Genomic DNA, 115343 nt, shown 5'->3' on the forward strand with positions numbered 1-115343 from the left:
GGATCGACTGCACGGGGGCCGCGCTCAGGGCCTGGACGGCCAAGTGGGACTTCGGGGCGGGACAGCGCATCACCCAGGCATGGAACGCCTCCTGCACCCAGTCGGGGACGTCCGTCACCTGTTCCAACGCCTCCTACAACGGCACGGTTCCCGACGGCGGTTCGGTGACGTTCGGGTTCAACGCCTCGTGGAGCGGGAGCAATCCGGTGCCCGTGGTGACACTGAGCTGACGCGGGACAGAGAAATCTGAGATTTTCCCAAGAAAACACGGTGTGACGTTCCCGCCCGTAATGCTTCGGACGTACGTTCCTGCCCGTGAGGGGACGCGAGGGGACCACGGGCGGGGACGGGAACGAGGACGAGGACGAGGGCGCCGGAGCGGGCCGGCGGTCGGCGGCCCTGAGGACCGCCGGCCTCGTGCTGGCCGTCGCGCTGCTGCTGGCCGGCGGTGCCGCGGGCTGGGCGTACTGGCGGCTCGACCACAACATCACCGGCGTGGACATCGACCAGGCCCTCGGTGACGACCGGCCGCCGCGGGGCATGACGACCCCCTCCGCCTCCGCCTCACCGGTGCCCAGCGGCGCGCTGAACATCCTGGTGCTGGGCTCGGACACCCGCAGCGGCGCCGAGAACCAGCGGCTCGGCGGCGGCGAGGACGGGGGAGACGGCGGCCGCGCCGACACGGCGATGATCGTCCACCTCGACGCGGGCCGTACGGCGGCCACGGTGGTCAGCATCCCGCGCGACACCCTCGTCCGCCGGCCCGCCTGCCCGCTGCCGTCCGGCGGCGAGACGGCACCGCGTCGGGCGGCCATGTTCAACTCCGCCTACGCGGTCGGCGGCCCCGTCTGCGCGGTGAAGACCGTCGAGGAGCTCACCGACGTCCGCATGGACCACTACGTCGAGCTGGACTTCGCCGGGTTCGCGCGGCTCGTGGACGCCGTGGGCGGGGTCACCGTCACCGTCGAGCAGGACATCGACGACGAGGACAGCCATCTGCGCCTGGACGCCGGCACCCATCTGCTCGACGGCGAGCAGGCCCTCGGCCTCGCCCGCACCCGCAAGGGCGTCGGCGACGGCAGCGACCTCGGCCGCATAGAGCTCCAGCAGACGCTGGTGACGGCCCTGCTGGAGCGGATCTCCTCGACCAGCCTGCTGACCAGCCCCACCCGCCTGTACGAGGTCGCCGACGCGCTCACCGGCAGCCTCACCACCGACACCGGCCTGGACTCCCTCGCCGAGCTCACCGGCCTCGGCCGCAGCCTGACGGATCTGTCGCCGGGGAGTGTGCGGACGGTGACGATGCCGGTGGTGCCGGCGCCGTGGGACCGCAACCGCGTGATCGCGGACGAGCCGGAGGCGGGGCGGCTGTGGGCGTCGCTGCGGTGAGCGCGCCGGGGCGGGGGCGGGCGCCGGAAAATTCTTCCGCCGGGGCTGTCGATCCGGCCGGCCGCCGTTCGACGCACAGGTGAGAGGCGGGGAGAGACCCCGCCCGCTGCCGAGTCGAGGAGCCACCATGCCCCGCTATCTGTCCCTGATCCGCATCCAGGAGAACACCATCGACATGGAGTCCGCCGACCCGGGCTTCGAGGAGCGCATGGGCGCGCTGTTCGAGGAGATCACCAAGGCGGGCGTCATGCTGGACACCGCCGGGCTGAAGCCGACCGCCGAGTCCACCCGGATCACCTGGTCGGACGGCAAGCTGTCGTACACCGACGGCCCGTTCACCGAGACCAAGGAGGTCGTCGGCGGCTATGCGCTGATGCAGTGCAAGGACATGGCCGAGGCGATCGAGTGGGGGAAGCGGTTCCTGGAGGTGCACCCGCCGCAGTGGACGGTGGGTCTGGAGGTCCGCGAGGTCGAGGAGCCGGGGGCCTGAGCGCACGGCCGTTGTCGGTGCCGTGTGCTGTCATGTGAGATGTGACGGCACACGGCAAGCAGACGGTCGCCGAAACCCTTGAGACCGTCTTCCGGATGGAGTCCGCCCGGATCATCGCGGGCGTGGCGCGGATCGTCCGGGACGTCGGCCTGGCCGAGGAGATCGCCCAGGACGCCCTCGTCGCCGCACTGGAGCAGTGGCCGCGGGAGGGCGTCCCGGACCGCCCGGGCGCCTGGCTGACGGCCACCGCCAGGCACCGCGCCATCGACCTGGTGCGGCGCCGCGAGACCTACGCCCGCAAGCTCGCGGAGGCCGGCCGCGAACTGCCCGCCGCCGCGCACGACCCGGAACCGTCCGGTCCCGGGGACATCGACGACGACGTACTGCGGCTGATCTTCACCGCCTGCCACCCGGTGCTGTCCGCCGAGTCCCGCACCGCGCTCACCCTGCGGCTGGTCGGCGGCCTGCGCACGGACGAGATCGCCCGCGCCTTCCTGGTGCCGGAGGCCACCCTCGCCCAGCGCATCGTGCGGGCGAAACGGACGCTCGCGAAGGCGGGGGTCCCCTTCGAGGTGCCCTACGGCGAGGACCGGGCGGCCCGGCTCGGCTCGGTCCTGGAGGTCATCTACCTGATCTTCAACGAGGGGTACGCCGCCACCGCCGGCGACGACCTGCTGCGCCCCGCGCTGTGCGAGGACGCCCTGCGGCTCGCGCGCGTGCTGGCCGCGCTGATGCCCAAGGAGCCCGAGGCGCACGGGCTGGCGGCCCTGCTGGAATTCCAGGCATCCCGCACGGCGGCGCGCACCGGCCCCGACGGCGAGCCGGTCCTGCTCGCCGACCAGAACCGGAGGCTGTGGAACCGGCTGCTGATCCGGCGCGGCTTCACCGCCCTGGAACGGGCCCTCGAACAGGGCGGTGCCCCCGGCCCCTTCACCCTCCAGGCCGCGATCGCCGCGTGCCATGCGCGGGCCGCGGCCTACGAGGAGACCGACTGGCCCCGGATCGCCGCGCTCTACGGCCTGCTCGCCGCCCGCGCCCCCTCCCCGGTCGTCGAACTCAACCGCGCGGTGGCCGTCTCCATGGCGGACGGGCCCGCCGAGGCACTGGAGATCGTCGACGCCCTCGCCGCCGGCGGCGCCCTGGACGACTACCACCTGCTGCCCAGCGTCCGCGGCGACCTCCTGAGCCGCCTCGGCCGTACGGGGCAGGCGCGGGCGGAGTTCGAACGCGCGGCGGCGCTCACGCGCAACGACAGGGAGCGGGAGCTGTTGCTGCGCCGGGCGCGGGAGGTGTCGTAGCGGCCGGTGTCGTCGAGGCCCTCACAGGGGCCGTCCGATCAGCATCGTCGGGGCGCCCGCCACGCGCGTGAGGAAGACGGTCGCCGCGTTCGGCCCCTGCGGCTTGACCTTCCGGCGCAGTTCCTCCGGCTCGACGGCCGAGCCGCGCTTCTTCACGGTGAGGATCCCGACCCCGCGCTCGCGCAGCAGGGCCTTCAGCTTCTTGACGTTGAAGGGCAGCTGGTCGGTGATCTCGTAGCCGGTGGCGTACGGGGTCTCCTGCCGCTCGTCGGAGGTGACGTAGGCGATGGTCTCGTCGATCAGGCCGCCGCCGAGCCGCTGGGCCACCTCGGCGACCAGGTGGGCGCGGATGACGGCGCCGTCGGGTTCGTAGAGGTAGCGGCCGAGGGGGCGCACGGGCGGGTTGGGCAGGCCGGTGCCGTGCAGGGTGTGCGGGCCGGGGAGGAGGGTCGCGCGGACGGCTCCCGGTGCGGTGCCGAACCAGAACACGGCCTCCTTCACGTCACCGCCGTCCGAGATCCACTCGGCCTCGGCCGCGTCGGGGATCGCCTCGTGCGGCACGCCGGGTGCGATCTTCAGGGCGGCGTGCGGGGCCTTCAGGGCGGCCGCCACGGCCCAGGACAGCGGCGGCGAGTATGCCTCCGGATCGAAGATGCGGCCGCGCCCGCCGCGTCGGGCGGGGTCGACGAACACCGCGTCGTGAGCGGTCGTGTCGACCTCCGTGACATCCGCCTCGCGCACCTCGATCAGGTCCGCGAGCCCGAGCGCCTCGGCGTTGGCGCGGGCCACGCGCGCGGTGAGCGGGTCGCGGTCGACCGCGAGGACGCGGATGCCGGCCCGGGCGAGGGCGATCGCGTCGCCGCCGATCCCGCAGCACAGGTCGGCGACGGAGGTGACGCCGAGATCCTTCAGCCGCCGCGCCCGGTACGCCGCCACGCTCGCCCGCGTCGACTGCTCGACCCCGTTCGGCGTGAAGAACATCCGTGCCGCGTCCTCGGCCGCGAACTTGGCCGCCGCCCGCTGCCGCAGCCGCGCCTGGCCGAGCGCAGCCGACACCAGCTCGGCCGGGTGCTCGCGGCGCAGCCGGGTGGCGACGGCCAGCTCCTGCGCGGGGTCGGTGCCGCGCACCTCGTCGAGGAGAGCGCGGCCTTCGGGGGTGAGGAGGGCGTCGAGGTCGTTCACCGGGTCATTGTGGGCCAGTCGGTGGATGGTGCGCCCGCGGTGGCGGTGTCGGCGGGGGTCGGGGGCGGGGGGCTGCGAGGATCCGGCGCCATGGGAGTAGTAGGACAAAACGATAAAAATGCGGCGAAGGGGTGCTCGGTCGGGGGTGACCGGGGCGCTCCTGACGGTGGGTCCGGTGGGGAGGGGCGGTCCGGTGGGGAGGGGCGCTTCGGTGGCGACCGGCGGTCTGGTGGGGACGGGCGGTCCGGTGTGGAAGGGCGGTCCGGCGCGGACCGGCGGTCCGGTGGGGGAGGGCGGTCCGGTGGGGACCGGCGGTCCGGCGCGGACGGGCGGTCCGCTCCGGGCGGTCGGGATGAGGGGCTCGGCGGGGCGGACGGGACGGCCGGGGACGGGCCTCGCGGCCGGGACGCGTCGGCCCGGCGGACGGGGCGGCCCCGGCGGGTCCGTGTGGTCGCGCGGCTTCGGCAGGTGCGTGGGCTGCGGGCCCGCGCCGCGCTCGCCGTGCTGGCCGCCGCCGCGGTCGCCTCGGGGTGTGCCGAGGGAGCCCCCCGTCCGAGCGGTCAGGCGCGTCCGGCCCCCGGCCAGCAGCCGCCCCTGAAGGCGCCCCCGGCCCGCGCCCTGGACTCCTACGCCACCCGGCTGCAGGCGGAGTACACCGCCCGCAGGGCCGCCGCGAGACGCTGGGGCCTGACGAAGGTGCCGCTCATGGCCCCCGCCCCACCCGCCCGCAAGCCCGTGATCCGCACCCGTGAGGGCTTCGAGGTGGACGGCCACGAGGCCCTGGGCCTGCCCCCGGTCTTCACGACGGTCCCCACCACCCGCAAGATCGTCTTCCTCACCATCGACGACGGCGCCGAGAAGGACCCGGCGTTCCTGCGCATGATGAGCGACCTGAAGATCCCCTACACCGCGTTCCTCAGCGACTACCTCGTCAAGGAGGACTACGGCTACTTCAAGCGGATGCAGGACCGCGGCACGGGCCTGCACAACCACACCCTGCACCACCCGTTCATGCCCGGACTGTCCTACGACCGCCAGAAGCGCGAGATCTGCGGCATGCAGGACGTCATCGAGAAGCGCTACGGCACCCGCCCCGTCCTCTTCCGCCCGCCCTTCGGCAGCTACAACAAGGACACCCTGCGTGCCGCGAGGGCCTGCGGCGTGAAGTACGCCCCACTCTGGAACGAGGAGGTCTTCGCCGACCGCTGGGAGTACCGCGAGTGGGACCGCAGCCTCCACCCCGGCGACATCGTCCTCAGCCACTTCCGGGGGCGGGACGACTGGAAGGGCACGATGCCCGACATGATCCGCCGGTTCCTGAAGAAGGTGACGGACGAGGGATACGCGGTGGCGCGGCTGGAGGACTACCTGTGAAGGTGCGCGGGCTGATCGCGGGCGCACTCGCCGCGGCCGCGCTGCTGACCGGCTGCGCCCGTCCCGCCGAACCGGCGGGACGGGCGCAGGGCGCGGTGGGCGGGGGCACGGAGGGGGAGGGATCGCCGGCGGGCCGGCGCACCGCCGCGGCCGTCGCCGGGGACTCCCGCGCCCCGGAGCCGGCGTACCGCCGCTGGGGGCTCGCCGCCCCGCTGCCCGCCGCGCCGCAGCCGGTCCGCCGGCCCCGCCCGGCGGCACCCGGCGTCCTCCCGCCGGTCGTCGAACGGGTGCCGACCCGCGACAAGGTGGTGTTCCTGACCTATGACGACGGCGCCGAACGCGACCCCCGGTTCGTCGACCTGGTCCGCGAACTGCGGCTGCCGGTGAGCCTGTTCCTCACCGACAGCGTCGTCGGCCCCGGCTACGCCCACTTCGCGCGGCTGCGCGCGGTCGGCGCGAGCGTGCAGAACCACACCCTCGACCACACCGTCCTGCGCGCCCTGCCCTACGCCGGACAGCGCGCCGAGATCTGCGGCCAGCAGGAGAAGCTGCGCGCCCGCTTCGGCATCAGGCCCCGTCTCTTCCGGCCGCCCTACGGGGCGTACGACACCACCACCCTGCGCGCCGCCGCCGACTGCGGGATCGCCGCGGTCGTCCGCTGGAGCGCCACCGCCGTCGGCACCCGGGCCCCGTCGGGGCTGGGCCCGGGGGTCATCGTCGCGCTGCCCTCCGACGACCCCACCGCCCCGCCGCTGCGGGACCGCACGATCGCGGTGCTGCGGGAGATCCAGCGGCTGGGGCTGACGGTGGGGAGGCTGGAGGACTACCTCTGACGCCACGGCGTCCGCGTCACGGGGAGCACCGGCTCCCGAAGCACGCTCACGACCCGCGGTCGCTCACGACCCGCGCTCGCTCACGACCCGCGGGTCGCTCACGCCCCGCGCTCGCTCAAGATCCGCCCCGGAAACGCTCGCGTCCGCCCGCCGCGCCGCACGGCCATTGGCACTCCGCTTGACCGAGTGCTAATCGCGGTCATAGTCTCGGCTCTGGCACTCCCCACTGGAGAGTGCCAACAACGCGACGGGCAGGTCCGGCACCCGCGACGACGGATCGACCTGGTCGCCACCTCAGACAGTTAACCCCGTGAGATCTCCGAAGGGGGAGGTCGGATCGTGACGACCGCCAGCTCCAAGGTTGCCATCAAGCCGCTCGAGGACCGCATCGTGGTCCAGCCGCTGGACGCCGAGCAGACCACGGCCTCTGGCCTGGTCATTCCGGACACCGCCAAGGAGAAGCCCCAGGAGGGCGTCGTCCTGGCCGTGGGCCCGGGCCGCATCGAGGACGGCAAGCGCGTCGAGCTCGACGTCAAGGTCGGCGACATCGTCCTCTACAGCAAGTACGGCGGCACCGAGGTGAAGTACAACAACGAGGAGTACCTCGTCCTCTCGGCTCGCGACGTCCTCGCGATCATCGAGAAGTAGTTCACCCCGCTTCTTCCGAAGCACCTTTGCTTTCCACTGCGCCCCTGGCCCCAGCGACCGATAAGTAGCCGGGCGCCCGGGGCGCAGTGTCTTTACCCCAGACTTTCCGAGAGGGCTCCCGCTGCCATGGCGAAGATCCTGAAGTTCGACGAGGACGCCCGTCGCGCCCTCGAGCGCGGCGTCAACAAGCTCGCCGACACCGTCAAGGTGACGATCGGTCCCAAGGGCCGCAACGTCGTCATCGACAAGAAGTTCGGTGCTCCCACCATCACCAACGACGGTGTGACCATCGCCCGCGAGGTCGAGGTCGAGGACCCGTACGAGAACCTCGGCGCCCAGCTGGTGAAGGAGGTGGCGACCAAGACCAACGACATCGCGGGTGACGGCACCACCACCGCCACCGTGCTCGCCCAGGCGCTGGTGCGCGAGGGCCTGAAGAACGTCGCCGCCGGCGCCTCCCCGGCCGCCCTGAAGAAGGGCATCGACGCCGCGGTCAAGGCCGTCTCCGAGGACCTCCTCGCGACCGCCCGCCCGATCGACGAGAAGTCCGACATCGCCGCCGTCGCCGCGCTGTCCGCCCAGGACCAGCAGGTCGGCGAGCTCATCGCCGAGGCGATGGACAAGGTCGGCAAGGACGGTGTCATCACCGTCGAGGAGTCCAACACCTTCGGCCTGGAGCTGGACTTCACCGAGGGCATGGCCTTCGACAAGGGCTACCTGTCGCCGTACTTCGTGACGGACCAGGAGCGCATGGAGGCCGTCCTGGAGGACCCCTACATCCTCATCAACCAGGGCAAGATCTCCTCCATCCAGGACCTGCTGCCGCTGCTGGAGAAGGTCATCCAGGCCGGTGGCTCCAAGCCGCTGCTGATCATCGCCGAGGACGTCGAGGGCGAGGCCCTGTCCACCCTCGTCGTGAACAAGATCCGCGGCACCTTCAACGCGGTCGCGGTCAAGGCCCCCGGCTTCGGTGACCGCCGCAAGGCGATGCTGCAGGACATGGCGATCCTCACCGGCGCCACCGTCATCTCCGAGGAGGTCGGCCTCAAGCTCGACCAGGCCGGTCTGGACGTGCTGGGCTCCGCCCGCCGCGTGACCGTCACCAAGGACGACACCACCATCGTGGACGGCGCCGGCAAGTCCGAGGACGTCCAGGGCCGCGTCGCCCAGATCAAGGCCGAGATCGAGAACACCGACTCCGACTGGGACCGCGAGAAGCTCCAGGAGCGCCTCGCGAAGCTGGCCGGCGGCGTGTGCGTGATCAAGGTCGGCGCCGCCACCGAGGTGGAGCTGAAGGAGAAGAAGCACCGTCTGGAGGACGCCATCTCCGCGACCCGCGCCGCGGTCGAGGAGGGCATCGTCTCCGGTGGTGGCTCCGCGCTGGTCCACGCCGTGAAGGTCCTGGAGGGCAACCTCGGCAAGACCGGCGACGAGGCCACGGGTGTTTCCGTCGTCCGCCGCGCCGCCGTCGAGCCGCTGCGCTGGATCGCCGAGAACGCCGGCCTGGAGGGCTACGTCATCACCTCCAAGGTCGCCGAGCTCGACAAGGGCCAGGGCTTCAACGCCGCCACCGGCGAGTACGGCGACCTGGTCAAGCAGGGCGTCATCGACCCGGTCAAGGTCACCCGCTCCGCCCTGGAGAACGCCGCCTCCATCGCCTCCCTCCTGCTCACGACCGAGACCCTGGTCGTCGAGAAGAAGGAAGAGGAGCCGGCCGAGGCGGGCCACGGCCACAGCCACGGCCACGCCCACTGACGCACCTCGTCACCCGAAGGCCCGGCACCCCGTCAAGGGGCGCCGGGCCTTCCGGCTTCCCCGCAGCGGCGCCGGGCCCTGCGGTGTCCGGCCTGGCGGTGCGGGCCGTGCGGCGTCCGGCCGGCGGTGGCGGCCCGTGCGGCTCCCTGGCGCCCTACCTCTCCAGCGGGTCCAGCATCCCGAGCTGCGCCATCAGCCCCAGCCGGTCGTACTCCCACCAGCCCTCGACGACCTTCCCGTCACCGCCGCACCGGAAGACGGTCGTGCCGCTCATGGTGCATTCCCTGCCGGTGGGCGCGATCCCCAGGAAGTCGCCCTTGTGGGTGCCCTTCCAGAACCACCGCACACACACCTTGTCGCCCTCGGCGATCAGGTCCTCCACGGTGAACGCGAAGTCGAACCCCTCGCGCCACGTCGCCAGCTCGCGCCGCACGCCGTCCCGCCCGACGGTGTCCTGCTCCTTGGCCGGATCGTGGTCGTGGTAGTGCTCCGCGACCAGGTCGTCGAGCGGCGGGAGCTCGCCCGGCGTGCCCATCGTCTCCAGCAGCCGCCGCACCGTGGCCGCGTACAGCTGCTCGTCCCGTACGACGTCCAGGTCCGTGAACGTCGGCATCTCGTCGCAGATCGCCACCATCTCCCGGAAGACCCGGTCCGTCTCCGGAAGGTTCGAGTTCCGCATCGCCTCCTCGTACGACGGGAACTCCACGATCTCGATGAAGTGCGACGCGTCCGACCGGTCCTTGCCGATCAGGCTGTGCGTCGCCGTCCGCTTCCCCTTGGTCTGCTCGACCCACGTGTCCATCAGCCGGTTCATCTCGTCGAACCGGCTCGTCTTGCAGTCGATGATCTGTACGAACGTCATGGCGCCGCCTCCGACCCCCCTGGGGTCCGTCCGAACAGCACCATTCTTCCACCGACCGGCCCCCGCACGGCCCCTACTGCGGGCCGTACGTCCGCCCCGCTCGGGAGGACACCCCGCCCAGCAGCCCGCGGGGCACCACCTTCACCACACCCATCAGCGCCTTGTACCGCGGGTCCGGGATCGACACCGTCTTGCCGCGGGCCAGATCGGCCAGCGCCGTCGCGACCAGCTTGTCGGCGTCCAGCCACATCCAGCCGGGGATGTTGTCCGTGCCCATCCCGGCCCGCTGGTGGAACTCCGTGCGCACGAACCCCGGGCACAGCGCCATCAGCCGCACCCCGCTGCCCGCCAGGTCCCGCGCCACGCCCTGCGTGAACTGCACGACCCACGCCTTGGAGGCACCGTAGGTGCCGCGCGGCACGAACGCCGCCACCGAGGCCACGTTCACCACCCCGCCGCGCCCCCGCTCCCGCATCGCCTCCGCCGCCGCCGACGTCAGCCGCAGCACCGCCTCGCAGTGCACCTTCAGCATCCGCAGCTCGTCCTCCAGGGACACCTCCAGATAGCGGCCCTTGTTGCCGAACCCGGCGTTGTTGACCAGCAGGTCCACCGGCCGCTTCCGGTCCGACAGACGGTCCGCGACGGACTCGATCCCCTTGTCCGTCGCGAGATCCGCCACCAGCACCTCCGCCTCGATGCCGTGCCGGTCGTGCAGTTCGGTCGCCTGCTCGGCGAGCCGCTTGCCGTCCCGTGCCACCAGGACGAGGTCGTGTCCGTCCGCCGCCAGTCGCCGTGCGAAGGCGGCACCGATGCCCGCGGTCGATCCCGTAATCAGAGCCGTAGTCATGGCGCAAGGTTATGGCCCGCACCGAATGGATCCACCCCCGCACCGAATGGATCCACCCCCGCACCAACCGGATCCACCCGCGCACCGACCGGATTCCCCCGGCCCTCCACCGGCCGGGGACCTGGCCACCGGTGCCTTCGGGGGACCGGTCACCGGCACCTTCGGGGACCGGTCACCGGCCACCCTCAGTGGTCGTGGGCGTGCCCCGAGCCGGTCGCCGCGCGGCCGTTCCCCGCGGTCCGCCCCTTCTCCACCACCACGAACTGGCCCATCATTCCCTCGTCCTCGTGGTACAGCAGATGGCAGTGGTACATGTACGGCGTGTCCGGGTCGGCCGGCCCGGTGAAGCGCAGGGCCAGCTTCATGACCGTGCCGTGCGGCAGGAACACCGTGTCCTTGGGACCGCGCAGCGCCGGCGGCGGTGTCCGGCCGTTCACCTCCAGCACCCTGAACTGCACGTCATGCACATGGAAGTTGTGCGGCATGCCGTTGCCGTTGCGGACCGTCCACACCTCCGTCGTCCCGCGCGTGACCGTCTCGTCGACGCGTCCCATGTCCATCGGCCGCCCGTTGATCCCGGACCGTTTCAGATCGAAGTGCCGTCCGCGGACCGCGTCCGACCCGTCCGGCGTCTCCAACACGCCCAGCACCTGGGGCACTTCGGCCGAGGGCCGCAACCGGAGCGCGGCCCGCAGCTCCAGCACGTCGAAGGAGTCGTCGCCACCGGAGAACCGGCGCTGCCAGGCACTTCCGTAGTTGTCCTGCGGGAAGCTGCGCAGCATCACACGCTCACCGGCCCGCATCGGCACCACGATCTCGGCCCGCTCACCCGGCGACAACTGCACCCGTTCCAGGGCCGCCGGTCTCTCCAGCAGCCCGCCGTCGGTCGCGATCAGCGAGAAGGCGCGGTCGTCGGGGAAGCCGAAGGAGTAGGTGCGGGACGTCGAGGCGTTGAGCAGCCGCAGTCGTATCAGCTCGTCACCCACCTCGGCGTACGGCCGCAGGGTGCCGTTGACCATCGTCCGGTCGCCGAGGAAGCCCACGTTCTGCATGAGCCCGCGGTCGCCGTCGAGCCGGGCCCCGTCGAAGCGCACGTCCTGCACGATGACGGGCAGGTCGTCGACGCCGTAGCGCTGGGGCAGGTCGAGGCGTGCCGACCGCTCGTCGTCGAGGAGGAACAGGCCCGCCAGCCCCCTGCGTACATGCCGCTCGGTCGCCCCGTGCGGATGCGGGTGGTACCAGAGCGTGGCGGCCGGCTGGTCCACCGTCCAGTGCGGGGTCCAGGTGGCTCCGGGCGCGATCGGCTGGTGCGGGCCGCCGTCCATCCGCGCGGGCAGGTGCATGCCGTGCCAGTGCACGCTCGACGCCTCGTCGAGCCCGTTGTGTATGCGCACCCGCACCTTCTCGCCGCGCTGCGCGCGCAGCGTGGGGCCGAGATAGGAGCCGTTGAACCCCCAGGTCGGGGTCCGGCGTCCGGGCTCGAACTCCGTGTGCCCCGACCGCATGCGCAGGTCGAAGACGCGGGTGCCGTCACCGTCGAGCCGGGACGGCGCCAGCGGGGGTATCGCCAGCTCGTTGTCGAAGGGCGCGTCGCCGACCGTGCTGACGTCGGCGTCGGTCCACAGCCAGGTGAACAGGGTGCCTACGGCCAGCGCGATCACGGTGACGGCTGTGCCGAGGACGACGAGGATGCGCTTGAAACGGGACATGCCTGAAGCGTCCTCGACCGCCGCCCGCACCACATCGGGGAACGCCCCCACCCCATCCCCGACCCGGCCCCGGCCGCGCCCCCGGGGTTGTCCCCTAGGAGGTGTGCGGCGCGGGGGAGGAAACGTGACTGCGGGTCAGGCCGACTGCTGCGCCGTGTACTTCCGCGCGCTCGCGAGCAGCAGCGGGTGCAGTGCCTCGCCCGCCGCCAGCACCTGCGGCAGCAGATCCCGCCGGGTGGTCTCGGCCCGGAAGGCCAGCGCGACCGTCACCTCGTGGTCGGGCCGGTGCACGATCTCGACCGGGTCGCCGGCCCGGATCTCGCCCGGTTCGATCACCCGCAGATAGGCCCCGGGCGCCCCGCGCTCGGTGAACCGCTTCACCCACCGCTTCTCGCCCAGATGCGCCTGGAAGGTCCGGCACGGGATCCGGCCGCAGGTCACCTCCAGCACCACGTCGGGGCCTATGCGCCAGCGCTCGCCGATCAGCGCGCCGGAGACGTCGAGCCCGAGCGTGGTGAGGTTCTCGCCGAACGCGCCGTCGGCCAGCTTCCGCCCCAGCTCCCGCTCCCAGGCGTCCAGGTCCTCCCGCGCCACCGCGTACACGGCCTGGTCGTCACCGCCGTGGTGGCGCAGGTCGCACACGTCGTCGCCGGCCAGCCCGCTCGCGCCCACCCCCTGGGGGCCCGGCGCCGCCACCCGTACCGGTCCCTGGACCGGGCGCTTGTCGATGCCGGTCAGCCCCTCCGGCTGGTCGGTGTAGGGGACGGCCGTCGCACGGCCCAGGTTCACGGACAGAAGTCTCATGGCCGCACGGTAGCCGCGCAGGGTCAAAGCGTCGACGCATTATTCGCGTGCTCACCCAAGGACGCCTTATGCTCAAAGGGTGATCGAGGCCAGACATCTCCGTGTGCTGCGTGCCGTGGCCGCCACCGGCTCCTTCTCGGCGGCGGGACGCGAGCTGGGCTGCACCCAGCCCGCCGTCAGCCAGCAGATGAAGGCCCTGGAGGCGTCCGTCGGCACCCCGTTGCTGGTGCGCGGCGGGCGCGAGATGCGCCTGACGCAGGCCGGTGAGGCGCTGGTCCGGCACGCCGCCGGGATCCTCGCCGGACTCACCGCCGCCGAGGAGGAGGTCGCGGCCATCGCCGGGCTGCGCGCCGGCCGGGTCCGGCTGGTCTCCTTCCCCAGCGGCAGCTCCACCCTCGTCCCCACCGCCCTGGCCGCCCTGCGCGCCGCCCACCCCGGCACCCGCGTCTCCCTCGTGGAGGCCGAGCCGCCGCGGTCGGTGGAGATGCTGCGCGAGGGCGACTGCGACATCGCCCTCGCCTTCCGCTACGAGGGTGCCTCGGGCGTGCCGGAAGGAGAGTGGGAGGACCTTGTCGTACGGCCGCTGCTGACGGACCGTCTGGTCGGGCTCGTCCCGGAACGGCACCGCCTCGCGCGCGCGGGGACCGTCGCCATCGGGGAACTCGCCGACGAGCCCTGGATCGCGGGCTGCCCGCGCTGCCGCGGCCAGCTCGTCGAGGTCTGCGAGAGCGCGGGCTTCACGCCCCGCATCGACTTCGCCACCGACGACTACCCGGCCGTGGTCGGCCTGGTCGGCGCCGGTCTCGGCGTCGCCGTCCTGCCCCAGCTCGCCATCGAGTCCGTGCGCGCCCGGGGTGCCCGCGTGCTCACCCTGGAACCGGCGGTGCGCCGCGAGATCGTCGCTCTCACCCTGCCCGACCTCGCCCAGGTCCCCGCGGTCACGGCGACCCTGGACCAACTCGCGCGCGCGGCACGCCGCTAGACCTGGACGCCGGACGCGGAACGCTCCGGCACCCGGAGCCCCGGCACCCCCGCAAAGAAGCAAGGGCACGCGTGTGCGTGCCCTTCGCTCGGGTGCTTCTGCTGTTCTCCGGGCCCCTGCCGGGCCCTCCTGAAGAAACGTTCCTTCAGGTGTTCGACGCGGCATCGCCGCCGGAGGCCGAAGCCGTCACCAGACGATGACGTGCCCGGCCCATCAGTTCCTCGCGCTCGTCCTCGGTCAATCCGCCCCACACGCCGTACGGTTCGCGCACCGCCAGCGCGTGTGCCGCGCACTGCGCGCGGACCGGGCACCTCATGCAGACCTCCTTGGCCGAGTTCTCGCGAGCGCTCCGGGCCGCTCCGCGCTCGCCCTCGGGATGAAAGAAGAGCGAGCTGTCCACGCCGCGACAGGCAGCCAGCAGCTGCCAGTCCCACAGGTCCGCGTTCGGTCCGGGAAGGCGGGAGAAATCTGCCATTGCGTGACCCCTTGTAGCCGTTCTGAGCGGATACGGTGCCCACGACCGTACAACTACGATCTAAGGAGATGAAAATATGACTCATTGCGAATCTAGCCTCGGACACCAGCAAAAGGGAAGAAAATGGGCCGAATGGGGCATGGTTGTGATGAAACGTTGAGGGTCCGACGTCTATGTCTGCACCGTGTCCGCCCCCTCACGTAGAGTGCCGAAGATGGCAGACGGCCCCGTAACTCTTTCGAGTGACCGTCGTTGAGAGTGCGAGGCGGTTGAAAACACAAGCGCTCGGGCAGGCGTCCGAGACGGTCGACCGCACAGGTGACGATTCGTACCAGCCTGGAGGCTCAAGGTGACGCGCATCAGCTGCGGAGGGCGGCCATGACTTCCGTCCTCGTCTGCGACGACTCCCCGCTTGCCCGAGAGGCGCTCCGCCGCGCGGTCGCGACCGTGCCCGGTGTCGAGCGCGTGACGACGGCGGCCAACGGCGAGGAAGTCCTCCGCCGCTGGGGTGCCGACCGTTCGGACCTGATTCTGATGGACGTACGCATGCCCGGTCTGGGCGGCGTCGAGACCGTGCGGCGGCTGCTGTCCGCGGACCCCGGTGCGCGCATCATCATGCTCACCGTCGCGGAGGACCTGGACGGTGTCGCCCTCGCGGTCGCCGCGGGGGCGCGCGGCTATCTGCACAAGGACGCGTCCCGCGCGGAGCTGCGGGCGACCGTGACGCAGGCGCTGGCCGACCCGACCTGGCGGCTCGCCCCGCGCCGGCTGCGGTCGGCCGAGATGGGCGCGGCGCCGACGCTCACCGCGCGGGAGATCCAGGTGCTCGAAGGGATGAGCCACGGACGGTCCAACGCGGAGATCGGGCGGGAGCTGTTCCTCTCCGAGGACACGGTGAAGACTCACGCTCGGCGGCTGTTCAAGAAGCTGGGTGCGTCCGACCGGGCGCACGCGGTGGCGCTCGGCTTCCGATGGGGGCTCGTTCGCTGAGTGGTCCGGTGCGGCGAGTGGTCCGGCGCCACTCGTCTGCCCTCGTCCGTGGGTGGTCGCGTACGGGCCCGGTCCGGTCGATCGCGCAGTTCCCCGCGCCCCCGAGGGGCGCGGTGTGAACCGTCCCTCACAGGCGTGCTGCTCGTTTCGGCGCGGATGCCGCATCCTTGAGGTGTGGAGTTCCTCGGGGACGAGTCGGTCGAGCGGAAGGGGAGGGCGCAGGGGATGAGTTCCGGCGCACCTGCTCATAACGCTTCGGTGCACAACGACGGAGGCGGTGCCGCGGCCACTCCGGCCACAGGGCACCATGGACCGATGCGCGACGACGAGGCGACCCGTGCCCAAGGGGCGATCGGCGCACTCGTCCATCGTGCGGTCGACGGGGACGAGCAGGCCACGCACGACCTGCTCGCCCATGTCCACCCCCTGGCGCTGCGCTACTGCCGCACCCGGCTGTCCCGGCTGCCGGGCGACGCACGCCACTTCGTCGAGGATCTCGCCCAGGAGGTCTGCGTCGCCGTCCTGCTCGCGCTGCCGCGCTACCGGGACACCGGCCGCCCCTTCGAGGCATTCGTCTTCGCCATCGCCTCCCACAAGGTCGCCGACCTCCAGCGGGCCGCGATGCGCCACCCCGGCTCCACCGCCGTCCCCTCGGACGAGATGCCGGAGCGCCCCGACGACTCCCTCGGCCCCGAGGAGCGCGCGCTGCTCAGCAGCGACGCCGAATGGGCCAAGAAGCTGCTGGCCAACCTGCCCGAGAACCAGCGCGAGCTGCTTCTGCTGCGCATCGCCGTCGGCCTCACGGCCGAGGAGACGGGTCAGATGTTGGGAATGTCACCCGGCGCCGTCCGAGTGGCCCAGCACCGGGCGCTGAGCCGGCTGCGGGCCCTCGCCGAGCAGTAGCAGCGCAGCGGGGCGCCTTCGTTGAACAGGTGGCCGACGATGTCCGTAGAAACATACGAAGACCAGTACGGCCTCTGACCGTGGAATGAGACGGGTTCACTTCCCGTTAGCATGGACATCCGCACCGATCAAGGCCATTGGGGAAGGTGTCATGACTGCCAACGTCGACGGAGTGCCCGACAAATTCGCGACACTCGGGCTGACCTACGACGACGTGCTGCTGCTGCCGGGTGCATCCGAGGTGCTCCCCAACGCGGTCGACACCTCGTCCCGTATCAGCCGTAACGTCCGGGTCAACATCCCGCTCCTGTCCGCCGCCATGGACAAGGTCACCGAGTCGCGCATGGCGATCGCGATGGCCCGTCTGGGCGGCGTCGGCGTACTGCACCGCAATCTGTCCATCGAGGACCAGGTCAACCAGGTGGACCTGGTGAAGCGGTCCGAGTCGGGCATGGTCACCGACCCGATCACGGTGCACCCGGAGGCCACGCTCGGCGAGGCGGACGCGCTGTGCGCCAAGTTCCGCATCAGCGGTGTCCCCGTCACCGACCCGGCCGGCAAGCTGCTCGGCATCGTCACCAACCGTGACATGGCCTTCGAGACCGACCGCAGCCGCCAGGTGCGCGAGGTCATGACGCCGATGCCGCTGGTCACCGGCAAGGTCGGCATCTCCGGCCAGGAGGCCATGGAGCTGCTGCGGCGCCACAAGATCGAGAAGCTTCCGCTGGTCGACGACCAGGGTGTGCTCAAGGGCCTGATCACGGTCAAGGACTTCGTCAAGGCCGAGAAGTACCCCAACGCCGCGAAGGACGCCGAGGGCCGCCTCCTCGTCGGTGCCGCCGTCGGCGCCAGCCCCGAGGCGCTGGAGCGTGCCCAGGCGCTGGCCGGGGCCGGTGTGGACTTCCTGGTCGTGGACACCTCGCACGGCCACAACAGCAACGCCCTCAGCTGGATGGCGAAGATCAAGTCGGCCGTGAACGTCGACGTGATCGGCGGCAACATCGCCACCCGCGACGGCGCCCAGGCCCTGATCGACGCCGGTGTGGACGGCATCAAGGTCGGCGTCGGCCCCGGCTCCATCTGCACCACCCGTGTGGTGGCCGGCATCGGTGTCCCGCAGGTCACCGCGATCTACGAGGCCGCCCTCGCCGCCCGCCCCGCCGGCATCCCGGTGATCGGCGACGGCGGCCTGCAGTACTCCGGCGACATCGGCAAGGCGCTCGCCGCCGGCGCCGACACGGTCATGCTGGGCAGCCTCCTCGCGGGCTGCGAGGAGTCGCCGGGCGAGCTGCTGTTCATCAACGGCAAGCAGTTCAAGTCGTACCGCGGCATGGGTTCGCTGGGCGCCATGCAGTCGCGCGGCCAGGGCAGGTCGTACTCCAAGGACCGCTACTTCCAGGCCGAGGTCGCCTCGGACGACAAGCTGGTCCCCGAGGGCGTCGAGGGTCAGGTGCCCTACCGCGGTCCGCTGGCCAACGTGCTGCACCAGCTCGTCGGCGGTCTGCGCCAGACCATGGGCTACGTGGGCGCGGCCACCGTCGCGGAGATGGAGTCCAAGGGCCGCTTCGTCCGGATCACCGCGGCGGGCCTGAAGGAGAGCCACCCGCACGACATCCAGATGACGGTCGAGGCGCCGAACTACAGCAAGAAGTGACGCGAGAAGTGACGCACGCGCGCGCGTGAAGCGTGACAGGGCGGCTCCGGGGTGCTCCGGGGCCGCCCTTGTCGTACCCGTCGGCGATACTGGAAGACGCTGAAACGCATCAGGGAAAGGCCACACATCGTGACTGAGATCGAGATCGGGCGCGGCAAGCGCGGCCGCCGGGCGTACGCCTTCGACGACATCGCGGTCGTCCCCAGCCGCCGTACGCGGGACCCGAAGGAGGTCTCGATCGCCTGGCAGATCGACGCCTACCGCTTCGAGCTGCCGTTCCTGGCCGCCCCCATGGACTCGGTCGTCTCGCCGGCCACCGCGATCCGCATCGGCGAGCTCGGCGGCCTCGGCGTGCTCAACCTCGAGGGTCTGTGGACCCGCTACGAGGACCCGCAGCCGCTGCTGGACGAGATCGCCGAGCTGCCCGTGGAGACGGCCACCCGCCGCCTCCAGGAGATCTACGCCGCTCCGATCAAGGAGGAGCTGATCGGGCAGCGCCTGAAGGAGGTGCGGGACGCCGGTGTCGTCACCGCCGCCGCGCTCTCCCCGCAGCGCACCGCCCAGTTCTCCAAGGCCGTCGTGGACGCGGGCGTGGACATCTTCGTCATCCGCGGTACGACGGTGTCGGCGGAGCACGTCTCCGGTGCCGCCGAGCCGCTGAACCTGAAGCAGTTCATCTACGAGCTCGACGTCCCGGTCATCGTCGGTGGCTGCGCCACCTACACCGCGGCCCTGCACCTGATGCGCACGGGCGCGGCCGGCGTGCTGGTCGGCTTCGGCGGCGGCGCCGCGCACACCACGCGCAACGTGCTGGGCATCCAGGTCCCGATGGCCACGGCCGTGGCGGACGTGGCGGCGGCCCGCCGCGACTACATGGACGAGTCCGGCGGCCGGTACGTGCACGTGATCGCGGACGGCGGCGTGGGCTGGTCCGGCGACCTCCCCAAGGCCATCGCCTGCGGCGCGGACGCCGTGATGATGGGCTCCCCGCTCGCCCGTGCCACGGACGCGCCCGGCAAGGGCCACCACTGGGGCATGGAGGCGGTCAACGAGGAGCTGCCGCGTGGCAAGAAGGTCGACCTCGGCACGGTCGGCACCCTCGAGGAGGTCCTCACCGGCCCGTCGCACACCCCCGACGGCTCGATGAACTTCTTCGGCGCCCTGCGCCGCGCCATGGCCACCACCGGCTACAGCGAGCTCAAGGAGTTCCAGCGCGTCGAGGTGACGGTCGCGGACTCGCAGCACCGGCGCTGACCCACGCAACGCGAAAGGGCTCGTCCACAGGGTGTGGGCGAGCCCTTCGGCGTACGCGCGTGCTTACGCGGCGGCCTTCTTCGCGCCGGAGAAGGCGGCGACACCGCCGATGGCGAGGAAGAGGTAGTCCATCGCCTCGGCGGCCTCCTGCCACGCCTTGGTCAGGTCGGAGAAGTGGTCGAAGAAGACCGAGCTCGCCGAGGTGCCCGTCAGATCGGAGAGGATCATGGCGGCGCCGATGAGCTGGCCAAGGTAGACGGCGCCCACGGACAGCAGGGCGCTGACGAGGGGCAGGGCCGGGTTGGCACCGCCGACCTTGCCGGCCGCGAAGCCGACGAGGAAGCCGACACCGATGGCCGCGTACCCGATCTGCTTCTCGGTGCCGCCGATGATCGCGCCGTAGATGCCCGCAGTGACCAGCGCGGCGACGACCGCGACCACGATGCCGAGCGCCACGTTGCCGCTGCGCACGGGCGCGGGCGGGGGCGGCGGGAAGCCGCCCGCCTGCTGCGGGGCGCCGAAGGGGTTGCCGCCGCCGGGCTGCTGCCCGTACGGGGCCGCACCGACCGGCGGCTGCTGCCCGTAGGGGTGGGCGCCGGCCGGCGGCTGCTGGGCGTACGGGTTGCCGTCGGTGGGCGGCTGCGGCGGCATTGGCTGGGTCATGACAGGGATCCCCCCATGGGAACTGACGAGCGGCGTCCGCGCGGGCGTGCGGACGGGGACGCCGCACATTAACAGGTGCGACGGTTCGTGTCGCCAGTCGATTTCGGGGTACGGGGCACGCGCGGCGGTGGGGGCGCACGGTTGCGTTAGGGCCGAAGGCCGCGTCGAGCAGGGGTGTTGAGGCGCTGGTGTCCGCGTCCGGCGACCCGGTTCTCTGGGCCGCCCCCTTCGTGAGCGGCCGCCCCCACGAGACCTAGGGGCGGACACTCCGATCACTTCTCGGGAGCCTGCCGCAGAAGCCCCTGCCGTGGGCTCCACCTGCTTCGTACGGTACCGGCGCCCCGCCCTCGCGCCACCAGCCCCCGAGGCTCGCGGCGCTTGACGCGCCCCCGTCACAACCGATGCGCCGCCCCCGTGGGCGTCGCCCCCCGCGTGTCCAGCAGGAGCTGTGCCTTCACCGACAGGCCCTGGAGGTCGTAGGTGCGGTGGTGCTGGAGGAGGATCGTGAGGTCGGCGTCGGCGGCGGCCTCGTAGAGGGAGTCGGCGCGGGGGATCGGGCGGTCCAGGACCGTCCAGGAGGGGATGTGCGGGTCGTGGTAGCTGACGGCCGCGCCCAGGGACATCAGGCGGACGGCGATCTCGTGGGCCGGGGTGGCCTGCTGGTCGGCGAGGTCGGGTTTGTAGGTGACGCCCAGCAGGAGCACGCGGGCGCCGCGGGCCGACTTGCCGTGCTCGTTCAGGAGGGTCGCCGCGCGCTGGACGACGTAGCGCGGCATCTGTTCGTTGACCTGCTTGGCCAGTTCCACCATGCGCAGGCCGCGGCCGGAGCGGTCGGTGAGGTCCTGGGGGACGGTGTGGCCGCCGACGCCGGGGCCCGGGCGGAAGGACTGGAAGCCGAAAGGTTTGGTCTCCGCGCAGCGGATGACGTCCCACAGGTCGACGCCCAAGTCGTGGCAGAGGACGGCCATCTCGTTCACCAGGGCGATGTTGACGTGGCGGTAGGTGGTCTCCAGGAGGTGCACCGCCTCGGCCTCGCGCAGCCCGCGGGCGCGGACGACCTTGTCGGTGATGCGGCCGTAGAAGGCGGCGGCGGACTCGGTGCAGGCGGGGGTGAGGCCACCGATGACCTTGGGAGTGTTCGCGGGGGTGAACGCGCGGTTGCCGGGGTCCACCCGAGTGGGGGAGTAGGCGAGGTGGAAGTCGCGGCCGGCGCGCAGGCCGGAGCCCGTTTCGAGGAGGGGGAGAAGGAAGTCCTCGGTGGTGCCGGGCAGGACCGGGGACTCCAGGATGACGGTGGTGTGCGGGCGCAGGCGGGCCGCGAGGGTGCGGGCGGCCGTCTCCACCTGGGTCAGGTCGAGGCCGCCGTCGGCCGCGCGGGGGGTGGGGGCGCAGATGACCGCCGTGCGCACCCGGCCGAGTTCCGCGGGGTTGCCGGCCGGCCGGAAGCCCTCCGAGTGCATCCGGCGCAGTTCGGCGGGGCTGAGGGAACCGGCCTCGTCGGGCCCTGTGCGGTAGCCGACCGTGTGGATGCCGGCGGCGACGGCGGCCTGGGCCAGGGGCAGGCCGAGCGGGCCGAGTCCGATGACGGCGAGATCTGCGGGCATGGCGTGGGCCGTCCTTCCCAGTAACCGAAGCGGGACAGGTGCGCAAGCCCTGTGGACAGAACGAGCGAGCGCAATGTCAGACTAGGCGTAAATATGACCGATATGCCGCATTGTTTTCCTGTGTCGCCTTGCGAGGCGGTGGGGTTCGGGTCCAGGTCCGCCGGAGTTATCCACAGGTCGACCGTGCGTGGTGGCTGAAGTCGGGCAACCCGGTCAGAATTTGGGCAGGGGGGGTACGGACGGGGCTTCGCCCGACGGGTGCGGCCGGTGCGACCGATGAGCGGGAGGCAGCGGTGAGGACAGCGACACTGGGACCGGCGCAGCGCGCCGAGGCACTCGCGAGCATGGCCGAGCGCGAACTGGACCTGCTCGTCGTGGGCGGTGGCGTGGTCGGCGCGGGCACCGCGCTGGACGCCGTCACGCGCGGGCTGTCCACCGGACTGGTCGAGGCGCGGGACTGGGCGTCGGGCACGTCGAGCCGGTCCAGCAAGCTGATCCACGGCGGGCTGCGCTATCTGGAGATGCTCGACTTCGCGCTCGTCCGGGAGGCGCTGAAGGAGCGCGGGCTGCTGCTCGAGCGGCTCGCACCGCATCTGGTGAAGCCGGTGCCCTTCCTCTATCCGCTCCAGCACCAGGGCTGGGAGCGTCTGTACGCCGGGTCGGGCGTCGCCCTCTACGACGCCATGTCGATGGCCCGCGGGCACGGCCGGGGACTGCCGCTGCACCGGCACCTGACCCGGCGTCACGCCCTGCGGGTCGCGCCCTGCCTGAAGAAGGAGTCGCTGGTCGGGGCGTTGCAGTACTACGACGCCCAGATGGACGACGCCCGCTATGTGGCCACCTTGGTGCGCACCGCCGCGGCCTACGGCGCCCAGACCGCCAACCGCGCGCGGGTCACCGGCTTCCTGCGCGAGGGCGAGCGGGTGGTCGGCGCCCGTGTGCAGGACGTCGAGGCGGGCGGGGAGTACGAGATCCACGCCAAGCAGATCGTCAACGCCACCGGGGTGTGGACCGACGACACCCAGGCCATGGTGGGCGAACGCGGACAGTTCCACGTCCGAGCGTCCAAGGGCATCCACCTCGTCGTGCCCAAGGACCGCATCCACTCCACGACCGGGCTGATCCTGCGCACCGAGAAGTCCGTGCTGTTCGTCATCCCCTGGGGACGGCACTGGATCATCGGCACCACCGACACCGACTGGGACCTCGACAAGGCCCACCCGGCCGCCTCCAGCGCCGACATCGACTATCTGCTGGAGCATGTGAACTCCGTACTGGCCGTGCCGCTCACCCGCGACGACGTCGAGGGCGTCTACGCCGGTCTGCGCCCGCTGCTCGCGGGCGAGTCGGACGCCACCAGCAAGCTCTCGCGCGAGCACACCGTGGCCCACCCGGTGCCGGGCCTGGTCGTGGTGGCCGGCGGCAAGTACACGACGTACCGGGTGATGGCCAAGGACGCCGTGGACGAGGCGGTGCACGGCCTCGACCGGCGGGTCGCCGAATGCGTCACCGAGGACGTCCCGCTGGTCGGTGCGGAGGGCTACCGCGCGCTGTGGAACGCGCGAGCGCGTATCGCGGCCCGCTCCGGACTGCATGTGGCCCGCGTGGAGCACCTGCTCAACCGCTACGGCACCCTGACGGAGGAGCTGCTCGAACTCGTCGCCGCCGACCCCTCGTTGGGCGAGCCGTTGCAGGGCGCCGAGGACTACCTGCGCGCCGAGATCGTCTACGCCGCCTCGCACGAGGGGGCCCGCCATCTGGACGACGTCCTGACCCGGCGCACCCGGATCTCCATCGAGACCTTCGACCGCGGCACCCGCTGCGCCCGCGAGGCCGCCGAACTGATGGCACCGGTGCTCGGCTGGGACGAGGGCCAGATCGAACGGGAGGTGCAGCACTACGAGAAGCGGGTGGAGGCCGAGCGGGAGTCCCAGCGCCAGCCCGACGACCTGACCGCCGACGCGGCCCGGCTGGGGGCGCCGGACATCGTGCCGCTGTGACGGGACGTCCGTGGCCACCCGGCTGAGCGGACCCCCTGCGGGACCTGGTCGCCGGGGATCCACACGCCGTCGCCGGGGATCCACACGCCGTCACGCGCCCGTGTCGGAGGGGAGATCCGGCCCGTGCCGGAACGGGAGATTCAGCACGCTCCGGGACACCGCGGCACCGACGGGCCACCAGGTGCCCCCGAGGCACTGGGCACTTGTCGGGTGAGGGACAATGGAGCCTCTGTCAGGGCGGGTTGCACGAGGGGACGCATGTCGGAGGCGGAGCGGGCGGGGACATCCCGTCAGGACAAGAGCGCACGTCTCCTCGCCGGGCGGTACCGGCTGGGAGATGTGCTCGGCCGCGGCGGCATGGGCACGGTGTGGCGCGCGGAGGACGAGACCCTCGGCCGCACGGTCGCCGTCAAGGAGCTGCGGTTCCCGTCGAACATCGACGAGGAGGAGAAGCGCCGGCTGATCACGCGGACGCTGCGCGAGGCGAAGGCCATCGCCCGGATCCGCAACAACAGCGCGGTGACGGTCTACGACGTGGTCGACGAGGACGACCGGCCGTGGATCGTGATGGAGCTCGTCGAGGGCAAGTCGCTCGCCGAGGTCATCCGCGAGGACGGCCTGCTGGAACCGAAGCGCGCCGCCGAGGTCGGCCTCGCCATCCTCGACGTGCTGCGCTCCGCGCACCGCGAGGGCATCCTGCACCGCGATGTGAAGCCGTCCAACGTACTGATCGCCGATGACGGCCGCGTGGTGCTCACCGACTTCGGCATCGCGCAGGTGGAGGGCGATCCGTCCATCACCTCCACCGGCATGCTCGTCGGCGCGCCCTCCTACATCTCGCCCGAGCGCGCCCGCGGCCACAAGCCGGGCCCCGCGGCCGACCTGTGGTCGCTCGGCGGACTGCTGTACGCCGCGGTGGAGGGGGTGCCGCCGTACGACAAGGGCTCGGCGATCGCCACGCTCACCGCGGTGATGACCGAACCGCTGGACGAGCCGAAGAACGCGGGGCCGCTCGCGGACGTCATCCGCGGGCTGCTCACCAAGGACCCGGCCGAGCGGCTCGACGACGCCGGCGCGCGGGCCATGCTCAACGCCGTGATCCACGCGCCGGACCCCGCCGAGGAGCCGGAGCCGCTGGAGGCGACGCGGGTCGTGCCGCTGCCGGCCCAGCCGGCCGGGCGCGCGGCCGGTGGCGGCCGGGGCGAGGAGGCCGCCGAGCGGCTGCGCGGGGCGCTGCGCTCGGTGCGCAAGGCCGCGGCGTCGGCGGGGGCGGCCACCACGGCGGCCGCGACGCGCGCCAGGTCCGGGACCGAGGGGACCACCGCGGCCCCGAGCGGGGCGCCGGCGACGTCCGCCGCGGCCACGGCCGGGGCTCCGCGTACGGGGGCGGCCGGTACCGCGGGCGGCCGTGACACCGCCGCCGGGGCCGGTTCCGGCTGGCCCGTCGTGCCGCCGCCGGACCTGCCGCCGCGTCCGGTGCGCCGGGCGCCGCTGACGGACGTGGTGCCCAGGCGCACGCTGGTGATCATCGCGGTGGCCGTCCTCGTCGCCGTGCTCGGCATCGTGCTGGCGCTGACGCTCGGCGGCGACGAGAAGGACTCGGCGAAGCCCGGCGGCGGGACCGGCACCGCGGCCGGGGCCACCCCGAGCGCCGACACCAAGCAGGACGACGAGGACGGCACGCGTCCGGACGGCTCGTCGTCGGCCGACCAGGGCACGACGCCCACCGCGAGCGGCGGGAGCACGCCGGGCGGCGGGGCGGCCGGGAAGGACGCGACGAACGGGACCGGGAGCGGGGCCGGTTCCGGTGCGGAGGCCGGAACCGGGGCCGGCAAGGACGGTGCCGCCCCCGTGGTCCGTACGCACCGGGGCGGACAGGGCTACTCCATCGGGCTGCCCAAGGGCTGGAGGTTCCAGACCAGCGGTGACGCCGGGGACCGTTTCGTCGGGCCCGACGGGCAGAAGCTGCTCATCGGCTGGACCAGCACGCCCAAGGACGACCCGGTCGCCGACTGGCGCAACCAGGAGCGGTTCATGGTGCGTTCGCAGTACCAGCGCATCCGCATAGAAGCGGTGGGCTACCGCGGCTGGAACACGGCCGACTGGGAGTTCACCTACACCGAGGGCGGCACGAAGTACCGCACGATCGACCGCGGGTTCGTCGTCGACGACGACCAGGGCTACGCGCTGATGTACACGGCGAAGGCCGCCAAGTGGCACGGTGAGCTGCGCAAGGACACCTGGCGGACGCTGACGAAGACGTTCCGGCCGAAGGACTGACCCGGATGGGACGAGGGGAGTAGGGGCCAGATCTCCCATCCCCTCGGTGCGGGTTGCCTCCGGCACGTATCGTGAGTGCTTGCGAACCGTACGCATCCGGAACGGGACGCCAGACGAACGGAATTGACCAGCCGGGCCGCCGGGGGAGGCAACGTGGACGACTATGCGGGACGGGTGCTGGCCGACCGCTACCGCCTGCCGCTGCCACCCGCCGACGAGTACGAACTCACCGAGACCCGCGCCTTCGACACTTACAGCGGGCAGGAAGTCCTGGTCCGGCAGGTGCCCTTGCCCGAGGTCGTCGAGGCGGAGGTGCTCGACGCGGAGGGGCTGCCCGAGGGGTTCACCGCACGGGACCGCGACCGCGGCGCCCGGCGGCCGAACACGCCCGGCAGCGTGCGCAGGCCCGCGGATCCGGCGGTGCGACGGGCCGTGGAGGCCGCGCAGGCCGCGGCGGCGATCCCCGACCATCCCCGGCTGGACCAGGTCTTCGACGTGTTCGCCGAGGGCGGTTCGCTGTGGGTGGTCAGCGAGTTGGTGGCCGCGCGGCCGCTGGCGGCGCTGCTCGCCGAGCGGCCGCTGACGCCGTACCGGGCCGCCGAGGTCGCCTCCGATGTGCTCATGGCCCTGCGGGTGCTGCACGCCCACGGCTGGGTGCACCGCAACATCACCGCCCGCACCGTGCTGGTCTGCGACGACGGCCGCGTCATGCTCACCGGCCTCGCGGTCGGGGCGGCGGAGGAGGCGCTGTGCGGATACGACCCGGTACCGGCACCGGAGGACACCGAGGAGCCGCACGGCGGTGACGGGGGCTACGGGGCTTCCGGGGCCGGGGGTGCGACGGTGCCCTCCGGCCGGGCCGCGGTGCCTCCCGGCAGGACCGCCGCAGTGCCCCCCGGCGCCGCGGTGCCTCCCGGCGGGACCATAGGACTCCGCGGGGACGCCGCCGGGGACGCCGAGGCCGCGCGGCGGGCCGCCATCGAGGCGCGCGGTGCCGGCAGGCTGCCCGCAGCCCAGGGCGGGACCGGGGGCCCGATGGCGCCGGAGGGATCCGGGCGCCGGGCGCTGGAGAGCGGCGGCGCCGACGACGTACGCGCCGCCCGCGCCGGGGCCATCGCCGCCTACCGGGAGGGGGCACGCGCCGCGGCCCGCGGCCAGGAGCTCCAGGACCGCCCGCACAGCTCACCACCGGGCCGGATAGCCGACCCCTACGGGGTGCACGGTCTCGCGCCCCGACCGGGCACGTCGGCGACCGGCGTGGGCCGGCAGGCCGCCCTCCCGCCCATGGGACACGGGCAGGCGGAGCCGCAGGCCGCGGAAGGCCCCGGCGGTCCGGTCCCGTCCGTCGGACCGGGCCGGTGGGACGATCTTCCCGGCGCCGCCCGCCGCGGGCCCGCCACCGCGCTCGCCGCCGAGCGGGCACGGCAGGCGCGGATGGCCGTGGTGGGCCCGGTGACGGAGCGCTGGGCCCCGGAGCAGGCCGGGCCGGTGCACGAGAACTGGCAGCTCGCCGCGCCCATCGGCCCGGCGACCGACCTCTGGGCGCTGGGCGCGCTGCTCTTCCGGGCCGTACAGGGGCATGCGCCCTACCCGGAGGACTCGACGGCCGAGCTGGTGCAGATGGTGTGCGCGGAGCCGCCGGCGTTCGCCGAGGAGTGCGGGCCGCTGCGGCCGGTCGTGGAGTCGCTGCTGCGTCAGGACCCCACCGAGCGCATCGACTTCGAGGAGCTGCGCGGCTGGCTGCGCTCGCTCGTGCGGTCCGCGCCCGAGCCGGAGGCCGGCCTGCACGTGGTCGCCACGCCGCCGGTGGACCCGGGGCGGTTGCCGATCGTGCGCCGGCGCGGGGAACTGGTGCGCAGGCGGCGCGCCGGGCTGCCGACACCGCACGGACGGCACAAGCGGGCCCGGCAGCAGGAGCAGCGGCACAGACCGGCACGGCAGCGGGAACGGCAGCGGGAACGGCAGCGGCCGGAACGGCTCACGCACGAGCGGCCCGAGCCGGAGCGGTACAACCCCGCCCGCTCGGCGGAGCGTTCGCCGCGCAGCCTGGGCCGCACGCTGCTGGTGGCGGTGCTGCTGGCGATGGCCGCGGCGATCGCGTACGCCATGCTCTTCATGCCCAAGGCCGACGAGGCCGGCTCGGGCGGCGCACCCGGCGCGGACCGTACCGGTGCCGCCGGCCAGGCCGGGCAGGTACCCGAGCGCACCCCGTCCGCCAGCAGCGAGCCGCGCCCCGAACAGACCACACCTGGCGGCAACGACCCCTCCGAGTCCTCGGGTTCGACCGAGACGCAGACCACCGGCCCCGAGGTCGCCGACGGTTTCACCCTGCGCTCCGACGAGGCCGGTTTCCGGGTGGCCGTCGCCGACGGCTGGGACCGCGCCCCGCGCAACGGCCGCGGACAGGTGCGCTACACGCACGGCGCCTTCGAGCTGATCGTCGTGCCCGGACGGGACTCGACGGCGGAGTTCGGCTCGGACCCGATGGTCTACCAGCGGGAGCGCGAACCGGAGTTGCAGCCCTACCGCGACTCCAGCTGGGCCACCGCCACCGGCCTGAAGACCATCTCGGTCGGCGCGCGGACCATGGCCGAGGGCCAGTTCACCTGGACCGCCGGCGACGGCCGCGAGCTGTTCGTGCGCAATGCGGCGATCCTCCACGACGGCCGCTACCACGTGGTGCAGGTGCGGGGCCCCGAGGCCGAACGGGACGAGGTGACACGGCTGTACGAGCAGGCGGCCGCTACTTACCAGGCGACGGGCGGCTGAATCGGGGAGGGCCGTTTCGGTTCCCTTCCGTCACGCAAAGCGACAACCGTCACAGTGCGGTATCCGAGCGGCCCCGCGTGTTCCCCGTCAGGTCACCGGTCCTTACCCTGACCCTGTCAATATCAAAGCGGGGCAACGTGAATCAGATGCAGGGCCAGCTCATTGCGGACCGTTACCGCCTGGCCGAATCGATCGGCCGGGGTGGCATGGGCCGGGTCTGGCGGGCACAGGACGAGGTGCTGAACCGGACCGTCGCCGTCAAGGAACTGACGGCCGCTCTCTACGTCTCGGAGAGCGACCTGGCCGTCCTGCTGGCGCGGACCCGGGCCGAGGCGCGGGCGGCCGCGCGGATCAACCACTCGGCCGTCGTCACCGTGCACGACGTGCTGGAGCACGACGGCCGCCCGTGGATCGTGATGGAGCTGGTCGAAGGGCGTTCGCTCGCCGACGCGGTCAAGGAGGAGGGCCGCATCGAGCCCGCGGAGGCGGCCCGCATCGGTCTGTGGGTGCTGCGCGCGCTGCGTGCCGCGCACGGCGCCGGCGTCCTGCACCGGGACGTCAAGCCCGGCAACGTCCTGCTCGGCAGCGAAGGCCGGGTGCTGCTCACCGACTTCGGCATCGCCCAGATCGAGGGCGACTCCACCATCACCCGCACCGGAGAGGTCGTCGGCTCCGTCGACTACCTCGCCCCGGAGCGGGTGCGCGGCCACGACCCCGGCCCCGCCTCGGACCTGTGGGCGCTCGGCGCGACGCTGTACACCGCGGTGGAGGGCCGCTCGCCGTTCCGCCGCACCTCGCCCATCTCCACCATGCAGGCCGTCGTCGAGGAGGAGGCCGACCGGCCGGTCAACGCCGGTGCGCTCGCACCCGTGATCGACGCCCTGCTGCGCAAGGATCCGGCCAGTCGTCCGGCCGTCGCGGAGGCCGAGCGGATGCTGATGGAGGCGGCCGAGGGCAGAGTCCCGACCGCGACCCAGGCGTACGTCCCGGCGCAGGCGGGTCCGCCGCAGGAGGGGGCCGTCGCCTCGCCCACGTCGTCGACGACGCCGTATCCGCAGATGCACGGCGGTCCTACGCCGCCCAGGCGTCCGCGCCGGCGACGCACCCTCGCCCTCGTGGTCGTCCTGGCCGCGCTGATCGGCGGCGGCACCGCGGTGGGCATCCAGCAGTGGCGGGAGCGGGATGCCGCCGTCCGGAGCGAGTCCACGCCCCCTCGGCGGCAGAACCCCGCCACCCTGCCCGACGGCTGGGTGCGCCGCGACGACCCGTACGGCTTCAGCATCGCGCTGCCCGGACCGGAGTGGCGGCGCACGGAGTTCGACAAGGCCACCGGTCAGGTCGACTACTCGCCCGACGGCGGCGAGCACTTCTTCCGGATCGCCGTCGACCCCGACCCCCACTTCGACGACCCGTACGAGCACCAGCGCGACCTGGAGGAGCAGGTGGACGGGCTCCAGGACTACCGGCGCATCGGCATGCGCAGGATCACCTTCCGCGACCGTCCCGGCGCGCTGTGGGAGTACACCTGGACCGCGCGGAACAGCGACGACGTCACGACCGCGCCGGGTCCGCGGCGCGCGATCGACCAGATGTACATCTCCCGCGACGGCGTCGAGTACGCCCTCTACGCCTCTGCCCCGGCCGCGGACTGGCCGACGATGCGCAAGCAGTTCGACATCCTGCTGCGCAGCTGGCGCCCCGGCTCCTCCTGACGCGCCCCGGCTCCTCCCGACGCGCCCCGGCTCCTCCTGACAAACGCCCCGGCTCCTCCCGACGAACGCCCGCCTCCACCGTCGGTTGTCGGCCAACCGCGCGCCCGCGCCCCGGAGGGCGCTGCTCCGGCTGGGGCATCATGGGGCGCATGGGGACCGAGGGGGCTGGCGGGCGGGTGATCGCGGGCCGGTACCGGCTGGAGACGGTGCTCGGTCGCGGCGGCATGGGCGTGGTGTGGCGCGCCACCGACCAACTGCTGGGCCGGCCGGTCGCGGTGAAGGAACTCGCCCTCGACGACTCGCTCTCCGCGGACGAGCGCCGCCGCCGGCGCGAGCGCACGCTGCGGGAGGCGCGCGCGGTCGCCCAGTTGCGGCATCCGCACGTCATCGTCGTCCACGACGTCGTCGAGCACGACGAACGGCCCTATCTGGTGATGGAGTTCATCGACGGGGCCTCGCTCGCCGACCGGATCGCCGGGCGCGGGCCCGTCGACGCGCACGAGGCCGCCCGGATCGGCGTCGCCCTGCTGGGCGCCCTGCGCACCGCGCACGCGGCCGGGGTGCTGCACCGCGACCTCAAACCCGCCAATGTGCTGGTGGAGAACGGCTCCGGCCGGGTCGTCCTGACCGACTTCGGGGTCGCCCAGGTCACCGGCACCACCACCCTCACCGAGTCCGGCTCCTTCGTCGGCTCGCCCGAGTACACCGCGCCCGAGCGCATGTCCGGCTCCGGCACCGGGGCCGCGTCCGACCTGTGGTCGCTGGGCGCGCTGCTGTGCGCGGCGGTGAGCGGCGAGTCGCCGTTCCGGCGCGAGTCGCTCGGCGCGGTGGTCCACGCGGTGCTCTCCGACGATCTGCGGCTGCCGGTCCAGGCGGGGCCGCTGCTGCCCGTCGTACGGGGGCTGCTGGAGCGCGATCCGCAGCGGCGGCTGGACGCGGCGGACGCCGAGCGGATGCTGCGCGGCTTCCTGGACACCGGCCGCACCCCGCAGCCGCAGCCGGAGCAGCGGCCGGGGCGGGGCGGCCGGCTGGCGGTCGCGCTGCTGGTGGCGGCGATGGCGGCGGCCGGTCTGTCGGCGGCGGCGCTGCTGGTCAACGGCGGCGGGGACGGCGAACGGCCACCGGCACCCACGCCGTCGACCTCGGTGAGCACCCCTCAGATCACGCCCAGCGCGCCCGCGTCGAGCCGACCTACCCGTATAAACGGGAGATAGGCGACCCCTCGGGTCACGGGTCTGTGACCGCGCCTGCGGTCAAGTGGCTGCGGAGCCGCCCGGCGCGATATGCATGACCTCATGAGCAACAACGGGGGAGCCCGCTACGGGGCCGACGAGCCGACGAGTTTCGGTCTGCAACCGCCGCAACCGCCGCAGGCGCGGCAACCCTCCGCGGGTGTGCCGCAGCCCGGCAACCCGTACGCGGCGCCCACCCAGGTCGTCCCGCAGCAGCAGGCCGCCCCCGATCCGGGCGCCGGGCGGCTGATCGCAGGCCGTTACCGGCTGCTCTCCAAGCTGGGGCACGGCGGCATGGGCACGGTGTGGCGGGCCAAGGACGAGACGGTGGACCGTGAGGTCGCGGTCAAGGAACCCCGCGTCCCCGACCACCTTCCCGAGCGGGAACGGGCCAACGCCTTCGAGCGGATGCGCCGCGAGGCCCGCGCCGCGGCCCGCCTCGACCATCCGGCGGTCGTCAACGTCCATGACGTCGCCGTCGTCGAGGGCCAGCCCTGGATCGTCATGGAGCTGGTGCAGGGACGTTCTCTCGGCGCCGCCCTCCAGGAGGGCACGCTCAGCGCCCGCGAGGCCGCCAAGGTCGGCCTGGAGGTGCTCGGCGCGCTGGAGGCGGCGCACGCGGCCGGCATCCTGCACCGGGACGTCAAGCCGGACAACGTCCTGCTGGGCCGGCACGGCCGGGTCGTCCTCACCGACTTCGGCATCGCCCAGATCGAGGGCGAGACCAACCTGACCGACACCGGCGGCTTCGTCGGCTCCCCGGAGTACATCGCGCCCGAGCGGGTGCTGGGCCAGCGCCCCGGCCCCGCCTCCGACCTCTGGTCGCTCGGCGTGGTGCTGTACGCGGCGACCGAGGGCGTCTCGCCGTTCCGCCGCAGCAACACCCCGGCCACGCTCCAGTCCGTCCTCAACGCCACGCCCGCGCCGCCCGCCGCGGCGCAGGGGCCGCTGGCCGACGTCATCAACGGCCTCCTCCGCAAGGACCCGGCCCACCGGCCCGACGCCGCGCAGGTGCGTGCGCTGCTGGAGCAGGCCGCCAACCCGCCCGCCCCGGCGCCCACGCAGGTCGTGCGGGCCGAGGGCGGCGGCGGCCGGGGCGGCGTCCGGCTCGGCCGCAAGGCGCTGCTCGGGATCGGCGCGACCGTGGTCGCGGGTGCGGTGGCGGCGTACCTGGTCGTCGCGGACCCCTTCGCGGGCCCGCTGCCCGAGGGCTGGACGACGCGCGACCTCGGGACGACGGTCGGTGCGAGCGTCGCGGTGCCCGAGAGCTTCGAGAAGGTGCCGGCCGAGGACGACTCCGACGGGACCTTCGCCTCGTACACCGACCCGAGCGGTGCCGTGTGGGTCAGCGTGAACCGCGACATCAAGAAGGACGACGTCAACGGCGAGATCCCCGACTCCGCCTCGGGCCGGGCCCACGACGAGTGGGAGACGATCAGGGACGGCGAGTACACCTGGGACGTCTCGGACAAGCCCGCTCCCCGGGGCGGCCCGAAGGACACCACGTTCCAGGGCAAGGACGCCGCCGAGAACACCGTCCGCTACACCACGTCCGACAGCACCGCGCCGCTCCAGCGCGAGGCACGGCTGCTGTACTACAAGGCCGAGAACGGCGACATGTACCGGCTGTGGATCGACTACCCGGCGAAGGGCCACTTCGCCGAGGACGGCCGGGAGATCGCCGAGATCGCCGTCGACTCCCTGGACATCAAGAACCCCTGACCGTCCCTTCGACAACTCGCGTCCCGCGCGGTAGGCATGGGGCATGAGCGAACGCGTGCGCGACGGACACCTGGTCGACGGCCGGTACCGGCTGGCGGGGCGCCTCGGGTCCGGGGGCTCGGGGACCGTATGGCGGGCGTTCGACGAGCTGGCGGGGCGTCAGGTGGCGTTACGGCGGCCCCGGTTGCCGTACGGCAAAGACGGCGAGCCGGGGCGGCGGGCCGCGAACCGGGTGTACCGGGAGGCGCGGGTGGCCGCGCGGGTGGAGCATCCGTCGGCCGTCGCCATCCATGACGTGGTGGTCGAGGACGGACGGCCCTGGGTCGTCATGGAGTGGGTGCGCGGCGAGTGCCTGCGCGACCTCCTCGCCCGAGGACCCCTGCCCGTCGCCGAGTGCGCCCGGGTCGGCCTCGCCGTCCTCGGCGCGCTGCGCGCCGCGCACTCCGTCGGGATCGTCCATCGTGACGTACGGCCCGCGAACGTCCTTGTCGAGCAGGGCACGGGCCGGGTCGTCCTCACCGGCTTCGGTGTCGCGCCCGCGACCGTCGGGGAGTACGCGGCGCCCGAGCGCCGGGCGGGGCGGGAGGCCGGGCCGGCTTCCGACCTGTGGTCGCTGGGAGCGCTCCTGCACGCGGCGGCGCAGGGCGGACCACCGGCCGGGCACGCCCGGCCCGCCGGCCCCCTCGGCCCGCTGATCTCGGCCCTGCTGTCCCCGCACCCGGACCGGCGCCCGACCGCGGCCCGCGCCGCGACGGAGCTGGCGGTGCTGGCCGGGGAGAGGCCGGCGGCCGCCGGGCGGTCCACGTGAGCGGGCAGCGGTCGGGCAGGCCCGTCGGAAACTGGTGTACGAGTGAAGGGAGGGGAACAAGCCCCTGATCAGGGCGTTTGTTGCCAGTGATCACTGGCGTCTTGTGTGCAGTCGGTGAATCCCTATTACCGACGGGTACACAAAGCCCTCGCCTGCGCATACCCTGCGCGTCATGACCGAAGCGCAGGCACCCGAGAAGGCCGCCCCCGGCACCAATCCCGTCGCCCCCGCCCCCGCGGGCGTACGCACCGCCGCCGATGTGGTCACCCCCGAGCTGGTGGCCCAACTGACCAAGGGCGTCACGGGTTCCGGCCGCACCGCCAACCACACGCCGTTCACCGGCGAGAAGCTGGCCGACCTCCCCGAGTCCACCCCCGAGGACGTGGCCCGTGCCTTCGACGCGGCCCGCGCCGCCCAGGCGGTCTGGGCCCGCGTGCCGGTACGGCAGCGCGCCGCCGTGCTGCTCCGCTTCCACGACCTCGTCCTGGAACGCCAGGCCGAGGTGCTCGACCTCATCCAGCTGGAGACCGGCAAGGCCCGTCTGCACGCCCACGAGGAGGTCCAGGCCGTCGCCGTCGCCGCCCGCCATTACGGCCGCAGGGCGTCCGCGTATCTCAAGCCCAAGCGGCACACCGGCGCCGTCCCGGCCCTCACCAAGGTCACCGAGCTGCGCCACCCGCGCGGCGTCATAGGCCAGATCGCCCCCTGGAACTACCCCCTCGAACTCTCCGTCGGCGACGCGCTCCCCGCCTTCGTCGCGGGCAACGCCGTGGTGATGAAGCCCGACACGGAGACGTGTCTGACGGCCCTGTGGGCCCGCGACCTGCTGATCGAGGCCGGGCTGCCCGACGACGTCTTCCAGGTGGTCCTCGGCGACGGCCCGGTCGTCGGCCCCGAGGTCGTCCGCCACGCCGACTACGTCTCCTTCACCGGCTCCACCCGCACCGGCCGCGAGGTCGCCCAGGGCGCCGCCGCGCGCCTGGTCGGCGTCTCCCTCGAACTCGGCGGCAAGAACGCCATGCTGGTCCTCGAGGACGCCGACCTCGACAAGGCCGCCGCGGGCGCGGTCCGCTCCTGCTTCTCCTCCGCCGGCCAGCTGTGCATCTCCATCGAGCGGCTCTTCGTCCACGAGTCCGTCGCCGACGCCTTCCTGGAGCGCTTCGCCGCCCGCACCAGGGCCATGCGGCTCGGCACGTCCCTCGCCTACGGCGCCGACATGGGCTCCCTCGTCGGGGAACGCCAGCTGCAGACCGTCAAGCGGCATGTGGAGGAGGCCGTCGCCAAGGGCGCCAAGGTGGTCGCCGGTGGCGTCGCCCGCCCGGACATCGGCCCGTACTTCTTCGAGCCGACCATCCTCGACGGCGTCACCGAACCCATGTCCGTCTGCACCGAGGAGACCTTCGGCCCGGTCGTCTCGATCTACCGCTTCCGGACGGAGGAGGAGGCGGTCGAGCGCGCCAACGCCACACCGTACGGCCTCAACTCCTCGGTCTGGACGAAGGACGGCCGCCGGGGCCGCGCCATCGCCGCCCGCCTGCGCACCGGAACCGTCAACGTCAACGAGGGCTACGCCTCCGCCTACGGCTCCGTCCAGTCCCCCATGGGCGGCATGAAGGACTCCGGCCTCGGCCGCCGCCACGGCTCCGAGGGCATCCTCAAGTACACCGAGGCGCAGACGGTCGCCCACCAACGGCTGCTGCCGATGGCGCCGTCCCTGGGGATGGACGACGAGTCGTACGCCCGCTTCATGAGCACGAGTCTGCGCCTGATGAAGGCGTTCCGGTTCAGGTAGCCGATCCGGGGGCGCGGGGCCGCAGCGATATGCGGCTGTGCCGCGTGAGCGCGAGAAACCACAGACGGCCGCACTTCTGACTCAACGAGGAGCACACGTGCCCCAGGACACCTACGACTACGACGTCATAGTCGTCGGCTCAGGCTTCGGCGGCTCGGTCACCGCCCTGCGCCTCACAGAAAAGGGCTATTCCGTAGGCGTCCTGGAAGCCGGCCGCCGCTGGACCCGCGACAGCCTCCCCAAGAACTCCTGGGACCTGAAGAACTACCTCTGGGCCCCCAGGCTCGGCCTGTTCGGCATCCAGCGCATCCACCTCCTCGGCAACGTCATGGTCCTGGCCGGCGCGGGCGTCGGCGGCGGCTCCCTCAACTACGCCAACACGCTCTACGTCCCGCCGAAACCGTTCTTCGAGGACCCCCAGTGGCGGGACATCACCGACTGGCAGGAGGAGCTGAAGCCGTACTACGACCAGGCCCGGCGCATGCTCGGCGTGCGGCTGAACCCGACGATGACCCCGTCGGACGTGCACCTGAAGGCGGCCGCGCAGCGGATGGGCGTCGGCGACACCTTCCACATGGCCCCGGTCGGCGTGTTCTTCGGCGACGGCAAGGACGCCGACGGCAAGGCGAGGGCGGCGGCCGGACAGCAGGTCGCCGACCCGTACTTCGGCGGCGCGGGACCCTCCCGCAAGGCATGCATCGAGTGCGGCGAGTGCATGACCGGCTGCCGGCACGGCGCGAAGAACACCCTCAACGAGAACTACCTCTACCTCGCCGAGAAGGCGGGCGCGGTCGTGCACCCGATGACGACCGTCGTCGCGGTCACCGAGGACTCCCAGGGCGGGTTCGCCGTCACCACCGTGCCGACGGACAACCGCCGCAAGGGCAAGGGCCGTACGTTCAAGGCCCGCCGAGTCGTCCTCGCCGCCGGCACCTACGGCACCCAGACCCTGCTGCACCGCATGAAGGCGAGCGGCCGTCTGCCCTACCTCTCCGACCGGCTCGGCGAGCTGACCCGCACCAACTCCGAGGCACTGGTGGGCGCACAGACCACCGACCGCCGCTACCGCAAGGTCACCGGCGAGCGCCGCCCCGACTTCACCCGCGGCGTCGCCATCACCTCCTCCATCCACCCGGACGAGAACACCCACATCGAGCCGGTCCGCTACGGCAAGGGCTCCAACTCGATGGGCAGCCTGTCGATCCTCCAGGTCCCCTACGCCGAGAACTCCTCCCGCGTGCTCGGCTGGCTCGCCAACGCCGCCCGGCACCCGGTGCTGGTGCTGCGCTCGCTGTCCAACCGGCGCTGGTCGGAGCGGACCATCATCGGCCTGGTGATGCAGTCGCTGGACAACTCCCTGACGACGTATCTGAAGCCGGACGGCGTCGGCAAGGGCCTGCTCACCGCCCGCCAGGGCCACGGCTCGCCCAACCCCAAGCAGATCCGGGCCGCCCAGGAGGGCGCCGACGCCCTCGCCGCCGAGATCAACGGCTTCGCCGGGTCCAATGTCGGCGAGCTGATGGGCACCCCGCTCACCGCCCACTTCCTCGGCGGATGCCCCATCGGCGACTCCCGCGAGACGGGCGTCATCGACCCCTACCACCGGCTCTACGGCCACCCCGGCATCTCGGTCGTGGACGGTGCGGCCGTCTCCGCCAACCTGGGGGTGAACCCGTCCCTGACGATCACCGCGCAGGCCGAGCGGGCGATGTCCTTCTGGCCGAACAAGGGAGAGGACGATCCGCGTCCCGCGCAGGGATCGGCGTACCAGCGTCTCCAGCCGGTCGAGCCCAAGTCCCCGGCCGTGCCCGCAGACGCGTTCGGCGCGCTGAAGCTGCCGTTCCTGGGGCTGCCGGCGGTGCCGCCCAAGGTGTGAAAAGCCGGAGGGACCTGCGCCCCCCTCCGAGCGCAGGTCCCTCCGGCTGTCCTGTGCGACGTACGACGCCCCAGAGCTCAGGCGGGGTACACAGACCTCGAGATCACGGGCGGGCGCAGGTGCGTCCCTGGGAACGCCTCGTTTGATCAGTGAAGCCTGTGAATGGTTGCCCCCGGATCCGGATCATTTTGAGGTGAGCTGGGTCACACGGCGGGGCCGGGGCTGCGGGAGCTGCGGGGGCGGGGCTGCGGGCGGCGGGGCCGGGGCTGCGGGAGCTGCGGGGGCGGCGCGACGAAGGGCCCCGCGGGGCTGCGCCGCGGGGCCCTTCTCTCGTCAGCACCGACGTCAGGGCGGTGTCGGTGCCGGAGCGGCGCCGGGGGGGGGCTGCGCCGCTGGTGGGGTGGGGGACACGGGAGTCATGGGGTGGGGGCCGTGCGCTTCGGAGGGGGACGGGTTCCGCCGGCCGGCCCCGGGCGTCCCCGGAGCCGACCGTTCTCTTGGGTGACCGGCCTGCTGTCCCCTGCCGTCCGGTCACGACCCTGGAGCGAGGTCCCACGACGCACAGCACGATCCGTACGTCTCATCGCCCCAGCGAGCCACGCGTGGTTCTTTCGGGCCCGCGCCTGGCTGACGCGGACATCCGGAGCAACGAACCGATTCGCCTGGCGGTCACGCGCCGTACGGGTGAGAGCGGCGTCGAACTCAGATGCGACCCCGGCACAGTTCGAGCAGCGTCATGGCGAGGGCGGTGCCGGGCCTGCCCAGCGCGTCCCGGTAGTGGCCGAGCACCTCCATCTCGCGGGAGAGGTTCACCCGGCGGCCGCCGGAGGTGATCCGCGCCTCCTGGATGACGGCGGAGACGGCCATGCGTTCCTGGATCAGGCCGATGATCCGGTCGTCGAGCGCGTCGATGCGCTCCCGGGCGCCGGTGATCACGTCGGCGGCCTCGGGGGTGTGGGCGCCGGTCTTCTCCGCGGGGGTCTTTTCCGCGCCGGTCTTCTCCGCGGAGGTCCTGTTCCCGGCGGTCGTCCGCTCGGTGGTCGTCCTCTCCGCGGTCGTCCTCTCCGCGGTCGTCTGCTCGGTGGTCGTCTGCTCGGCGGTGGTGGTGGTCATGGAGGGGCTCCTGTCGGGAGGGTGCCCCGGAGCGGCAGGACCCGGAGAAACGACAGACGCCCCGGGCCTTGTCGGCCCGGGGCGCCTGGAAAGTCGCTTGGCGTCAGCTCAAGCAGCACGACCATGGCAGCCGGCGGGCCGGTTGCCATAGGTAAAGAGGAAGGTCGTCTGCGTGAGCATGGGGTTCAGTATGCCGGGCCTGCCGCGCGCGTCCAAGCCGGTTCGGATGGTGAGATGCGCGACTGTCCGGCCGTAGCCCGGCAGCGGGGGCGGGTTCCCGCCCCCACCTCGGTAGAATCGGACAGCAGAAGACCCCCGCCCAGCCGCCGGAAGGCAACCCGTGTCATCTGCGACCCCCGCTGCCGCCGTCCCCGACACCGTTCTGGTCGTCGACTTCGGCGCGCAGTACGCCCAGCTCATCGCCCGTCGAGTCCGCGAGGCCCGGGTCTACAGCGAGATCGTGCCGAGCACCATGCCGGTCGAGGAGATGCTCGCCAAGAACCCGGCGGCGATCATCCTCTCCGGCGGCCCCTCGTCCGTGTACGAGGAGGGCGCGCCCCGCCTCGGCCGCGAGCTCTTCGAGGCCGGCGTCCCCGTCTTCGGCATGTGCTACGGCTTCCAGCTGATGGCGCAGACCCTCGGCGGCACCGTCGACAACACCGGCGCCCGCGAGTACGGCCGTACCGACCTGCACGTCTCCCGGACGTCCTCCACCCTCTTCGAGGGCACCCCCGCCGAGCAGCACGTGTGGATGTCGCACGGCGACGCCTGCTCCGCCGCCCCCGAGGGCTTCACCGTCACCGCCTCCACGGACGTCGTCCCGGTCGCCGCCTTCGAGAACGACGAGAAGAAGCTCTACGGCGTCCAGTACCACCCCGAGGTCATGCACTCCACGCACGGCCAGCAGGTGCTGGAGCACTTCCTCTACCGCGGTGCGGGCCTGAAGCCCTCCTGGACCACGGGCAACGTGATCGAGGAGCAGGTCGCGGCCATCCGCGAGCAGGTCGGCGACAAGCGCGCCATCTGCGGTCTGTCCGGCGGCGTGGACTCCGCCGTCGCCGCCGCCCTCGTCGCCCGCGCCATCGGCGACCAGCTGACCTGCGTCTACGTCGACCACGGCCTGATGCGCAAGGGCGAGACCGAGCAGGTCGAGAAGGACTTCGTGGCCGCCACCGGCGTCAAGCTGGTCGTCGTGGACGCGGAGGAGCGGTTCCTCGCCGCTCTGAAGGGCGTCACCGACCCCGAGGAGAAGCGGAAGATCATCGGCCGTGAGTTCATCCGCGTCTTCGAGCAGGCGCAGGCGGACATCATCGCCGACGAGGGCCCGGCCGTGGAGTTCCTGGTCCAGGGCACCCTCTACCCGGACGTCGTCGAGTCCGGCGGCGGCACCGGCACCGCCAACATCAAGTCGCACCACAACGTCGGCGGTCTGCCCGAGGACCTCGAGTTCAAGCTGATCGAGCCGCTGCGCAAGCTGTTCAAGGACGAGGTCCGGATGGTCGGCCAGGAGCTCGGCCTGCCGGAGGAGATCGTCCAGCGCCAGCCGTTCCCCGGCCCCGGCCTCGGCATCCGTATCGTCGGCGAGGTCACCAAGGACCGCCTGGACCTGCTGCGCGAGGCCGACGCCATCGCCCGCGAGGAGCTGACCGCGGCCGGCCTCGACCGCGACATCTGGCAGTGCCCGGTCGTCCTGCTCGCGGACGTCCGCTCCGTCGGCGTCCAGGGTGACGGCCGCACCTACGGCCACCCGATCGTCCTGCGCCCGGTCTCCTCCGAGGACGCCATGACGGCCGACTGGTCGCGGCTGCCGTACGACGTCCTCGCGAAGATCTCCACCCGCATCACCAACGAGGTGCGGGACGTCAACCGGGTCGTGCTCGACGTGACGTCGAAGCCGCCGGGCACGATCGAGTGGGAGTAGGCCCTAGGTGCGCTTGATCAGGCGCAGGGGCTCGCCGGGTTTCCAGACCTGGAGGACGAGGTACTTGTCGTCCTCGACGTAGGTCCGCACGACCTCCGTCAGCTCGGCACGGAAGAGGTGGAACGGCTCCGGCGGTTCCACCTCTTCGGCGTACCGGGCCTTCTCCGCCGGGTCGTGGACCTCGACCGCCCGCCCGCTGATCCGGATGTCGCCCCCGCCCATCGACTGGCCCTCCCCGGGGTTCGCCTGGAGCGCGAACCGCGGGTCCCGGCGCAGGTCGAGCGCCTTGAGCGAGTCCGGCATCATGCCCAACCACAGCTCGCCGCCGAGGAAACGGACCTCCAGGCCCGTGGTCCGGGGCGAGCCGTCCTTGCGGAGGGTGGCCAGGACGTGGTGCGTGAAGGCGCCGAAGCGTTCCTCGACGGTGCGGGCGAGGTCGGGTTCGGCGGTGGTGAAGGTCTGCCAGTTCGCTGCGTCTGCCATACGGGGAGTGTGGCGCGGATACCCGACATCCTCTGTCCGGTATCGCCGTGTCTACGCGTCGTGCGGTACCGGACGGACGTACCGCTCCCGCCCCTGCTGGTCCCGCACGGGCGTGCAGCCCGCCGCCTCCAGCCGCTCGGCCAGCTTGGCGCGCTTGCGCACGTTGATCCGCAGGGCGACCAGGAGGAGGACCGGAAGGGCGGCCGCCAGCGGGAACAGCACCAGGTGCTTGCCCGTCAGGACACCCAGCGGCACCAGGACGAGCGGTATCGCCCACGACATGGTCAGGAACTTCTTGGGGTCACCGGCCGCGCCCGCCGTGTCGAACCGGATGAGCGCCCTCAGCAGATCGACCTCCGCCTCGGCCTCCGGCAGCGGCGTCAGCGTGCCCGGCCGCATGCCGGGCACCGCGCCGCCCGCGCCGGCCTGCGGGAACGCCGCCGCGTTGGCCGCCGCGCGCTGCCGCGCCCGGTCGTCGTCGTCCCGTACGAGGTAGACGTGCAGCGACTTGTGCTGCGGGTCGCCCTCAAGCCGCGCGTCGGCGTACCGGAATCCGTACGCCTCCGCGATGTACGCCAGCGAGGCGACGGTTTGTGCCTTGGCGTACGGGTGGTCGAGCTCGACGACGTCCTGGGACGCGACCTGCCGCATGACGGCGGTGATGTGCTTCTCGACGAGGCTCACGATGGCTCCTGACTGCGGTGGCCGGACGACGGCGCTGAACTTCTGACTCCGGTTACCGGACCGGCGAACCCTCGCGATGGTTGCGTCCCCCTCCTCTGTAACGTGCGCCATGTTTGCGCAACGGCCTGTCCTCCTCGGCGGACCGGCGGTAACTTCCGGCCCGTACAGCACCCCTCGCCTGGAGGACTCGATGCACGGGACGCCCCGGCAGACCCAGCCGACCCCGCCGGCCCAGCCGACCCCGCCCCCCGCCGTCCCGACGGATCAGCTGCGGTTCGCGATGCCGCCCCTGCACGACTCCGTCGAGGACGAACGCCGGCACCGCAAGGAGCGGCTGGCCGGCGCCCTGCGCGTCTTCGGGCGGCTCGGCTTCGAGGACGGCGTCTCCGGGCACATCACCGCCCGCGACCCCGAGTACAGCGACTGCTTCTGGGTGAACCCCTTCGGCATCCCCTTCAAGCACGTCACCGTCAGCGACCTCGTCCTCGCCAACTCCGCCGGCCAGGTCCTCGACGGCCGCTTCCACGTCAACCAGGCCGCCTTCACCGTCCACGCCCAGGTCCACGCCGCCCGCCCCGACGTCGTGGCCGTCGCCCACTGCCACTCCGTGCACGGCCGCGCCCTCGCCGCCCTCGGTGAACTCCTCGACCCCATCACCCAGGAGAGCTGCGCCTTCTACGAGGACCACGCGCTGTACGACGCCTACACCGGCGTCACCGTCGACGCCGACGAGGGACGCCGGATCGCCGCGGCACTCGGCTCCCACAAGGCCCTCGTCCTGCGCAACCACGGTCTGCTGACCGTCGGCGACTCCGTCGACGCCGCCGCCTGGTGGTTCATCACCATGGAACGCTCCTCCCAGGTCCAGCTCACCGCACGCGCCGCCGGCCGCCCCGTCCTCATCGACCACCGCATGGCCGTCGCCACCCGCGAACAGCTCGGCGGCGACCTTGTGGCGTGGATCAATTACCAGCCGCTGTGGCAGGACATCAGCCGCAGCGAACCGGATCTTCTTGGGTGAGGTGAGGTGGCCTTGGCTTGGTTGAGGTGAGGTGAGGTGAGGTGGCCTTGGCTCGGTTGAGGTGAGGTGAGGTGGTCTTGGGCGTATTGAGGTGACGTGGGCTGGGCTCGGTCGGGGTGAGGTGACGTGGGCTGGGCTCGGTTGGGGTGAGGCGGGCTCGGCAACCCCCGACATCCGGGCTTCCATGCTGGGCGCGTCCCCGCGTTCCTCCGTATCGTCGGTCAAGGGGTCCCGTCACGTGGGCGAGAGGCGGCTGGCAGCGATGACACCCGGTATCCATTCCGACACGCACTCCTACCCCGGCGGCGGCCGCGACTGGCGGGCGACCGCCACCCACTACGCACTCCTTCCCCTGCGCCTCTTCCTCGGCGTCACCTTCATCTACGCCGGCCTGGACAAACTCACCGACAGCTCCTTCATGAAGGACTCCGGCCCCGGCTCCATCGGCGAGATGATGCGCGGCGTCCGTGACTCCGCCGCCATCCCGGAACTGGTCGACCTGGCCCTGGAGAGCCCCGTCGGCTTCGGCTACACCATCGCCTTCGGCGAGCTCGCCGTCGGCATCGGTACGCTCCTCGGCCTCTTCGCCCGCATCGCCGCGCTCGGCGGTGCCCTGATCTCCCTCAGCCTCTGGCTGACGGTCAGCTGGGCCTCCGACCCCTACTACTACGGCAACGACCTCGCCTACCTGATGGCCTGGATCCCCCTCGTCCTCGCGGGCGCCCCCTATTTCTCCGTGGACGCGGTCCTCCGCAACCGGCGCCGCGAACGGGCCGGGCTCTTTCGCTAGCCGCCTCCACCGCGAAGCCGGTGGGCGACGGTTGGGCACTGCGGGGTACTGCGGGGCACCGCGGGGCAGAGCTGGGCCGGGCGGTGTCGTGCCCTGCCGTATCGTGCCGTGCCGTGCCGTGCCTAGGGTCTGGGTCTCGTCCCGCCCGTGTCGGCCAGGGGCGAGCCGTCCGGTGACGTGCCCGCGGCTCGTCGGCGTCGTAGGCCGCGGGCCACCAGTCCCGCCGTGCCCGCCAGGCACAGTCCGCCGACGACGACGGGTATCACCACGAACCACGGTGTCTCCCAGGTGCCGCCCGCGTCCCCGGCGTAGAGGACACCGGCGAGGGTGACGAAGAAGCCGGCCACCAGCTTGCCCGGCAGGAACTCATGACGCAGCACGGCTGACCTCCGCCTGTCCCACACCGACCTGTAGGTCGATCTCGATGGTGCCGCCGGCCTTCGTGCCCTCGGCCGGCGGCAGGACCGTCTCCTTGCTCTTGCCCGCCGCCACGTCGACGTCCTGCTTGTCGTCGCCCGGCAGCTGGATGTCACCGATGCCTACGTCGATGTTCGCCTCCACCGTCACCTCCGGCGGCACGAGGATCCGCAGCCGGCCCACGCCCACCTCGGCGTTGGTGCTGACCCGCTGGCCCGCGGCGAGGTCGAGCCGGGTGAGGTCCAGCGTGCCGACCCCGGTGCCGAGGTCGTACTGCGGCCGCACGTCGGCGGCGGTGGCCGGCCGCCAGGTGGTGCGTCTCCAGTCGGTGCCGATGTCCTTGGGCATCGCCGTCGCCCCGGCGAGCAGCCCGGCCGTGACGATCGCCAGGAGCACCGACCCGGCGCCGGTACGCCCCAGGAACGCGCTCACCGATATACCCAGGCCGAGGACGATCAGCATGCAGGCCAACCCCGCCTGCACACTGGTCCCCAGCGGGTGTTCCTCCCAGGTCAGCCTTGTCGTCAGGGCGCCCCCGAGCAGGGCGAGCAGGAAGACCCAGCCGCCGATCCAGCGGGGGCCGCGCGGCTTGGGCGGCCGGGGGCGCGGGCCGGGCGTCGGCGGGGCGCCGTGTCCGTAGTCGCTGCTGAGCTCGATGGTGAGGGCCGACGCGATGTCCCGTTCGTGCGAGTCGCCCGGCCCCCACAGATATCCGGTGCCGCCGACATGCGTGCCGTCCTTGACGATGGGGTCGCGCCACCAGGACGGGTAGGAGTCGGGCACCGGCGGTGCCTTGGCCTCCGGCGGGGCGTCGGCGGCCGCCTGGGCGGCCAGCGGGTCGGGGTCGGGGGCGCCGCGGCGCTGCGACCAGTAGCCGGCGCCCGCCAGCACGAGGGAGAGGACGACGGCGAAGGTGAGCACCCCGCCGTTGTTGATCAGCGTCAGGAAGACTCCGCAGCCGACCAGGGCGAACAGCACCGCCGCGAGGGCCTGTCCGTCGACCCGGCCGGTCAGCAGCTTGCGGACCTCGTTCTCGTCCTCGTCGTCGTACGGGACGAGGAGCCAGGCGAACCCGTAGAAGATCAGGCCGATGCCGCCGGTCGCGGCCAGCACGGCGAGCGTGATCCGGAAGATCACCGGGTCCATGTCGCACTGCCGCCCCAGCCCCGAGCACACCCCGGCCAGCATCTTGTGCCCCCGCTCCCGCCGAAACCGGCGGTGCGGGTCGGGGGAGTCGCCGGAGGGGGAGGAGCCGGCGGACGAGTCACCGGCACCGCCGGCGGCCCCGGCCTCGCCGGACCCACTGGAGCGCCCGGCCCCACCGGAGCGCCCGGGCCCGCCGGAGCTTCCGGACTCATCGGAGCTTCCTGACCCATCGGTGGCTCCGGACCTGCCAGAGCCACCGGACCCACCTGAGCTACCGAAGCCACCTGAGCTACCGGACCCACCAGAGCTACCGGAGCCACCTGAGCCACCTGGGCTGCCGGAGCCCCCGGACCCACTGGAGCCTCCAGACCCGTCGGAGCCCCCGATCCCGCCGGAGCCTCCGAGGCCACCGGAGCCCTCGATGCCACTGGAGCCTCCGAACTCGCCGGAGCCCCCGATCCCAGCAGCAGCAGCGGAACCGTCCGAGCCCCCCATCCCACCAGCATCACCCGAACCGTCGGAGCCCCCGGACCCGCCGGAGGCGTGACGGGGCGACGGCTCGGCGTCCGTCGCGTCCGTCCCCTTGTTCCGCGCGCCCGCCCGCTCGTGCGCGCCCGCGCCCGCGTGCGCGGGCGAACCCGTGCGCGAGCCCGTGTCCGTGCGCGGTTCCGCGCCCGCGAGGGCCGCGGGCGGCGGACCGGACGCGGGACCCGTACCGGGCCCGGCGTCCGCGGCGTGCTGGTGATCAGTCATGTGTCCATGGTGACGGCCGAGCCGTCCCGGCGGCAGTCGGTATGACCCTGGCCGGACCCTGATATCGCCCCTGAGACGGCCGGGGGGACATGTTCGAAGGACACGCCGGTCGAAGATCAGGGGCGTCTCGGGGGTCAACCCTGATGCCCCGCCGTGGCGGTCGTGTGACCATCGATGGCATGCCGGAAGCCGCAGCAGCACCCCTCGTCCCACCGCGGCCGCCGCGCAAGCTCTACCGCAGCAGCGACGGACGCTGGCTCGGGGGCGTGGCGCGGGGGCTCGCCGGGCATCTCGGGCTGCCCGTGATCTGGGTGCGGCTCGTCTTCGTGGGCCTGTTCATGGCGGACGGCCTGGGGGCACTGCTCTACGCCGCGTTCTGGTTCTTCGTGCCCCTGGGCGTCGGCGGTGTCGACGCGCAGAAGCCACCGTCGCTGGTCACCACCGAGACCGCGCCCGACGGCCGCCGCAGACTCGTCGCCCGCAAGCCGGACAAGGGCCAGATGGTCGCCCTGCTCCTCATGGTCGTCGTCGCCATGGTCTTCGTGGGCAACGTGAACCTGGGCAACGGCGCCAAGGCGTACCTGTGGCCCACCGTGCTCGTCGGCGCGGGCGTCGCCCTGGTCTGGCGGCAGGCGGACAACGCCCGCCGGGCTCGCTGGGTGGAGGTCGGCCGGCGCCGCCGCACCCTCACCCTGCTGCGTGCCGTGGCCGGCGTGCTGCTGGTCACGGCCGGAGTTTCCGGCATCTTCGTCCTGCAGGGCTCCGCGGCCCACCTCGGCTCCGTCCTCCAGGCGGCCCTCGCGGTCCTCGTCGGGATAACGCTCCTCGCCGGGCCCTACCTGGTCCGCATGACCCAGGACCTCTCCGAGGAACGGCTGATGCGCATCCGCGCCCAGGAGAGAGCGGAGGTCGCGGCCCATGTGCACGACTCGGTGCTGCACACCCTCACCCTGATCCAGCGCAACGCGGAGAACGCGAACGAGGTGCGCCGCCTCGCCCGCGCCCAGGAGCGCGATCTGCGCACCTGGCTGTACAAGCCGGAGGGCACCGGCAAGGACGAGGCCGACGAGCCGGACACCGTCGCCGACGCGGTACGGCGCAACGCCGCCGAGGTCGAGGACAAGCACGGCGTGCCGATAGAGGTGGTCGTCGTCGGTGACTGCCCCCTCGACGAGAAGGTCGCCGCACAGATGCAAGCCGCGCGCGAGGCGATGGTGAACGCCGCCAAGTACGGTGGCGAGGGCGGCGCCGTGCAGGTCTACGCCGAAGTCGAGGGCAGGACGGTCTTCGTGTCCGTCAGGGACCGCGGCCCCGGCTTCGACCTCGACGCGATACCCGCCGACCGCATGGGCGTTAGAGAATCGATCATCGGCCGCATGGAGCGCAACGGCGGCACGGCGCGGCTGCGCGCGGTGCCGGGCGGCGGTACGGAGGTCGAGCTGGAGATGGAGAGGGCGGAGAAGACGTCATGAGCGACCCGACCGAGACGAACGGCACGGCGGCAGCGGCGGAGGCGGCCGAGACCGCCGAGGCCGCCGAGACCGCGGAGGCGGCCGGCGGGGCGGGCGGGCGTCGTGTGCGCGTGGTCCTCGTCGACGACCACCGCATGTTCCGCACCGGCGTCCAGGCCGAGATCGGGCAGACCGAGCAGACCGGTGTCGAGGTGGTGGGCGAGGCCGCGGACGTCGACCAGGCGGTCACCGTCATCACCGCGACCCGGCCGGAAGTGGTCCTGCTGGACGTGCATCTGCCGGGCGGCGGCGGGGTGGAGGTGCTGCGCCGCTGCGCCGCGCTGATGGCGGACGCCGAGCAGCCGGTGCGCTTCCTCGCGCTGTCCGTCTCGGACGCGGCCGAGGACGTGATCGGAGTGATCCGTGGGGGTGCCCGCGGCTATGTCACCAAGACGATCACCGGCTCGGATCTCATCGACTCCATCTTCCGGGTCCAGGAGGGCGACGCCGTCTTCTCGCCCCGCCTGGCCGGCTTCGTCCTCGACGCCTTCGCCTCCACCGACGCCCCGCCGGTCGACGAGGACCTCGACCGGCTCACCCAGCGCGAGCGCGAGGTGCTGCGGCTGATCGCGCGGGGGTACGCCTACAAGGAGATCGCCAAGCAGCTGTTCATCTCGGTGAAGACGGTCGAGTCCCATGTCTCCGCGGTGCTGAGGAAGTTGCAGCTGTCCAACCGCCACGAGCTGACCCGCTGGGCGACGGCGCGGCGACTGGTCTAGGGGTCCCCCGGCTCTAGGGGTTCCTCGGCTCTGGGGGCTCCTCGGCTTTGGGGGTCCCCGGCGGGCATCGGCGCGCGATTCACTCCGGCCCCGTTCCAGGCCCCGGCCGCGTCAGACCACGCGGGTCGCCCCCGCGAAGGGCATCTCGTCGATCGGGGCCACGCGCACCGGGGCGGAGGGGTTGGGGGCGTGGATCATCTGGCCGTTGCCGATGTAGAGGCCGACGTGGCTGATGGCCGAGTAGAAGAAGACGAGGTCGCCGGGGAGGAGTTCGGAGCGGGAGACGCGTCGGCCGGCGCCGATCTGGGCGTAGGTGGTGCGGGGCAGTTCGACGCCGGCGGAGCGGTAGGCGGCCTGCACGAGGCCGGAGCAGTCGAAGGCGTCGGGGCCGGTGGCGCCCCAGACGTAGGGGCTGCCGAGCTTGCTGTAGGCGTAGGAGATGGCGGCCGAGGCGCGGGAGTCGGGGGCTGAAGCGGCCGCCGGGGCGGGGGCCTGAAGGGTCTCGCCGGAGCCGGAGCCGGAGCCGGTCGTGGCGTGTGCGGCGCGGGCCGTGCCGGGGACGGAGCCGCCCTCGGCGATCTGGGCGCGCTGCTGCGCCGTGAGGCGGGACAGCAGCCGGCGCGCGGTGTCGAGTTTGCCGGTGACGGTCTCGCGGTGTTCCCGCAGTTCGGCCTGGCGGGACTTGAGGGAGGCGAGCTCGACGCGGGCCGCGCCCCGCAGTTGCTCGATCTCCCGCAGCTGCTGCCGCACCCGGCGCAGGGCGGCGGAATGGCGGTCGCCCGCCCGTTCGGCGAGGGCGACGCGGTCGAGGAACTGGTCGGGGTCGGAGGAGAGCGCGAGGCGCAGGGCCGGGTCGAGGCCGCCCTGGCGGTACTGGGCCGCGGCGACCGAACCGAGTGCCTCGCGCGCCGAGTTGAGCTGGTCCTCCTTGCGGGCGGCCTCGTCGCGCAGGTGCTTCAGACGGCGATCGGCGGCGTCGGCCTTCTCCTTGGCGCCGTTGTACTTCTCGGTGGCCACCTCGGCCTCCTGGTACAGCTTGTCCACCTTGGCCTTGACCTGCGCCGGGGTCAGCTCGGGCGCGGCCTGCCCGGTGCCGTCGAGGGCGGTCGCGGTCGCCGCTCCCGCGAGGGCGAGGGTGGCCGCCGTACGGGCCGTGTTGCCGCCGACCGGGAGCTGTCTGGGCTTGCGGTGCGCTGCCACGTCGACCTGCACGTCCTTTCCTGGGACCGCCGGGACCCGCGACCACGGGAGGTGGGCCGCCGGGGGAGCGGCGTGCGGGACGGCTCGCGGACCGGCGACGGCCGCACAGGGGGGAGCGGACCGCCGCCGGACCTTCTCGGCGGTGGCGTCCGGCTGCCGCCCCTGGCCCGGGCGGCGATGGGGAGCCGGTCACCTGGGGGAGGACGCTAGACCCGAGGGTGACGGCTTGGTAACGCGATGCTGCAAAATGCCGAAAGCGGAACGGCCGTTGACCGCGGATGTCCATGGTTCGCGACGAGGGTGGCCGGCTCGCGCGGCGCTATGACCGATGCGGGCGTTCCGTGTCCCGGAGAAGCGAGGAGGTGCTATAGGGCGCCCATGCGTGCCGCTATAGCACGCGTATATCCAGCGGAGACCCGGTGACCATGCACTGGGGGGCACTACTACACTCCGGCCCTATGGACTTACTCATCAACTTTTTCGTAGGTGTGCATGTCATCGGTATCGCCGCGCTCCTCGGCGGTTTCATCTACCAGTTGAAGGCGGCCGGTCAGGGCACCGTCCGGTTCGCTCCCGGAATGCTCCACGGCGCCTTGGTCATGCTGGTCAGCGGCCTGCTCCTGACCGCGCTCAACAACGCCGACGACGTGGAACTGAACAACACCAAGATCGGCCTGAAGATGGCGGTGTTGCTCGCGATCCTCACGATCATCTTCGTGAAGCGGAGCGAGGAACAGGTCGACAAGCGGCTGTTCGGGCTGGTCGGCCTGCTGACGCTGGTGAACATCTTCACCGCGGTGCTCTGGACCTGACGTCCTGAGCGGTGAACCGTGGCGCAGGGCCGCGCAGTTCGGCCCGGGCGTTCAGCACCGCACCGGCGGCCACCGCGAGCCGTGCGGCCACCGAGATCCACAGCAGCATCCGTCCCGTCCCTCCCACCACGGCACGTCGACGGCGGCCGCGGCCGAGAGAGTCGCCGCCGCCGTCATGCCCGTTGCGAACACGGTGACCCACCGCCGCCCCCCACAGCACGCAGCGCCCGCCTCCGCTCAGGCCGGCCGCACCACGCTGTGGATCGACGACTCACCGTCGTAGTAGACGGACTCCTCGCGGACGTACGTCCCCGGCTTCGGCGCGTGGATCATCATGCCGCCGCCGATGTAGAGGCCGACGTGGGTGACGTCGTCGTAGAAGAAGACGAGGTCGCCGGGGCGGGCGTCGGAGAGGGGGACCGTGGTGCCCGCGTTCACCTGGTCGTAGGTGACGCGCGGGAGGTCGACGCCGGCGGCCTTCCAGGCGGCCTGGGTGAGGCCGGAGCAGTCGTAGGAGTCGGGGCCGGTCGCGCCCCAGACGTACGGCTTGCCGATCTGGGCGCGGGCGAAGGCGAGGGCCTTGTCGGCCTTGGTGCCGTAGGAGGAGTCGGTGGACGACGAGCCGTCCGAGGTGCCGGTGCCGGTGCCGGTGCCCGTGCCCGTGCCCGTGTCCGGTTCCGGGGAGGGCGACGCGTCGCCCGAGCCGGCCGCGGCCTCCTCCCGCGCCGCGGCCTCGGCGGCCTCGCGCCGCCGCTCCTCCTCCGCCGCCTGCCGCGCGGCGAGCTCGGCGGCCTTGCGGGCGGCCTCCTCGCGCTTCTTCTCCTCGATCGCGGCGAGGCGGGCCTTCTCCTCGGCGGTCAGCTGCGACAGCAGCTCGCGCGCGGTGGAGAGCTTCTTCTGGACGGTGGCCTTCGCGGTCCTCAGCTCGTCCTGCGCGTCGGTGAGCGTCTCCAGGCTCTGCGTGGCCTCGCGGCGCTTCTCCAGGGTCGCCGACTGCTGGTCGACGTAGTCGTCGACCGCGCTCTTCTGGCGGCCGGTGAGGCGGTCCATGAGCCGGGCCCGGTCGACGTAGTCCTGCGGGCTGTCGGCGAGCAGGAAGGTCGCCATGCCGGGGGCCACGGAGCCGGTGCGGTACTGGGCGGCGGCGAAGGAACCCAGCCGCTCGCGCGCGTCGTTCAGCCGCTGTGTGCGCCGCGCCACGTCGTCCAGGAGCGAGTCGACGAGCTTGCGCTGCTTGGTGGTGCGCTCCCGGGCCGCGTTGTACTTCTCGGTCGCCGACTCCGCCTGCCGGTACAGGTCGTCGACCTTCTTCTCGACCTCCTCCAGGCTCGGCCGGTCGTCGTCCGAGGGGGCGGCCTCGGCCGCCTGGGAGAGCAGTGCCACGGAGGTCAGGGCGGCGGTGGCCAGGGCGGGTGTCCGTATGCCGGCGATGCGCGGGCTCGCGGGGCGCGGCTTGCGGTGCGACGCCAAGGGAGGCGACTCCTTCCATCGGCCGCCTACCGGGTCGGTGGTGGGGGCACCCCCAGGCCCTTCGGGCTCCGGAGGAGGGTTCGGGCGGGTGGTTCGGAAGGCTTGCCCTACGGCGCTCCCGTACGGGAGTGGGCCGATTCACCCCAGTTTCGGTGGTCCCGGCTCCGGTGGGCGTGCGGGCGCACCGGACTCGGCGGAGGCCGCACGGTTCGGCGACGTTCGCCGGAGGGGGTCGTGCGGCCTGCCCGGCACCGTAGCCAACTCGTGTGGCTCGTGTGAAGGTTGGCGGGTGATATGCCCGATACATTTTCGTGACCTCGGCGTGTTCGGGCCGGGATCGGCGCAGGCGGTGGCGCCGAGGTCACGCACCGTGGTGGCCGGGAGTTTCCGGGACCGGGAACGGTTGTCGGTGGGGCCCCCTAGACTCGTAGAGCGATGAGCAGCCTCTTTGACGACAGCTTCCTGGCGGACCTCCAGGCCCCTCGCGGGCACGAGGAGGAGCCCCCGCCGCCGCCCGAGGACGATCACGCTCCGGAGTCGCTTCCGGACGATCTGTTCGGCGGGAAGTTCGACGTGCCCCCGGACCGGGACGCCTACTACCGCGACGGCGCCCCGCGCCCCGTGATCGACGCGGCCGCCCTGCTGGAGGGGCTGAACGAGAACCAGCGCGCCGCCGTCGTCCACTCCGGCTCGCCTCTGCTCATCGTCGCCGGAGCCGGCTCCGGCAAGACCCGCGTGCTCACCCACCGCATCGCCCACCTGCTCGCCGAGCGGAACGTGCACCCCGGGCAGATCCTCGCGATCACCTTCACCAACAAGGCCGCGGGCGAGATGAAGGAGCGCGTCGAGCAGCTCGTCGGCCCCCGCGCGAACGCGATGTGGGTGATGACCTTCCACAGCGCGTGCGTGCGCATCCTGCGCCGCGAGTCCAAGAAGCTCGGCTTCACCTCGTCCTTCTCGATCTACGACGCCGCCGACTCCAAGCGCCTGATGGCCCTGGTCTGCCGCGACCTGGACCTCGACCCCAAGCGCTTCCCGCCCAAGTCCTTCAGCGCCAAGATCAGCAACCTGAAGAACGAGCTGATCGACGAGGAGGACTTCGCCGCCCAGGCGTCCGACGGCTTCGAGAAGACCCTCGCCCAGGCATACGCCCTGTACCAGTCGCGCCTGCGCGAGGCCAACGCGCTGGACTTCGACGACCTGATCATGACGACGGTCAACCTGCTCCGCGCCTTCCCGGACGTCGCCGAGCACTACCGCCGCCGCTTCCGGCACGTCCTGGTCGACGAGTACCAGGACACCAACCACGCCCAGTACGCCCTGGTCCGCGAACTGGTGGGGACCAACGAGCACCCCGTCGACGTGCCCCCCAGCGAGTACGACGTGCCGCCCGCCGAGCTCTGCGTCGTCGGTGACGCCGACCAGTCGATCTACGCCTTCCGCGGCGCCACCATCCGCAACATCCTCCAGTTCGAGGAGGACTACCCGGACGCGACGACGATCCTGCTGGAGCAGAACTACCGCTCCACGCAGACGATCCTCTCCGCGGCCAACGCGGTCATCGAGCGCAACGAGTCCCGCCGCCCCAAGAACCTGTGGACCAACGCGGGCGCGGGCGCGCGCATCACCGGCTATGTCGCCGACACCGAGCACGACGAGGCGCAGTTCGTCGCCGACGAGATAGACCGCCTCACGGACGCGGGCGAGGCCAAGGCCGGCGATGTCGCCGTCTTCTACCGCACCAACGCCCAGTCCCGTGTCTTCGAAGAGGTCTTCATCCGCGTCGGCCTGCCCTACAAGGTCGTCGGCGGCGTCCGCTTCTACGAGCGCAAGGAGGTCCGGGACGTCCTCGCCTATCTGCGGGTGCTCGCCAACCCGGAGGACTCGGTGCCGCTGCGGCGCATCCTCAACGTGCCCAAGCGCGGCATCGGCGAGCGCGCCGAGGCGATGATCGACGCCCTCGCCCAGCGCGAGAGGATCAGCTTCCCGCAGGCGCTCAAGCGGGTCGACGAGGCGTACGGCATGGCCGCCCGGTCCACGAACGCCGTCAAGCGGTTCAACGCGCTGATGGAGGAGCTCCGTACGATCGTCGAGTCCGGCGCGGGACCGGCCACCGTCCTGGAGGCGGTCCTCGAACGCACCGGCTACCTCGCCGAGCTGCAGTCCTCCACCGACCCGCAGGACGAGACCCGGATCGAGAACCTCCAGGAACTCGCGGCCGTCGCCCTGGAGTTCGAGCAGGAGTCCGAGGAGAACCCCGGCGGACTGGCGGACTTCCTGGAGCGGGTCGCGCTCGTCGCCGACTCCGACCAGATCCCCGACGAGGACGAGGAAGGCTCCGGCGTCATCACCCTGATGACCCTGCACACCGCCAAGGGCCTGGAGTTCCCGGTCGTCTTCCTCACCGGCATGGAGGACGGCGTCTTCCCGCACATGCGCGCCCTCGGCCAGACCAAGGAGCTGGAGGAGGAGCGCCGGCTGGCCTACGTCGGCATCACGCGCGCGCGGGAGCGGCTGTACCTCACCCGCGCGGCGATGCGCAGCGCCTGGGGGCAGCCCTCGTATAACCCGCCCTCCCGCTTCCTGGAGGAGATCCCGGCGCAGCACGTGGACTGGAAGCGCACGGGTGCCACCGCGCCCGTCTCCTCCGGCCCCGCCTCCAGGATCGCCGCCTCGCTGTCCTCCTCCCGATCCCGCTCCTCGGCGTCGGGCGCCTCCGGCTTCGCCACCGGTCGCGGCGGGGGCGAGAAGCCGGTCGCCTCCCTCGCCGTCGGCGACCGGGTCACCCACGACCAGTTCGGGCTCGGCACGGTCATGGCCGTCAAGGGCACGGGGGCCAACGCCGAGGCGACGATCGACTTCGGCGACGCCAAGCCCAAGCGGCTCCTGCTGCGCTACGCGCCGGTCGAGAAGCTGTAGCCGGGGCTGTAACCCGGGCTGCGACCGACCACGACGAGTAAGCCCCGCCGTCCAGGACAGCGGGGCTTACCGGAAACGCTCTGGGCCTACGACGGCTCCAGGCCGTGGCTGCGCAGCCAGGCCAGCGGGTCGATCGACGAACCGCCGCCCGGACGCACCTCGAAGTGCAGGTGCGGGCCGGTGGAGTTGCCGGAGCTGCCGGAGTAGGCGATCGTGTCGCCCGCCTTGACGGTCGAACCGGAGGGGACGGCGTAGCTGCCGAGGTGGCAGTACCAGGTCTCCGTGCCGTCCATCGCCGTCACGATCACCATGTTGCCGTAGGCGCTGTTCCACTGCGTCCGCACGGTGCCGTCGGTCGCGGCCATGACCGGAGTGCCGTACGAGACGGGGAAGTCGATGCCGGTGTGCAGGGACATCCAGTTGACGCCGGACTGGCCGTAGTAGGCGCTGAGTCCGTGCTGGGCGACCGGGAGCGCGAACTTGGGGCGCAGCCGCTCCTTGCGGGCCGCCTCCTCCGCCGCCCGCTTCTTCTCCAGCTCCTGCTGAGCCTTGAGGTCGATGCGCTCCTGGGTGCGGCTGGCGCGGTCAGCGAAGTCGTCGGCCTCGGCGGTGAGGCTCTGCAGCTGGGTGTCGAGCTGGTTGTTGGCGGTGGAGGGTTGCACCGGCACCGCGTCCGAGGCGGTGGTGGCGGTGTCCTGGCCGTCGCCACCGGTGAGGCTGCCCACCGAGGCCGCGGCGATCCCGGCGACACCCATCACACACGCCGAGGGCACGGCCACCGTCAGCAGTGCCGAGCGCTTGGCGGGGGTGCGGCGGCGGGAGCGGGACGCGCTGCGCGAGCCCGCGCGCGGGGCGGCGGGGGCGGCCGGGGCGGTCTCCTCCTGGCCGTCGAGGAGGGTCAGGGCGGGGAGTTCACCGGTCTCGCGCGGATCGGTCTCCGCGTCGGGGTCCGCACTCGGGTCGGCGGGATCGTCGTACGCCGTGAGGTCGTCGTACGGGGAGGGCTCGCCGTGCTCGCCGGTGGTGGCGTCCGGGGTGGCGGAGTTCCACTGGGTGGCGTCGTATGCGCCGGTGTCGAAGCCCTGGGTGCCCCAGTCCCACTGCTGGGTCTGGTCGGCCGGGTTGCCGGACTGATCCGGGTGCAGCCAGGCGCCGGTGTCGCTCTCCCAGTGGGGGGACCCCCACTCGCTGTCGTCCGCGGCGGTGGCCTGCGGCGGGACGAGCGGCAGCTGCTGGCCGGTCGCCCAGGCCGTGGTGTCGTAGGCGCCCGTGTCGTAGGCGGCGTGGTGCTGGGCCGCGTAGGCGTCGTAGTTGAGGGTCTGCTGGCTGCCGGTGGACCACTGCGTGGTGTCGTACGCGCCGGTCTCGTGGTCGCTGCCGGGCAGGTCACCGAAGAGGGGGTCGGTGGCGTACGTGCCGGTGGTGTGAGCGGCGGTGGTGTGGATACCGGTGCTGTAGGCGTCGATGCCGTGGGCGTCGATGCCGTGGGTGCCGGTGCCGTGGGCGCCGGTCGCAAAACCGCTCGCGTCGTAGCCGCCGTATGTGGTGAAGTCGCCGTACGCGGCTTCTTGGGTGCCGTACGACGCATAAGGCGCCGAGGAGGCGTCAGAAGCCGGGGCCGGGGTGGTCATGGTCCCCGACGGGTGACGGTCGTTCACCAACTTCTCTTTCGCCTCGACAACAGGGGCTGCCAGAGCAGTGCGGCGACTGTACCCGGCGGTACGCGGGCACGACAATCTTCGGCAGGTTTCGCGTCAGCGGGAAACGGGCATTCGGCCGTGTTTCGGGGGACTGCGGGCACGACTTTGGCCTTGTGTTCGAAGATTGTTCGATCCCGGAAGCCCGTGGAGCGGGCTCGATCGGGCCTTGGGTACGGCTTCGGCCGTGGTCGAGTGAGGGTCGGAGGCCGGCCGTACGTCGGGTGAACCGCCGAAGTCGGCAGGGCGGCGGTGGGTTTGCGGCCGGGCCGCCGAACCGCCAGGCCGCCGGGCCTCCGGTCCGCTGTCGGGCCGCGGTCAGGTCCGTCGGCGGTCGTCGTCACGCCACGGTCAGTCCGTCGGCGGTCGCGGTGGTGGCCTCGGCCGAGGTGCCCGTGCCGTCCAGTGCCTGCCGTATCCCGTTCGCGACGGCGGGATGGACGGGCAGGGCGAGATGACCTATCCCGCTCACCCGCACGTTCTGGGCCAGCAGGTCGGGGTGGTCGATCCGGGCTGCCTCCAACGGGACCATCACATGGTCCAGATCGCTCCAGAAGGAGACGAACCGCGTACGGCAGCCGGGCGCCGGCCGCGACAGTTCCTCGACGACCGGTGAGCCGGGGCGCATCTGGCGCACGATCGGGTGGGCGTCGGCCAGGGGCGCGACCCGGGTGCCGGAATGCGGCGTGCCGAGCGTGACCAGGGTGCGCACCCGCGGATCCCCACCCAGCCGCTGTACGTAATACCGCGCGATCAGCCCGCCGAGACTGTGGCCGACGATGTCCACCTGCCTGCTGCCGGTGCGCTCGCAGATCTCCTCTATGTGGCGGCCGAGCAGCTCCGCGGCGGCGCGGATGTCGCAGGTGAGCGGCGAGTAGTTGAGAGAGGCGATGCGGTGCCTGCCGTGCTGGGCCAGGGTGCGGCGCAGCAGCAGGAACACCGAGCGGTTGTCCATGAACCCGTGCAGCAGCACGACCGGCGGCCGCTCCTGCGCCGGCAGCCGGGCCGCGCCGCCAGACACCGGCTCGGCCTCGGGACCGGGGGAGTCGGGGCGGCGCTCCTGGCTGATGCCGGAGGGGTAGAGGAGCAGATGCCCGGCGAGGATCGCGATCTCCAGGGCGGTCGCCTTGAGCAGGGCCACCGACAGGCCGGTCAGCTTGCCGGGCAGCAGGCGCCGGCAGAGCGGCTGCAGCGGCAGCAGGTCCCAGATGACCTTCATGACCGGCCTCCCAACGGCGCACGGGAGGACGGCCCTGTCCCCCGTATGCCCTCGTGGAGAGTCATGGCGAGTGCGGTCGACCGGTCCCCGGCGGCGGTCCCGGAGGGGTGTGCGGTCGAAGCGCGGAGGGTGGCGCGGACGGCGTGGGTGAGGTGATGAGGGGGTGTGCCGGCGCGGCGGTCTCGTCGTGGCTCTCCATGCGCGCGTTCCGCTGCGGTGTGCGGTCCCTCGGCCGCGGGCTGCCGAGGCGCGGGGGCCGCGAAGAGGCGGAACGGTGCGCGGCGAACGTGTCCCACGTGTGATTTCCCCCTCGGTCTCCTGCGCGAAACTGCCGGTTGCGGGATTCTGGAGATAACGTTCGTTCACTTCCCCGGTCAGTGTCGTCCGGGGCGTCCGTGCCGAGACGGCGCCGTCCCCCGGGGGGGCGGGTGGCAGCGGACTCGCGCGCATGTGGCCTGTGCCATCTGTGCGAGGTGTCCGAAGTGTGCGGTACTTGTCGGTACGGATGGATGAAGTCGCTTCATGGAGGCAGTGATGGGTGTGGCAGCCGGTCCGATCCGCGTGGTGGTGGCCAAGCCGGGGCTCGACGGCCACGATCGTGGGGCCAAGGTGATCGCGCGGGCGCTGCGCGACGCCGGTATGGAGGTCATCTACACCGGCCTCCATCAGACTCCCGAGCAGATCGTCGACACCGCGATCCAGGAGGACGCCGACGCGATCGGGCTGTCCATCCTCTCGGGGGCCCACAACACGCTCTTCGCCGCCGTGATCGACCTGCTCCGGGAGCGGGACGCCGAGGACATCCTGGTCTTCGGCGGCGGCATCATTCCCGAGGCGGACATCCCGCCGCTGAAGGAGAAGGGTGTCGCCGAGATCTTCACGCCGGGCGCCACGACGGCGGCCATCGTCGACTGGGTCCGCGCGAACGTCCGCCAGCCGGCGGGGGCGTAGGGCACCGGGGCGCGGGTCGACAGGGGGTGTGCCGGGCGGCCGTGCGGTGCTGCGGCGGGCGGGTGCGGTGGGCGCCGTGCCCTGCCGGGCGCGTCCCGGCGGCGGCTTGGCGGCTCGGGCGGGCCGGTGGGTGACGGCGTCTTCCCTTGCCGTGCACACCGCCGCCGTCCTACGTCGTGACCTCGCCCGGCGTCGCCCCTGAACCGTCCGCCGGGCATCTGTGCGGCAATGGGCGCTCGGCGCTCGACGGGGTGTCGTCGCCTCGTCCCGCCCCTGGCTCCTCCGCCGCTTTCCCTGTCGGTCCCTGCGTCGGCTCCGCCGTCAGTTCCTCCGTCATCGCCGCGCGCAGGCGCAACGTGGAGACCAGGCGCTGGAATGCCTCCGCCCAGTAGCCGCCGGCGCCGGGTGACGCGTCCTCCGGTTCCTCGGGGACGGCCAGCAGGCCGTCGAGGCGGTACGCCTCCGCCGGGTCGAGGCAGCGTTCGGCCAGGCCCATGACGCCGCTGAAACTCCACGGGTAACTCCCGGCGTCCCGAGCGATGTTGAGCGCGTCCACCACGGCCCGGCCCAGCGGGGCCGCCCACGGCACCGCACAGACGCCGAGCAGCTGGAATGCCTCCGACAGCCCGTGCGTCGCGATGAACCCGGCCACCCAGTCGGCCCGCTCCCCGGCGTCCAGGGTGCTGAGCAGCTTGGCCCGCTCCGCCAGCGACACCGCGCCGGGACCGCCCGCCTCGGGGGCCGACGGCGACCCGAGGAGCGCCCGCGACCACGTGGCGTCCCGCTGCCGAACGGCCGCCCGGCACCAGGCCGCGTGCAGTTCGCTCTGCCAGCCGTCGGCCACGGGCAGCGCCACGATCTCTTCCGGAGTGCGGCCACCGAGCCGTCCCGGCCAGGTGCCGAGCGGTGCCGCCTCCACCAACTGGCCCAACCACCACGAGCGTTCACCCCGTCCCGCCGGAGCCTTGGACACGACACCGTCCCGCACCATGCTCGCGTCGCACTCGTGAGGCGCCTCGACCCCGATCGTCGGCTCCTGGAGCGTGTGGTCCAGGGCCACGCAGACCGCGGCCCGGACCGCCATCCGCGCGGCGAGCGCCGACTCCGGCAGCGCCGACAGCAGCTCCGCCGCCGTCGCCCGCACATTGCGGCTGCGGTCGTCCAGCACCTGCTCAAGGAACGGCTCGTCCCCCGGCCCCAGCCCCACACGCAGCGAGTCGACGAACATCAGCCGGTCCTCGGCCCGTTCCACCGCCCACGTCGACGCCAGCAGCTCACGCGCGGCGGCCGGGTCCCGCGACCGCAGCACGGCCAACAGCGCGACCCGCTCCGCGAACAGCCCCTCCTGCCACAACCGCCGCACCTCTTGTACGTCGTCCAGGCGGGGCAGCGCCGCGCCACCCCCCGGCGTCGTCCGCAGGGCGTACCGCCAGTCCCGGTTGAACCGGGCCAGCCACATGGCGCGTGGGCCCGCGAAGGCCAGGGCGGCCGGGCGCAGGTCCGTACGGCCGCGGGCCGCGTCCAGCAGGGCGGGCAGCAGGGCCGGAGGAGCCGCGTAGCCACGGGCGTTGGCGGTGGCGAGCCACTGGGGCAGCAGTTCCATGAGGTCCGGGGTGCTGCCTCTGCGGCCGCCGGCGGCCGCGCCGGGCCGGTCGGCGAGCAGCGACGCCAGCCGCCGTGCCGCCGCGGCGGGCAACGGCGGGCGCGGGTCGACGGGGGCCGGCTCCGGTCGCCGCGCGGCCCGAGCCGGCCGCAGCCCCGCCCGCCGCCGCACGGTCTCCTGAGCGGCGGCGTCCAACAGGGCCGTGGGCGCCGCGGCCTTACGGCCGCTCCGCTCGGCGGTGGCGGGTGCGGGAGGGCGCGAGCCGCGCGCGGGTGGGGGGTGGCCGGTGTCGGGTTCGATGCGCGGCATACGGCGGTCGGTGCCGAGCAGGGCCGCGGTGACGAGGTCGTCCCAGAGGACCCGCTCGGGTGCGTCCGTGGAGGCAGGGTGCCTGGTCATCGGCTGCTTCCTTTCTTTGGGTCTGGATCTGGGGCTGAGTCTGGGTATCCGGGTCGGTCGGGGCCTGGGCCTGGGCCGCGGCCGGGGCCTTGCGGCGCATGGATCGCCCTCAGCACAGAGCGACGGCCTCACCCACCCCGTCCGCCCACGCCGTCAGCGGAGTGAAACCGCGGTGGCCGCACTCGCCGAAGACCTTGACCGGCGCGCCGCCCGACAACGCCACCAGCCGCCACAGGCCGGGCCGGCCGAGGGCGACCGGCGTGAGCGGCAGCGCCGTGTCCTCGGTGGCGTCGGCCAGCTGCCAGGCGTCACCGTCCGGCGTGGGCACGACGTGGTCGAGCGTGACCGGCACCGACTCCAGCCACGGATCGTCCCGCAGCGCCTCGCCGTACCGGGCGACCGCCCGCGTCACCGTGACACCCGGCGGCCGTACGGCCGAGGGCTCGGGCGGCGAGAACCGCTCCCCGAGGGCGCAGCGCGGTGAGGCCGGATGGGCGGACAGCTCGGCGTCCAGCTCCGTGCCGACCGGCAGGGCCAGTTCGGGGACGCGGCCGGCGGCGCCGTAGGACAGCAGCAGGGCCGTGCGGTCGGATTCGGTGCCGTAGAGCCATATGCGGCGCGTCGTCAGTTTCGGGTCGGCCGTGTCGTACTGGGCGAGGACGAGCCAGCGGTCCCGCACCGGCGGCCCCTCGGGTGCGGCGGTCTGGCCGACGCGGGAGCGGACGGTGGCCGTGAGCGCCGGAGGCAGCCGCTCCCGGTGCAGCCAGCCCTGGTCCAGCAGATGCAGCAGCGCGCACTCCTCCAGCAGCCGTGAGGGCCAGTCCGGACCGGAGGACACGGTCGCCCCCAACTCCCGTACGCGCGCGGCCAGGCCCGGTGCCTGCGCGTCGACCATGCGGGCCGCGGTCTCCTCCCACATCCCGTACCCGGCCTGCTCCGCCGCGGCCAGACCGCCGCGCACCAGGTCCCCGAGGCGCTGCTCCAGCTCGGTGACCCCCGCCGTGATCCGCTCGGCCCGCCGCTCCGCCCTGCGCCGAGCCGCCTCCGGATCGGACGGCTTGCCCGCCGAACTCGCCTCGTCGGCTCCCGATTTCCTCTCCTCTCGCTCCTCCCTCATCTCCTCCAGCCACTGCCCGGCCCACTGCGGCGCCTGCCCTCGCGGCACCGCGTCGCCGTCACCGTCCGCCCACAGCAACAGCAGCCCGAGCGCGTGCTTGCAGGGGAGCTTCCGGCTCGGACAAGTGCAGGTGAACGCAGGGCCGGAGGGGCTCGCGAGATCGACAGCCGTGCGGTAGGGCCGGCTGTCGCCGCTCTCGCACAGTCCCCATACCGCCCCCTCGTCACCACTCCCCGTCTCGGACCACGGACCGGCCGCACCGAGCCTGCTGCCCGCATCGCGTGACGCGGAGTCAGGCGCCAGTGCCAGCACCTGCTCCGCGGTCCAGCGCACCCCCTGCCGATTCATGTCTCCGACCGTAGAGCCCCCCACTGACAATCGGCCCTCCGCGAGCGTTTGCGCAGGTCGGAACGCATTGTCAGTGCCGTGGTGCACGGTGGGTGCCAGATCCGAACCGGCCGAGCTGGAGGGGGCACTCAGCCATGTCCGTGTCCGTCGAAACGAAGCCTGACGATCCCACGACCACCGACCCGACCACGCCTTCGCCGGAGGTGCTGCGGCCGCACGCCGAGCATGCCTTCGCCGCGGAACTCGCCGCGCTGGCCGCGCACGACGACCGGCCGCGCCCGGCCCGCTGGAAGCTGTCGCCGTGGGCGGTCGCCCTGTATCTGCTCGGGGGCACGCTGCCCGACGGCACAGTGATCACTCCCAAGTACGTCGGCCCGCGACGCATCGTCGAAGTCGCCGTCACCACCCTCGCGACCGACCGCGCCCTGCTGCTCCTCGGAGTCCCGGGCACCGCGAAGACCTGGGTGTCCGAGCACCTGGCCGCCGCCGTCAGCGGCGACTCGACGCTGCTCGTGCAGGGCACGGCGGGCACCCCGGAGGAGGCCATCCGCTACGGGTGGAACTACGCGCAGCTGCTCGCGCACGGCCCGAGCCGCGAAGCCCTCGTGCCCAGCCCCGTCATGCGGGCGATGGCGGAGGGCATGACGGTCCGGGTGGAGGAACTGACCCGGATACCGGCCGACGTCCAGGACACGCTCATCACGATCCTCTCGGAGAAGACCCTGCCGATACCCGAACTGGGCCAGGAGGTGCAGGCGGTCCGCGGGTTCAACCTGATCGCCACCGCCAACGACCGCGACCGCGGGGTCAACGACCTCTCCAGCGCGCTGCGGCGCCGCTTCAACACGGTGGTGCTGCCGCTGCCCGACAGCGTGGAGGCGGAGGTGGACATCGTCTCCCGGAGGGTCGGTCAGATCGGCCGTTCCCTCGACCTTCCCGCCGTACCGGACGGGATCGACGAGATCCGCCGCGTGGTGACCGTCTTCCGTGAACTGCGCGACGGGGTCACCACCGACGGCCGTACGAAGGTGAAGTCGCCCAGCGGCACCCTGTCCCCGGCCGAGGCGATCTCCGTGGTGACCAGCGGTCTCGCACTGGCCGCCCACTTCGGTGACGGTGTGCTGCGGTCGGGTGACGTGGCCGCCGGCCTCCTCGGCGCCGTCGTCCGCGACCCCGCGGCCGACCGGCTCGTCTGGCAGGAGTACCTGGAGACGGTGATCCGCGAACGGGACGGCTGGACGGACTTCTACCGCGCCTGCCGGGAGGTGACGGCATGAACGGCGAGGACGACAACACCTCCATCTGGGGACGCAACGCGAAGGGCCGTAGGAGGGCCGTGGTGCGCAGGGTTTCCGACGACGACACGGCCTGGCCCCGGCGCCGGAGCCTTCACAACGGCGGCGCCTCCCGGCGGACTTGAAGAGAGGCAACGAAAGCCGGCGCTCCCGGACTCTTCATGAGTGGAGGCGCTGATCAGGACAGGCGCCCACGCCGGGACCGACCCGGCGTGGGGCGTCGACGCGGCGGGGCCGAGCGTGGGGTGCCGGGGCGGCGGGGGCCGAGCGAGGGCGATCCGTGACCCGTGTGAGCCAAGGAGGGCGAAGGGGGTGGTGTCGGTGAACGCAGCCGAGGCAGAGAGGAACGCGGCCGAGGGAGAGAGGAACGCGGCCGAGGGAGAGACGAGCGGCCGGGGCGGCTCCGGCCCCGTGCTGCTCGGGGTGCGGCACCACGGGCCCGGCTCGGCTCGGGCCGTGCGGGCGGCCCTCGACGCCGTGCGGCCCGGCGTCGTGCTGATCGAGGGGCCGCCCGAGGCCGACGCGCTGGTGCCGCTGGCCGCCGACCCCGGCATGCGGCCGCCGGTGGCCCTGCTCGCCCACGCCGTGGACGAACCCGGACGCTCGGCCTTCTGGCCCATGGCCGAGTTCTCACCGGAGTGGATCGCCCTGCGCTGGGCCCTGGAACACCAGGTCCCGGTCCGCTTCATCGACCTGCCGGCGACACACACCCTGGCCTGGGGAAAGGAGGAGGACGAGGAGAACGAGGAGAACGAGGACTACGCGTACGCGGAGCACGCCGACGAAGACATGGCCTCGGAGACCGTCACACCGCGCGACCAGGGCGCTAGCGCCGGCGACCAGGGGGAGACCCCAGGGGGCGGCACACCGCGCCACGACGGTACGAGCGGGCGCGAGCTCCGTCTGGACCCGCTCGCCGTGCTCGCCGAGACCGCCGGGTACGACGACCCGGAGCGCTGGTGGGAGGACGTCGTCGAGCACCGGGGGATGGGGGACACCGGCGCGCTGGCACCGTTCGCCGCGGTCGAGGAGGCCATGGCGGCGCTGCGGGAGGTCTACGGCAGCGGGGGGCACGACCGGGACCTGGTGCGCGAGGCGTACATGCGGCTCCAGCTGCGGGCGGCCCGGCGGGAGTTCGGCGAGGCCGTGGCCGTGGTGTGCGGGGCCTGGCACGTGCCCGCGCTGCGGCGGCGGACGACGGTCACGTCCGACCGGGCGCTGCTGAAGGGACTGCCCAAGGTGAAGGCGGAGCTGACCTGGGTGCCGTGGACGCACCGGCGGCTCGCGCGGGCCGGCGGGTACGGCGCGGGGATCGATTCGCCGGGCTGGTACGGGCATGTGTTCGCGGCTCCGGACCGGCCGGTGGAGCGGTGGATGACCAAGGTGGCGGGGCTGCTGCGGGCCGAGGACCGGAGCGTCTCCCCGGCTCATGTCATCGAGGCGGTGCGGCTGGCGGAGACACTGGCCGCTCTGCGCGGCCGCCCGGTGCCGGGCCTGAGCGAGACCGTCGACGCGATACGGGCGGTGATGTGCGAGGGATCGGACATTCCGCTGGCGCTGGTCCGCGACCGGCTGATCGTCGGAGACGTGCTGGGCCAGGTCCCCGCCGCGGCGCCCGCGGTGCCCTTGCAGCGGGATCTCGACCGGCTGCAGCGCCGGTTGCGGCTCAAGCCGGAGGCGGCGGAGCGCGAGCTGGAGCTCGACGTGCGCAAGGAGACCGACGCCAGGCGCAGCCGGCTGCTGCACCGGCTGCGGCTGCTGGACGTGGTCTGGGGCGAGCGGGTGGCCTCGCGTGCCGGCACCGGCACGTTCCGGGAGACGTGGCGGCTGCGCTGGGAGCCGGAGTTGTCGCTGCGGGTCGCCGAGGCCGGGGTGTGGGGCACGACCGTGCTCTCCGCCGCGAACGCCAAGGCCGAGGCCGACGCCCTCACCGCACCCGGTCTCGCCGACGTCACCGCGCTGGCCGAGCACTGTCTGCTGGCCGGGCTCCCGGACGCACTTCCGGCGGTGATGCGCGTCCTCGCCGACCGTGCCGCGCTCGACACCGACGTCGGCCGTCTCGCCCAGGCCCTGCCCGCCCTGGTCCGCTCCCTGCGCTACGGAGATGTGCGCGGCACGGACACCGGCGCGCTCAGGGAGGTCGCCGTCGGTCTCGCCGAGCGGATCTTCGTCGGGCTGCCCCCGGCCTGCACCGCGCTGAACGCCGAGGCGGCCGACGTGATGCGCGGCCATGTCGACGCCGTGCACCGGGCGGTGGGGCTGCTGGCGGACGAGGAGATACCGGCGCCGACGGACCGCGCCCATCTGAGGGCCCGTTGGCAGGAGGTGCTCGGGGTCCTGTCCCGCCGGGACACCGTGCCCGGGATCATCCGCGGCCGTGCCGTGCGACTGCTGCTGGACGGTGAGCTGCTGGCGCGGGAGGAGGCGGCACGGCTGATGGGGCTCGCGCTGTCACCGGGGACGCCGCCGGCCGAGGCGGCCGCCTGGATCGAGGGCTTCGTGGGCGGCGGTTCCGGTGGCGGGCTCCTCCTGGTGCACGACGAGCGGTTGCGGGGCCTGGTCGACGCCTGGCTGACCGGAGTTCCGGCAGAGGCGTTCACCGACGTGCTGCCCCTGCTGCGGCGCACCTTCTCGGCGTACGAGCCCGCAGCGCGCCGCACCCTCGGCGAACTGGTCCGGCGCGGACCGGGCGAGCGCGACAGGAGCGCGGCCCCGGGCTCCCGCACCCCCGGCTTCGCGGCCGACCTGGACCCCGAGCGCGCCGACGCCGTACTGCCGGTCGTCCGGCTGCTGCTGGGGCTGGACGGGGACCGGGAGCCGCGGAGAGCGGACGGGGACGGGATGGGAGGGGGAGGACAGCGGCGGGCGGCTGGGTGATGCAGCGGCACGGCGGCGCCTGGCGGTGGGCCGACACGGGGAGGCGGCGACGGCGCGCGGGTGCGGGGAAGCGACGGGGTGCGGGGTGCGTGGAAGGCGGCGGGCGATGACGGTGAACGGTGAGGTCGGGCCGGGCTCGGGGGTGTCCGGGGAGTCGGTCGAGGCGCGGGAGCGGCTGCGGCGGTGGCGGCTGGTGCTGGGGGGAGAGGGGGACGCGGACGGTACGGAGTACGGGCTCTCCGGTCGGGACGCGGCGATGGACGGGGCGCTGTCCGCGCTCTACGGGCAGGAGGAGGGGGCTCGGGCGGGGCGGGACCGCTCCGGGGGGCTGGGTGCGTCGGCGCCGGCCGTGGCGCGGTGGCTGGGGGACGTCCGGACGTACTTCCCCTCCTCCGTCGTGCAGGTGATGCAGCGTGACGCCATCGACCGGCTGGGGCTGTCCGCGCTGCTGCTGGAGCCGGAGATGCTGGAGGCGGTCGAGGCGGACGTGCATCTCGTCGGGACGCTGCTGTCGCTGAACAAGGCGATGCCGGAGACGACGAGAGAGACGGCACGGGCGGTCGTGCGCAAGGTGGTCGAGGATCTGGAGAGACGGCTCGCCCCGCGTACCAGGGCGGCGCTGACCGGGGCACTGGACCGCAGCGCGCGGGTGCGGCGGCCCCGCCACCACGACATCGACTGGAACCGCACGATCGCCGCCAATCTCAGGCACTACCTGCCCGAGCAGCGCACGGTCGTGCCCGAGCGGCTTGTCGGATACGGGCGGGCGTCCCGTTCGGCGCACAAGGAGGTGGTGCTCTGCCTGGACCAGTCGGGGTCGATGGCGGCTTCGGTGGTCTACGCGTCGGTGTTCGGGGCGGTGCTGGCGTCGATGCGCTCGATCAGCACGCGGCTCGTGGTGTTCGACACCGCGGTCGCCGACCTGACGGATCGGATCGATGACCCGGTGGACGTCCTGTTCGGTACGCAGCTCGGCGGTGGCACCGACATCAACCGGGCGCTGGCGTACTGCCAGTCGCAGATCAGCCGGCCGGCCGAGACGGTGGTCGTGCTGATCAGCGATCTGTACGAGGGGGGCATACGTGACGAGATGCTGCGGCGGGTGGCCGCGATGAAGGCGTCGGGGGTGCAGTTCGTGGCGCTGCTGGCGCTGTCGGACGAGGGGGCGCCGGCGTACGACCGGGAGCACGCGGCGGCGTTGGCGGCACTGGGCGCTCCGGCCTTCGCCTGCACGCCCGATCTGTTCCCGGAGGTGATGGCGGCGGCCATCGAGAAACGCCCGCTGCCCATACCGGACACCTCATGACGGAGGAGGGAAAACGGATATGAGTACCCATCGGTAACGGGGGGCTTGCGCAACCTCGGAAGTGCTGTGCAAGGATCGACGCCCGTTGCCCGGTGTGCCGCGCTCCGGTTGTCCGCACCGCCTCGCAGCGCCCCGCGATCCGTTACGCCGCACAAGAGGACCCTTCCCCCGTTGACCTGTTCCGCCGTGGTGCCCGGTGCCGCCGTACGCGTGATGCGTACCGCGGGTGGGTGGCGTGCGCTGCGGGTGGGGCTGCTGCTGGGCGGGTTGTTCGTGCTGGGGCTGCTGTACGGCGGGCAGGCGCGGGCGGCGGAGTCGACGGAACCCGTGCCGTACGGCGAGTCCCTGTCGGCCGTCGTGGCGGAGGTGAGCGCGAGCGCCACCGACGTCCTGGTGAACTCGGACGCCCTGCGCGGCCCGAGGGACAGTGCCGAGGGTTCCATCACCTCCGGCGCTCACACTGACTCCGGCGCTCACGCTGACTCCGGCGCTCACGCCGCCTCCAGAGCTGACGCTGCTTCGAGCACCGACGTCACGGCCCGGACTGACGTCACTGCCCCGACTCACGCCGCCTCCCAGGCCCACCCCACCTCCCCGGCCGACGCCGCCTCCCAGGCCCACCCCACCTCCCCGGCCGACGCCGCCTCCCAGCCAGAGGTCGCCCTCAGGGCTGCCGGTGTGGCGGGGCCGGTGCGCGCGGCCGGTGCCGTGGCCGAGGAGGAGGCGGCTCGTCTGGCGGGCCGGGTCTCGCCCTCGGAGCTGCGGCTGCCCGAGTCGCCGGTGAGGTTTCCGGCGCCGGGGCTGCCGCTGTGGCCGGGGGACGGGTCCGAGCCCGGGTTCCCTGGTCTGGGGGACCTGCCTGGGGTCCCGGACGCTGCCGAGCTGCCGGTGCCGGACGGGCAGGACGGTCCGGGCGGGCTGGGTGCAGAGGCGCATGGCGGCGTCGTGCCGGGGGCCGGTGTGGGGTCCGCCGAGCGTGGCGTCAGGCCGGTGCCGCACGGGCCCAGGCGTGGACAGGGGCTCGGTCGGGCACAGGGGCACCTCGCTCAGGTGACCGGGTCCTACGAGGCATGGCGCGGTGCCGTGCCGGTCGCCTCGCGTACGTCCTTCGCCGGTACGCCCGCCCGTGACGCGGGTGCGCCGTTGTGGCCGACGGGCGGGGACGGGGTGCCGGTGAACGGGTCGGCGGGGGACAACGGTTCGCCGCGGCACGGGGACGCGCAGGCCGTGACGTCGGATCAGCGCGCGCCGCTGCGGCTGCTGGCCGGCGCCGCGGTGGGGGCCGAGGTGCCCGGTACCCGCGACCGGCACCGGGACATTCCCGTCTTCCCCGGCTAGCGGGCGACCTACCGCCTGTCGACCTGCCGCGCGGGGGCGGTCAGGTCCGCCCGCCCGCCCGGACGCCCCGAGGCATCCGGACGGAAAGCCGGCGCGCCGCGTACCGAACCATCCGCTGGCCCCTCTCCGGACCGCGAGCGGAACCGGCGCCGCCATGTCCCCAAGTCCCCTGGTGCGAGCCACACCGACGGTGATCGATCCGGTGTGGGGAGCTCGCGCCGTTCCGAGGCCCCGGAGCCCTGACGCCCGGCGGCCCGGAAGTCCTCTAAGGATCTGACGTACGCATGAAGAAGAACATCCGCCGATCCATCGTGATCGCCGCCGGCGTGACCGGCGCGTGGGCGCTCGGCTCCACGGCTGCCAGCGCCGACGAGCTGCCCGCTGCCCCGCTGTCCGTGCCGGACGCGCTGTCGGACCTGACCTCCGACCTGACGTCCGACGTGACCTCGGAGGTCGCGGACGTCACGGACGGCACGTCGGCCGTCCCGACCGGGGTCACGCAGGACGTGACCGCCGACGCCGGTGACGCCGTCGCCGGGGTCACCGGGTCCGCCACCGCCACGCTCACCGACACGGCCTCGGGCCTGGTCGGCGTCCAGAGCACCGCCGCCGGTGCCGCGGCCCAGGCCGACGGGCGGCTGACCGGCACGCTGGGCGCCGTCGAGGGCGCGCAGCGGACCACCGGGGCGGCTGCGGGGAGCGTGAGCGACCAGGCGCGCGCCTACGTCGACGCCGCCGTCGGCACTCCGAAGGCCAAGGTCCGGGGCGCCCAGGCCATCAAGGGCGCCCAGTCGGCGCGCGCCGCGAAGGCCGCGCAGACGGGGGCCGGGGCCGCCGAGGCCACGGTGGACCGGGCCGGTGACACCGTTCCGACGCCGCGCACGCCGGACGGCTTCATCGACTACCTCTTCGGCCCGCTGTCCGCCTTCGCGCCGGAGCTGGAGAAGGCGCTGGCCGCCGCCCAGACGCGGCTCCAGGGCACGCAGTCGGCGGCCCGCGGCCAGGCCCAGGGCGTCGACGGCGTCGTCCGGACCAAGGCGCAGCAGACCGTCGCCACGGCGGGCCGCACGTCGGGTACGGCGACCGGCGCCGCCCAGACCGCCGTCACCGCCGCCCAGGGCCGCGGCACGCAGGCCACCGGCACGGCCGCGAAGACGGCGAGCACCGCCCGTACGACCGCCCAGACCTCCGCCTCCGCGGTCCCCGGCCACCTCACCGGCGTGGCGGACGGCGTCGAACAGCGCGTCGTCACCACCGCCACCGGCGCCCAGACCCGCGTCTCCGGCACGGCCACCGACGCCCGCCGGCAGGCCACGACCACGGCCACCGGCGCCCAGCGGCAGGCCGCCACCCAGGTCACCGACGCCCGCCGGCAGGCGACCCGCACGGTCACCGGCGTCCAGCAGCAGGCCGGCGCCACCGCCGCCGCCACCCGCCGGCACGCGTACGGCGCGGCCGTCTCCCTCCCCGGCACCGTCGCGCCCGTCGCGCAGGAGACCGTCGACGCGGCTGTTCCGCCGCTGGTGGGGTCCGCGGTCGACGGGATCACCCCGGTGGCGCAGTCGGCGGTGCGAGGGGTCGTGCCGGTGGCCGGGCGGGCCGTGGACGGCGTCGGGCCCGTCGCGACCGGCGCGGTCGACGGCGTGCGGCCGGCCGCGCAGAACGCCGTGCAGGGCGTCGTGCCCGTGGCCGCGGACGCGGCGGCGGGCATCGGTGTGGCCGCCGGGCACGCGGTCGACGCCGCGACGGGGCTGGCGTACGGCGTCGTCGCCGACGTCCGGCCGGTCGCGGACGGGGCCGTGCAGGGCGTGGTGCCGGTCGCCGGCGGTGCCGTCGGCGAGGTGCGGGACGTGGCCACGGGCGCGGTCGCGGACGTGCGGCCGGTCGCGGGCGGCGCGGTCGCCGGAGTGCGGGGCGTCGCCGGGGACGTGGTGGCGGACGTACCGCCGTACGCCACCGGTCTGGTCGGTCAGGTCGCCGAGGATGCCACAGCCGCGGTGCTGCCGCCGGTCGTGAACACGGCGGTGCACGGTGTCGTGCCGGTCGCCGGGCAGGCCGTCGCGGACGCGGGCGCGCTGGCGTACGGCGTCCAGGGCGATGTGCGTCCCTTCGCGGGCGGGGTCGTCGGGGACGTCCAGCCGCTCGCGTACGGCGTCGCCGGGCAGGCCGGTGGCTTCGCCGAGGGCGTCACGGGTCAGGTGGGGCCGTTCGCGCACGGGGTCACCGGGGCCGTCCAGCCGGCCGTCGACCGGGTCACCTACCTGGCCGACCAGGTCGTGGACGCGGTCCAGCCGCTGGTCGAGGGCGTCGGCGGCAGCGCCACGGGTCTCGCCTACGGGGTCACCGGCCAGGTCGCCCCGTTCGCCCACGGTGTCACCGGCGAGGTCGACCCCTTCGCCCACGGCGTGGCCGGACAGGCCGGGTACTTCGCCCAGGACCTCACCGGCACCGTCCACACCACCGCCGGCCCGCTCGCCCACCACGCCGTCGGCGGCACCCAGGGCGTCGCCGAGTCCGCCACGCCGGGCTACGCCGCCCACCTGTACCCGCGCGGCTGAGCGACGCCGACCCACGCCGTCGGGTGATGACCCGCGCGGCCGATCCCCGTCGGCGCAGGCCGTCGAGGTGACCCGCGCGGGTGATCCACCCCCCACACGGCCGAAAACCCTCCCTCCGGGGACGGCGGTCGCCGGACAGGGAGCGGGGGAGGTCCTCATTGGGGTGAGGGCCTCCCGCTCCGCCCCGCCCGAGGGCCGTACGGGGCCCGTACGAGGCCGCGCGGGAGCCGTACGCGGCCGTGCAGGACGCCCCTCCCGCACCCGCGCCCGGCACGCCCTCCACCCCCGCCCCCACGCACCCCCGCGCTCACACACGGCACGGCGTGCCAGTGAGGGCGGCATCATGTGACAGGTATCACCGCTCAGGTGTGACCGCTGATTTAGAGGCCCCCCGCAAGCAGAGATAACCTGCGAGACGGACATGCCGCGCGCTCGGACACCGTGTGCGCCCCCCTTGTGACACAGCGGACGTCACGTTGCCCTTCGCGGCACGCCCACGCATCCAACGAACCGCGAGATCACTGATAGGGACGGAAGCGCGTGGACCTGTTCGAGTACCAGGCGAGGGACCTCTTCGCCAAGCACGATGTACCGGTGCTGGCCGGTGAAGTCATCGACACGCCTGAGGCGGCGCGCGAGATCACCGAGCGTCTGGGCGGCAAGTCCGTCGTCAAGGCTCAGGTGAAGGTCGGTGGCCGCGGCAAGGCCGGTGGCGTGAAGCTGGCCGCCACCCCGGACGAGGCCGTCGCCCGCGCGACGGACATCCTCGGCATGGACATCAAGGGCCACACGGTCCACAAGGTGATGATCGCCGAGACCGCTCCGGAGATCGTCGAGGAGTACTACGTCTCCTTCCTCCTCGACCGTGCCAACCGCACCTTCCTGTCCATCGCCTCGGTCGAGGGCGGCATGGACATCGAGGAGGTGGCGGCCACCCGTCCGGAGGCCGTCGCCAAGATCCCCGTGGACGCCATCGACGGCGTGACCCCGGAGAAGGCCCGCGAGATCGTCGAGGCCGCCAAGTTCCCGGCCGAGGTCGCGGACAAGGTCGCCGACGTCCTCATCAAGCTGTGGGACACCTTCATCAAGTCGGACGCCCTCCTCGTGGAGGTCAACCCGCTGGCGAAGGTCGCCTCCGGCGAGGTCATCGCCCTCGACGGCAAGGTGTCGCTCGACGACAACGCCGAGTTCCGTCACCCCGAGTTCGAGGAGCTCCACGACAAGGCCGCCGCCAACCCGCTCGAGGCGGCCGCCAAGGAGAAGGGCCTCAACTACGTCAAGCTCGACGGCGAGGTCGGCATCATCGGCAACGGCGCCGGTCTCGTGATGAGCACCCTGGACGTCGTCGCGTACGCCGGTGAGAAGCACGGCAACGTCAAGCCGGCCAACTTCCTGGACATCGGCGGTGGCGCCTCCGCCCAGGTCATGGCCAACGGTCTGGAGATCATCCTCGGCGACCCGGACGTCAAGTCCGTCTTCGTCAACGTCTTCGGCGGCATCACCGCCTGCGACGAGGTCGCCAACGGCATCGTCCAGGCCCTGAAGCTCCTTGAGGACCGCGGCGAGAAGGTCGAGAAGCCGCTCGTCGTCCGCCTCGACGGCAACAACGCCGAGCTGGGCCGGAAGATCCTCACCGACGCCAACCACCCTCTGGTCCAGCGCGTCGACACCATGGACGGCGCGGCCGACAAGGCCGCCGAGCTGGCCCACGCCGCCAAGTAAGCACTCAGGACGAGGACACCACACACCATGGCTATCTGGCTCAACAAGGACAGCAAGGTCATCGTCCAGGGCATGACCGGCGCCACGGGCATGAAGCACACCAAGCTCATGCTCGGTGACGGCACCAACGTCGTGGGCGGCGTCAACCCGCGCAAGGCGGGCACCACCGTGGACTTCGACGGCACCGAGGTACCGGTCTTCGGTACCGTCAAGGAGGCCATCGAGGCCACCGGCGCCAACGTCTCCGTCATCTTCGTGCCGGAGAAGTTCACCAAGGACGCGGTCGTCGAGGCCATCGACGCCGAGATCCCGCTGGCCGTCGTGATCACCGAGGGCATCGCCGTGCACGACACGGCCGCCTTCTGGGCGTACGCCGGCAAGAAGGGCAACAAGACCCGCATCATCGGACCGAACTGCCCCGGCATCATCACGCCGGGCGGCTCGAACGTCGGCATCATTCCGGGCGACATCACCAAGCCGGGCCGCATCGGCCTGGTGTCGAAGTCCGGCACGCTGACCTACCAGATGATGTACGAGCTGCGTGACATCGGCTTCTCCACGGCCGTCGGCATCGGTGGCGACCCGATCATCGGCACCACGCACATCGACGCCCTGGCCGCCTTCCAGGAGGACCCGGACACCGACCTCATCGTGATGATCGGTGAGATCGGCGGCGACGCCGAGGAGCGGGCCGCGGCCTTCATCAAGGACAACGTGACCAAGCCGGTCGTCGGCTACGTCGCCGGCTTCACCGCGCCCGAGGGCAAGACCATGGGCCACGCCGGCGCCATCGTCTCCGGCTCCTCCGGCACCGCCCAGGCGAAGAAGGAGGCCCTCGAGGCCGCCGGTGTCAAGGTCGGCAAGACCCCGACCGAGACCGCCAAGCTGGCCCGCGAGATCCTCGCCGGCTGAATCAGCCGCAGCGGCTGAGCCGGCGGATCCCGCGATCCGGCCGACGCCCGCACAGGCGACACGAGGCCCGCACCCCGTCCGACGGGGTGCGGGCCTCGCGCGTCCCGTCCGAGGGCGTACGGGCCTCGCGCGTCCGGGTGAGTACGGGCCTGGCCGCCCGAGGGCGTACGGCACCCCGCGTCCCCCGCACCGTCAGCGACCCATCGGCACCAGCCGCTCCGGCCCGTTCGCCGTCTCCTCGCGCAGCTTCGCGCGCAGTTCCAGCTCCGCCTGCGACAGCGGACCGGGCGCGGCCCGCGGCGGTACGCCCTGCACGGTCTCGCCGGGGGCGACGGGTGGCTCGTAGTGCGTGGGAGCCGTGCGCAGGGTCAGCACGGTGGCCCCGATGATCGTGACCGTGAAGGCGATCGCGGCCCGTGTCCAGAACCGTGCCCGCCGCTCGCTGCCCGCCCGTACGACCGTCGGCCGGGCCGCCCGAAGACGCTCGGTGGAGGCCAGTTCGGCGAGCCGCCGGCCCAGTTCGGCCGGTTCCGACAGCTCCGGCAGCCGGGCGGCGACCTCCTCGCGGGCGTGCAGCAGCCGGCACGCGGCCGCGGGGGTGCTGGCCTCCGTCTCCGCCGCCGTCTCCGGCAGGCGCAGCCCGACCCCGTCGTGCAGCACGAGCGTGCGCCGGTACGACGGCGGCAGCTGGAGCAGCGCGTCCAGCAGCGCGCGGGCGGCGGCGTCGGCGGGCGGCGGTTTGGGGTGCCGGTAGCGGGGACGGAAGCGGTGCCAGGGGGAGAGGGCGTACTCGTAGGCCGCCGCCCGCACCCAGCCCGCCGGATCCGGGTCCACGGCGACCTCGGGCCAGCGGTCCCAGGCCAGCTGGAACGCCCGCTCCACCGCCTCGCGCGCCAGCTCCCGCCGCCCGCACAGCAGATACGTCTGCCGTACGAGGGCGGGCGCGCAGAACGCGTACAGCGCGTCGAACGCCTGCATAGGCGTCAGCGCCGCGTCCCGTTCCGGCACGGCGTCCGGCGACGGCTCCAGCGTCGGCTCGGGGTCCGGTTCCGGCTCCGGCCCGAGGACCGGCTCCGGCTTCAGCGCCACCGCCGGCTCCGCCTTCGGCACCGGCTCAGGTTCCGTTTCCGTTTCCGGTTTCTCCGTCGCAGCCGCCTCCGAGGCGACCGCCTCCACGACCGCCGACTGACGTGCCGTCACCTCGGTGTCCTCCTCGTCCCGCTGCACCTCGGCCGGCCGGGCGAGCGAGGCCAGCAGCTTGGCGTACGCCTCCCGTTTGCGTCCGCGCGGAGTCGTACGGCCGGTCTCCCACGCGCGCACCGTCTCCTTGGTGACACCCACGCGCGCCGCGAGCTGACCCTGGGTCAGGGAGGCACGCTCGCGCAGGCGTCGGCGTTCCTTCGGCGGCGGGAGGGGGCTCGCAGGGCTCTGTGTCACAGGGCGCCCCTTCGTGCGGAAAAGAACATAAACACATATTGGGTGACACGTCGGAGGTTCGCCTGTTACGACGGGAAAGCGCGTGTCGTTGGGACCATGACGGTCGTGATCCCGATGACCGCTCGCCGACCGCCGCTGTCCCTGCTGCTGACCCGGATGCGCCGCCGCTCGCCCGGACTGGGCGCCGGCCTCCTCGGAGGACTGCTCGCCGCGGGGCTCGGCCTCGGATCGTGCGCGGTGCTGGTGATGGTGCTGTGGATCAGCTCGCCGTACCCGGACAGCGGTCCCGGCGGCGCGCTGCATGTCGCCGCCGCGCTGTGGCTGCTGGCGCACGGCGCCGAACTCGTCCGCGCCGACACCCTCTCCGGTGTCCCCGCACCCGTGGGCCTCACCCCGCTGCTGCTGTTCGCGCTGCCGCTGTGGCTGCTGCACCGCGCGGCGCGGGACGCGATGGACGCGGGGGAGGAGGAGGCACCGGTGGGCGCGCGCACCGCCTGGGCGGGTGTCGTCCTCGGCTACCTCTGCGTCGCCGCCCCCGTCGCCCTCTACGCCGCCGGCGGCGATCTGCGGCCCGACTGGACCTGGACCTGCGTCTGCCTGCCGCTCGTCGCGACGGCGGCGGCCGGATCGGGGGTGTGGACGGCGTACGGCCGTCCGCGCGACGCCCTCGACGGTGTACTGCTCCTGCTGCCGGCCGGACTGCGCCGCGCCGGCCCGGACCCGGACGCCGGCAGCGGGTTCGGTGCGGCCGCACGGGCGGCGGCCGCCGGTCTGGCCGCCCTGCTCGGCGGTGGCGCGCTGCTGGTCGCGGTCTCCCTGATGGGGCACGGCGACCTGGCCCGCACGTCCTTCGCCCAGCTGACCGAGGGCTGGTCGGGCCGGTTCGCGGTCCTGCTGCTCTGTCTCGCGCTGGTCCCCAACGCCGCGATGTGGGCCGCCTGCTACGCCCTCGGCCCCGGCTTCGCCCTGGGCACCCGCCATGTCACCCACCTGCTGTCCTCCGACCCCGCCCCGCTGCTGCCGCCCTTCCCGCTGCTGGCGGCGGTCCCGGACGCGGGCCCCGCGACCCCGCTGAACTGGGCGGCCGCGGCGGTACCGGTGGCGGCCGGGGTGACGGTGGGCTGGTTCACGGCTCGCGCGGCGACGGCCCCCTCCGGGGAAGCGGCGGCGTCCGGGCCCGCCGGGGCGTGGTCGCGGGGGCGTACCGCGCGTGTCACGGGTGGCGCCGTCGCCCTGTACGCTCTGGCGGTCGCCGCGTCGGCCGCGCTGGCCGGCGGTCCGCTCGGGGTCGCCGCGCTCGCCCGCTTCGGCCCGGTGTGGTGGCAGGCCGGGGTCGCGGCACTGGCCTGGGGCACCCTGACCGCCCTCCCCGTCGCCCTCGTCGTCCATGCCTGGCGCTGCCGCGACCGCACCCGCGTCCGGCGCGCCCGCCGACTCCTCATCGCCCTGCGGCAGGCCCGGACGGCGGCCACCCCCCAGGGACGGCCGGCACCCCAGGAACCGCCGGCACCTCAGCCGGCGAACGACTTCTACGACGCCGAGGCCCTCACCGACACCGACGGCTCCGCGACGGCGTACGACCCCTCCGACGCGTACACCGCCCTGGAGCCCTACGACTACCTTCCCCCGGACCCCCGCCCGCGCAGGCCGCACGGGCCGCCACCCTGGCACGAAGACAGCGCACGCGAGTCCCGCTGGGCGGCGCTCAGGGCGGCGGCGTTTCCCCAGGAGCCGCCCTCGGCCCCACACCTGGCCACGGACCCTGACCCGGACATGGACCCGCACCCGGATCCGGCCCTGGCGGACCGGCCCGAAGACCTGCCGACGGCACCCCCGGCCCCGGCCCACGGCACCCCGCGGGACGCCGGGGACTCCCCCCGGTCGGACCTCTAGCGGCCCCTGCCCGGAGCTGATCCCCGGCGGAACCCGCACCTGATCCGCACCCGGACCGGACCGGACCTGACCCGGACCCGGACCGGACCTGACCCGGACCGGCTCAGTCCGTGCCCAGCACCCCCCGCAGCTCCTCCGGCAGAAGGCGCTCGCAGGACTGCTTGGCCTCGTTGGTGAGGGCGTCCTTGGTGCAGGTGTAGTAGTCGCGGTAGATGAGCTGGGCCATGAAGGTCGCGGCGACCAGGGTGATGGCGAGGGACGCCGTGACGATGCCGCTGACCGCGGAGGTGGTCTGCGGGCGGCTCGGCGCGGCGGCGGCCGGCTGGTCGGGGTCGGGGGCGCGCGGCGGGGTGCGCAGGGAGCTGATGCCCCAGTACAGGGCGAGCGCGCCGAGCATCAGCGCCACGTAGGGCCAGCCGAAGAGGGCGAAGAAGAAGCCCCACATACCGGACAGCAGCGCGTAGCGCGCGCGGCGCTGGGCGGGGTCGGTGGGATCCCAGCGCATTCCGGGGCCGGGGCGGCCGCCTCCGCTCCCGCCGCTGTCCTGGTCACCGCGGGGACGCTCACCGAAGCCGCCGGGGGAGCGGCCGGGCTGGCGGTCGCTCCACTGGCTGCCCCACGGGGAGCGGCCCCCCTGGTTCCCCTGGTCACCCTGGTGTCCCTGGTGTCCCTGGTGTCCCTGGGTGTCGTCGCCCGAGCCGGGGCGGCGCGGTTGCCAGGGGCGGTCCGGCGTGCCCTCCGGCGGCGGGGCGAAGGGGTTGTCCTCCCGCTCCGGCCGGCCGCCGCCACCGTCCCCTCCGCCCGACGGCGCGTCCGGCGGGGAGGAGGGGCGCTCGCGCAGCAGCAGGCCGCGCTCCCCTCCCTGCGCCGACTGCGGGGGGAGCGTGAGAAGTCGCAGGCTGCGGTCCGGCATCAAGTGAGCGTCTTCCCTCGGTGATAACGACTGTGACTACGGCTGACGATGACCAGTGGACCAGGTCCGTCAACTGCTCAACGTGGTCCGCGCGAGGCGCGTTCCCGACCCGGTTCCTCCCAGACGCTACCTCCCGGCCACGCCCCCGTCCCGTGGGGGCCGCCCGGTGTGCCGGTATCGTTGCTGACGGCCGGACGCTTCGTAGGCTTCCCCGTATCGGGGAGGGCGAAGCATTCGTGCGAACGTACAGACGCGACGGACGTGCGCCCGCCGGCCCGGACAGACGCACCCCCGAGAAAGGGCCCCATCGTGGCCGCCAAGCCCGTGGCCAAGCGCCTCGTCGTGCTGGTCTCCGGATCCGGCACCAACCTCCAGGCGCTGCTCGACGAGATCGCCGCCGTCGGATCCGAGGCATACGGCGCCGAGATCGTGGCCGTCGGCGCCGACCGCGACGGCATCGAGGGGCTCGCCCGCGCCGAGCGCGCCGGACTGCCGACCTTCGTGTGCAGGGTCAAGGACTACGCGAGCCGCGAGGAGTGGGACGCCGCGCTGGCCGCGGCCGTCGCCGCGCACGAGCCCGACCTGGTGGTCTCGGCCGGGTTCATGAAGATCGTCGGCAAGGAGTTCCTGGCCCGCTTCGGCGGCCGGTTCGTGAACACCCACCCGGCCCTCCTCCCCAGTTTTCCCGGGGCCCACGGCGTGCGGGACGCGCTCGCGTACGGCGCCAAGGTCACCGGCTGCACCGTCCACTTCGTCGACGACGGCGTCGACACCGGGCCGATCATCGCGCAGGGCGTGGTGGAGGTCCGGGACGAGGACGACGAGAGCGCGCTGCACGAGCGCATCAAGGAAGTCGAGCGAAGGCTGCTCGTCGACGTCGTGGGGCGGATCGCCCGCAACGGCTATCGCATTGAGGGACGAAAGGTAGTTATCCAGTGACCGCCGAGAGCAACAAGCGGCCCATCCGTCGCGCACTGGTCAGCGTCTACGACAAGACCGGCCTGGAGGACCTCGCGCGCGGGCTGCACGAGGCAGGCGTCGAGCTGGTGTCCACCGGCTCCACGGCCGGCCGTATCGCCGCCGCGGGCGTCCCCGTCACCAAGGTCGAGGAGCTGACCGGCTTCCCCGAGTGCCTGGACGGCCGGGTGAAGACCCTGCACCCCAAGGTCCACGCGGGCATCCTCGCCGACCTGCGCCTGGAGGACCACCGGCAGCAGCTCGCCGAGCTGGGCGTGGAGCCGTTCGACCTGGTCGTGGTGAACCTCTACCCGTTCCGCGAGACCGTCGCCTCCGGTGCCTCGGACGACGAGTGCGTCGAGCAGATCGACATCGGCGGTCCCTCCATGGTCCGCGCGGCCGCCAAGAACCACCCGTCGGTCGCCGTGGTCACCAGCCCGGCCCGCTACGCCGACGTCCTGGCCGCGGTCAAGGACGGCGGTTTCGACCTGGCCGCCCGCAAGCGGCTCGCGGCCGAGGCTTTCCAGCACACCGCCGCCTACGACGTGGCGGTCGCGAGCTGGTTCGCCTCCTCCTACGCCCCGGTCGACGAGTCGCGCTTCCCCGACTTCCTCGGCGCCACCTGGGAGCGCAGGAGCACCCTGCGCTACGGCGAGAACCCGCACCAGCCCGCCGCCCTGTACGTCGACGGCACGGGCGCCGGACTCGCCGAGGCCGAGCAGCTGCACGGCAAGGAGATGTCGTACAACAACTACACGGACACGGACGCCGCCCGCCGTGCCGCGTACGACCACGACGAGCCGGCCGTCGCGATCATCAAGCACGCCAATCCCTGCGGCATCGCGGTCGGCGCGGACGTCGCCGAGGCGCACCGCAAGGCGCACGCCTGCGACCCGCTGTCCGCGTTCGGCGGTGTGATCGCCGTGAACCGTCCGGTCTCCAAGGAGATGGCCGAGCAGGTCGCGGAGATCTTCACCGAGGTCATCGTGGCGCCGGACTACGAGGAGGGCGCGCTGGAGGCCCTGGCCAAGAAGAAGAACATCCGCGTCCTGAAGGCCCCGGCCGCCCCCGCCAACCCGGTCGAGATCAAGGCGATCGACGGCGGCGCGCTGCTCCAGGTCACCGACCGCCTCCAGGCCGACGGCGACGACCCGGCCCACTGGACGCTGGCGACCGGCGAGGCGCTGTCCGCCGAGGAGCTGAAGGAACTGGCGTTCGCCTGGCGGGCCTGCCGTGCGGTGAAGTCCAACGCGATCCTGCTGGCCAAGGACGGCGCCTCGGTCGGCGTCGGCATGGGCCAGGTCAACCGCGTGGACTCCGCGAAGCTGGCCGTCGAGCGGGCGGGCGCCGAGCGCGCCCAGGGCTCCTACGCCGCCTCCGACGCCTTCTTCCCCTTCCCCGACGGCCTGGAGATCCTCGCCGAGGCCGGCGTCAAGGCGGTCGTCCAGCCCGGTGGCTCGGTCCGTGACGAGCAGGTCGTGGAGGCCGCGAAGAAGGCGGGCGTCACGATGTACTTCACGGGTACGCGGCACTTCTTCCACTGATCCGCCTCCCCGCGCGGCGGGGAGAAGCGGACGGGTCCGCCGGTCGTCGACCGGCGGGCCCGCCGTGCTGTGCCGGCCCGCGTCGGGCCGCACCCGGTGCAGGCGGTGCGTCAGGCCGCGCAGCCGGTGCCGTTGTACGACGCGTACATCCACGTGCCGTTGTGGTAGAAGCGGTACTTGCCGCTCGCCGTGCGGTAGAAGTCGAAGTAGTAGCGGTCGCCGTGGTAGCGCAGCTTGTAGCGCGTGGCGGTGTGGGAGCTGTACGCGCGGTACTCCAGCTCACCGGCCCGGGTGGAGGCGTTCCACTTGTCGTCGGCGGACCCGAAGGTCTTCTTGCCGACGATGCCGTCCTGGGTCAGTCCCCACTTCTTCTGGAGCTGCTGGGTGGCGTACTTGGTGTTCGCCCCGAACTTGCCGTCGATGTCGGTCCAGTCGTACAGCGTGCCGTTGCTCTCCTTGACGCCCTCGGCGTACAGGATGATCTGCCACAGGCAGGTGGCGTTGGACGTGCTGTGCGCCGAGGTCGACAGGATGCCCTCGTCGGCGAAGTCGTCGTAGAAGGTGCCGGTGCCGCTGACATAGCCGTCGGCCGCGGCGGCGGAGGCCGGAGAGGCGCCCAGGGCGAGCGCGCCGACGGCCAGGGCGGCGACGGCGCCGCTGGCGATGCGGCCTCGTGACGTGCGGATGTTCATCTGTGGTCCTTCCCCGTTGATGCAGCCGATCAGGGCGCCCGCGCAGGACAATGATCAAGGCGCCCGGAGGAGCGTACAGGCAATGCCTGTTCACCGCCCGCGGAGGCCAACTGCCCTCGCGCCGCACCGCGTTCGGCCCGCCACCGGACCGCGGGGGCGGCGCGGCACACGGCAGGGCCGTGCCCTTCCGCCGGGGAGGGGCACGGCCCTGGACGCGGTGCGCGGTGGCTCAGTACCGGGGACGGTTGAACCACGCCTTGCCGGCCGCGTTGCCCGCGAAGACGGCGATCAGGATGCCGAAGATCAGGTGGACGATGCCGATGATGGTGAACGGGAAGACGGCGAGGACCGCGGTCAGGATGCCGAACACCAGGGCGGTGACCCGCAGGCCGTTGCCGCCGGTGCCGAACTTCGCGGCCAGGACCGCCGCCCACACGCCCCACGCCACCGCGAGCGCCGCGAACGCCCACGCCTGCCCCGGCGAGACGTCCTTGAGCTGCTCGAAGGCGGGCTCCTCGTCCGCCTTCCCGGCGCCGATCGCGGCGATGACGAACAGGCACGTGCCGAGCACCTGGAAACCGACCATGATCCACAGCAGGATGCGGGCCGCGCTCACCGTGCCGGGCATCGAGGCCGGCGCGGGTGCGGCGTAGGCACCGACGGGCGGGGCGGTGGGGTAGGCGCCGTAACCGGGCTGCTGGGGCTGGCCGTAGCCCTGCGGCTGGCCCTGTGGGGCGCCGTAGGGGTTGTTGGGGTCGCCGTAACTCATGGCGGTCTTTCCTCCGTTGCTCAGAGTGCGGGGACGGCGCGCGGCACCGTGCGGAGGCAAAGTCACAGAAGCGGTTCGTCCCCCCGGTACTGCCCGCGGCACTGTGCTGGTCATCGTTCTTCAGCCGCCGCGCGCTTGTCCAGCCGACAGCCGCAGGTGTTGTGCAAGTGCAACATCATCGGTCAAGGGGCGGAACCGGACGTTCTGCGCGCGGGCGCCCCCGGCGGGGCCCGGATTGGAACCAGGGGGCCGTCATCCGGGAGGATGGGGGCATGACCGCCCAGATTCTCGATGGCAAGGCCACCGCAGCCGAGATCAAGTCCGAGCTGACCGCCCGCGTGGCGGCGCTGAAGGAGAAGGGCGTCACGCCCGGCCTCGGCACCATCCTCGTCGGGGACGACCCCGGCAGCCAGAAGTACGTCGCCGGCAAGCACCGCGACTGCGCGGAGGTCGGCATCGCCTCCATCCAGCGCGAACTGCCCGCCACGGCCACCCAGGAGGAGATCGAGGCGGTCGTGCGGGAGCTCAACGAGGACCCCGCCTGCACCGGTTACATCGTCCAGCTGCCGCTGCCCAAGGGCATCGACGAGAACCGCATCCTGGAGCTGATGGACCCGGCCAAGGACGCCGACGGTCTGCACCCGATGAACCTCGGCCGCCTCGTCCTCAACGAGCCCGCCCCGCTGCCCTGCACCCCCAACGGCGTGCTCACCCTGCTGCGCCGCTACGGCGTCGAGATCAACGGCGCCGAGGTCGTGGTCGTCGGCCGCGGTGTGACCATCGGCCGCCCGATGCCGCTGCTGCTCACCCGGCGCAGCGAGAACGCCACCGTGACCCAGTGCCACACCGGCACCAAGGACCTGTCGGCGCACCTCAAGCGCGCCGACATCATCGTCGCCGCCGCCGGTTCCGCCCATCTGATCCGCGCCGAGGACGTCAAGCCGGGCGCCGCCGTCCTCGACGTCGGTGTCTCCCGCAGCGCCGAGGGCAAGATCGTCGGCGACGTTCACCCGGACGTGCGCGAGGTGGCCGGCTGGATCTCCCCCAACCCCGGCGGTGTCGGCCCGATGACCCGGGCCCAGCTGCTCGTCAACGTCGTCGAGGCGGCGGAGCGCGGTGTCGGACGGTAAGGCCCCGGCGGGCGCCGGGGAGGGCGAGGAGCTCACGGTGCGGGACGCGGTCAGCGCTCCCGACGCCGAGGGCCGTCCGCGTCGTACGACCCGGCGCTTCCCGCTGTTCACGCGGGACACCGCGCGCCCCGAGGGCGGCGGCCGGGCCGCGTCCGGGGCCTCCCCGGCACCCGCCCGGCAGTGGCCGGTCATCGCCGTCCTCGGCACGGTCGGTCTCGGCCTGCTGCTGACGGCGCTGGACCACTTCCGGATCGGCACGCTGCTCGTGGGCGTGGCCCTGCTCGGCGGCGCCGCGCTGCGCTGGGCGCTGCCCGGCGTGGGCATGCTCGCGGTGCGCTCGCGGTTCACGGACATCGCCACGTACGGGGTGCTGGGCACGGTGATCGTCCTGCTGGCGATGATGGTCCAGCCGGACCCCTGGCTGGAGATCCCCTTCTTCAAGGACGCCCTGCACTTCACGGTCGACAGCTGAGGGACGGCGCGGCGGAGGGCTGGGGGCGGGCACGACGGACAGCGAGGTCCCGGATGTGTCTCCGCCGTGTCGATGTGCCGACGGCTCCGGGACATCCCGCAGAACGTACGCGAAGGGCTGCCGCCCACCCCGGCCGACGTCGGTGGAACACTGGACCGCGGGCCCACGGGCGTGCGACGGTGCATGCCCACGGCCCCAATGCTCCCGTGCGCCCCCACCCCGGAACGGGGCCCCTGATCGGGCGCATCCCTGTGGGTAGCCAGAACGGGACTCGGCAGGCGGGCACCACGCGCGGGGGGAGAACATGAGCACGTACCGGGGGGAAGAGGGGGAAAGCAATGCCTCGTTGGAAGGCTTTGCCCGATGAGCTCGATCCACAGATCAGAGAGTTCACCAGCCAGCTGCGGCGCCTGGTGGACCGCAGCGGGCTGAGCATCGCCGCGGTCTCCGACCAGACCGGCTACAGCAGGACGTCCTGGGAGCGCTATCTGAACGGACGGCTGCTCGCTCCCAAGGGCGCGATCGTCGCGCTCGCCGAGGTCACGGGCACCAACCCGGTCCATCTCACCACCATGTGGGAGCTCGCCGAGCGCGCCTGGAGCCGCTCGGAGATGCGGCACGACATGACCATGGAGGCCATCCGGATCGCCCAGGCGCGTGCCGCGCTCAGCGAGTTCGGGCCGCCGCCCGCCAAGGCCAAGGGCGGCAGGACGGCCCGCAAGGGCGGCAGCGCCACGGTCACGCCGGGCATCGCGGGCCCCGCGGGCGTGGCACCCACGGTGCCGGTGCAGCCCTCGGGACCGGACACCGACGTACGCGACGGCGGACCGGGGACGGCCGTACGCGACGGCGGACCGGGGACGGCCGCGCGGGACCACGGACTGGGGGCCGGCGTGGGCGACGCCGTGCCGGGCGTGGATCCCAAGGACGCGAGCCCTCCCGTCAACTCCTGGAACATCGCCGGATACCGGGGCCCGGCCCCGACGGGCGGCGCCCGCCGGGCGGGTGCCGGTACGGCCGCGGGTCCGGCGCGTCCGGGCGGGCCGGCGGCGGGCGGCGCCGGCGGTGCCCTGGGAGGTGCCGCGGGCGGTCCGGCCGGTGCGCCGGGGCCCGTCGGGGCGTACGGCGAACCGCCGCGCGGCCCCCGGCCGGCCCCCTCCGGCGGCAAGGGCGGACGGCGGCTGACGGCGATCCTCGCGGGGGTCGTCGGCGTGGCCGCCGTGGCCGGTGCCGCGTTCTTCCTGCTGGGCGGCGGCGACGAGAAGAACGAGGGCACCGACCCCAAGCCCTCGCCCACCGCCACCAGCAAGCCCGTACTGCCGCCCGGTGTGGACTGCGTCGGCGAGTCCTGCACCGGCAAGGACGCCGAGGCCATGGGGTGCGGCGGCGACCTGGTGACCACCGCGGGCTCCGTCACCGTCGGCACCACCCTCGTCGAGGTCCGCTACAGCGAGATCTGCAAGGCGGCGTGGGGTCGGATCACCGCGGCCGCCCCCGGCGACGAGGTCAAGGTGACGGCCGGCAAGAGCACCCAGACCGGCTCGATCACCCTGGCCGGCGACACCATCGCCTACACCCCGATGGTGGCCGTGAAGAACGCCGACGAGGCGGTGGCCTGCGCGACCCTGGCGGTAGGCACGACGGGCTGCACCGAGTGACGCGCTGAGCACCACCTGCCCGCGGCGCCGTCCGGGAAGCCTCGCCGCCCTGCCCGCGGGCGCGTGGGCGGGAAAGCTCCCCCTCCTGTCCGCGGGGCCGGGTGAGAAGGCTCGCCCACCTGCGCGCGGGCGCCGGGCGGAAAGGCTCGCCTCCCTGCGCGCGCGCCCGGGCGGGGAGACCTGCGCACCTCCCGGCGGCCGCCTGGGCGGGAGGTCTGCCCGCTTCCTGCGGGCATCTGGGCGGGAGGTCTGCTCGCTTCCCGCGGCCGCCTTGGCGGGAGGTCCGCCCGCTTCCCGCGGCCGCCTGGTCGGGCTCGCCCGCCTTCCGAGGGCATCTGGGCGGGAGGTCCGCCCGCTTCCCGAGGGCATCTGGGCGGGAGGTCTGCCCGCCTTCCGCGGGCATCTGGGCGGGAGGTCTGCCCGCCTTCCGAGGGCATCTGGTCGGGAGGTCTGCCCGCTTCCCGCGGCCGCCTGGTCGGGAGGTCTGCCTGCTTCCCGAGGCCATCTGGGCGGGAGGTCTGCCCGCTTCCCGCAGGTATCTGGGTGGGGAATCCGCCCACCAACCCGCGCCCGCCCGGCAAGCAAAGCTCGCCCACCTCGCGCCCGGCAGGGAAAGCTCGCCGCCTCCCCGCGCTCGCCCGGCAGGGAAAACGTGGGGGAAACAGGAATGGCCGTCGGGATCCGGGGCACGCGTCCGGTACCCCCACGGGAGTCCGGTCAGATCGGAACCCCCGCCCGGCGGCCGTCTCGTCTCTCCTCTCCCGGACGGGCGGCCGCCGTTCGTCTGTTCTGCGAGCGGCGCGCTGTGGGGTGGGCCACACCCACCGGGACGTACGGGATCACGCGGGCGCGATAGCCTGACCGCTGGTGGATCTCTTGATACCAAGAGATCGATCATCTGTACGTCCGCACCCCGGGGCAGTGCCGCCCCCCGCCAGCTTCATACGGAGAACGCCATGACCCGCACTCCCGTGAACGTCACCGTCACCGGCGCGGCCGGCCAGATCGGTTACGCCCTGCTCTTCCGCATCGCCTCCGGCCAGCTGCTCGGCGCGGACGTGCCGGTCAAGCTGCGCCTGCTGGAGATCACCCCGGCGCTGAAGGCCGCCGAGGGCACGGCCATGGAGCTGGACGACTGCGCCTTCCCGCTGCTCCAGGGCATCGAGATCACCGACGACCCGAACGTCGCCTTCGACGGCTCCAACGTCGCCCTCCTCGTCGGCGCCCGCCCCCGCACCAAGGGCATGGAGCGCGGCGACCTGCTGGAGGCCAACGGCGGCATCTTCAAGCCGCAGGGCCAGGCCATCAACGCCCACGCCGCCGACGACATCCGCGTCCTGGTGGTCGGCAACCCGGCCAACACCAACGCCCTGATCGCCCAGGCCGCCGCCCCGGACGTACCGGCCGAGCGCTTCACCGCGATGACCCGCCTGGACCACAACCGCGCGCTGACCCAGCTCGCGAAGAAGACCGGCTCCACGGTCGCCGACATCAAGCGCCTGACCATCTGGGGCAACCACTCCGCCACCCAGTACCCGGACATCTTCCACGCCACGGTCGCCGGCAAGAACGCCGCCGAGGTCGTGAACGACGAGAAGTGGCTGGCCGACGACTTCATCCCGACCGTCGCCAAGCGCGGCGCCGCCATCATCGAGGCCCGTGGCGCCTCCTCGGCCGCCTCCGCCGCCAACGCCGCCATCGACCACATCTACTCCTGGGTCAACGGCACCCCCGAGGGCGACTGGGTCTCCATGGGCATCCCGTCGGACGGCTCCTACGGCGTCCCGGAGGGCCTGATCTCCTCCTTCCCGGTCACCTGCAAGGACGGCAAGTACGAGATCGTCCAGGGCCTGGAGATCAACGAGTTCTCCCGCGCCCGTATCGACGCCTCCGTCAAGGAGCTGGAGGAGGAGCGCGAGGCCGTTCGCGCCCTCGGCCTCATCTGAGCTTCCCGGATGTGACTCCGGTGGCCGGTGTGGGCTATAGTTGATCACACACCGGCCGCCGGAACTCCCGGAAGCCGACTGTGCGTTGGTGGTCCAAGGAAAGACGCCCCGCTTCCTGCGGGGAGATGCAGGTGCAAGGCCTGCCCGGCGCTCCACTCGCGAAGTCCCCTTCCGCTCAGGCGGGAGGGGACTTCGCGCGTTGTACGGGAGCCCGCGTTCGACGCGCCGCGCCGGTCAGACGCCCTGGAGCTGCTGCTGGAGCTTGTCGACGTCCACGCTCTCCTCCGGCGGCGGAGTCTTCGACGGCACCGGCTCGCCGTAGTCCTCGAAGGCGACGGTCATATCGGTGCCGGCTCCGCGCTGGGTGATCTCCACGATGCGGTGCGGGGTGTCGGCCGTGACGTACATGGTCACGTTCTTGCCGTCGTCCTTGCCGGTCAGCGGGTAGACCTCGGTGCCGTCGCGCTCGGTCCGGTCGCCGCGCTTCACCCCGGTCGCACCGTCGCCGCCGGCGCCGACGTCGTCCTGGAACTTGGTGAGGTCGCAGGTGTCGGCCATGCCCTTGAGCATGGCGTCGCGGGTGGAGCCGTGGATCCAGCGGTTCTTGAACAGCTCGGCCACCGCGTCGCCCTGCCCGCCGGGCACCTGGGCCTTCCAGAAGGCGGTGTCCGGCTTCATCCACACCTCTTCGGCCTGCTTGACGATCTCCACGCTGCCGCCGCCCCTGGCCATCCTCATCGAACCGCTGCAGTTGCCGTCCCGGTCCAGGGCCAGGTCCATCGAGGCGGGGCGGGTGCGGCTGGTCGACGTGGACGCGTCGCGGTCCGTCAGCTTCAGACGCACCGACTCGGCGTCGAGGAGGTTGTCGCGGGCCTGGTCGACCAGCTCGCGGGCGCTGGGATCCTCCTGGGCCGCCGCCGCGGGGGCCAGAAGCAGGCTCGCGCTCACCGCAGCCGTGATCAGGGTTGCCACGCCCATGGCGTCACCTCCCGGGGTGCGCATCACTCCCAGGCTACTTTTCGCCCTATTTGTCCGCATGTTCAGTGAGGCAGCGCACTTTCGGCCCCGGATCGCGCATGCATCGAGGGGTTGCGGGCATGTGCTCACGATCTCCGACGGTGACACGTACGTCACTCAGGGGAATCGCACAGGAACGGAAGGCAATACCGACCATGGCAAGGCAGCAGGCACGACCGACGATCCATGTCGACGGCGAGTGGCGCGAAGCGGTCTCCGGGGCCACCCGCGAGATCGTCGACCCGGCGGACGGCCGGCCCTTCGACGTGGTCGCCGAGGGGGACGAGAAGGACACCGACCTGGCCGTCGCGGCGGCCCGCCGCGCCTTCGACGGGGGACAGGGCGCCTGGCCCCGCACCCCCGCCGCCGAGCGCGCCGCGCTGCTGCGCCGCACGGCCGACCTGCTCGTGCGCGACCGCGAGCGCCTCGGCCTGCTGGAGAGCCGGGACGCGGGCAAGACCCTGGAAGAGGGCCGCGTCGACATCGACTGTGTCGCCGACGCCTTCCGCTGGTTCGCCGACCTCGTCGCCGCCGAGGCCCCCGGCCGGGTCGTCGACGCGGGCACGCCCGATGTGCACAGCGTCGTCGTGCACGAGCCGGTCGGCGTCTGCGCGCTGATCACCCCCTGGAACTACCCGTTGCTCCAGGCCAGTTGGAAGATCGCCCCCGCGCTCGCCGCCGGCAACACCTTCGTCGTCAAGCCCAGCGAGATCACCCCGCTGACCACGATCGCCCTGATCGACCTGCTCACCGAGGCCGGCCTGCCCGCCGGTGTCGCCAACATCGTCACCGGCCCCGGCCACACCGTCGGCGCCCGCCTCGCCGAGCACCCCGACGTCGACCTGGTCTCCTTCACCGGCGGCCTGGTCAGCGGCGTCAAGGTGGCCCAGGCCGCGGCGGTCTCGGTGAAGAAGGTCGCCCTCGAACTCGGCGGCAAGAACCCCAACGTCGTCTTCGCCGACGCCTGCGCCACGCCCGAGGGCTTCGACACCGCCGTCGACCAGGCCCTCAACGCCGCCTTCATCCACAGCGGGCAGGTCTGCTCGGCCGGTTCCCGGCTCATCGTCGAGGAGTCGGTCCGCGACCGCTTCGTCGCCGAACTCGCCGAGCGCGCCGCACGGATCCGCCTCGGCCGCGGCACCGACGAGGGCGTCGAGTGCGGCCCGCTCGTCTCCGAGCAGCAGCGCGCGAAGGTCGAGGCGTACGTCGCCTCCGCGCTGGAGGAGGGCGCGGTGCTGCGCACCGGGGGCAAGCGGCCCGAGGGGCCCGGCTACTTCTACGAGCCGACGGTCCTCGACCACTGCCACCGCGGGATGAAGGTCGTCCGCGAAGAGGTCTTCGGCCCGGTCCTCACGGTCGAGACGTTCCGCACGGAGGACGAGGCGGTGGCCCTGGCCAACGACACCGAGTACGGGCTGGCCGGCGCGGTGTGGACGGCGGACGCGGGCCGCGCCCGGCGCGTCGCGGGGCGGCTGCGGCACGGCACCGTCTGGATCAACGACTTCCACCCCTATCTGCCGCAGGCGGAGTGGGGCGGCTTCGGCCGCAGCGGAGTCGGCCGCGAACTGGGCCCGTCCGGGCTCGCCGAGTACCGCGAGACCAAGCACGTCTACCAGAACCTCGCCCCTCGCCCGGTCCGCTGGTTCGCGGGCTGACGCCCCGCCCCCGACGCCCTTCCTTTCGGTAAGTCCCAGGAGTACCCCCCATGTCCGAGAACACCCACGTCTACGACTACGTCGTCATCGGCGGCGGCACCGCGGGCTCCGTCATCGCCTCCCGCCTCACCGAGAACCCCGATGTCACCGTCGCCGTCATCGAGGGCGGCCCCAGCGACGTCGACCGCGACGACGTGCTCACCCTGCGCCGCTGGATGGGCCTGCTCGGCGGCGAACTCGACTACGACTACCCCACGACCGAGCAGCCACGCGGCAACTCCCACATCCGGCACAGCCGGGCCCGCGTGCTCGGCGGCTGCTCCAGCCACAACACCCTGATCTCCTTCAAGCCGCTGCCCTCCGACTGGGACGAGTGGGAGGAGGCCGGCGCCAAGGGCTGGGGCGCGGTGCAGATGGAGGCGTACTACGCCCGGCTGCTCAACAACATCGTGCCGGTCGACGAGAAGGACCGGAACGCCATCGCCCGCGACTTCGTCGACGCCGCGCAGGCGGCCCTGGGCGTGCCGCGCGTCGAGGGCTTCAACAAGAAGCCGTTCCACGAGGGCGTCGGCTTCTTCGACCTCGCCTACCACCCCGAGAACAACAAGCGCTCCTCGGCCTCCGTGGCGTATCTGCACCCGGTGATGGACACCCGGCCCAACCTGACGATCCTGCTGGAGACCTGGGCGTACAAGCTGGAGCTGGACCGGGGCCGTGCCGAGGGCGTCCATGTCCGCACCAAGGACGGCGAGGAACTCCTCGTCCGCGCCCGGCGCGAGGTCGTCCTGTGCGCCGGTGCCGTCGACTCGCCCCGGCTGCTGCTGCACTCGGGCGTCGGACCCCGCGAGGACCTGGAGGCCCTCGGCATACCCGTGGCCCTCGACCTGCCCGGCGTCGGCGAGAACCTGCTCGACCACCCCGAGTCGGTGATCGTCTGGGAGACCCACGGACCCATCCCGGACAACTCCGCGATGGACTCCGACGCGGGCCTGTTCGTCCGCCGCGACCCCGGACACCAGGGCCCCGACCTGATGTTCCACTTCTACCAGGTGCCCTTCACCGACAACCCCGAGCGACTGGGCTACGAGCGCCCCGAGTTCGGCGTCTCCATGACCCCCAACATCCCCAAGCCCAAGAGCCGCGGCCGGCTCTACCTCACCAGCGCCGACCCGTCGGTCAAGCCCGCGCTGGACTTCCGCTACTTCACCGACGAGGACGACTACGACGGCCGCACCCTCGTCGACGGCATCCGCCTCGCCCGCCGCATCGCGCGCACCGAACCGCTCGCCGGCTGGCTCAAGCGCGAGGTCTGCCCCGGACCGGACGTCACCAGCGACGAAGAGCTCAGCGAGTACGCCCGTAAGGCCGCGCACACGGTCTACCACCCGGCCGGCACCTGCCGCATGGGGGCCGTCGACGACGAACTGGCCGTCGTCGACCCGGAGTTGCGCGTCCGGGGTCTGGAGGGCATCCGGATCGCGGACGCCTCCGTGTTCCCGACCATGACCGCCGTCAACCCGATGATCGGAGTGCTCATGGTCGGGGAGAAGGCGGCCGAGCTGATCGGCGGTGATGCGTGATGAGTACGCCCGTGTTCTCCGTGGAGGGCCTGTGGAAGGTGTTCGGCCCCAAGGCCGACCGCGTGCCCGCCGACCCCGAACTGCGCTCGCTGGACCCCGCCGAGCTGCGCGCCCGCACCGGCTGCACGGCCGCCGTCCGGGACGTGTCCTTCGACGTCCGCAAGGGCGAGGTCTTCGTCGTCATGGGCCTGTCCGGCTCCGGCAAGTCCACCCTCGTGCGCTGTCTGACCCGGCTGATCGAGCCGACGGCCGGATCCCTCGCCATCGACGGCGAGGACGTGCGCGCCATGGACGCCGCCCGGCTGCGCGAACTGCGCCGCCGCCGCGCCGCGATGGTCTTCCAGCACTTCGGCCTGCTGCCGCACCGCACGGTCCTCGACAACGTCGCCTACGGCCTGGAGATCCAGGGCGTCGGCAAGGCCGAACGCCGCGAGCGGGCCGCCGAGTTCGTCACCAAGGTCGGCCTCGACGGGCTCGAACAGCGCCGGCCCGGACAGCTGTCCGGCGGTCAGCAGCAGCGGGTGGGGCTGGCGCGGGCGCTGGCCGTGGACCCCGAGGTCCTGCTCTTCGACGAGCCCTTCAGCGCGCTGGACCCGCTCATCCGGCGCGACATGCAGGAGGAGATCGTCCGGCTGCACCGCGAGGAGGGCCGCACCATGGTCTTCATCACCCATGACCTCGGCGAGGCCCTGAGGCTCGGCGACCGCATCGCCCTGATGCGCGACGGCCGCGTCGTCCAGCTCGGCACGCCCGAGGAGATCGTCGGCTCCCCGGCCGACGCCTACGTCCGCGACTTCGTCCGTGACGTGCCCCGCGAGCAGGTCATCACCGTCCGCACCGCCATGCGGCCCGCGTCGGCCGACGAGGCCGCCGGCTCCGGCCCGGCGGTGGCACCCGGAGCGACGGTCGCGGAGGCGATCGAGGCGGTGGCCAGAGCCGGACAGCCCGCCAGGGTCATGCAGGAGGGCCGGTGCCTGGGGGTGGTGGACCACGAGGCGCTGCTGGGTGTCGTCGCCGGAGTGCGGGAGGCGGTCGCCTGATGGCCACGCTCACCGCGACACCGCCACGCACCCGGCCCGCCGTGCTCAGGAACCGGACCGCCGGCAAGCTCCTGCTGCTGGCCCTGGCCGCCGTGGTCCTCGTGCCGCTCCTCCACGCCCGCTGGGCGAGCGGCACCTGGCCCACCGCCCTGACCGTCGACCTCGACGCCCCCCTCACCCGCACCGGCGAGTGGATCATCGACAACCGCGACAGCCACCCGGTGTTCCTCTACGGCCTCGGCCACGTCAGCAACGCCGTCGTCGTCGCCGTACGCGGCGTCTACCTCGCCCTCCTCGCCGTCGGCTGGGCCGGCGTCACCGCGCTGGGCGCCCTGCTCGCCTGGCGGGCGGCCGGCGCGCGGCTCGCCCTCGGCACCGCCGCCGCGTTCCTGACCTGCGGCGCGCTCGGCATGTGGGTGCCGACGATGCAGACGCTCGCCCTGATGGTGGTGGCCGTCGCCGCGTCCGTCGCCGTCGGTGCGCTCCTCGGCCTGGCCGGCGGACTGTCCGACCGGCTGCACCGGGCCCTGCGCCCGCTGCTGGACACCATGCAGGTCCTCCCGGCCTTCGCCTATCTGCTGCCCGTCGTCCTGGTCTTCGGCATCGGCGTGCCCGCCGCCGTCCTCGCCACCGTCGTCTACGCCGCCCCGCCCATGGCCCGCCTGACCGCGCTGGGGCTGCGCGGCGCGGACCCCGGTGTGCTGGAGGCCGTCGACTCCCTCGGCGCGACCGCCCGCCAGCGGCTGCTGACCGCCCGCATCCCGCTGGCCCGGCGCGAGCTGCTGCTCGGCCTCAACCAGACGATCATGATGGCGCTGTCCATGGCCGTCATCGCGTCGGTGATCGGCGCGGGCGGCCTCGGCGACCGCGTCTACCAGGCGCTGGCCTCCGTCGACGTGGGCGCCGCCCTCGCCGCCGGCATCCCGATCGTGCTGCTCGCCGTCATCCTGGACCGCATCACCGCCGCCGCCGGGGACACCGGCACCGGCACCGGCACCGGCACGCAGCCGCGCCGCGCGCTGTGGCCGTACGCCCTCGTCGGCGCCGCCGCGATCGCGCTCGCCGGACGTCTGACGGACCGGCTGGAGTGGCCGCAGGCGTGGGCGCTGGACATCGCCGCGCCCGTCAACCGCGCCGTCGACTGGATGACCGCGCACCTGTACTCCGGTGTGCCCGTCGTCGGCGGCACCGCCGAATGGGCCGGCCGCTTCACGACCTGGGTCCTGGACCCCGTACGCGACGGCCTGCTGTGGCTGCCCTGGTGGGCCGTCCTGCTCGGGGTCGCCGCCCCGGCCTGGCTCATCGGGACCTGGCGCACCGCACTGACCGCCGTCACCGCCATGGCGGCGATCGGTGTCCTGGGCGTCTGGGAGCCCGCCCTGGACACCCTCTCCCAGGTGCTCGCGGCCGTCGCCGTCACCCTGGTGCTGGGCGTCGCCACCGCCGTCGCAGCCGCCCGCAGCGACCGCTTCGACCGGCTGCTGCGGCCCGTCCTGGACGTCTTCCAGACGATGCCGCAGTTCGTGTACCTGATCCCGGTCGTCGCCCTGTTCGGCGTCGGCCGCGCCCCCGCCGTCGCCGCGGCCGTCGTCTACGCGCTGCCCGCGGTCGTGCGGATCACCGCCCAGGGACTGCGCCAGGTCGACCCGGCGGCGCTGGAGGCGTCCCGCTCGCTCGGCGCCACCGGGTGGCAGCAGCTGCGGCAGGTCCAACTCCCCCTCGCCCGGCCCGCGTTGCTGCTCGCCGTCAACCAGGGCGTGGTGCTGGTCCTCGCCGTCGTCATCATCGGCGGCCTGGTCGGCGGCGGAGCCCTCGGCTACGACGTCGTCTTCGGCCTCGCCCAGGGCGACCTGGCCACCGGCCTCGTCGCGGGCGTCGCCATCGTCTGCCTGGGCCTGATGCTGGACCGGGTGACCCAGCCCACCGAACGGCGCGCGAGGAAGGGAGCCTGACATGCGTATCCGTACCACCGCGGTCGCCGGGGCCGGCGCCCTGCTGCTGCTCACCGGCTGCGGCGCCGCCGACATGACCCGGCAGACCTCGCCCTTCGCGGGCGCCGAGGGCGCGAAGACCGTGACCCTGTCCGTGCAGTCCTGGGTCGGCGCCCAGGCCAACGTGGCCGTCGCCCAGTACCTCCTGGAGCACGAGCTCGGCTACCGCGTCGACACCGTCCAGGTCGACGAGGTGCCCGCCTGGGACGCGCTCAGCCAGGGCCGCGTCGACGCCATCCTGGAGGACTGGGGCCACCCCGACCAGGAACAGCGCTACGTCAAGGACAAGAAGACCATCGCGCCCGGCGGCGACCTCGGGGTCACCGGCCATATCGGCTGGTACGTCCCGACGTACTTCGCGAAGCGGCACCCCGACGTCACCGACTGGAAGAACCTCGACAAGTACGCCTCGCAGATGCGCACCCCCGAGAGCGGCGGCAAGGGCCAGCTGCTCGACGGCTCGCCGTCCTACGTCACCAACGACAAGGCCCTGGTGAAGAACCTGGACCTCGACTACCAGGTGGTGTTCGCCGGGTCCGAGGCGGCGCAGATCACCCAGATCCAGCAGTTCGCCAAGGAGAAGAAGCCCTTCCTCACCTACTGGTACGCCCCCCAGTGGCTGTTCGAGAAGGTGCCGATGACCGAGGTGAAGCTGCCGCCGTACAAGGAGGGCTGCGACGCCGACCCGGAGAAGGTGGCCTGCGCCTATCCGCACACCCCGCTGCAGAAGTACCTCAACGCGGACTTCGCGCGCGACGGCGGTACGGCGGCCGCCTTCCTGAAGAAGTTCCGCTGGACCACCGAGGACCAGAACGAGGTCTCCCTGATGATCGCCGACCAGAAGCTCACGCCGGAGGAGGCGGCGCGGCGGTGGGCGGAGCGGCACGAGTCGACCTGGCGGGCCTGGCTGCCGTGACCGTGCCGGCCGGCGCGATCAGGCCGGCTGCCCCGACTGCCCCGGCCGGCGTGACTACGTCCGCAGGATCCCGGCACGGTCCCGCAGCGCGGCCGTCGCCCACCGCTGCAGGCCCGGCCCGAAGGTGATCCGGGTGGCCCCTCGCGCACCGAGCTCGGCGGGCGAGGGGCCCTCGCCGTCCAGGCGCGCGAGCGCGTTCAACGGCCCCTCGATGCCCGCCCGCAGCAGGGGCAGTACGTCCGCGGGGGCGCCGATCGGATAGACGCAGTCGGCGCCCGCGGCGACGTACAGCCGGGCCCGCTCCAGCGCCGCTCGCTCCGGCTGCGGAGCGTGCCGTACGAAGGTGTCCACGCGGGCGTTCAGGAACAGCCGGTCCCCCGCCGCCGCCCGCACCTCGGCCAGCCAGTCGGCGTGCTCCCGCGGGTCCTTGAGGACGCCGTGCCGGGAGTCCTCCAGATTGCAGCCGACGACGCCCGCCTCCAGCAACCGCTCCACCAGTTCCGCGGGCGCGAGCCCGTAGCCGTCCTCCACGTCCGCCGACACCGGCACGTCCACCGCCCGGGCGATCCGCGCGACCGCCGCGAACATCTCGTCGGCCGGGGTCTGCCCGTCCGCGTGGCCGAGGGCGGCGGCGATGCCCGCGCTGGGCGTGGCGAGCGCCGGGAAGCCGGCGTCGGCCAGGGCACGGGCGGAGGCCGCGTCCCACGGGCCGGGCAGGACGAGCGGACGGTCGGGGGCGCGGTCGTGATGCAGCGCGCGGAACGCCTCGGCCTTGGTCACCATCGGGTGCTCCCCGGCGGGATCCGCCGGCTGACCATCAGCCGGTTCCAGCTGTTGATGACCGTGATCAGCGCGACGAGATGGGCGAGCGTGACCTCGTCGAAGTGGGCGGCGGCCCGCTCGTACACCTCGTCCGGCACGAAGCCGTCGGTGAGGCGGGTGACGGCCTCGGTGAGCGCGAGTGCGGCCCGTTCCCGGTCGGTGAAGTGCTCCGGCGACTCCTCCCAGGCGGCGAGCAGGTCCGACTGGGCGGCGCTGACGCCGTGTTCACGGGCGATCGCCAGATGCATGTCCAGGCAGAACGCGCAGTGGTTGAGCTGCGAGGCACGGATCTGGACGAGCTCGGCGAGCGCCGGATCGCCCAGCCCCCGCTTGGCGGTCGCGCTCAGCGACTGCATCGCGGAACGCACCCCGTCGTCCAACGCGGTCGTCCGGGCGCTCACTTGGCGACCGCCGGCCGGTAGTGACCCGGCGTGCGGCGGCAGGTCACGCCGAACCGGTTCCAGGCGTTGATCACCGTGATGGTGGCGATCAGCTGCACCAGTTCGCTCTCCTCGAAGTGCTCGGCGGCCTTCGCGTACACCTCGTCCGGCACGAAACCGTCGGTCAGCACGGTCACCGCCTCGGTCAGCTCCAGTGCCGCCAGCTCCTTCTCCGTGTAGTAGTGCGGCGACTCCTCCCACGCGCTCAGCTGGATGATCCGCTCCGCGCTCTCGCCGGCCGCGAGGGCGTCCTTGCTGTGCATGTCCAGGCACAGCGCGCAGCGGTTGAGCTGCGAGGCACGGATCCTGACCAGCTCGCGCAGCTTGGGGTCCAGGCCCTTCGCGGCGGCCGCGTCCAGACGGACCATCGCCTTGAAGACGTCCGGGGCGAGGGCGTGCCAGTCGAGGCGGGGGGTGGGCTCGGGGGCGTAGGGGGCGGGGGTGTTCGTCGGGGTGCCGTGGGTGGCGGTGGGGTTCGTCGTGGTGCCGTGGGTGGCGGTGGGGTGCGTCGCGGTGCCGACGGTGGCGGTGTGCGTCGCGGTGTCGTTCGTCGTCATGCCCTCGACCCTAGGAGCGAGGCGTCCCAGGAGTATGGTCCATTCCCATGGCAAGATCGTGGGCCACTTACGGCATCGACCTGCATCTGGAGCCCGCCGGTCCGGGACTGCGCCGCGGACTGACCGACGCCCTGCGCGAGGCCGTGCGCAGCGGCCGGCTCGCCCCGGGCGTCCGGCTGCCGTCCTCCCGCTCCCTCGCCGCCGACCTGGGCATCGCCCGCAACACCGTCGCCGACGCCTACGCCGACCTGGTCGCCGAGGGCTGGCTGACCGCCCGGCAGGGCTCGGGCACCCGGGTCGCCGACCGTCCGGCACCCCCGGCGCCCGCCGCAGCGCCCGTCGAGCGCCGCGACCCGGGCCGGCCCCGCTACGACCTCAAGCCCGGCACCCCCGACCTCGCGTCCTTCCCCCGCGAGGAATGGCTCAGGGCCACCCGCCGCGCCCTGGCCGCCGCGCCCCATGACGCCTTCGGGTACGGCGACCGACGCGGCCGCGTCGAACTGCGCACCGCCCTCGCCTCCTACCTCTCCCGCGCCCGCGGGGTCCGCGCCGACCCCGAACGCATCGTCGTCTGCGCCGGCTTCGCCCAGGGCCTGCACCTGCTGGGGCAGGCCCTGCACCGGCGCGGACTGCGCTCCCTCGCCGTCGAGTCGTACGGCCTCGACGTGCACTGGAACCTCGTGGAGCGCGCCGGACTGCGCACCGTCCCGCTCCCGTTCGACGCCCACGGCACCGTCACCGACGACCTCGGCTCCTCGGGCGCCGTACTGCTCACCCCCGCCCACCAGTTCCCCATGGGCCTCGCCCTGCGCCCCGACCGCCGGGCCGCCCTCGTCGACTGGGCCCGTCGCACCGGCGGGCTGATCCTGGAGGACGACTACGACGGAGAGTTCCGCTACGACCGCCGCCAGCCCGTCGGCGCCCTCCAGGATCTCGACCCCGACCACGTCGCCTACCTCGGCACCGCCAGCAAGTCCCTCGCGCCGGGGCTGCGCCTGGGCTGGCTGGTGCTGCCGCAGCCGCTGGTGGAGGAGGTGTGCGCGCTCGGGGGCGCTGGCTCCACCGGCGTCATGGAGCAGCTCACCCTCGCCGAGTTCATCTCCTGCGGCGCCTACGACCGTCATCTGCGCTCCGCCCGGCTGCGCTACCGGCGCCGCCGCGACGCCCTGGTCGCCGCCCTCGCCGAACGCGCCCCCGAGGTCACCGTCACCGGCATCGCCGCCGGCCTGCACGCCGTCCTGCGGCTCCCGCCCGGCACCGAGCAGTCCGTCGTCCGCGCCGCCGCCTGGCACGGCCTCGCCGTGCACGGTCTGTCCGCCTTCCGCCACCCCGCCGCCGGCGCCGCCCCGCTCGACGCCCTCGTCATCGGCTACGGCACCCCACCCGAGCACGCCTGGACCGCAACCCTCGACGCCCTGTGCGCGTCCCTGCCGTAGGGTGTTCGCGCACGCGATCGAACGTTGCGGGGGAGAACATGGCAGAGGCACGGCGACGGCTGCGTTCCAGCACGGTCGTCCTCGGCGGTATGGGCGTCGTCGCGGCGGCCCTCACGTCCTGCGGCTCCGACCCGGACCGCCGGTGCGTGGACCGCGACAGCTACGACTTCCTCACCGGCTACAAGATCATCGCCGACAGCAACTGCAAAGCGGGCTCGTCCGGTTCGTCCTACGGGAAGGGCGGCAGGAGCCGTACGTCGTCGGGGACGCGGGACGCCGCCTGGTACTACGACGCCGAGGTCGACGGCGGCTACGCCGACCACGGCACCTTCAGCCGCAGCGAGGCCGTCGACCGGGGCGGCTTCGGCTGCTCGGGCTCGGGCAGCGGCGGCGGCTGAGCCCGTCACGGACGTCCACCATGGAACGCCGCACCACACAGCCCCGGCCGGGCTGGCAGCAGACGGTCGAGGAACAGGGCCTGATCTACCCCCTGACCCGCCACCCCGACGGCTCCCTGCGCCCCTACTGGGACGAGAGCGCCTACTACGTCTTCTCGCTGGAGGAGGTCGAGGCGCTGGAGGAGGTCGTCGAGGAACTCCACGGCATGTGCCTGGCCGCCGCCGACCACATCGTGCGCGCCGACCGCCTCGCCGACCTCGGCATCACCGACCCCCGGCTCGCCGGCGCCGTACGGGAGTCCTGGCACCGCCGCCGCGAACTCCCCTCCCTCTACGGCCGCTTCGACCTCCGCTACGACGGCACCGGCCCCGCCAAACTGCTGGAGTACAACGCCGACACCCCCACCTCCCTGGTCGAGGCCGCCAGCCCCCAGTGGTTCTGGATGGAGGAGCGCTTCCCCGGCGCCGACCAGTGGAACTCCCTGCACGAGCGCCTGGTCGACGCCTGGAAGAAGCAGGCGGCCCTCCTCCCGCCGGGCAGCCCCCTCTACTTCGCGCACTCCACGGCCGACGAGCTCGGCGAGGACCTGATGACGGTCGCCTACCTCAAGGAGACCGCGGAGCAGGCGGGCCTCGCCACCGACTGGATCACCATGGAGGACATCGGCTGGGACCGCCTCTCGGGCCGCTTCGTCGACCTGCGCCTGAAGTTCATCCGCAGCGTCTTCAAGCTCTACCCCTGGGAGTGGCTCACCACCGACCGCTTCGCCGGCCAGGTCCTCGACACCCTCGACAACGGCGGTGGTACGGGGACGACGATGTGGATCGAGCCCGCCTGGAAGATGCTCCTCAGCAACAAGGCGCTCCTGGCGATCCTGTGGGAGATGTACCCGGACCACCCCCATCTGTTGCCCGCTTACCTGGACGGCCCCCGCGAACTGGCCGCCTCGACCGGCTACGTCGCCAAGCCCCTGCTGGGCCGCGAAGGCGCGGGCGTCACCGTCCACGCACCGGGCCGGCCACCCGTACTCCGCGACGAACCCTGCTGCTACCAGCAGTTGGCCCCCCTCCCCGCCTTCGACGGCAACCACGTCGTCCTCGGCACCTGGATCGTCGACAACGAACCCGCCGGCCTCGGCATCCGCGAATCCTCCGGCCTGGTCACCGACGAGTACGCCCGCTTCGTCCCCCACGTGATCCTCGAGAACCGCTCCTGATCCCCGGGCCCGCCTCGCCCGCATGGTGGACGTGGGCGGGGTGCGGGGGAGGGGGACGGGTAGGCTGGGGCCGGGCCGTGACTGGCGCGCTGGGATGGGACCGACCATCGGGGAGCGGCCTGCGTGATGATGAGTGCCGTGCGCCTGGGCCAGCCGTGAACCGTGAACGCACACGCCATCCGGAGGCCGACATGCCAGAGCAGCAGCCCCTCTCCACCGAGTCCACCGCCTTCCGCGCCGCCCTCGACGTGATCCGTGCCGTCGAACCGCGGGTCGCCGACGCCATCGGCCAGGAGGTCCACGACCAGCGCGAGATGCTCAAGCTGATCGCGTCCGAGAACTACGCCTCCCCGGCGACCCTGCTGGCCATGGGCAACTGGTTCAGCGACAAGTACGCCGAGGGCACCGTCGGCCGCCGCTTCTACGCCGGCTGCCGCAACGTCGACACCGTCGAGTCCCTCGCCGCCGAGCACGCCCGCGAACTCTTCGGCGCCCGCCACGCCTACGTCCAGCCGCACTCCGGCATCGACGCCAACCTCGTTGCCTTCTGGGCGGTCCTCGCCGACCGCGTCGAGGCCCCCTTCCTGGAGAAGACCGGCGTCCGCCAGATCAACGACCTGACCGAGGCCGACTGGGCCGAACTGCGCCAGGCATTCGGCAACCAGCGCATGCTCGGCATGTCCCTGGACGCCGGCGGCCACCTCACCCACGGCTTCCGCCCGAACATCTCCGGCAAGATGTTCGACCAGCGCTCCTACGGCACCGACCCGGCCACCGGCCTCATCGACTACGAGGCCCTGCGCACCCAGGCCCGCGAGTTCAAGCCGCTGATCATCGTCGCCGGGTACTCGGCGTACCCCCGCCTGGTCAACTTCCGGATCATGCGGGAGATCGCCGACGAGGTCGGCGCCACGCTGATGGTCGACATGGCCCACTTCGCGGGCCTGGTGGCCGGCAAGGTCCTCACCGGCGACTTCGACCCGGTGCCGCACGCCCAGATCGTGACGACCACGACCCACAAGTCGCTGCGCGGCCCGCGCGGCGGCATGGTCCTGTGCGACGACTCCCTCAAGGACCAGGTCGACCGCGGCTGCCCGATGGTCCTCGGCGGCCCGCTCCCGCACGTCATGGCGGCCAAGGCGGTGGCGCTGGCCGAGGCCCGCCGGCCCGCCTTCCAGGACTACGCCCAGCGGATCGTGGACAACTCCCGGGCGCTGGCCGAGGGCCTGATGCGCCGGGGCGCGACCCTGGTGACCGGCGGCACCGACAACCACCTCAACCTGATCGACGTCGCCTCCTCCTACGGCCTCACCGGCCGCCAGGCCGAGCAGGCCCTCCTCGACTCCGGCATCGTCACCAACCGCAACGCCATCCCGGCCGACCCCAACGGCGCCTGGTACACCTCCGGCATCCGCATCGGCACCCCCGCCCTGACCACCCGCGGCCTCGGCACCGCCGAGATGGACGAGGTGGCCGGTCTCATCGACCGCGTCCTCACGGCCACCGAGCCCGGCACCACCAAGTCCGGCGCCCCCTCCAAGGCCGCCCACGTCCTGGACCCGAAGATCTCCGAGGAGATCGCCCACCGCGCCACCGACCTGGTCGCGGGCTTCCCGCTGTACCCCGAGGTCGACCTCGGCTGACACCGTCCGAGCGGCGGCCCAGCGGCGGTCCGCGCTCCCGGCGGGCCGCCACCGGACCGGTGTCCGGCCGCGGGTCGGGGCTCGCCGCCTGTTGGCGGATCCGCTCCTGTTCAGCGATCGATCAGCTCCTGACGGGGCTGCCCTCGCGGCGGTCCGGCCTCGCGCCGGGTCGCCGCGTGGCGTATCAGCAGGGACCCCGCATAGCCGGCCGCTAGGCCGACGGCCAGGCCGGACAGGGCCCACCACCAGGCGGGGCCGTCCGGGGCCGAGGCGGCGCGAGGTGCGGTGGGGGTGGGACGGGCGCCCTCCGGTGGCGTGGCCGCCGCGGTGTCCGGCACCGGCGGACCGGCCGCGACGGTGTCCGGGTCCACCGCCTCACCCGTCACCCCCAGCTCGGCCAGCAGGGAGCGCAGGGCTCCCGGCTGCTCCGGGCGGTGCCAGGTGCCGGTCCACTCCGGTGGGGTCGTCGAGCTGTGGATCCATGCCTCTCGGGTGTCCGGCGGGAGGTGGATCCGGTCGATCCGGACCGGCGATATGTCGTGGGCCAGCCAGGTCACATTGATCTGGCGGGCCCCGACCAGGTCCGCCTCCGGCGGCTTGGCCGCCGGACCCCCCTCCGCGCCGCCCAGCAGCCGCTCCAGCCGCCGGTAGGCGCTGTCCGAGTAGTACAGCGATGCCGTCTCCCCGCTCTCGGGCGACACGACCAGCACGCTGGTCAGGCCACCGGCCGTCGCCGCCGGCGCACCCCACACCAGCACCGTGAGCGCCGCCGCCCAGACCGACAGCACAGCCGCCACCACCCGGCCCCAGAGCCTGGCCCTCCGCCCGCACATCCGCATCCGCATCCGAACCCCCAGCCGGACGATGCCCCGCGACCCGCACTGAGCCGCCTGTCACTCCTGGTACACCGCCCGGCCCGCCCGGGTTCCCCTCCGCGACCCGCTATTTTTGATCCGCCCCCACCGACCCGGCGATCTCCACCGCCCGCTCCCGCGACGCCACGCCCTCCAGGCGCAGGGTCAGCCCACCGCCCCGGCCCCACAGCAGCGTGGGTCCCGACGTCCGCTCCTCGCGGGCGAACCGGCCGCGGTCGTCCTCCAGCCAGAAGTCCAGGAGATGAGCGCGCGGCAGCCACACCGCCGACTCGCCGTCGACCTGCACGAACTCGGCCGGCTGCGGCACCGCCTTGGCGAACCCGACGTCCAGCTGTGCCGGGAACTCGTCCAGCCGGACCGTCCGCCCGTCCACCTTCCAGCACAGGGTCACCAGGAACCGCCGCTGCGGCTCCCGGCTCACCGACACCGCGTCCGGCGCGCCCAGCGCCCGCGGCACCAGCGGCTGGAAGCCCGCCTGCCGGGCCGCCTGGGCCAGCGACACCGGCCGTGCGCAGCCGGGCACCTGGGCCTCGGGGGAGGGCGTGGCCGACGGGTCGTAGCGCACCTCGACCCCGCCGAAGTCGAACCAGTCCAGCACCGCCGCCCGCACCGGAGGGGTCAGGGCGAGGACCGTGAGCAGGCCGCACAGCACCGCCGCCAGCGAGCGCCGACGGTCCCGCGCCCACCGGCGCACCGCCCGCAGCCGCTCCGCCCGCTCCGGCGGCCCGGCCACCGGCACGGGCAGCCGCTCGGCGAGTATCTGCGCCAGCACCCGCTCGGCCATCGACTCCGGCCCGTCGGCCGCGCCGGGCCGCTCCAGCGACCGCCCCAGCAGGCGCAACTCCTCGGACAGCCGGGAGCCGTCCGGCCCCGCACGCCGCCCGGCACCAGCCGTGCCGTCCCGGCCACCTGAGCCCGGACGGGCGGTGCCGCCCCCGGCCACCGTGCCGCCTCCGTCCCCGTCTCCGTCTCCCGGACCGTCGCCGTCGGCCCTGCGGTCCCCGGCCTCGCGCGCCCCCGGCCCGGCGGCGGCCGGCACGCCCCGGCCGCCCGAAGCGTCCCGGCGCTGGTCGGCGTCGAGGTGGTCCGCGTCGGGGCCGTCGGCCTCCTGCGCAGCGCGTCCGTCAGGCATGTCCCTCACCTCCTCTCGCCGTGGTGGCCCCCCGAGGCTGAAAATCCGGCAGGAGGCGGCCCAGCTTCCGCAGGGCGCGGTTCAGACGGGACTTCACTGTGCCGCGGGGCCAGCCCAGGGTCTGGGCCGTCTCCGATTCGTCCATCTCCAGCAGATAGCGGTAGGTGACGACCAGCCGGTGCTCCTCGCTCAGCTTCTCCAGGGCCGTCAGCAGGGCCGCACGCCGCTCGGTGTGCAGCGTCGCCGCCGCCGGGTCCGCCGACTCCGGTATCAGCGGTTCCGCCTCCGCCAGCGCCGCCTCGCGACCGGCGAGCGTGCGCTGCCGGGCCGCCGTACGCACTGTGTTCCTCGTCTCATTGGCGACGATCGACAGCAGCCACGGCCGGAACGCCGCGCCGTCCCGGAACCGGCCCAGCGCGCAGTACGCCTTGACGAACGCCTGCTGCACCACGTCCTCCGCGTCCGCACCGGCCCCGAGCGCCGCGGCCGCCCTCAGCGCGATGCCCGTATGGGCGCGCACCAGCTCCGCGTACGCCTCCGGCTCTCCGGCGCGCACCCGGGCGATCACCGCGGCCTCATCGACGATGCGGCCCCCCTCCCGCGTTCTCACACCCTTGTTACACCGCCGGGCACGGATCGGTTCCCACCTGTTTCCGACCTGTCCCCGAGCGCCCCCCGCGACCTGAGAGAATGGTGAACATGGCCTCTGATCGACCTCGCGTGCTCTCCGGGATCCAGCCCACGTCAGGCTCGTTCCACCTCGGCAACTACCTCGGTGCCGTCCGCCAGTGGGTGGCGCTGCAGGAGACCCACGACGCGTTCTACATGGTCGTCGACCTGCACGCGATCACGGTCCCGCAGGACCCGAAGGAGCTGCGCGCCAACACCCGGCTCGCCGTGGCCCAGCTGCTCGCCGCCGGTCTCGACCCCGAGCGCTGCACGCTGTTCGTCCAGAGCCATGTGCCCGAGCACGCCCAGCTCGCCTGGATCATGAACTGCCTCACCGGCTTCGGCGAGGCGTCCCGCATGACCCAGTTCAAGGACAAGTCCGCCAGGCAGGGCGCCGACCGCGCCTCCGTCGGCCTGTTCACGTACCCGATCCTGCAGGTCGCCGACATCCTGCTCTACCAGGCCCACGAGGTGCCGGTGGGCGAGGACCAGCGCCAGCACATCGAGCTGACCCGCGACCTCGCCGAGCGCTTCAACGGCCGCTTCGGCGACACCTTCACGATCCCCAAGCCGTACATCCTCAAGGAGACGGCGAAGATCTACGACCTCCAGGACCCGGCGATCAAGATGAGCAAGTCGGCGTCCACGCCGAAGGGCCTCATCAACCTGCTCGACGAGCCGAAGACCACCGCCAAGAAGGTCAAGAGCGCCGTCACCGACACCGACACGGTGATCCGCTACGACGCCGAGGCCAAGCCGGGTGTGAGCAACCTCCTGTCGATCTACTCGACCCTCACGGGTACGGGAATCGCCGAACTGGAGGAGAAGTACGCGGGCAAGGGCTACGGTGCGCTCAAGACGGACCTCGCCGAGGTCGTGGTCGACTTCGTGACGCCCTTCCGGGAGCGCACCCAGAGCTACCTGGACGACCCGGAGACGCTCGACTCGATCCTGGCCAAGGGCGCGGAGAAGGCGCGAGCCGTCGCCGCGGAGACGCTGGCGCAGGTCTACGACCGGGTGGGATTCCTGCCGGCCAAGCACTGAGCCGGCGCCGGGGCGCACCACCGCACATCCGTACGACCGGGCAGAGCGCTGCACATCACTTCGGCCGCGCCTGCCCGGAGCACGGCCGTGGCCGTACAGTCGATAGCCGGTACCACCCGGACATGAAGGCACGACGCACACGACGAGCACGACGACAGGAGACGACGTGGGGACCGTAACGATCGGTGTCTCGATCGCGGTCCCGGAGCCTCACGGCAGCCTGCTCCAGGAGCGGCGCGCGGGCTTCGGCGACGCCGCGGCTCACGGCATCCCCACGCACGTCACCCTGCTGCCGCCGACCGAGATCGAGGACACCCGGCTGCCCGCCGTCGAGGCGCACCTCACGGGCGTCGCCGCGGCCGGGCGGCCCTTCCCGATGCGGCTGCGCGGCACGGGCACCTTCCGGCCGCTGTCGCCGGTGGTGTTCGTCAACGTCGTCGAGGGCGCGGAGGACTGCGCCCGGCTCCAGCAGCAGGTCCGCGACGCCTCCGGGCCGGTCGCGCGCGAACTGCAGTTCCCGTACCACCCGCACGTCACCGTGGCGCACGGCATCGACGAGGCCGCCATGGACCGCGCGTTCGAGGAACTCGCCGACTACGAGGCCGCCTGGCCCTGCACCGGCTTCGCGCTCTACGAGCAGGGGCCGGACGGCGTGTGGCGCAAGCTGCGCGAGTACGTCTTCGGCGGTTCCGTGGTGCCGCCGCAGGCATCGGCGGCCACCGTCGAGCAGGGCACCCTGCACACCCCCTGAGGGGTGTCCGGCAGGGCACTCCTAGAGCGGCAGCCGCCGGAACACCCCCCGCGGCAGATGCCGTACCGCCGACATCACCACCCGCAGCGCGCCCGGCACCCACACCGTCTCCGAGCGCCGGCGCAGCCCCAGCTCGACGGCGGTGGCGACCGCCTCGGGGGTGGTGGCCAGCGGTGCCTCGGGAAGGCCCGCGGTCGCCTTCGTACGGACGAAGCCGGGGCGTACGACCATGACGTGCACGCCGGTGCCGTGCAGGGCGTCGCCGAGGCCCTGGGCGAAGGCGTCGAGGCCGGCCTTGCTGGAGCCGTAGATGAAGTCGCCGCGCCGGGCGCGCTCGCCGGCGACGGAGGACAGGACGACCAGGGAGCCGTGGCCCTGGGTCTGCAGGGCGCGGGCGGCGACCAGGCCGGCCGACACGGCGCCCGTGTAGTTGGTCTGGGCGACCCGTACCGCCGCGGATGGCTCGCGCTCGTCGTGGGCCTGGTCGCCGAGGATGCCGAAGGCGAGCAGCACCATGTCGACGTCGCCCTCGGCGAAGACCTTGCCCAGCGCCGTCTCGTGGCCGTCGGTGTCGAGGGCGTCGAAGGCGACCGTACGGACGTCCGCGCCGAGGGCGCCCAGGTCGCGGGCCGCCTCCTCCAGGGCGGGGGAGGGGCGTCCGGCGAGCCATACGGTGCGGGTGCGGCGGGCGACGAGGCGGCGGGCGGTTGCCAGCGCGATCTCGGACGTGCCGCCGAGGACGAGTAGGGACTGGGGCAGGCCGAAGGCGTCCTTCACAGCAGCTCCTGGTGGCTCATGGCGGTTCCTGACGACGGTTGATGGCTCATGTCGGCTCCTGACGACGGCCTGCGTCACAGGCCCAAGCGGCGGGACAGGTCGGAAACGAACACCCCGCGCGGATCCAGCCCGGCGCGCAGGGCGCGGAAGCCGGCCAGGCGCGGGTACATCGCGGGGAGCAGGTCGGGGCGCAGCCGGGAGTCCTCGGCGAGGCAGACGCGGCCGCCGGCGGCGGCGACCTCCTCGTCGAGTGTGTCGAGGAGGGCGGCGAGGCCGGGCAGGCGGGCCGGGAGGTCGAGGGCCAGGGTCCAGCCGGGTGCGGGGAAGGACAGCAGGCCGGGGCCGGACTCGCCGAACCGCTGGAGGACGGCCGGGAAGGACGGCCGGCGGCGGGCGGAGAGACGGGTCACGATCCGGCGCAGGGTCTCCTCCTGGCCGTAGGGGACGACGAACTGGTACCGCACGAGGGCGCGTCGGGCGTGGACCCGGTGCCGGAGCCCGTCGAAGGGGTGGTGGAAGAAAGCGGACAGCGGCTGGAGCCGGCCGGTAGGTGCGCGCCGGGGGCGGACGGCGAGGGGGTCTCTTCGCGCGCGCGGGGGCAGGGCGTCCAGGGGCGCGTGGTCGCCGCGGGTCAGGAGGGCGCGGCCGGTGGCGGCGCCGCGGGCGCGCAGGTCGAGCCGGGCGGCCGTGTAGCGGTGGCCGCCGCCGGTCAGACGGTCCATCAGATCGTCGAGGTCGGCGGCGCGTTCGGTGCCGACCGTCAGCAGGGACGTCTCGACGGGCTGGAGCCGGAGCGTCGCGGTGAGGACGACACCGGTCAGGCCCATGCCGCCGGCCGTCGCCTCGAACAGGGGAGTGCCGGGGACGGCGGTGCGCACCTCGCCGTCGGCGGTGAGGAGTTCCAGCGCGCGGACATGGCGGCAGAAGGAGCCGGCGGCCGGGTGGTCGGGGCCGTGGACGTCCGCGCCGATGGCGCCGCCGACGGTGATGTGGCGGGCGGCCGGGGCCACCGGCGGCAACCAGCCGAGGGGGAGCAGAACCCGGGTCAGGTGGTGCAGGGAGACGCCCGCGTCGCACAGGACGGTGCCCTCACCGGCGTCGATGGCGTGGACGCGGTCCAGGCCGGTGACGTCGAACACGCTGCCGCCCGCGTTCTGCGCCGCGTCCCCGTGCGCCCGCCCCAGGCCTCTGGGGATGCCGCCCCGGGCCCCGCAGTCCCGGACGGCGGCCACGGCCTCCTGGTAGGTGCGGGGACGGACCAGCCGGGCGACGGTGGGGGCGGTGCGGCCCCAACCGGTGAGGGGGACGGTGTCGGCAGCCATGCCGGTGACCGTATCGCCGTAACGGGGCGACAGGTTACGGAACATCCCTGTTCTAGGCGAAATGGGCGATTAGTGGTATGTCGCTCCTCGGGGTTGCGGGGTACCCGCACATCGGTCTCCCGCGCAGAGGGCAGAGTCGGATCATGGACTGGCTGAAGAAGCTCCCCGTCGTCGGGCCGGCGGTCACCCGGCTGACGACGACGCACGCCTGGCGGTCGTACGAGCGGCTGGACCGGGTGAAGTGGACGCGCCTGGCCGCCGCGATGACGTTCGTCAGCTTCGTCGCGCTGTTCCCGCTGCTGACCGTGGCCGCCGCGGTCGCCGCCGCCACGGTCAGCGAGGAGCAGCAGAAGGAGCTGGAGGACAAGATCTCCGACCAGATCCCCGGCATCGCCGACCAGCTCGACATCGGCGCGCTGGTCGACAACGCCGGCACGGTCGGCCTCATCGCGGGCGCCCTGCTGCTGTTCACCGGCATCGGCTGGGTCGGCGCGATGCGGGACTGCCTGCGCGCGGTGTGGGAGCTGCCGGACGAGGAGGAGAACCCCCTGCTGGCCAAGGCCAAGGACGCCGGGGTGCTGCTGGGCCTCGGCGGCGCCCTGCTGGTGACACTGGCCGCCTCCGCCGTGGCCTCGGCGCTGGTCGGCTGGATCGTCGACCGGCTCGGCATCGAGCGGGGCGGCCTCGGCAGCGTCCTGCTGCACCTGGCCGCGTTCGCCGTCGCCGTCCTCGCCGACTTCCTCGTCCTGCTCTACGTCCTGACCCTGCTGCCCGGCGTCGAACCCGAACGCCGCCGCCTGCTGGTCGCCGCGCTGATCGGCGCGGTCGGCTTCGAGCTGCTGAAGCTGCTGCTCAGCGGCTACATCCAGGGCGTCGCCGCGAAGAGCATGTACGGCGCGTTCGGCGTCCCGGTCGCCCTGCTGCTGTGGATCAACTTCACGTCGAAGCTGGTGCTGTTCTGCGCCGCCTGGACGGCGACGCGGAGCAAGGAGGCCGAAGGGGCGGGCGCCGAGAAGGTCACCGACGGCGCAGCGGCCACCGGCGGTTGACCAGGAACACCGCCGCCGCCAGCAGCGCCAGCACCCCGCCGGTGATCCCGAGGGCCACCCCGACGCCGCGCCCGCTGTCCTGTGCCGCCCCCACGGCCGCCTGCTTCTGCCCCGAACCGGAACCCGTATCCGCACCCGAGTCCGCGCCCGCGCCGCCCGCCTCGCCGGAGGCGTTGGCACCGGGCTGGGCGCTCGCCCCCGCCGTGCCCTTCGGCGGCACCAGCTCACCGACCGGCGTCACCTTGCCGGCCGCCTTGAACCCCCAGTCCAGCAGCTGGGCGGTCTCCTTGTAGACCTGGTTGTGGTCCTCCTTCTGCGGGTTCATCACCGTCACCAGCAGCACCTTGCCGCCCCGTTCCGCGACGCCGGTGAAGGTGGCGCCCGCGTTGGTGGTGTTGCCGTTCTTGACGCCCGCGATGCCCTGGTACTGCGAGATGTCGTAGTCGCCGGTCAGCAGCCGGTTGGTGTTCTGGATCTCGAAGGACCCGCGGACCAGCCTGCCCTTCTTGTTCTTCTTCGTCTCGCCGGGGAACTTCGCCGACACCGTCGAGCAGTACTCGCGGAAGTCCTTCTTCTGCAGCCCGGAACGGGCGATCAGCGTCAGGTCGTAGGCCGAGGAGACCTGACCGGGGGCGTCGTAGCCGTCCGGGCTGACCACGCGGGTGTCGAGGGCCTGGAGCTCCTCGGCGTGCTGGTTCATCGCCTCGACGGTGGCCTCGACACCGCCGTTCATCGCGGACAGCACATGCACGGCGTCGTTGCCGGAGCGCAGGAAGACACCGAGCCACAGGTCGTGGACGGTGTACGTCTCGTCCTCCTTTATCCCGACCATGCTGGAGCCGGCGCCGACGCCCGCCAGGTCGGAGGGGGCCACCTTGTGCGTGGCGGTGCGCGGGAACTTCGGCAGCAGGGTGTCCGCGAACAGCATCTTCAGGGTGCTGGCCGGGGCGAGGCGCCAGTGCGCGTTGTGCGCGGCGAGCACCTCGCCGGACTCCGCGTCGGCCACGATCCACGACCGCGCGGTGACGCCCTTCGGGATCACCGGGACGCCGGGCGCCAGCTCGACCTGTGTGCCCGGCCTGCCCAGGCGGGCGCCGCCGACGGTCGACATGTTCGCCGGGGGAGTGGCCGACGGGCTCGCGGAGGCGCTCGGCGACGGGGCCGGAGCGGCGGCGGCGAGGGGCGCGGTCAGCGACGCGGACAGCAGGGCGGCGGCAGCGACCAGCAGGGATCGCCTGACGGTCTTCATGGGTGCGGGCACGACGGAGAAAGTACAGGCACGCCCCGGCGAAGTCGCGCCCCCCTCCCCACCCCGGCCGAGGAACCGGCCGGTCGGCGGTGATACTGGAGTCATGACACTCAGCCGCCCCCTCTCCTGGTTCCTGCTCGCTTTCGGGGTGTGGAGCTGGTTCATCTGGATCACTTTCGTCAAGAACCTCGTCGCGGACGGCAGCGGGCTCGCCTTCGAGGACGGCGAGCCGACGTCGTACTTCTGGGTGCACCTCGTCCTGGCCGTCGTCTCCTTCGTATTGGGGACGGCCATCGGGGCCATCGGGTTGCGCGGTCTGCGCGCACTGCGTCGGACCTCATAAAGACCGCCGCCCACCTCACCACCGGATCAGGGACACGACAGCGTGGTCATCCTCTTCGCACTGCTCGCACTCGGCGTGCTGGTCGCCGCCAACTGGTATCTGTGGCGCCGCCTGTTCCGGGACACCACCTCCGGGCCCGGCTGGGCGCGCCGGGCGGGCGCGGCCCTGATCGCGGGCGGCTGGGCGCTGTTCGTCGCCGCGATGGTGGCCGAGCGCACGGGAGCGCCGTTCTGGCTCCAGCGCGCGCTGGCCTGGCCGGGGTTCCTGTGGTTCGCGCTCTGCCTGTACCTGCTGCTGGCGGTGGCCGCGGGTGAGGCGGTACGACCCCTGCTGCGCCGCTTCCTGAAGCGCCGCACGCCGGCTCCCGCCGAGGCCGCCCCCGCGCCGCGCACCGAACCCGAACCGGCCACCGTCGGGGCCCCGCCGCGGGACCCGGAGCCGCAGCCGCCGGCCGCTCCCGGCCCGCAGGACCCCGCCGAAGCCCCCGCCGGCACCCCTGTCCCCGACCTCACCCGCCGCCTCTTCGTCTCCCGTGTCGTGGCCGCAGCCGCCGCCGCGGCCGCCGTCGGGACGGTCGGGTACGGCACGTACGGGGTGCTGCGCGGGCCCGGCGTGAAGCGGGTCACCGTGCCGCTGGCCAAGCTGCCGCGCGCCGCGCACGGATTCCGCATCGCGGTGGTCAGCGACGTCCATCTCAGCCCCGTCCTGGGCCGCGGCTTCGCGCAGAAGGTCGTCGACACCATCAACTCCACCCAGCCCGACCTGATCGCGGTGGTCGGTGACCTCGTCGACGGCGATGTGGCCGACCTCGGCCCGGCCGCCGCCCCCCTCGCCGGACTGCGGGCCCGCCACGGCGCCTACTTCGTCACCGGCAACCACGAGTACTTCTCCGGCGCCGGACAGTGGATCGAGGAGGTGCGGCGGCTCGGCCTGCGCCCGCTGGAGAACGCCCGTACCGAACTGCCCCACTTCGACCTCGCCGGCGTCAACGACATCGCGGGCGAGAGCGAGGGCCAGGGCCCCGACTTCGCGCGTGCCCTCGGCGACCGCGACCGGGCCCGCGCGTGCGTGCTCCTCGCCCATCAGCCGGTGCAGATCCACGACGCCGTCGACCACGGCGTCGACCTCCAGCTCTCCGGCCACACCCACGGCGGCCAGATGTGGCCCGGCAACCTCCTCGCCGACCTCGCCAACCCCACCCTCGCCGGCCTGGAGCGCTACGGCGACACCCAGCTCTACGTCTCCCGCGGCGCGGGCGCCTGGGGCCCGCCCACCCGCGTGGGCGCACCCTCCGACATCACGGTCGTGGAACTGGCGTCGATGCGGGCGTGAGGGGCGCGGGCCGCTCCTGGCAGCGGCCCTGCGAGCTGGCCGAGAACAGCCTGTGAAACGTTCGGATAACGACTTCCGCGCATCTCTTCCCTACTCTTCAGTCGCTCTTTCCCCGGCCGAATCCTCTGTGATCAATTGACCCCGGCCACTGGGGAGTGGCTTTTTCCGTGGGGGTTCTGGGAGGGGCACCGGTGCGATCTGTTCGCATGCGGATTCTCGCTGCGCTGCTGGTGATCACGGCCGCGGGAGTGGGGGGCTGGCAGCTGCTGCCGGCGCAAGGCGGCAAGGACGGGGCGATCGCGGTCGGCACCACCGACGCGGTGACCTCACTGGATCCGGCCGGGGCGTACGACGCCGGCTCATGGGCGTTGTTCAGCAACGTTTTCCAGTCACTGCTCACCTTCGAGCCGGGCGGCGCCGAACCGGTGCCGGACGCGGCCGAGAGCTGCGCGTTCGCCGGGGCGGACCTGCGCACGTACCGCTGCGAGCTGCGCGAGGGACTGACGTTCCCCAGCGGGCGGGAGATGACCGCCGAGGACGTGAAGTTCTCCTTCGACCGGCTGCGGAAGATCGACTCCGACGTCGGCCCGGCCTCGCTGTTCACCACCCTGAAGTCCGTCGAGGCGGACGGCCGGGCGGTCACCTTCCGGCTGTCCTCGGCCGACGCCACCTTCCCGTTCAAGGTGGCCACCGGCGCCGGGGCGATCGTCGACCGGGAGAAGTACCCGGCCGACGCCCTGCGCGAGGGCGACGAGGTGGACGGCACGGGACCGTACGAGCTGACCTCGTACACCGAGAACAGCCTCGCCGTCCTCACGCCGAACGACGACTACCGCGGTGCCCTGAAGGACACCGGCCACCAGATCGAGCTGCGCTACTTCGCGGACTCGCAGGCGCTGGACCAGGCATGGAGAGGCGGGCGGATCGACGTGGCCGCCCGCCAGCTGCCGCCGAAGGTGCTCGCCGAACTCTCCCCCAGCGACCCGGACATCCGGGTCTCCGAGGCGGACGGCTCCGAGACCCGCAACCTCTACCTCAACACCCGCAAGGGCAGGCCCCTGCACGACGTCCGCGTCCGGCAGGCCATGGCGTGGCTGATCAGCCGGGAGGATCTCGCGGTCAATGTGTACGACGGGACGGTCGACCCGCTGTACTCGCTGATCCCGGCCGGCATCGTCGGCCACACCACGTCCTTCTTCGACGCCTACCCGGAACAGAGCACCGCCCGGGCCCGCGCCCTGCTCACCGACGCCGGCGTGGACCTCCCGGTCCGCTTCACCTACGGTTACGGCGAGGGCCGCGGCGCCGTCGAGGACGAGGCGCGGGCGCTGGAGCGGCAGCTGGAGAAGGGCGGCCTGTTCGAGGTGACCCTCAAGGGCTACGAGTGGACCGACTTCCAGAAGCGCTGGGCGGGCGGCGAGCTCGACGCCTACGCCGTGGGCTGGGTCGCCGACTATCCCGACGCGGACACCTTCGGCGCCCCGCTCGTCGGTTCCGGCGGCACCATGAACACCGGCTACGCCAGCCGGGAGGTCGACGCGCTGATCCAGGCCAGTCAGCGCCATCCCGACCGCGGCCGGGCCGCGCGGGAGTTCGAGGACCTCCAGCGGGCCATCGCCCGGGACGTGCCGGTCATCCCGCTGTGGCAGGGCAAGGAGTACGTCGTCACCACCCTCGACGTCGGCGGCGGCCAGTACCTCTCCGACGGCACCGGCGTGTTCCGGCTGTGGCGGCTGACCTGGATCTGACGCGGGCCTACGGGGGCGTCTCGCTGATCGTGCCGGGCTCCCGACGCCCGGCGCCGCGCCTTACCGCGTCGTCGTCGGCCGCGTCGTTCCCGGCGCCGGTCAGGGGGCCGCTCTCGCCGGAAGCTCCACCGTCACCGCCAGCCCTTCGCCCGGTGCCGTGCGTACGGTGACCTCGCCGCCGTGCGCCCGTACCACCCCCTGGACGATCGCCATCCCCAGCCCGCTGCCCGCGCCGCCGCCCGCGCGGAAGAACCGGTCGAAGACGCGGGCCGCGTCCTCCTCGGCGAGCCCCGGTCCCTCGTCGGCGACGCACAGCCGGACGGTCCCGCCGGCGCGCTCCACCCCGAGCCGCACCGGCACGTCGGCGGGCGTGTGCACGCGTACGTTGGTCACCAGGTTGCCCAGCACCTGCCGCAGCCCCGACTCGTCCGCCCGCACCAGCACGGCACCGTCGGCGTCGACCGTCACCGGCCGCTCCGGCTGCTGCACCTCCAGATCGGCCGCCGCCTCCCGCACCAGGCGGCTCAGATCGACGTTCCTCAGACGCAGTTCGGGACGCTGGTCGAGGCGGGCGAGGACCAGCAGCTCGTCGACCAGGCGCCCCATCCGGTCGGTCTCGGCCAGCACCCGGTCCCAGGCCCGCCGGCTCCCCCGGTCCCCGCTTCGCTCGACCGGGGGGACCCCCACCCGCGGATCCTGCAGCATGCCCTTGTCGTACAGC

General features: G+C 73.0%; 93 protein-coding genes and 1 riboswitch (2 of these 94 running past the window's edge). Of the genes, 59 read left to right on the forward strand and 34 right to left on the reverse strand.

What is annotated here, in order from left to right:
• From ACSU6M_RS20745 to ACSU6M_RS20760, 4 genes are all read left to right on the forward strand, one after another.
• Window positions 1-230 carry the end of an endo-1,4-beta-xylanase gene (locus ACSU6M_RS20745; protein ID WP_437071245.1) on the forward strand. Its footprint begins 1120 nt before the window's first position, so 230 of the gene's 1350 nt are visible here — the last part of the coding sequence; its start codon lies beyond the left edge, outside the window; its stop codon occupies window positions 228-230.
• Between the two features lie 85 nt (window positions 231-315).
• Window positions 316-1389 carry an LCP family protein gene (locus ACSU6M_RS20750; RefSeq protein WP_437071247.1) on the forward strand — a complete coding sequence of 358 codons (1074 nt, stop codon included), beginning with the start codon at window positions 316-318 and terminating at the stop codon, window positions 1387-1389.
• A gap of 127 nt (window positions 1390-1516) precedes the next feature.
• On the forward strand, window positions 1517-1879 hold the full coding sequence (locus tag ACSU6M_RS20755; RefSeq protein ID WP_437071249.1) for a YciI family protein: 363 nt from the start codon (window positions 1517-1519) through the stop codon (window positions 1877-1879).
• A 95-nt stretch (window positions 1880-1974) separates the two neighbouring features.
• A complete protein-coding gene (locus tag ACSU6M_RS20760; protein ID WP_437075262.1) occupies window positions 1975-3177 on the forward strand; it encodes an RNA polymerase sigma factor in 1203 nt (400 codons plus the stop codon).
• 21 nt (window positions 3178-3198) lie between these two features.
• Here ACSU6M_RS20760 and ACSU6M_RS20765 read toward each other — a convergent pair whose 3' ends face one another.
• Window positions 3199-4359, reverse strand: coding sequence for a class I SAM-dependent methyltransferase (locus ACSU6M_RS20765; protein WP_437071251.1), 1161 nt, complete (start codon window positions 4357-4359; stop codon window positions 3199-3201).
• 477 nt (window positions 4360-4836) lie between these two features.
• On the opposite strand from ACSU6M_RS20765, the gene ACSU6M_RS20770 reads away from it, so the two are divergent.
• The 4 genes from ACSU6M_RS20770 to groL all read left to right on the forward strand — a co-directional run bounded on the left by ACSU6M_RS20770 (window position 4837) and on the right by groL (window position 8969).
• Window positions 4837-5733 (forward strand): polysaccharide deacetylase family protein, encoded by an 897-nt coding sequence (locus tag ACSU6M_RS20770; RefSeq protein ID WP_437075264.1) that lies wholly within the window; start codon window positions 4837-4839, stop codon window positions 5731-5733.
• The gene (locus ACSU6M_RS20775; protein WP_437071252.1) at window positions 5730-6566 is read left to right on the forward strand and encodes a polysaccharide deacetylase family protein; all 837 of its coding nucleotides are present in this window, start codon (window positions 5730-5732) and stop codon (window positions 6564-6566) included. Before ACSU6M_RS20770 ends, ACSU6M_RS20775 begins: the two co-directional genes overlap by 4 nt.
• Before the next feature lie 339 nt (window positions 6567-6905).
• The gene (groES, locus tag ACSU6M_RS20780) at window positions 6906-7214 is read left to right on the forward strand and encodes a co-chaperone GroES (protein WP_437071253.1); all 309 of its coding nucleotides are present in this window, start codon (window positions 6906-6908) and stop codon (window positions 7212-7214) included.
• Between the two features lie 126 nt (window positions 7215-7340).
• Window positions 7341-8969, forward strand: a complete 1629-nt coding sequence (gene groL, locus ACSU6M_RS20785; RefSeq protein ID WP_437071254.1) for a chaperonin GroEL — start codon at window positions 7341-7343, stop codon at window positions 8967-8969.
• A 154-nt stretch (window positions 8970-9123) separates the two neighbouring features.
• Here groL and ACSU6M_RS20790 read toward each other — a convergent pair whose 3' ends face one another.
• The 4 genes from ACSU6M_RS20790 to ACSU6M_RS20805 all read right to left on the reverse strand — a co-directional run bounded on the left by ACSU6M_RS20790 (window position 9124) and on the right by ACSU6M_RS20805 (window position 13191).
• A complete protein-coding gene (locus tag ACSU6M_RS20790; protein ID WP_437071256.1) occupies window positions 9124-9831 on the reverse strand; it encodes an ester cyclase in 708 nt (235 codons plus the stop codon).
• 73 nt (window positions 9832-9904) lie between these two features.
• Complete coding sequence (locus tag ACSU6M_RS20795; protein ID WP_437071258.1) at window positions 9905-10678, reverse strand: SDR family NAD(P)-dependent oxidoreductase; 774 nt, start codon at window positions 10676-10678, stop codon at window positions 9905-9907.
• Window positions 10679-10863: 185 nt separating this feature from the next.
• Window positions 10864-12387, reverse strand: a complete 1524-nt coding sequence (locus ACSU6M_RS20800; protein ID WP_437071260.1) for a multicopper oxidase family protein — start codon at window positions 12385-12387, stop codon at window positions 10864-10866.
• A 135-nt stretch (window positions 12388-12522) separates the two neighbouring features.
• Entirely contained in the window at window positions 12523-13191 is a 669-nt protein-coding gene (locus tag ACSU6M_RS20805; RefSeq protein WP_437071262.1) for an MOSC domain-containing protein, read from the reverse strand.
• A 79-nt stretch (window positions 13192-13270) separates the two neighbouring features.
• Between ACSU6M_RS20805 and ACSU6M_RS20810 the strand changes: the two genes are divergently transcribed.
• Window positions 13271-14173, forward strand: coding sequence for a LysR family transcriptional regulator (locus ACSU6M_RS20810; protein WP_437071264.1), 903 nt, complete (start codon window positions 13271-13273; stop codon window positions 14171-14173).
• 145 nt (window positions 14174-14318) lie between these two features.
• On the opposite strand, the gene ACSU6M_RS20815 is transcribed toward ACSU6M_RS20810, so the two are convergent.
• Window positions 14319-14648: a WhiB family transcriptional regulator gene (locus ACSU6M_RS20815; protein WP_437071266.1), complete on the reverse strand. Its 330-nt coding sequence runs from the start codon at window positions 14646-14648 to the stop codon at window positions 14319-14321.
• A 378-nt stretch (window positions 14649-15026) separates the two neighbouring features.
• Between ACSU6M_RS20815 and ACSU6M_RS20820 the strand changes: the two genes are divergently transcribed.
• From ACSU6M_RS20820 to ACSU6M_RS20835, 4 genes are all read left to right on the forward strand, one after another.
• Window positions 15027-15638, forward strand: coding sequence for a response regulator transcription factor (locus ACSU6M_RS20820; protein WP_003948568.1), 612 nt, complete (start codon window positions 15027-15029; stop codon window positions 15636-15638).
• Between the two features lie 315 nt (window positions 15639-15953).
• Window positions 15954-16541, forward strand: coding sequence for a sigma-70 family RNA polymerase sigma factor (locus tag ACSU6M_RS20825; protein ID WP_437071268.1), 588 nt, complete (start codon window positions 15954-15956; stop codon window positions 16539-16541).
• Window positions 16542-16692: 151 nt separating this feature from the next.
• Window positions 16693-18195: an IMP dehydrogenase gene (guaB, locus tag ACSU6M_RS20830; RefSeq protein WP_437071269.1), complete on the forward strand. Its 1503-nt coding sequence runs from the start codon at window positions 16693-16695 to the stop codon at window positions 18193-18195.
• Between the two features lie 129 nt (window positions 18196-18324).
• On the forward strand, window positions 18325-19449 hold the full coding sequence (locus ACSU6M_RS20835) for a GuaB3 family IMP dehydrogenase-related protein (RefSeq protein ID WP_437071271.1): 1125 nt from the start codon (window positions 18325-18327) through the stop codon (window positions 19447-19449).
• 63 nt (window positions 19450-19512) lie between these two features.
• On the opposite strand, the gene ACSU6M_RS20840 is transcribed toward ACSU6M_RS20835, so the two are convergent.
• Together ACSU6M_RS20840 and ACSU6M_RS20845 are read right to left on the reverse strand one after the other, a co-directional pair.
• Window positions 19513-20112 (reverse strand): hypothetical protein, encoded by a 600-nt coding sequence (locus ACSU6M_RS20840; RefSeq protein ID WP_437071272.1) that lies wholly within the window; start codon window positions 20110-20112, stop codon window positions 19513-19515.
• 392 nt (window positions 20113-20504) lie between these two features.
• Window positions 20505-21716, reverse strand: a complete 1212-nt coding sequence (locus ACSU6M_RS20845; protein ID WP_437071273.1) for a nucleotide sugar dehydrogenase — start codon at window positions 21714-21716, stop codon at window positions 20505-20507.
• 293 nt (window positions 21717-22009) lie between these two features.
• Between ACSU6M_RS20845 and ACSU6M_RS20850 the strand changes: the two genes are divergently transcribed.
• The 9 genes from ACSU6M_RS20850 to ACSU6M_RS20890 all read left to right on the forward strand — a co-directional run bounded on the left by ACSU6M_RS20850 (window position 22010) and on the right by ACSU6M_RS20890 (window position 37907).
• Entirely contained in the window at window positions 22010-23716 is a 1707-nt protein-coding gene (locus tag ACSU6M_RS20850; protein WP_437071275.1) for a glycerol-3-phosphate dehydrogenase/oxidase, read from the forward strand.
• Between the two features lie 258 nt (window positions 23717-23974).
• A complete protein-coding gene (locus ACSU6M_RS20855) occupies window positions 23975-25996 on the forward strand; it encodes a serine/threonine-protein kinase (RefSeq protein WP_437071277.1) in 2022 nt (673 codons plus the stop codon).
• Window positions 25997-26149: 153 nt separating this feature from the next.
• Window positions 26150-28765 (forward strand): protein kinase, encoded by a 2616-nt coding sequence (locus tag ACSU6M_RS20860; protein WP_437071278.1) that lies wholly within the window; start codon window positions 26150-26152, stop codon window positions 28763-28765.
• 146 nt (window positions 28766-28911) lie between these two features.
• Window positions 28912-30477, forward strand: a complete 1566-nt coding sequence (locus ACSU6M_RS20865; protein WP_437071280.1) for a serine/threonine-protein kinase — start codon at window positions 28912-28914, stop codon at window positions 30475-30477.
• Between the two features lie 149 nt (window positions 30478-30626).
• On the forward strand, window positions 30627-31691 hold the full coding sequence (locus ACSU6M_RS20870) for a serine/threonine-protein kinase (protein WP_437071282.1): 1065 nt from the start codon (window positions 30627-30629) through the stop codon (window positions 31689-31691).
• Window positions 31692-31772: 81 nt separating this feature from the next.
• On the forward strand, window positions 31773-33431 hold the full coding sequence (locus ACSU6M_RS20875; protein WP_437071284.1) for a serine/threonine-protein kinase: 1659 nt from the start codon (window positions 31773-31775) through the stop codon (window positions 33429-33431).
• Window positions 33432-33474: 43 nt separating this feature from the next.
• Window positions 33475-34239: a serine/threonine-protein kinase gene (locus ACSU6M_RS20880; RefSeq protein ID WP_437071285.1), complete on the forward strand. Its 765-nt coding sequence runs from the start codon at window positions 33475-33477 to the stop codon at window positions 34237-34239.
• 172 nt (window positions 34240-34411) lie between these two features.
• A complete protein-coding gene (locus ACSU6M_RS20885; protein ID WP_437071286.1) occupies window positions 34412-36031 on the forward strand; it encodes a succinic semialdehyde dehydrogenase in 1620 nt (539 codons plus the stop codon).
• A gap of 97 nt (window positions 36032-36128) precedes the next feature.
• Window positions 36129-37907 (forward strand): GMC oxidoreductase, encoded by a 1779-nt coding sequence (locus tag ACSU6M_RS20890; RefSeq protein WP_437071288.1) that lies wholly within the window; start codon window positions 36129-36131, stop codon window positions 37905-37907.
• Window positions 37908-38609: 702 nt separating this feature from the next.
• On the opposite strand, the gene ACSU6M_RS20895 is transcribed toward ACSU6M_RS20890, so the two are convergent.
• Window positions 38610-39020 carry a chorismate mutase gene (locus ACSU6M_RS20895; RefSeq protein WP_437071290.1) on the reverse strand — a complete coding sequence of 137 codons (411 nt, stop codon included), beginning with the start codon at window positions 39018-39020 and terminating at the stop codon, window positions 38610-38612.
• A gap of 340 nt (window positions 39021-39360) precedes the next feature.
• Between ACSU6M_RS20895 and guaA the strand changes: the two genes are divergently transcribed.
• Window positions 39361-40941 (forward strand): glutamine-hydrolyzing GMP synthase, encoded by a 1581-nt coding sequence (gene guaA, locus ACSU6M_RS20900; protein WP_437071292.1) that lies wholly within the window; start codon window positions 39361-39363, stop codon window positions 40939-40941.
• Between the two features lie 3 nt (window positions 40942-40944).
• On the opposite strand, the gene ACSU6M_RS20905 is transcribed toward guaA, so the two are convergent.
• Both ACSU6M_RS20905 and ACSU6M_RS20910 read right to left on the reverse strand, forming a co-directional pair.
• Window positions 40945-41424 (reverse strand): pyridoxamine 5'-phosphate oxidase family protein, encoded by a 480-nt coding sequence (locus ACSU6M_RS20905; protein WP_437071293.1) that lies wholly within the window; start codon window positions 41422-41424, stop codon window positions 40945-40947.
• Window positions 41425-41475: 51 nt separating this feature from the next.
• Window positions 41476-42108 carry a hypothetical protein gene (locus ACSU6M_RS20910; RefSeq protein WP_437071295.1) on the reverse strand — a complete coding sequence of 211 codons (633 nt, stop codon included), beginning with the start codon at window positions 42106-42108 and terminating at the stop codon, window positions 41476-41478.
• A 190-nt stretch (window positions 42109-42298) separates the two neighbouring features.
• Between ACSU6M_RS20910 and ACSU6M_RS20915 the strand changes: the two genes are divergently transcribed.
• Complete coding sequence (locus ACSU6M_RS20915) at window positions 42299-43129, forward strand: class II aldolase/adducin family protein (RefSeq protein WP_437071297.1); 831 nt, start codon at window positions 42299-42301, stop codon at window positions 43127-43129.
• Between the two features lie 262 nt (window positions 43130-43391).
• The gene (locus tag ACSU6M_RS20920) at window positions 43392-43919 is read left to right on the forward strand and encodes a DoxX family protein (protein ID WP_437071299.1); all 528 of its coding nucleotides are present in this window, start codon (window positions 43392-43394) and stop codon (window positions 43917-43919) included.
• A 122-nt stretch (window positions 43920-44041) separates the two neighbouring features.
• Here ACSU6M_RS20920 and ACSU6M_RS20925 read toward each other — a convergent pair whose 3' ends face one another.
• Both ACSU6M_RS20925 and ACSU6M_RS20930 read right to left on the reverse strand, forming a co-directional pair.
• Window positions 44042-44299: a hypothetical protein gene (locus ACSU6M_RS20925; protein WP_437071301.1), complete on the reverse strand. Its 258-nt coding sequence runs from the start codon at window positions 44297-44299 to the stop codon at window positions 44042-44044.
• A complete protein-coding gene (locus tag ACSU6M_RS20930) occupies window positions 44286-45524 on the reverse strand; it encodes a PspC domain-containing protein (RefSeq protein WP_437071303.1) in 1239 nt (412 codons plus the stop codon). Before ACSU6M_RS20930 ends, ACSU6M_RS20925 begins: the two co-directional genes overlap by 14 nt.
• Before the next feature lie 890 nt (window positions 45525-46414).
• On the opposite strand from ACSU6M_RS20930, the gene ACSU6M_RS20935 reads away from it, so the two are divergent.
• Window positions 46415-47707 (forward strand): ATP-binding protein, encoded by a 1293-nt coding sequence (locus tag ACSU6M_RS20935; protein ID WP_437071304.1) that lies wholly within the window; start codon window positions 46415-46417, stop codon window positions 47705-47707.
• Window positions 47704-48465, forward strand: coding sequence for a LuxR C-terminal-related transcriptional regulator (locus ACSU6M_RS20940; protein WP_437071306.1), 762 nt, complete (start codon window positions 47704-47706; stop codon window positions 48463-48465). The genes ACSU6M_RS20935 and ACSU6M_RS20940 overlap by 4 nt, the downstream gene beginning before the upstream one ends.
• Before the next feature lie 111 nt (window positions 48466-48576).
• Here the strand turns inward: ACSU6M_RS20940 and ACSU6M_RS20945 are convergent, their stop codons facing one another.
• Window positions 48577-49665, reverse strand: coding sequence for an NlpC/P60 family protein (locus ACSU6M_RS20945; protein WP_437075266.1), 1089 nt, complete (start codon window positions 49663-49665; stop codon window positions 48577-48579).
• 458 nt (window positions 49666-50123) lie between these two features.
• On the opposite strand from ACSU6M_RS20945, the gene ACSU6M_RS20950 reads away from it, so the two are divergent.
• A complete protein-coding gene (locus tag ACSU6M_RS20950; RefSeq protein WP_437071308.1) occupies window positions 50124-50477 on the forward strand; it encodes a hypothetical protein in 354 nt (117 codons plus the stop codon).
• A gap of 237 nt (window positions 50478-50714) precedes the next feature.
• Here ACSU6M_RS20950 and ACSU6M_RS20955 read toward each other — a convergent pair whose 3' ends face one another.
• The gene (locus ACSU6M_RS20955) at window positions 50715-51947 is read right to left on the reverse strand and encodes an NlpC/P60 family protein (protein WP_437071310.1); all 1233 of its coding nucleotides are present in this window, start codon (window positions 51945-51947) and stop codon (window positions 50715-50717) included.
• A gap of 435 nt (window positions 51948-52382) precedes the next feature.
• On the opposite strand from ACSU6M_RS20955, the gene pcrA reads away from it, so the two are divergent.
• Complete coding sequence (pcrA, locus tag ACSU6M_RS20960) at window positions 52383-54866, forward strand: DNA helicase PcrA (RefSeq protein ID WP_437071312.1); 2484 nt, start codon at window positions 52383-52385, stop codon at window positions 54864-54866.
• A gap of 86 nt (window positions 54867-54952) precedes the next feature.
• On the opposite strand, the gene ACSU6M_RS20965 is transcribed toward pcrA, so the two are convergent.
• On the reverse strand, window positions 54953-56524 hold the full coding sequence (locus tag ACSU6M_RS20965; protein ID WP_437071314.1) for a M23 family metallopeptidase: 1572 nt from the start codon (window positions 56522-56524) through the stop codon (window positions 54953-54955).
• A gap of 379 nt (window positions 56525-56903) precedes the next feature.
• On the reverse strand, window positions 56904-57782 hold the full coding sequence (locus ACSU6M_RS20970) for an esterase/lipase family protein (RefSeq protein ID WP_437071316.1): 879 nt from the start codon (window positions 57780-57782) through the stop codon (window positions 56904-56906).
• Window positions 57783-58316: 534 nt separating this feature from the next.
• Here ACSU6M_RS20970 and ACSU6M_RS20975 point away from each other — a divergent pair.
• A complete protein-coding gene (locus ACSU6M_RS20975; protein ID WP_437071318.1) occupies window positions 58317-58733 on the forward strand; it encodes a cobalamin B12-binding domain-containing protein in 417 nt (138 codons plus the stop codon).
• 169 nt (window positions 58734-58902) lie between these two features.
• Here the strand turns inward: ACSU6M_RS20975 and ACSU6M_RS20980 are convergent, their stop codons facing one another.
• Together ACSU6M_RS20980 and ACSU6M_RS20985 are read right to left on the reverse strand one after the other, a co-directional pair.
• Entirely contained in the window at window positions 58903-60735 is a 1833-nt protein-coding gene (locus ACSU6M_RS20980; protein WP_437071320.1) for a DUF5691 domain-containing protein, read from the reverse strand.
• 109 nt (window positions 60736-60844) lie between these two features.
• Window positions 60845-62200, reverse strand: a complete 1356-nt coding sequence (locus ACSU6M_RS20985) for an SWIM zinc finger family protein (protein ID WP_437071322.1) — start codon at window positions 62198-62200, stop codon at window positions 60845-60847.
• Window positions 62201-62334: 134 nt separating this feature from the next.
• Between ACSU6M_RS20985 and ACSU6M_RS20990 the strand changes: the two genes are divergently transcribed.
• The 7 genes from ACSU6M_RS20990 (at window position 62335) to sucD (ending at window position 74208) form a co-directional block, all read left to right on the forward strand.
• Window positions 62335-63477 carry an ATP-binding protein gene (locus ACSU6M_RS20990; protein ID WP_437071324.1) on the forward strand — a complete coding sequence of 381 codons (1143 nt, stop codon included), beginning with the start codon at window positions 62335-62337 and terminating at the stop codon, window positions 63475-63477.
• A 441-nt stretch (window positions 63478-63918) separates the two neighbouring features.
• Window positions 63919-66372: a DUF5682 family protein gene (locus ACSU6M_RS20995; RefSeq protein WP_437075268.1), complete on the forward strand. Its 2454-nt coding sequence runs from the start codon at window positions 63919-63921 to the stop codon at window positions 66370-66372.
• 106 nt (window positions 66373-66478) lie between these two features.
• On the forward strand, window positions 66479-67678 hold the full coding sequence (locus tag ACSU6M_RS21000; RefSeq protein ID WP_437071326.1) for a VWA domain-containing protein: 1200 nt from the start codon (window positions 66479-66481) through the stop codon (window positions 67676-67678).
• A gap of 171 nt (window positions 67679-67849) precedes the next feature.
• On the forward strand, window positions 67850-69016 hold the full coding sequence (locus tag ACSU6M_RS21005; protein ID WP_437071327.1) for a hypothetical protein: 1167 nt from the start codon (window positions 67850-67852) through the stop codon (window positions 69014-69016).
• A gap of 284 nt (window positions 69017-69300) precedes the next feature.
• Entirely contained in the window at window positions 69301-71574 is a 2274-nt protein-coding gene (locus ACSU6M_RS21010; RefSeq protein ID WP_437071328.1) for a hypothetical protein, read from the forward strand.
• Window positions 71575-72114: 540 nt separating this feature from the next.
• The gene (gene sucC, locus ACSU6M_RS21015; RefSeq protein ID WP_437071329.1) at window positions 72115-73296 is read left to right on the forward strand and encodes an ADP-forming succinate--CoA ligase subunit beta; all 1182 of its coding nucleotides are present in this window, start codon (window positions 72115-72117) and stop codon (window positions 73294-73296) included.
• 27 nt (window positions 73297-73323) lie between these two features.
• Complete coding sequence (gene sucD / locus ACSU6M_RS21020) at window positions 73324-74208, forward strand: succinate--CoA ligase subunit alpha (RefSeq protein ID WP_437071330.1); 885 nt, start codon at window positions 73324-73326, stop codon at window positions 74206-74208.
• A 192-nt stretch (window positions 74209-74400) separates the two neighbouring features.
• On the opposite strand, the gene ACSU6M_RS21025 is transcribed toward sucD, so the two are convergent.
• Window positions 74401-75645, reverse strand: a complete 1245-nt coding sequence (locus tag ACSU6M_RS21025; protein WP_437071332.1) for a helix-turn-helix domain-containing protein — start codon at window positions 75643-75645, stop codon at window positions 74401-74403.
• A 96-nt stretch (window positions 75646-75741) separates the two neighbouring features.
• On the opposite strand from ACSU6M_RS21025, the gene ACSU6M_RS21030 reads away from it, so the two are divergent.
• The gene (locus tag ACSU6M_RS21030; protein WP_437071333.1) at window positions 75742-77538 is read left to right on the forward strand and encodes a cell division protein PerM; all 1797 of its coding nucleotides are present in this window, start codon (window positions 75742-75744) and stop codon (window positions 77536-77538) included.
• Window positions 77539-77641: 103 nt separating this feature from the next.
• Here the strand turns inward: ACSU6M_RS21030 and ACSU6M_RS21035 are convergent, their stop codons facing one another.
• Window positions 77642-78451: a hypothetical protein gene (locus tag ACSU6M_RS21035; protein WP_437071334.1), complete on the reverse strand. Its 810-nt coding sequence runs from the start codon at window positions 78449-78451 to the stop codon at window positions 77642-77644.
• A 309-nt stretch (window positions 78452-78760) separates the two neighbouring features.
• Here ACSU6M_RS21035 and purN point away from each other — a divergent pair, with 309 nt between their 5' ends.
• Entirely contained in the window at window positions 78761-79390 is a 630-nt protein-coding gene (gene purN / locus ACSU6M_RS21040; protein WP_437071336.1) for a phosphoribosylglycinamide formyltransferase, read from the forward strand.
• On the forward strand, window positions 79387-80952 hold the full coding sequence (gene purH, locus ACSU6M_RS21045; protein WP_437071338.1) for a bifunctional phosphoribosylaminoimidazolecarboxamide formyltransferase/IMP cyclohydrolase: 1566 nt from the start codon (window positions 79387-79389) through the stop codon (window positions 80950-80952). Before purN ends, purH begins: the two co-directional genes overlap by 4 nt.
• 110 nt (window positions 80953-81062) lie before the next feature.
• Here purH and ACSU6M_RS21050 read toward each other — a convergent pair whose 3' ends face one another.
• Window positions 81063-81644, reverse strand: a complete 582-nt coding sequence (locus ACSU6M_RS21050; RefSeq protein ID WP_437071340.1) for a peptidoglycan-binding domain-containing protein — start codon at window positions 81642-81644, stop codon at window positions 81063-81065.
• Between the two features lie 229 nt (window positions 81645-81873).
• Window positions 81874-82413, reverse strand: a complete 540-nt coding sequence (locus ACSU6M_RS21055) for a hypothetical protein (protein WP_437071341.1) — start codon at window positions 82411-82413, stop codon at window positions 81874-81876.
• A gap of 272 nt (window positions 82414-82685) precedes the next feature.
• Here ACSU6M_RS21055 and ACSU6M_RS21060 point away from each other — a divergent pair, with 272 nt between their 5' ends.
• The 4 genes from ACSU6M_RS21060 (at window position 82686) to ACSU6M_RS21075 (ending at window position 87619) form a co-directional block, all read left to right on the forward strand.
• Window positions 82686-83543 (forward strand): bifunctional methylenetetrahydrofolate dehydrogenase/methenyltetrahydrofolate cyclohydrolase, encoded by an 858-nt coding sequence (locus ACSU6M_RS21060; RefSeq protein ID WP_437071342.1) that lies wholly within the window; start codon window positions 82686-82688, stop codon window positions 83541-83543.
• Window positions 83530-84015: a DUF3017 domain-containing protein gene (locus ACSU6M_RS21065; protein ID WP_437071343.1), complete on the forward strand. Its 486-nt coding sequence runs from the start codon at window positions 83530-83532 to the stop codon at window positions 84013-84015. Before ACSU6M_RS21060 ends, ACSU6M_RS21065 begins: the two co-directional genes overlap by 14 nt.
• Window positions 84016-84371: 356 nt before the next feature.
• Window positions 84372-85673 carry a DUF2690 domain-containing protein gene (locus ACSU6M_RS21070; RefSeq protein WP_437071345.1) on the forward strand — a complete coding sequence of 434 codons (1302 nt, stop codon included), beginning with the start codon at window positions 84372-84374 and terminating at the stop codon, window positions 85671-85673.
• A gap of 956 nt (window positions 85674-86629) precedes the next feature.
• On the forward strand, window positions 86630-87619 hold the full coding sequence (locus ACSU6M_RS21075) for a malate dehydrogenase (protein WP_437071347.1): 990 nt from the start codon (window positions 86630-86632) through the stop codon (window positions 87617-87619).
• Between the two features lie 234 nt (window positions 87620-87853).
• On the opposite strand, the gene ACSU6M_RS21080 is transcribed toward ACSU6M_RS21075, so the two are convergent.
• On the reverse strand, window positions 87854-88621 hold the full coding sequence (locus ACSU6M_RS21080; protein ID WP_437071349.1) for a hypothetical protein: 768 nt from the start codon (window positions 88619-88621) through the stop codon (window positions 87854-87856).
• Window positions 88622-88791: 170 nt separating this feature from the next.
• On the opposite strand from ACSU6M_RS21080, the gene ACSU6M_RS21085 reads away from it, so the two are divergent.
• The 5 genes from ACSU6M_RS21085 to ACSU6M_RS21105 are packed head-to-tail and all read left to right on the forward strand — an operon-like array spanning window position 88792 to window position 95818.
• Window positions 88792-90291, forward strand: a complete 1500-nt coding sequence (locus tag ACSU6M_RS21085) for an aldehyde dehydrogenase family protein (protein ID WP_437071351.1) — start codon at window positions 88792-88794, stop codon at window positions 90289-90291.
• A gap of 50 nt (window positions 90292-90341) precedes the next feature.
• Window positions 90342-91871 (forward strand): GMC family oxidoreductase, encoded by a 1530-nt coding sequence (locus ACSU6M_RS21090; RefSeq protein WP_437071352.1) that lies wholly within the window; start codon window positions 90342-90344, stop codon window positions 91869-91871.
• A complete protein-coding gene (locus ACSU6M_RS21095) occupies window positions 91871-92911 on the forward strand; it encodes a quaternary amine ABC transporter ATP-binding protein (protein WP_437071354.1) in 1041 nt (346 codons plus the stop codon). Before ACSU6M_RS21090 ends, ACSU6M_RS21095 begins: the two co-directional genes overlap by 1 nt.
• Window positions 92911-94863, forward strand: a complete 1953-nt coding sequence (locus ACSU6M_RS21100) for an ABC transporter permease (RefSeq protein WP_437071356.1) — start codon at window positions 92911-92913, stop codon at window positions 94861-94863. The genes ACSU6M_RS21095 and ACSU6M_RS21100 overlap by 1 nt, the downstream gene beginning before the upstream one ends.
• A gap of 1 nt (window position 94864) precedes the next feature.
• Window positions 94865-95818, forward strand: a complete 954-nt coding sequence (locus ACSU6M_RS21105) for an ABC transporter substrate-binding protein (protein WP_437071357.1) — start codon at window positions 94865-94867, stop codon at window positions 95816-95818.
• Between the two features lie 54 nt (window positions 95819-95872).
• Here ACSU6M_RS21105 and ACSU6M_RS21110 read toward each other — a convergent pair whose 3' ends face one another.
• Genes ACSU6M_RS21110 through ACSU6M_RS21120 form a run of 3 tightly spaced genes read right to left on the reverse strand, consistent with a single transcriptional unit; the run spans window position 95873 to window position 97637 of the window.
• Window positions 95873-96598 carry an isocitrate lyase/PEP mutase family protein gene (locus ACSU6M_RS21110; RefSeq protein WP_437075270.1) on the reverse strand — a complete coding sequence of 242 codons (726 nt, stop codon included), beginning with the start codon at window positions 96596-96598 and terminating at the stop codon, window positions 95873-95875.
• On the reverse strand, window positions 96595-97041 hold the full coding sequence (locus ACSU6M_RS21115) for a carboxymuconolactone decarboxylase family protein (RefSeq protein ID WP_437071359.1): 447 nt from the start codon (window positions 97039-97041) through the stop codon (window positions 96595-96597). The genes ACSU6M_RS21110 and ACSU6M_RS21115 overlap by 4 nt, the downstream gene beginning before the upstream one ends.
• The gene (locus ACSU6M_RS21120) at window positions 97038-97637 is read right to left on the reverse strand and encodes a carboxymuconolactone decarboxylase family protein (RefSeq protein WP_437071360.1); all 600 of its coding nucleotides are present in this window, start codon (window positions 97635-97637) and stop codon (window positions 97038-97040) included. The genes ACSU6M_RS21115 and ACSU6M_RS21120 overlap by 4 nt, the downstream gene beginning before the upstream one ends.
• Window positions 97638-97684: 47 nt before the next feature.
• Here ACSU6M_RS21120 and ACSU6M_RS21125 point away from each other — a divergent pair, with 47 nt between their 5' ends.
• The 4 genes from ACSU6M_RS21125 to ACSU6M_RS21140 all read left to right on the forward strand — a co-directional run bounded on the left by ACSU6M_RS21125 (window position 97685) and on the right by ACSU6M_RS21140 (window position 102331).
• Window positions 97685-99073 (forward strand): PLP-dependent aminotransferase family protein, encoded by a 1389-nt coding sequence (locus ACSU6M_RS21125; protein ID WP_437071362.1) that lies wholly within the window; start codon window positions 97685-97687, stop codon window positions 99071-99073.
• Window positions 99074-99111: 38 nt separating this feature from the next.
• Window positions 99112-99471, forward strand: coding sequence for a hypothetical protein (locus tag ACSU6M_RS21130; RefSeq protein WP_437071363.1), 360 nt, complete (start codon window positions 99112-99114; stop codon window positions 99469-99471).
• A 20-nt stretch (window positions 99472-99491) separates the two neighbouring features.
• Complete coding sequence (locus tag ACSU6M_RS21135) at window positions 99492-100688, forward strand: glutathionylspermidine synthase family protein (RefSeq protein WP_437071365.1); 1197 nt, start codon at window positions 99492-99494, stop codon at window positions 100686-100688.
• A 67-nt stretch (window positions 100689-100755) separates the two neighbouring features.
• A riboswitch (ZMP/ZTP riboswitch) is annotated at window positions 100756-100845 on the forward strand.
• Between the two features lie 34 nt (window positions 100846-100879).
• Window positions 100880-102331, forward strand: a complete 1452-nt coding sequence (locus tag ACSU6M_RS21140; RefSeq protein WP_437071367.1) for a glycine hydroxymethyltransferase — start codon at window positions 100880-100882, stop codon at window positions 102329-102331.
• A gap of 110 nt (window positions 102332-102441) precedes the next feature.
• Here the strand turns inward: ACSU6M_RS21140 and ACSU6M_RS21145 are convergent, their stop codons facing one another.
• The 3 genes from ACSU6M_RS21145 to ACSU6M_RS21155 all read right to left on the reverse strand — a co-directional run bounded on the left by ACSU6M_RS21145 (window position 102442) and on the right by ACSU6M_RS21155 (window position 104948).
• A complete protein-coding gene (locus ACSU6M_RS21145) occupies window positions 102442-103128 on the reverse strand; it encodes a hypothetical protein (protein WP_437071369.1) in 687 nt (228 codons plus the stop codon).
• A gap of 145 nt (window positions 103129-103273) precedes the next feature.
• Window positions 103274-104149 (reverse strand): hypothetical protein, encoded by an 876-nt coding sequence (locus ACSU6M_RS21150; protein ID WP_437075272.1) that lies wholly within the window; start codon window positions 104147-104149, stop codon window positions 103274-103276.
• A 181-nt stretch (window positions 104150-104330) separates the two neighbouring features.
• The gene (locus ACSU6M_RS21155) at window positions 104331-104948 is read right to left on the reverse strand and encodes an RNA polymerase sigma factor (protein ID WP_437071371.1); all 618 of its coding nucleotides are present in this window, start codon (window positions 104946-104948) and stop codon (window positions 104331-104333) included.
• 89 nt (window positions 104949-105037) lie between these two features.
• Here ACSU6M_RS21155 and trpS point away from each other — a divergent pair, with 89 nt between their 5' ends.
• Together trpS and ACSU6M_RS21165 are read left to right on the forward strand one after the other, a co-directional pair.
• Window positions 105038-106051 (forward strand): tryptophan--tRNA ligase, encoded by a 1014-nt coding sequence (gene trpS, locus ACSU6M_RS21160; RefSeq protein WP_437071372.1) that lies wholly within the window; start codon window positions 105038-105040, stop codon window positions 106049-106051.
• 166 nt (window positions 106052-106217) lie between these two features.
• Entirely contained in the window at window positions 106218-106802 is a 585-nt protein-coding gene (locus tag ACSU6M_RS21165) for a 2'-5' RNA ligase family protein (RefSeq protein ID WP_437071373.1), read from the forward strand.
• Window positions 106803-106823: 21 nt separating this feature from the next.
• Here ACSU6M_RS21165 and ACSU6M_RS21170 read toward each other — a convergent pair whose 3' ends face one another.
• Together ACSU6M_RS21170 and ACSU6M_RS21175 are read right to left on the reverse strand one after the other, a co-directional pair.
• Window positions 106824-107579, reverse strand: a complete 756-nt coding sequence (locus ACSU6M_RS21170; protein ID WP_437071374.1) for a decaprenylphospho-beta-D-erythro-pentofuranosid-2-ulose 2-reductase — start codon at window positions 107577-107579, stop codon at window positions 106824-106826.
• Between the two features lie 74 nt (window positions 107580-107653).
• Window positions 107654-108901 carry an FAD-binding protein gene (locus tag ACSU6M_RS21175; protein ID WP_437071375.1) on the reverse strand — a complete coding sequence of 416 codons (1248 nt, stop codon included), beginning with the start codon at window positions 108899-108901 and terminating at the stop codon, window positions 107654-107656.
• A 143-nt stretch (window positions 108902-109044) separates the two neighbouring features.
• Between ACSU6M_RS21175 and ACSU6M_RS21180 the strand changes: the two genes are divergently transcribed.
• A complete protein-coding gene (locus tag ACSU6M_RS21180; protein WP_437071376.1) occupies window positions 109045-109950 on the forward strand; it encodes a YihY/virulence factor BrkB family protein in 906 nt (301 codons plus the stop codon).
• Here ACSU6M_RS21180 and ACSU6M_RS21185 read toward each other — a convergent pair.
• Window positions 109919-111211 carry a D-alanyl-D-alanine carboxypeptidase family protein gene (locus ACSU6M_RS21185; RefSeq protein WP_437071377.1) on the reverse strand — a complete coding sequence of 431 codons (1293 nt, stop codon included), beginning with the start codon at window positions 111209-111211 and terminating at the stop codon, window positions 109919-109921. The genes ACSU6M_RS21180 and ACSU6M_RS21185 overlap by 32 nt on opposite strands.
• A 91-nt stretch (window positions 111212-111302) precedes the next feature.
• Between ACSU6M_RS21185 and ACSU6M_RS21190 the strand changes: the two genes are divergently transcribed.
• The 3 genes from ACSU6M_RS21190 (at window position 111303) to ACSU6M_RS21200 (ending at window position 114622) form a co-directional block, all read left to right on the forward strand.
• Window positions 111303-111542, forward strand: coding sequence for an SCO4848 family membrane protein (locus ACSU6M_RS21190; protein WP_437071378.1), 240 nt, complete (start codon window positions 111303-111305; stop codon window positions 111540-111542).
• Window positions 111543-111584: 42 nt separating this feature from the next.
• Complete coding sequence (locus tag ACSU6M_RS21195; RefSeq protein WP_437071379.1) at window positions 111585-112874, forward strand: metallophosphoesterase; 1290 nt, start codon at window positions 111585-111587, stop codon at window positions 112872-112874.
• Window positions 112875-113080: 206 nt separating this feature from the next.
• Window positions 113081-114622 (forward strand): ABC transporter substrate-binding protein, encoded by a 1542-nt coding sequence (locus tag ACSU6M_RS21200; RefSeq protein WP_437071380.1) that lies wholly within the window; start codon window positions 113081-113083, stop codon window positions 114620-114622.
• 99 nt (window positions 114623-114721) lie between these two features.
• Here ACSU6M_RS21200 and ACSU6M_RS21205 read toward each other — a convergent pair whose 3' ends face one another.
• Window positions 114722-115343, reverse strand: partial view of an ATP-binding protein gene (locus ACSU6M_RS21205; protein WP_437071381.1) — the end only. It continues 854 nt past the right edge of the window; the window shows 622 of its 1476 coding nt (coding positions 855-1476); its start codon lies beyond the right edge, outside the window; the stop codon is at window positions 114722-114724.

Source organism: Streptomyces sp. enrichment culture (assembly GCF_964272895.1).
Classification (GTDB): domain Bacteria; phylum Actinomycetota; class Actinomycetes; order Streptomycetales; family Streptomycetaceae; genus Streptomyces.

Coding starts and splice junctions, on each gene's coding strand:
- ACSU6M_RS21120 (WP_437071360.1), bottom strand. CDS start 97,637: ATGACGACGAACGACACCGCGACGCACACCGCCACCGTCGGCACCGCG.
- ACSU6M_RS20845 (WP_437071273.1), bottom strand. CDS start 21,716: ATGCCCGCAGATCTCGCCGTCATCGGACTCGGCCCGCTCGGCCTGCCC.
- ACSU6M_RS20985 (WP_437071322.1), bottom strand. CDS start 62,200: ATGAATCGGCAGGGGGTGCGCTGGACCGCGGAGCAGGTGCTGGCACTG.
- ACSU6M_RS21130 (WP_437071363.1), top strand. CDS start 99,112: ATGGCAGAGGCACGGCGACGGCTGCGTTCCAGCACGGTCGTCCTCGGC.
- ACSU6M_RS20760 (WP_437075262.1), top strand. CDS start 1,975: ATGGAGTCCGCCCGGATCATCGCGGGCGTGGCGCGGATCGTCCGGGAC.
- ACSU6M_RS21180 (WP_437071376.1), top strand. CDS start 109,045: ATGGACTGGCTGAAGAAGCTCCCCGTCGTCGGGCCGGCGGTCACCCGG.
- pcrA (WP_437071312.1), top strand. CDS start 52,383: ATGAGCAGCCTCTTTGACGACAGCTTCCTGGCGGACCTCCAGGCCCCT.
- ACSU6M_RS21090 (WP_437071352.1), top strand. CDS start 90,342: ATGTCCGAGAACACCCACGTCTACGACTACGTCGTCATCGGCGGCGGC.
- ACSU6M_RS20990 (WP_437071324.1), top strand. CDS start 62,335: ATGTCCGTGTCCGTCGAAACGAAGCCTGACGATCCCACGACCACCGAC.
- ACSU6M_RS20825 (WP_437071268.1), top strand. CDS start 15,954: ATGCGCGACGACGAGGCGACCCGTGCCCAAGGGGCGATCGGCGCACTC.
- ACSU6M_RS20935 (WP_437071304.1), top strand. CDS start 46,415: ATGCCGGAAGCCGCAGCAGCACCCCTCGTCCCACCGCGGCCGCCGCGC.
- ACSU6M_RS20855 (WP_437071277.1), top strand. CDS start 23,975: ATGTCGGAGGCGGAGCGGGCGGGGACATCCCGTCAGGACAAGAGCGCA.
- ACSU6M_RS20870 (WP_437071282.1), top strand. CDS start 30,627: ATGGGGACCGAGGGGGCTGGCGGGCGGGTGATCGCGGGCCGGTACCGG.
- ACSU6M_RS20875 (WP_437071284.1), top strand. CDS start 31,773: ATGAGCAACAACGGGGGAGCCCGCTACGGGGCCGACGAGCCGACGAGT.
- ACSU6M_RS21105 (WP_437071357.1), top strand. CDS start 94,865: ATGCGTATCCGTACCACCGCGGTCGCCGGGGCCGGCGCCCTGCTGCTG.
- ACSU6M_RS20920 (WP_437071299.1), top strand. CDS start 43,392: ATGACACCCGGTATCCATTCCGACACGCACTCCTACCCCGGCGGCGGC.
- ACSU6M_RS20820 (WP_003948568.1), top strand. CDS start 15,027: ATGACTTCCGTCCTCGTCTGCGACGACTCCCCGCTTGCCCGAGAGGCG.
- ACSU6M_RS21095 (WP_437071354.1), top strand. CDS start 91,871: ATGAGTACGCCCGTGTTCTCCGTGGAGGGCCTGTGGAAGGTGTTCGGC.
- ACSU6M_RS20805 (WP_437071262.1), bottom strand. CDS start 13,191: ATGAGACTTCTGTCCGTGAACCTGGGCCGTGCGACGGCCGTCCCCTAC.
- trpS (WP_437071372.1), top strand. CDS start 105,038: ATGGCCTCTGATCGACCTCGCGTGCTCTCCGGGATCCAGCCCACGTCA.
- ACSU6M_RS21000 (WP_437071326.1), top strand. CDS start 66,479: ATGACGGTGAACGGTGAGGTCGGGCCGGGCTCGGGGGTGTCCGGGGAG.
- ACSU6M_RS21035 (WP_437071334.1), bottom strand. CDS start 78,451: ATGCCGGACCGCAGCCTGCGACTTCTCACGCTCCCCCCGCAGTCGGCG.
- ACSU6M_RS20940 (WP_437071306.1), top strand. CDS start 47,704: ATGAGCGACCCGACCGAGACGAACGGCACGGCGGCAGCGGCGGAGGCG.
- ACSU6M_RS21125 (WP_437071362.1), top strand. CDS start 97,685: ATGGCAAGATCGTGGGCCACTTACGGCATCGACCTGCATCTGGAGCCC.
- ACSU6M_RS20980 (WP_437071320.1), bottom strand. CDS start 60,735: ATGACCAGGCACCCTGCCTCCACGGACGCACCCGAGCGGGTCCTCTGG.
- ACSU6M_RS20800 (WP_437071260.1), bottom strand. CDS start 12,387: ATGTCCCGTTTCAAGCGCATCCTCGTCGTCCTCGGCACAGCCGTCACC.
- ACSU6M_RS21055 (WP_437071341.1), bottom strand. CDS start 82,413: ATGAGTTACGGCGACCCCAACAACCCCTACGGCGCCCCACAGGGCCAG.
- ACSU6M_RS21085 (WP_437071351.1), top strand. CDS start 88,792: ATGGCAAGGCAGCAGGCACGACCGACGATCCATGTCGACGGCGAGTGG.
- guaB (WP_437071269.1), top strand. CDS start 16,693: ATGACTGCCAACGTCGACGGAGTGCCCGACAAATTCGCGACACTCGGG.
- ACSU6M_RS21190 (WP_437071378.1), top strand. CDS start 111,303: ATGACACTCAGCCGCCCCCTCTCCTGGTTCCTGCTCGCTTTCGGGGTG.
- ACSU6M_RS21050 (WP_437071340.1), bottom strand. CDS start 81,644: ATGAACATCCGCACGTCACGAGGCCGCATCGCCAGCGGCGCCGTCGCC.
- ACSU6M_RS21200 (WP_437071380.1), top strand. CDS start 113,081: ATGCGGATTCTCGCTGCGCTGCTGGTGATCACGGCCGCGGGAGTGGGG.
- ACSU6M_RS20815 (WP_437071266.1), bottom strand. CDS start 14,648: ATGGCAGATTTCTCCCGCCTTCCCGGACCGAACGCGGACCTGTGGGAC.
- ACSU6M_RS21080 (WP_437071349.1), bottom strand. CDS start 88,621: ATGCGCACCCCGGGAGGTGACGCCATGGGCGTGGCAACCCTGATCACG.
- ACSU6M_RS20930 (WP_437071303.1), bottom strand. CDS start 45,524: ATGCTGGCCGGGGTGTGCTCGGGGCTGGGGCGGCAGTGCGACATGGAC.
- ACSU6M_RS20895 (WP_437071290.1), bottom strand. CDS start 39,020: ATGACCACCACCACCGCCGAGCAGACGACCACCGAGCAGACGACCGCG.
- ACSU6M_RS21075 (WP_437071347.1), top strand. CDS start 86,630: ATGACCCGCACTCCCGTGAACGTCACCGTCACCGGCGCGGCCGGCCAG.
- ACSU6M_RS21175 (WP_437071375.1), bottom strand. CDS start 108,901: ATGGCTGCCGACACCGTCCCCCTCACCGGTTGGGGCCGCACCGCCCCC.
- ACSU6M_RS20865 (WP_437071280.1), top strand. CDS start 28,912: ATGCAGGGCCAGCTCATTGCGGACCGTTACCGCCTGGCCGAATCGATC.
- ACSU6M_RS20950 (WP_437071308.1), top strand. CDS start 50,124: ATGGACTTACTCATCAACTTTTTCGTAGGTGTGCATGTCATCGGTATC.
- ACSU6M_RS21140 (WP_437071367.1), top strand. CDS start 100,880: ATGCCAGAGCAGCAGCCCCTCTCCACCGAGTCCACCGCCTTCCGCGCC.
- ACSU6M_RS20840 (WP_437071272.1), bottom strand. CDS start 20,112: ATGACCCAGCCAATGCCGCCGCAGCCGCCCACCGACGGCAACCCGTAC.
- ACSU6M_RS20755 (WP_437071249.1), top strand. CDS start 1,517: ATGCCCCGCTATCTGTCCCTGATCCGCATCCAGGAGAACACCATCGAC.
- ACSU6M_RS21135 (WP_437071365.1), top strand. CDS start 99,492: ATGGAACGCCGCACCACACAGCCCCGGCCGGGCTGGCAGCAGACGGTC.
- ACSU6M_RS20970 (WP_437071316.1), bottom strand. CDS start 57,782: ATGAAGGTCATCTGGGACCTGCTGCCGCTGCAGCCGCTCTGCCGGCGC.
- ACSU6M_RS20880 (WP_437071285.1), top strand. CDS start 33,475: ATGAGCGAACGCGTGCGCGACGGACACCTGGTCGACGGCCGGTACCGG.
- ACSU6M_RS20905 (WP_437071293.1), bottom strand. CDS start 41,424: ATGGCAGACGCAGCGAACTGGCAGACCTTCACCACCGCCGAACCCGAC.
- ACSU6M_RS21010 (WP_437071328.1), top strand. CDS start 69,301: ATGAAGAAGAACATCCGCCGATCCATCGTGATCGCCGCCGGCGTGACC.
- ACSU6M_RS20795 (WP_437071258.1), bottom strand. CDS start 10,678: ATGACTACGGCTCTGATTACGGGATCGACCGCGGGCATCGGTGCCGCC.
- groL (WP_437071254.1), top strand. CDS start 7,341: ATGGCGAAGATCCTGAAGTTCGACGAGGACGCCCGTCGCGCCCTCGAG.
- ACSU6M_RS20975 (WP_437071318.1), top strand. CDS start 58,317: ATGGGTGTGGCAGCCGGTCCGATCCGCGTGGTGGTGGCCAAGCCGGGG.
- ACSU6M_RS20790 (WP_437071256.1), bottom strand. CDS start 9,831: ATGACGTTCGTACAGATCATCGACTGCAAGACGAGCCGGTTCGACGAG.
- sucD (WP_437071330.1), top strand. CDS start 73,324: ATGGCTATCTGGCTCAACAAGGACAGCAAGGTCATCGTCCAGGGCATG.
- ACSU6M_RS20915 (WP_437071297.1), top strand. CDS start 42,299: ATGCACGGGACGCCCCGGCAGACCCAGCCGACCCCGCCGGCCCAGCCG.
- ACSU6M_RS21100 (WP_437071356.1), top strand. CDS start 92,911: ATGGCCACGCTCACCGCGACACCGCCACGCACCCGGCCCGCCGTGCTC.
- ACSU6M_RS21060 (WP_437071342.1), top strand. CDS start 82,686: ATGACCGCCCAGATTCTCGATGGCAAGGCCACCGCAGCCGAGATCAAG.
- ACSU6M_RS20885 (WP_437071286.1), top strand. CDS start 34,412: ATGACCGAAGCGCAGGCACCCGAGAAGGCCGCCCCCGGCACCAATCCC.
- ACSU6M_RS21030 (WP_437071333.1), top strand. CDS start 75,742: ATGACGGTCGTGATCCCGATGACCGCTCGCCGACCGCCGCTGTCCCTG.